This window comes from Salinibacter ruber DSM 13855 (genome assembly GCF_000013045.1).
Lineage (GTDB): Bacteria > Bacteroidota > Rhodothermia > Rhodothermales > Salinibacteraceae > Salinibacter > Salinibacter ruber.
In genome coordinates this window covers 55,310-170,652 of record NC_007677.1, presented here as the reverse complement: position 1 = coordinate 170,652, position 115,343 = coordinate 55,310, and the positions used below count along the sequence as shown (strand labels likewise).

Sequence of the window (115,343 nt, the reverse complement as noted above, 5' to 3'; positions counted from 1 at the left end):
CTGACGGCGATTCGATTTGGGGATGCCGTCCGGGCATCGTGGGAGCAGGCCGGGACGGCGGAGGCGACCCTCAGGGTTGAGAACACAGCCGAGACGGAGGCCGGCTCCTCGACCCAGTGCGCTTCAGCCTTCCTGGCCCACGAGGGCCGCCTGCAGCAGCTTCTGGAAAACCTCCTCCGCAATGCGATCGATCACGCCGGGTCGGCGGCGACCGTGACGGCCGGCAGAACCGAGGACGGATTTTTCGTCGCGGATGATGGGCCTGGCATTCCCCCGGACCGGCGCGAGACGATTTTCGAAGCGGGGCACAGCACCCGTGACGGCGGCACCGGACTGGGGCTCGTCATCGTCCAGGAGGTTGCGAAGGCCCACGGCTGGTCCCTGTCGGTATCTGAGAGCGAGAGCGGGGGCGCCCGCTTCGAGGTTACCGGTGTTGACACGGCCAGGTCTTGAGCCGCCTCCGTAGGCAGGCCCTCTGGCACCGATGCGGTGTTCGCTCTCCAGTCGCGGATCATCCAGGGCCCGCACTTCGCCTCCCGAAACGCTTTCTCGTGCCACGGGCGCCCGGCGGCAGATGTCAACGGTCCGGCGTGTAGTCCCCTTTCCGGTACCGCCACAGAAACCATGCAATCAGCCCTCCCGCCACTCCGGACAGACACATCCGCGTGAGATCCTGCGTCACCGTCCCACCAAGAAGGGGACGGGTCTGGACCCCGATCGCCACGGCCGTCACGATCGCGAAGAAGAGCGTCAGTGCAAACTCAATCGAACTCGGGGCCGGCGTTGCGTCCTCCATAAGCGGAGCGGGACGTTTGAGACAGCATGGTAGTGCCCTATGAAAACGGGTTTCGGCCTCACGCTCTGCCCCTTCGCGTCTCCCTCTGGGTCCGGCCGCTTCTTGCGCTTGCCTGCTGACGGGCGGAGGCGCTCGCCCACACGTTCTCAGACCTCCTCGACGTACCCCGGAAGGTCGGCGTCGGCGGGGCGCCACATGTCGAAGTAAAACTTGGACTCGGACCGCGCCTTCGCGGCGGGAATCACAAACCGCCGCGTTCCCGAAACGGGACGGTCCCGAAATGCGCCCGTGAGCCGCCGGCGCATCGGGGCCGCCGACCAGAGGCGCCAGTCGTGCCCGTCGTGGGCCGACGCCGGGAAAAGGGCCACCTGAGCCGCCTCCAGCAGGGCGGACAGGGCGGGACGGGCCCGATCCGGCTCCTGCACGGCCGCCTCGGCGATAACGTCGTCCGGCACTGGGGCGTCTGCCGTCACGAGCACCCGCGTGCCCCCCGGCTCCTGGAGCACGCGCCGGGCCGTGTCGGGGCTGAGGGCCTCCACCTGCTCGTCCGGGCCGCTCCGCCCCCACCAGGGGCCCCCGAGGGCTTCCAGAATCGGCCCGACAAACGCCTCGACGGGGCGGCGGAGCGCAGTGAGGCCGACTCGGCCCTGCGCGTGGTTTGTGCCCGCCAGATACCCGCGATAGACGGTCGCGCTTTCGTTTCGCTCTGTCTCGAAGGGATCGCCGTGCAGAATGGCCTCGTCGGGCGGGACGTCGGACCGCTCCTGCCGGCGCCGGGCGTCGGGGTCGCGGCCCGACACGACGGGCTCTAGGACCGCCGGTTCTTTGTGGAAGTACTTCAGGGTGTCGGGCGGGTCGGCCATGGGCGCCGGGGACAGATTGGTCGCAACGGAAACGAGGACTGGTGGAAACCTGCACGGGGCCGGAATGGGTTCTCCGAGGACCCGCCGTCCCCGTCGCCCCCAAGGCCTGTTCCACCGAGGGGTGCGCCGACGCATGCCCTGGAGGCCCCCGCCCCGAAGAGTTCAGTCGAAGAACTGCCCGTGGAACCCGAATGGGATTGGGTGGGGGACGGCGGCCCGCGCCCGCTCCGTGAACGAGGGCGCGTCGAGGACGAGCAGGAACGACTGCTGGGCGTCCGGGTCCAGCACCACGGACAGCACCACCCCGTCGTCTTCGCGTGCCCCATCCGGCGCGGCCACAAAGACCGGCTCGCCCGGGTACGTGCCCTCTTCGTGCCACGTCTGCGCCGTGCCCGCCGGCACGTCGGTCTTCACGAGCTGGTCCGTAAACTGCCCCGCCGCCCGCGTCCCCACGCCGTAGACGTACTGGTAGGGGCGGCCCGTCGCCGGGCCGTCGTGGATGCGCGGCAGCTCGATGCGCTCCTCCCCCCGGAGCGTAGAGGCGGCCGCCCCGCCGTCAAGGGGCAGTCGATACCGGCGCAGGTGCCCACTGCCGCGCGACGGGGCGTCGCTGCGCAGCCGGTCGAGGGAGAGCTCCTCAACGACCGACGCGTCCGGGTACGTGACGACGTCGCAGACCACCGCCCCGTCCCGCTCGAAGGCATTGACGTGGTGGAAGCCAAACGCCGCCTCCGCCTCACAGGTCGCCACCTCGGCGCCATCCGCCTTCCGGAGCACGCGGAACCGGGTCCCCCGCTCCGGCTGCCACTCAAAGTTCTCGATGAACGGCCGCCCACGGAGCAGCAGGTCCGTCGGGTTCACCACGAGCGGCCACTCCGACAGGATGACGTAGCGCTCCGACATGCCGAAGCTGTGCATGTAGCTCGGCCGGTCCACGTCCAGCGTCGCGACCGGGCGGCGCGTTTTGCCTTCTGCCTCCGTGCCGTAGACGCCGTACTGGCACTGACGCCCGAAGGACAACGTGTGGAAGAGCATGCGCCCCGTGCCCGGTTCGACCTGCGGATGCGGCGTCGACATGTCCACGTCCACGTCGTCGTCGTACTCCACCACCCCTGCGGTCTCCAGTGTCTCCGGGTCGAAGGCGACGGGAAGGGGCGTGGCCGTCAGCGCGACGTACTGGTCGTCCAGGCGGGCGACGTTGATGCTGGCGTTGTCCGTGGGGTTGGGGTTGAATACGCTCATCACCCGCCCGAAGAGCGACATGCAGGGGTCCGTCGCAAACTCGGACCGCGCGATTCGCCCCTGCTCCAGCGCCTCCGTGCGGCTCTGCGACCGCACGAACCGGTTGCGGTACGACACGGTCCCGTCCCGCATCCGAAATGCGTGCAGCATCGCGTGGCCGTCGAACCAGTGGTTGTAGTCCTCGTCCCCCACCTCGAATTGCGCCGGTCCGTTGCGGATGAGGGTGCCCTCCAGCCAGTCCGGCCACTCCCCCTCCACCGGCAGGGACGGCTCGTGGAGTTCTTGGCGGAGGCTCTCGAAGCCACGGCGGTAGTCAGACATCGGCGGGCGGCAGCATGGGCGCGGACACAGGCACGGGGTGTTTTGAAGCGGCAGCCCCCGTGAGGGGTTCGCGGGCGACCGGCCGGCGCCCGCCCCGCGGCGCGGGGCTGCGGAGGAGACAGCCTGGGGGGGGCAGCCCCCGCCGGAATCGCATGCGCCCATCGAGGACGCGCAGCAGACGGAGAATGCAACAAGAGAGCGTGGATCCCGCGGTAACTCCGGTCCCGAAAGCCCTTTTCTCACAAGGTGGTGACAACGGTGGAGGGGCGCCTGTCGTCACACAAACGGAATCAAGCGACGGTCCTTACCAAGGGACCCTCTCCTCACACTTTTACCCGCCTTTTCCTCCCGCGTGCTTATTTCCAAGCCCCGACAGTCTCCCCCTTCTGCGTCCCGGCCTTCGCGGCCCGAGGCTTCTCGCTCTCGGCCCGCCTACATGAGCGAGTTTCTGGGCGGACTCTCCCTGTCGCTGCGGGCCCTTTCGCCCCGACAGGCCCTCTCGCCAAGCGCCCCTGCCCCAGAAACGGTCCACAGCATCGAGCGCCGCTGGCGGTCAGGAACGCCGGGCGGACAAGGGTCCGGCGGGATCACCCCCCCGCAAAAGAGCAGAGGAGACACGACATCGCGGCGGAGGCGTGCTCGGGACGGTTCCGCGTAGCGGCAGCGGGGGCCCGTGGCGGTCGTGGTCTGACGCCGCCCCTCCGCCCCTCCCGTCGTGCCGCCCGCGTTCGGCGGGTCCGCCGTGCCCCCAAGCCCAGTGCCGTCGCAACCGGCGATGCGTTGCAACGGCCCCTCGCGGAATGGCTTTCTCAGGCACGTATCTGTTCACAAACTACAATCTTCCATGGACGGATTCCTAAGCAGATTCACCCCAAAGCTACGAAAGATGCGCAGCATCAAGAGCCAGTGGCACATGTGGAAGCCAGCACGGAGGCAGTCGGTCCGTACTGCGCACGAGGCCCCTGCAGACGGGCGTAAGGAGGACGAGAACGCGGCGGCGGAGAAGTAGCCCGGTCGCCTCTTCAGTCCCCGTTCTCCTGCCGGTCGGGCCTGGACGGCCCCTCACTGATCGGCCCCCAACGTCATTTCCTGACGCCGTTCTCTCCCATGTGGCCTGCCCCCTCCGTGCCGCGGCCCCCCTCGACTCTTGCCACAACGGTCCTGTTGTGTGCGGCGGTGCTCCTGGGCGGCTGCACGTCTCCCGCTTCGGATGCAGAGACCGTCTCGGAAGAGCTGGAGCAGCTTGCCAGCAGCTACGAAGTCCGCCTCGCCGACGGCCTCGAGACGGGATTGCCGGTCCGCGACGACGGCTTTGCGTACGCCGTGGACCTGGGAAACACGATGAGCGCGGCCGTGGCCCTCGGCAATCGCTCGTTGTTCGACCGCGCCTACGGCATGATCCGGGCGCACTTCCTTCGCGTCGACACGGGGGACCCGCGGGCACGCCACACGGTCCTGTGGCGCTACAAGCCCGGCACTGCCCCCGACGCGTCCGGGTCGAAAGAGACGGGCCTCCTCGCCGACGCGCTCTGGGAGGCGTACGAGCGGTGGGGCAACCCCGAGCACCGCAGGATGGCCACCAAAGTGCTCGACGCGTACCTCAGGCACGGGTACTGGGAAACCGACCGCCGATTTGTCGTCAAGAACTACTACAACTACGGCACCCAGACGCTCTCCGAAAACACGTGGGTCTTGAACCAGATGCCGCATACCGTCCGCAAGATTGCCTGCGGCACCCAGGACGCCTCGCTGTTCCGTCGGGCCAACGCCATGGCCCGGTTCGCAGAAGGGGCGTACCTGAAGAAGGGCTTCTCGCGCGAGATGTACGACAAAGGCATCGAGACGGTCTTTGACGGGGCCGACGGGTACTACTCCCCGAACGGCCTCCTCAAGCTGCAGTCTTCCCTAGAGATTGCCAAGGCTCTGCTGCCATTCACCCTAGCGCCCGCGCGAGAGGTCATCGGGTTTATTCGCGCGTCGTACCCGGACGTGTCCTCCGCCTACTACTACAACCCCCGCTCCAAGGCCATCGCCCCGCTGGCCGAGACGTCGGAGCAGACGTACGGGTTGAGCGAGAAGGCACTCGTTCTGCTACTGGCGACGAGGGTCCGCGACTCACCCGGGGAGGCGTTCCTGCAGGACTTCGTGGACCGGGAAATCGTGCCCGAACTGAAGCGTCGACGGGACGAGTCCTCCAGCCCCTTTTACTTCGACGTGCCCCTCATGCTGGAGGCGGCCCAGCGCTACCTTCGGCCGGATCAGGTTCCGGCCCCGCCCGGCGAGAGCGAGTGCACGCTGTGAGCAGGCCCTCGCGTGCAGGCGCTCCCGTTCCCGCAGGGGCAACGCTTCGTGCGTTGAGCGCGAATTTCGAGAGGGAGCAGGGCGGCGTCCACTGCGATGATCTACGGGAGCGGTGCGCTTCGGGGGGCCTCCAGCCCGCTTCAGGCGGCCTGCCGATCGGCCCACCCAAACACGGCCCATGCCCCATCGCTCCGGAAGGCGCCCACCCTCAGTGAAGAAAACATGAACGCGCCTAAAAGACGTTAGACTGTTGGCCCACAAGCGTCTATGCGGTAGCCTCTTGAGCCAGAAGAGTCGTTCGGCGAGGCCCGTACGGGGGAGGGGAGGCTTTCTCTGGCCCCCGCCGCCCCTGCTTCCCAGTGGCCGGGCTGCTCAGGGAGAGACCGCATTCCACTTCGTCCTACGTCAAGCCTTGAAGGCAGTCGCATCGAAGAACCAAGCCTCCACGAAGAGCCGAATCCTTACGACCGCCCGGACTTGCGCGAGGCCTTCGACAGCGGATGGCACGCGTTTCGGGAAGATCAGCCCCCACCGGACGAGTGCCAATTCGACGGCCCGGAGGAGATCGAAGCCTGGCTCGAAGGATACCTGATGGCAGAGGACTACGAGGGACGGTAACGGCTGCCCCCGACTCCGCGTGGCGAATTCGGCCTCAGCCGATTCGACATCTTCGGGGATCGTCTCTCCGAAGGGGCACTGGGCCTGTAGGAGCCCGTTCCGCCACGAGGGCAGTCAGCGGGGAAGAACGGAGGACACTGGGGTGGCAGGCCAGCCGATCAGACCGTCGGCGTCCTCTTCCCTGTCGGTGTCTTCTTCCCCACCCACGTCTGGCGGTCGCCCCGCCTATCCGTCGTCCGTCTGGTTCTCCCCTGCGGCGTCTCCGCCCCGCCGGTAGTGCTCGACTCGACCGGCCGGATCTTGGATCTCTGTGTGCTGGGGCAACCGCCGGAGCACCCGGCGGGCCAAGGACCCGAACCGCTCAAACGACTGCGCCTCGATGCTCAAGTCCGGGCTTCCGTTCGGCTCGGTGTAGAGCCAAAGCGCCTCGGTGGTTACGGGCAGGTGGAGCCGTTGGATGTCCTCGAAGCGAAGGACATTGTCCGTCCAGAGGGGCCGTGTTTTTCGAACCGCCGTCTCCGATACCCGGACGGTGGCCCGAAGCCCATAGCCGGCCGCCGCGAGAAGCGTAGCGCCCGTGAGCAGCACGTTCACCAGGGAAAGCTCCAGAAGCGGGCCCTCGTCGGTTGCCTCCAGCACCGCGAGAAGGAGGAGGGCCCCGACGGACAGGACGGAAAGACCTCGCTGAAGCCTTGAGGTGCGGTACGTTGCCGGCATTTCGTCTGCACTCATGGCTCTGCTGGCTGTCTTCGTTGGGCCTGTCGAATTATTTGATCGTCCCGCCACGCCCCGAGGCCTCGCCCGAGCGGACCGGTGCGTGCGACAGAGGGGTCGTCCGCCCCGACGCCGCCGCCCCTGCTCCCACGCGCCTGCGGAAGACGTTGCACCACGGCCCCGGCGTCGCTTCGATGGGTGCCGAGCCCACAGGGGTAAAAGCCGGCGGGATCGGCAGACGCAACGGTCGACGTAGGGGCGGCTTCCTCCTGGGCCCAACCCCTGATCCGGTCGTTCCCTTCAATCCGGACGCGGCTCCTAGTCGGTGTCCGCCAGCCGGAAGGTCACGCCGAACTGGGGCTGTAGGAAGGTCGTCCGTGAGCGGCGGACGTCCAGCTCGCTCCGGTCGAGCTGGCCATTCTCGTTCTCGTCGGTGAGATCGCCCTCTGCGAGGTACTCCGCCTCCTGGCCCAGCAGGTACTGCACGCCGAGGTGCACGTCTACGGCCCTCAGGGTTTTCCCCGGCTCCCGTTGCTGGTAAACGCGGACGTCGATTCCGGCCCCGGCCCCGCCGCTGAGGGCGAAGTCGTCGTAGTTGGTGGACTCGGCAATGTCATCCCCGAGCTCATCATTGCCGAAGTCATCGTCCCCGACGGTGGTGCGGGTAAACAGGTACTTGAAGCCCGCCAGCCCTTCCACGTAGGGGCGGAGGCGTCCCGTCCGGGGCTGAAGCCGCAGCGAAAGGTGCGTTTCCACCACGTTGTTGTTCGTGGAAACCTCCACCGGCACGCGCGGGCCGACCGTGCGGCTGAACGGCACCTGATCGGTGGTGCGCCCATAGTTGAGGATGCCGAGGTCCAGCCCGACAAGAAGAGGACGCCGGCCGATCCAGCCGCCGATGTAGCCGTGGAGTCCCCCGCCCACACCGCTAATGTTGTTGCGGAGGCCTCCCCGCGGAATGCCGACCGTGCCCCGTAGATTCACCTGGCCGGAGACGGCCGGTACCGAGTCGGCCGCGGGCGGGGGGGCCAGTTCCCCCTGCCCAGCCGCGGGCGTGGCGGTGAGCAATGCCCCTGCACCGAGCACGAGAAGAGAGGCAAGCAGGAGGCGGATTCGTGAGCCACGGGATTGAGAAGACCTATGTCGGTGCATGGGGCAGAAAGCGAGCGTCAATTCAATGTCGTTACCAACGTCATGTCGTCACGTGAAGACGCACGCAGGGCCCGCCGGAGCGTTTAGGAAGCGTCGACGAACCGGCCGGTTTGTGCGATGAATGGAGGAGCGACACGCGGGAAATAGGGGCGCAATCAGCCCCTGGCCGTTCGGGTCCCTAGTCCCCCTGCCAGCACAGAACCCCTGTTCCCGGTCAACGCCCCCGCCTCTCCCAGTAGATCGAACCGGACCGGCCGGTCCGTTTGCCTCAGTCTGTCTCCTCCATGCAGGCGGGGCAGAACGCCCCCTCGAACGACTGGAGCGACCACCGACGGCGTTCAGTCATCACGTACTCGACCGCCTCCGCCACGGTCGTGGCCGCAAGGAAGGACGGCACATCCTGCACGTCCTCGTGCGTAACCGTGGCGGTCGTGGAGCAGCCTTCGCACTCGTACTCTCGGGGAAAGTGCTCTTCGTCAAACATTGGCTGGTGAAAGTAAGAGGTTGGTGCGTTTAATCTGTTAAGATACCTAAGAGGCCGTTTCCAACCTCTCCTTCCCGAACCGGGCGTACACCTTTCAGCGTACCTCGGCTCTCTACGGAGTCTCTATTGAGGCACATCGGCCTCACGTTTCCGCGATGACCTACCACATTCCCATTCAGGAACGCTTACTTCAGTCCCTTCCCATCTAGGGCAGGCTTCCAATTTCAGGGTGCTGTAAGTCCCCTACCACTTCCCGGATTTTTATCCGGTCTCTCCTGCCGTGGATTCAAACCACTTTGTCCGGGACTTCGTCGGTCATCTTCTGTACTTTGTATTTGAGACTCCGCTATCCACCTTCGCCAGTATCAACCGCTTTCGGGTTGCTCCTGGGCTACTACGTGGACTCCGTCCACACCCAACCGGCATCGGTATATCTAGGTACCTTACCATCCTACTGGGTGTATCCTGGATTCGCAGGTTCATTCACACTCGCCAAATGTAGGTCCCGCCTTCCCCTTGTCCCTTGTACCCGGTAGTACAGCCGGGCTATCGCGACCGGAACCGTAAAGCGTGGTATAGGCCCCGTGTCTCCCTCACACATGGAGACTATCTGGAAGGTAGCAAGACGGTACCCTCCAGTAATCGCGCGGACCTCTTTTGGCGTCCCGGCAGGAGACATGTAGAGTTTCTGCATGATAACAGTATCAATTTGCCTCTCACGGGACATACTTTCGCCAAAAGATTCAATCTCTGAAGTAGCTTCAGTCCGGGGTCACATTTCCCGATGGAACTAAGGCGGTTCTCTGGGAATGACCTTGTTTGGAAATCGCCACGAGGAGCACTTTAGGGCTTGCTACTAGCCCCATCTCCCCATTCCTGGGCCGGATTCTCCACGGCACGTCCTATTAAATGCCGCTTAGGCCCGTAGGGCGGTCGTGCTGCACACGTCAGCACGCGTTCAATGTGAAAGAACAGCATCTGAACCTGCGATGGTCCAGCTCACCGTGAGGCTGTGAAGACACAGAGACGCATTGCCACGGGATTGGATACTCGATCCCGGCCCTAGATGTCCGCCCGCCTGCGCTGCGCGGACCGGCCCGGAGGAGGCTCTTCGCTTGCGGTCCACGACGCCGCTTCACTGGGGGCTCGGCACCGGATCGTGCGGGGGCCGGCTCGACGTCTTCCGTGCAGTCGCGGGACCGTTGAGGGGGAGGGCCCGCCCCACGACGGGCCCGCGGTCACGAGGGCGTTGGGGAGGTCTCGCTCTTCACGCTCAGGAAGACGCTCAGCGCGACGACGACGGCCCCGATGGCGATGCCGTAGCTCAGCAAGCCCTCCTCCCCCTCCCAGGTCACCGCGCGGCCCATGAACGAAATGCCCAACACCACGATGATCGTCTTCACGAGCACGCCCTTGAGGGCATCCAAGTCCTCCATGCGCAGCCAGTCTGGCATGTTGGGCAGCACCCCGACGAACAGCTCGTAGATGCCGACCGAGGCGATCAGTACGCTAAACCCCAGTAGAAAAAGGTCCACCACCTTCATTGCGTTGTAGATCACGCTGTACTCCGGATCAGAAAACTGCAGTATCTCGGCAACGACGGAGCCCCCTTCGATAAAGGCGTAGGCCGTCACGACCAGGGCCAGTAGGAACAGGCCCAGCGAGGCCATCAGGCCGATGCCGCGGACGAGGGACTGGAGCAGTGCATTCATGACCGGGAAGCGTCGGGCGGAGCAGAATAGAGACGAGATGGAAAACGTACGGAGCAGGCACGCGAGGCGGCGCCCCCTCGCCGTCGGCGTCCACGCCGGGACGGCGCACCACGACCGTCGTGGCCTCGGGGTCCGAGAGGCAACGACCGCCTCGAAGACGAGCGGGGCCGGTCAGCGCGTTTTCAGCAGGGCCCGTGCCTGCGCCGGAATCGAACTCCCCGAGAGGTCGAGCACGGCGCCCCCACCCTCCAGTCGAAGCGCCCTGGAGCCCGCAATTCGGCGGAGCCGCGCGTCCGAAAGGCCCATCCAGTGCAGCCGCACGGCCGCACCCCCTTCGTTTTCGGCGACAATCTGCTTCAGATCCTGCGTCTCGCGCTCCCCGTTGGCGAAGACGAGAGAGAGCCGCTCGGCGTCAAAAGCACTGTCCGGAGACGTCGACACCGTTAACAGAGAGAGCTTGGTGCCCCCGCCTTCCGTAGTCCCCGGGAGGACGACGAGGCTTGCCTTCGCTTTCGTCAGGGACGTCCCCCCTCGCGTCTCGATATCGAGTGCCACCGTCGGGGAATCAACCGGCTCCTGACTGGTGGATCCTGCGTCCGGGACGACACTGCTGCCGCCGCGATCCGGTGTCTGAACCGGTTCGGTCACAGGGGAAACGACCAGGACCGACGCCCCCAGTAGGGCCGCGAGAAGGAGCAGCGAAACGAGGATGATCTGGACCGGCCCTGTTTGCAGTTGCATGGGTCCCGTTTGCGTCGAGAAGAGGGAAAGGAGCAGCTGTGCGGGGGCTCCCCGGCTCGGTCGTGCCGGTGTTCGGCGCCATGCAACCACTGGGAGTAATTTCGCCTTGCACTGCAGGAGGGCTCGCCCACCTGCAGGAAAGACGGGACCCAGGAAAAAGGCAGGAAGCCTCTGGGCCGAGTCAGGACCTATTTCCAGCAGGCGAGTGAAGCTTGGTGCGGTGGAGACGAGGGAGTAGATGCCAAAAGCTGCGTGCAATCAAGCTTTCGTGGTATATGGAATTGCGCCTCCAGTAGATCAACCCCTCAGCGTGACGTGGGCGTTATCTCTTCTTCCTCCTGCACGTAGAGAGGAGTCAAATCGGTTTCCGACGGGCAAACCATGGCGAACGCTGCCGCTGCGGCGTCCACCAGTGCGGCCAAGACTGATCTTTCTCAACGGCACTCCTGGATTCGAATGGCAATCAATCAGCGATCTCTGTCACGCTCTAGGTCTCCGCCAGCCCCCTGCCTTGCTGTGTCCCACCGAGAAGGACGCCTCTCCGGTCTACGCTGTGCTTCCGCGAACAGATGGCCTCTCTTGGGGCCGGCCCAGTCTGAACGGGCCCCTTTTCGCGGATCATCTAGGGGCCGGATTGTGTCCCTGGAATGCTTCTTGGGCCCGCAAATCCTTAGGGTCCCCCGTTTAGAGCCATGAACGCGACCGGCATGCCCGTGGACATTGAACGCCGAGAGGCTGTGCTTTCGAGGCTTCCGCAGAAGGCGGTCAGGGCCCTGGAAGACGGGGACACGTGGGAGACGGAGCGGCCCGAGGAGGGCTCTCGGATCGCGAACATCTCAGTGCCGCTGCGCCACGAGGCATCGGACACCTGGGAGCGCCGGTCCATCGAAAGTCGTGTCACAGTGACGAACGGGGCGCTCGTCGAGCGCTTCTACTCGGTGGATGAGCACGGGGCGCAGGCCTTGAGGCGCGCCCCAAAGTGGGGAAGCGACCGCCACAGAAGCGTCCGCGAGCGGTTTTCCCCCGAGAAAAGACGGAAGCGATGGGCACAGTACTGGGAATGGGTTGCCGAAACCGGCCGCGATCCGATCGGGGAGTTTTCCGTTCCGGAGACGGCCCGCTGCGGCTGGCGGCTCTTGTGTCAGGAGAAGACGGAAGATGTCGTCGTTCACTACGCCCGCCGCTGCCCGACACGTGGACGTTCTTCGGAGAATGCGGGTCCGTCGGGAAGCACCGGTTCGCTGGGCAGGAGCACCGATTATGTTCCTCGAGACAAGGTGCCGCGCGGGCTTCGGGACCATTGTCGCCTGAAGGAGGGCCGCATCCATCCCGGGGGGGTACAGAGCCGGGCTGATCTGGCACGCCGCTTCCGGAGACGGGGCACCGGCCGCATTGCGGGCCGGCAGATCCTGGACTCCGAACTGAGACGGGTGCCGGACGATGCTCCCGGTCCGCTACACGCACTTCCGAGGGTGTTTTTCGTAGACGTGGCGATCGAGGAGCCAATCTCGCCGTCGCGTCAGCGGGACATTCTCCGGGCGAGAGCCAGAGAGAAGCTCGGGTAGGGGCGTTACGCCAACGGCCGTGCCGCGCCCCCCACCGGCCGAGGCGTTTCGATGTCGGCCGGAGACGCAGAAATGGCCCGACTCAGAGTGTGGGCGGGGGAGGAAACTCCGAGACGGGCCAAAACCTGTTGGGTTGCGAAGCAGAAACCGGAGTGATTTCTGAATGCACCCTGATGTTTTCCGAAATGTGTCTACCACCAGTATAACAAAATTCCCCCTGGGGGAATCAACAAAGGGAGCATGAAATCTGTTGACTTCTCCCCCGGCTAAAGCCGAGAGATTCTACCATTCAACGAGCGGTGCCCGTGATACAACCTCACAGGTCTTACCCGGCTCTCCAGGTGCGTTCTCCGACGTTCAGGTGCTACCTGCTACCCAGAACGGTTCGGGCCTGCCCGACCCTACCAGAAAAACAATGCAGCCGCTTGGTTATCGCTGACTGCACCTGCTCCAATGTACCAACTTCGATTATGTTTTGCGAGAGGGTCCATGCACCACCCGGCTGAAGACGGGAGTCCTATTGCCCTCTCGCGCTCTCCCGATACTATAGGATCGGTCCCCGGGTCCGACTCGTGCCTTGGATGAAACTGCCCCTCAGGGCCGGCCCCTACGCGTTGAGGATCGGGCCAATGGACGGCCATTTTCCTATCCGCGAGCGGACGTCCGGCACTCCACTTCGAAGTGAGACGCCAAGAGACGTTTCATCTCCTCGTCTGCATCCCACCATCCCTGTCGATAGGCGTTGCGCGCCGGTGGGTCGTCGAGATACGGGTTGGACCGGTTCCCCTCCAGCCGGGCATTCCAGCCCTCCTGATAGATCGCGCCCAACCGCCGTCCCGGCAGTTCACGTCTGGACGGCCGCTCACTGGACGGCCATTTCTCAAGCAGCCTGCCAAGCCCGCTGAAGAGCCTGCCGAGAAGGGCAACCCCGCCGCGGAATGCGGTCTTGATGAGCGCCACAGCCCCTGCGACCGTTCCAATGCCCGGCCATCCCGCCGTCGCTGACACGCCGCGTTCTTCTGTCGTGCCCTCCTCGGTCTCCGCGGACGTGCTCATCCGCTCCACCGTGCTCATGTCTTGTTCCACATCGGGCAGGTCCTCTCCACAGATTGCGTATCCACGGGATCGTTCGATGCGGAAAAAGAGAGGGTCTCCCTTGTCGCTATACACGAGATCGTCCTCGGTGACGTGCTCGGCGAACCGCCCCGCCCGGAGCCCTGCCATTAGCCGGCGGAGCGTAACGCCAAGCTGGTCGGCCATGTCGGCCAACTCAATATCCACTTCCTGCCTCAGCATCGGTCTGTTCTGTCAGTTGTGGCGTTGCCCGGCGCAATCCGTCGTGCACAGATTCAGAACGGTCCTCCCACGCTGCCGGTCCCGGTTCCGGACGCCCCAGCGGGCCGGTCACTGTTCACGGCCGTCGTGGCCCATCAGCGGGATTGAGCCCCCGGACCCGCCCCCGCTCGCGGCGCAACAGGTCGTTGCGTCGGGGTCGCAGTCCCTTCTTCGTCGGTTCCACTGCCCGAATGCCCTGCCGTCGATGCGTGCCGGACACTGTTCTCCCCAAGCACGGCGTATCGTCCCAATGCATGGTTGCCCGACGGTTTGAACTTACACGCGGCACTTGGAGCCTTCCGTCTTTTCTGCGTTCCCGTTGCCGACGGGGATTCGTGGTACACGTGGATGGCGTGCCTATCCCCTTCTGCCGTTGCCCCAAATCGGAACGGAAGTATGAACCCCGGCGGTGCCTGGCGTCCCTCCGGCGGACCGGTGCCCCACGGCCAGACGCGTCAGGACAACCCCTCCGGATTGTGTGCTTTCGACTGCACGCCCTGCCGCCCCTGGAGGGGCCCTGCACGTGGCTGTAGAGGGTGATGGAAAACCAATCTATGGACAGTACGCACGATACGCCACCGCCCCCCAGAGACGGGGCACAGGGCATCAATGGAATGTTACATTTCTTCCATCTTGGCCGTTGGCATTCTTCCACGACGGGGGCGGGGCGCACGGTCGTCAGCGAGCCTGGATGGCCGAGGGCTTCTGGGACTGGGCGGATGTCGCCCGTCCCTTGGCGACGCCGGGGCCGACGGCATGCCGCCCAACCATGCCGCCCAACCGATGGGCAGAGATGAGGCATCGCCCTCCACGTGCTCCTCGCCCCGGGCGCCTTCGGGACGTTCTAGCCCGCCACGCTGCTCAGTCGCCCGACCGTCGCCGGAGGCAGCCTCGGGGGCCGCCAGACAGGCCGTTCCTGGGCGGGGGGCTCTCGTGCGGGTGCTGTGCAGCGAGACACGTTCCCCCGGCCCGGACACGGCGCCCTCTCCCCGCCCGGCGCGACTCCCACAGCGGCATCAGTCCTGCCCCCTCCAGGCCGTCCATTCCCGCCGCACAACCGTCAGGATTGCGCTCCCGCGACGAACCGTCCCGCCAATGGGACGGGACGGAGCGTCTACCACCCGACCGTCACCCCAATCTGGAGCGTCCGTCCCTGCCCCGGAATGAACGAGGTTACGTCTGCGGACGTGAGCGGGGCGGGGGGCGGATTGGGCACCTGATCTCGGACGAGGTAGCTGCTCGCGTAGGTTGTGCCGGTGAGGTTCTCCGCCTCAACGAAGACCGCAAGCTGCCCCGCGTCCAACCAACCCGGCCCGACTGTGTAGTGCGCCCGCGCCCCGAGCAGGGCGTAGGGGCTCTGGTAGATCGTGTTGGCGTGGTCGGTGGGCGTCCGCTGAGGCATCCAGGTCAGGTCCGGCGTGACCGAAAGCCCGACGGGGTGATCGTACGTGAGCTGCGCGTGGAGGCGATGGCGCGGCACGCCGGCGAGCTGGTTCCGCGCGTCGGTGTCGAAGTAGAAGTCATTGAGGTTGTAGGTTGCCTCCAGGGCGAGCTGGTCGGGGGCCCCGCTTCCGTCGGCAAGCATCCCGTCCAGAAGACGAAGATCTACGTGCGTCTCCAGGCCCTGGTGGATGGTCCGCACCGGCGCGTTGGACGTCGACCCCGCCCCCCCGAAGAGGGCCGCAGTCGTGAGCAGTTCGTTCTTGAGCCAGGTCCGGTAGGCCACTACGTCCCACTGCAGCCGCCCGCGAGTGCGGCGCGTGCCGACCTCCACCGTGGTGCCGGACTGGGCGTCCAGGACGCGGGGCTGAAACTGCCCGGGGCCCTTCTTGGGATTGCCCCCACTCGGGGAGAGCAGAGTGTTGAAGGTCGGGGGCTCGTAGCTACGCGTCACGCCGGCAAAGAGGTCAAGGGCCGGGGCGGCTGCGTACTGCAGGCCGACCGCTGGACGAAGGCCCCGGTACGTCTCGTCGAGCGTAGCGGGCGACGAGGCGAACGAGACATACTTGTCCTTCGGGGCCACGTACCGGGCCCGCTGGCTCGTGGAGGAGAGGGCCTCGTCGATCTCGCGGCGGGCCAGGATGCCGCTGATGCTCGCCGTCGCGGCCAGCCGCGTGCCGAACTGGACCCGCTGCCGTGCAAATGCCCGGACGGTGGAGGCCTGCATTTCGTTGTCCGCGAAGCGGCGTCCCGTCCGCCCCCGTTCGTTGGCAAAGTAGCCGCGGTCCATGTCCCCCAGGGTCGCGCTCACACCGAGGACCGACGTGCCCTCCCCCCCGAGCACGGCCCCTGCACGCCGGGCGTCCAGATTTAGGGTGACGTCGTGGGAGCGGGTCGAACGGACGCCCGTACCAACTGGAAAGCGGAAGTCGTCCTCGACGTACTGGTAGGCAGCCCCGGCACGGACGGACACCTCGTGCCCACTGGCCGACGCCCCTGTCCGCCAGGTGGTCCGCGTGGCCGCCCGGTACAGCTCCGTCTCACGCCGTGGCCGGTCGAGGGGGACGTTCGGGCCAAGGCTGCGGGGGGGCGTCACCCCGCGAGAGACGGCCGTCGGATCGGCGTCCAGCTGCTGCTTGTTCAGCGGACCGGGAATGTTGAACCCAAGAGTGGCGACCGTGCCGTATACCCGGGTTTCGAGATTGTCGTCCCACCGGTACCCAACGTTGGCGTGGCCCGTGAGCCGCTCGCCCTCGTCGTTCGTCTGCCGAAAGCCGTCGTGGCGGTGCCCGGTGCCCATCACAAAGACATCCGTGTTCGCGCCGGCCCATCCGTACTGGGCGTGCCCCGAGGCCGTCCGGTAGCTCCCCCCCGTAAGCTTTAGCTGAGGCCCATCCGCGGAGCGCCCCGTCGGGGCGACGAAATCAATCGCTCCCCCGAGCGTGGCCCCGCCGGGCCCGAGCGCATTGCCCCCGCGGTATACCTCGGCGTGACGTGCCATCCGGGGCTCAACGAGCCCCGTCACGAACGACCCGTCCGCGAAGTTGAGCGGAAATCCGTTGTGCATCAGAAGGAGGCCCCGGCTCTGAGGATTGCTCTGGAGGCCGGCCCCCCGAATGCTGATGCGGGGCTGATCGTTGCCCCCGAAAAATTCCTGAACCACGACACCGGGCTCATCTTCGAGCGCGCTGGCCACCGTGGCGATCGGGCGCAGTTCCCGGTCTTGGAGAGACACCAGATTCGCCCCTCCCGGAACCTGACGCACCTGTTCCGCCGCCGCCTCCGTGCTCTGCTGGGTGAGCGAGCCGCCGCCCCGCACCGTCACTTCCCCGAGACGAGCCCGATCGCGGCGGAGCTCGACGTCGACGCTTGTCGTGTCGCCACGACGGACCTGGACGGGCTGCTCGGCCCTCTCGTACCCGACGAGGGTCACCCGAAGAACGTAGCGCCCGGGCGGGACCCCCGCAATGCGGAAGCGTCCGCCGTCCCCGACCGCATCCCCCAGTCGAGACTGTCCCGCAGCGGCGGGGGCATCGTCGGCATCTCGAAGCACGACGTTCGCCCCCGCCGCCGAGCCCGACGGGACACCGACGGTCCCCACCACGGCGCCCGTCCGAACGTCCTGGGAAAACGACGTCTGCGTCGGGACCCAGCAGAGGGCAAACCCCCCAAGCACGAGGGCAAGGGCCAGCGGGAGTTCCCCGAGCGTTCCGGGGGCGTTGAGACGAAAGCGACTGACGAACCGGGAGACGAGACGGCGCGGTGCCATTTCGGAGGCTCATTTTTCTTTCAGAACGGCGCGTCATCTTATTTAGACTAGTTACAAACAATTGTCAAGCACCGCCCTCAATCTTTTTTCTGCCTTTACGGTCCCGCATTTCCTCCCCTTCGGCCCGTCCGCATCGGAAGCGGTCGCCTTCTCGTGGACACGGCCCCTGAGGCGTCGTGTGCGGGGCCGCATCCGCTTTCGGGGGCGTGTCCCTTGAGGTCGTGCACTCCCGCAAAGCCCCGCGCCGAGGCAGGGAGATTGACACGCGCCCCCGGCATAGCTAAACGTTTCTGTATCGTATGGGGGACATCGGTGGCGAGTGTGCAGGCTGGATTGTTTTCTTTTGATCAAAGAGTTGCGCCTGCCGATGCACACGAGGCGCTTCGCACCACTGCTGCCTCTCACCCTTTCTCTCTCCCTATGCCCAACGACCTTGCCACCGCCGACATTGACCGCGACGTGCTCGCACGCCTGTCCGAAAAGGCGGACGTCGACCAGCTCCTCGGCGCGCTGAGCGACCTCGACGAAGACGAGTTGGATCGCCTGGCCGACGGGGCCCGCCCCCAGAAGCCGCAGCGTCCGTCCCCCACGCCCCCGGTGAACGCGGATGTGTACGAGGTCTTCGAGGGCCTGACCGACGCACAAGAGGCGACGCGGGAGACGGTCCGGTCGTTCATGCAGGCGGAGGTCGAGCCGGTCGCCAACGACATGTGGGAGGACGGGACGTTTCCGAAGGACCTCATTCCTAAGGCCGGCGCGCTCTTCGACGAGGTCGTTGGCCGAGACGCCTACACCTTCCCGTCCGACGATCCGATCCGGACCAACCTCATCAGCTTCGAGATGTCGCGGGTCGAGCCGTCGTTCTGCACGTTCTGGGGCGTGCACACGCTCCTGTCGATGGGCTCGGTGGCACTCTTCGGCTCCGAGGCGCAGAAGGAGCGATTCCTCGAGCCCATGGCGGCGTTCGACATGATCGGCTCCTGGGCGCTCACCGAGCCGGACCACGGCTCCGACGTGTCTCAGGGCCTGGCGACCACGGCCCGCCGCGAGGGGGACACGTGGGTGCTCGACGGCGCGAAGAAGTGGGCCGGCAACGCCACGTTTGCCGACGTGACGGTCGTGTGGGCACGCGACGAGGCGGACGGCTGCATCAAAGGGTTCCTCGTCGAGCAGGAGCGGCCCGGCTACCACGTCGAGCAGATCGGCGGCAAGATTGCCAAGCGGGGCGTGGAGAATGGGCTCATCGAGCTGGACGGCGTCGAGCTTCCGGAGGCCAACCGGCTGCCCGGGGTGTCGCACTTTGGGGACGTGAGCGCGCAGCTCGCGACCTGCCGCGCCAGCGTGGCTTGGGAGGCCGCGGGGCTCGCCACCGGCGCCTACGAGAAGGCCCTGGCCTACTGCAACGAGCGCACGCAGTTCGGCAAGCCGACCTCCTCATTCCAAATGGTGCAGGACAAGCTCGTGACGATGCTCGGCAAGGTGACGGCGCTGCAGACGTTCGTCATGCAGCTCGGCCGACTGGAGGCTGGCGCGGGCGCGATCGGCAACGAGCGGTCCAGCCTGGCCAAGGTCTGGGCCTGCGACACGATGCGCGAGGTCGTCTCCATCGCCCGGGGCATCATGGGGGGCAACGGCATCCTGCTGGATCACGACGTGGCCCGCCTCTTCGCCGACGCGGAGGGGGTCTACTCCTACGAGGGCTCCCGCGAGATGAACGCACTGATTGTGGGCCGCGCCATCACGGGCCAGAGCGCGTTTGTGTGAGGGCGCCCTCGGACACGCGGCTCTGGGCAGGAGCACGCCCGTCCGTGAAGGGCGGATGGGCCGAGGAGATCCCCGGTTTTGCGCCCCAGTCGGGCCCAAAGCGTCCCCAGTACCAATCCCCGTCCTGACCGTCGAGCAGCATGCCGGCGTCGAAGACGATCAGGTCGGGGGCATCGGCCGCGGCCCGGACGTATCGGGCGGCGGCCGCCCGACGTCCCAGGAGGCCGGCTCCCGTGACGGCCCCGCCCAGGGCCCGGTCACGTTCCGGGCGTGGACGCACCGACTGCACTGCCGGGAGCCGGCGCCTTCAGCGATCCCTGCGTCCACTGGTGCAGTAGGGCATCCTCGTAGACGGCCGACCGATCGTATTCCGTGATTCCCTGAACGGCCCATCCCGTCTGGACCGTGGTGGTATCGAGCCCCGGCGAGTTGGGATGTGCACAGGCACGGTCGGTCCCCACCGTGCCCACGAGGCAGAACAACACGAAGGGTCTGAGGCAGGAACGCAAGACTGGCACCATGTGCACGACAGGGCTCATCGAGGGCCTACAGGAAGCGCGGGCACACCCGCCCAACCGCTGTCTTCCCGCGAGACCCGGGGCTCCTCCCGGAGGGGGCCGGGGGCGAGGAGCCACGTCGATCGGGCTTCCCGTTCCCGCCCGAGGCCTCGCGCGGCACCGCCACCAGCCCAGGCTGGACAGGGCCCGAACGAGGGACCAATCCCCCCTACTGAAGAACCTGCTTCGCCTGCTCTAGCAGATGGCGCGGCGACGTGCCGGCATGACGAGACGCAGAGAGTTCGAGCGAGTAGAGCCGACGGGACTGTTCCCTATCAAGGTCTTCCGACGCGTCGCTGTGGAGCGTTCGGACCTTCCGCTCGCACCCCGTCCAGGACAGATGGCGACGGCTAGACTCAAACTGAGCAGGCGAAGAAGAACCACTGCCAGACATGATGACCACCGTTTCTTAATTGGTTGAGCTTTCCGCTTCGCCCTTGTTATCGGCGGCGGGGAGGATGCCCCTAAGTCGATGGGGCAACCTGTGAGATTCGGGGGGACGAGTTGGTGGCGCGTATCCCCGCCCAATCTGTTCGTCTACGCCTTGGTGATCGGGCCGGGACACAGATTGCACCTGTTGGCAGTGACGGCGCCCGAGCGCCGGAGTCACCTTGTCGGGGACGGGTCCCGACGGTCCAAATCATCGGTGGGCCCGGCGCGTGAACCAGACCGGAGCATACGCGCCCAGGGAATGGCCAACGCCCTACCCGATCTAAAGAAGACCTGTTCACCATATATTAGTCTTTTGGTGACGAGGATTGTCTTCCATACCGGAACGAAACGGTCCTCCTTGAAAGTTACTTGTCACGCTTGCAGTGGTAGCTGTGAGCCCCCCGTCGGCCGTCCCTTCCACCAGACCAGGCCGGCGGGGCTTTTCTTTGCCGACCCTCAGCTCCGGATGGCGTGGGATCTTTCCGGTACGCTCTCCCGCCCGGCAGCCCCCTTCTTCTACCGGATGACCTCCAGGCGCCGCGTCTTCGAAAAGCCGTCGGCGGACATGCGGTAGAAGTACGTGCCACTGGAAAGCGACCCAACATCCAGGCGAACGTCGTGTCGGCCCGGCTCCCTCTGCCCGTCCGCGAGCGTTGCGACCCTCCTCCCCAGCACATCGAACATGTCGATCGTTACGTGTGTCTGCTCGGGAACGCTGAACGCGATCGTGGCCGGCCCGCTGGCGGGATTCGGCGCGCTGTTCTGCAGAGAAAACTGGTCGGGGGCGGGTTGGAGGCCCACCTGGAGCTGCCCGTCTCCGTCCTGCAGGGTCACCGACGGGGCCTCCGCGGTCAAGGTCGTGACGTCTGCGTCGGGGCCACGGTCTTTCCGGACGCGGACGGCGCCGGCTCGCGAGCCGCCCTGCAGGCGAAGCGTCAGGGGGTACGCCACTCCCTGCAGCTTCACGTCGTGGACGGAGGGGGGCCCGGCGCCGGACGCCACGGGGGCCAGGGCCCCACCGTTGGCAAACCGGACGTCGAATGTGCCCCCGGGAGGAATTGGGGGCAGCATGTGTCTCTGTTGCTTCGACGTGGGCCGGTCGCGCCGGAGCCAAAGCGTCGCCTCGCGCCCCTCGTCGTCGGTTACGTGGAGGGAGGCTGTCTTCTCGTCCTCGCCCGCGTTCTGGAGACGCGTCCCGGCCGTGAGGCTGCTGCCATCCCCGCTCCCCCCCAGCGTCAGCGTTCCCGACGCGCTGGCGTTGATCCAGTACCCCTCGCCCGGCGCAAGCGTGGAGACCGGCATGTAGCCGTCCGACGGATCGAAGCCGTAGACGGACGACGCAACGATGCCCTGCGGATCGGACGAGATCGCTCCGGTGTCGGTGGAGTCGCCGAACGGCCCGACGAGGTTCCACCCCGCGGCGACGCTGACGGTCTGCGCGTCGGCCTTCACGCCGGTCACCTGCGCCGTTCCGGACGGGCAGTTTGCCCAATACCCCTGTCCGACAGTGAGCGTGTCCCCGCCCGAGAGGGACTGGTTGCCGGAGTCCGGGTCGTAACCGAACCCGCTCGTGCACGACGGCAGGACCGAGCCGAAGGTCGGGTCCTCCAGCTGGTAGGGCAGCGACACCAGGTTCCACCCGTCGTCCAGGGCCAGGGTGCGCGTTCCATTCACGGTGAGCGCCACAGTGGCCTGATCGGTGGCGCCGCCTTCGTCGGAGACTTCGTATGTGAAGCTATCGGTGTCGGCGAATCCCGATGCCGGGACGTACTCGAAAGAGCCATCGTTGCTCAGCGTGACCGTTCCATTACTCGGGTCCGATACCACCGAGGGAGTTAGCGGATCTGCGTCCGGATCGTTGTCATTTCCGAGAATTCCGGGCGCGTCGACGGTCAGCGTGCTGTCCTCGTACGTAGCAAAACTGTCATCCGCCGCGACGGGCGCGCCGTTGAGGCCCTCGATGGTGAGGGACACACTGGCCTGGTTGGTCCCTCCGTTCCCGTCACTGGCCGTGTAGGTGAAGCTGTCCGAGGCGGTCTCCCCGTCGCTCAGGTTGTCGAATGCGCCGTTTGGGGCGTAGCTGTAGGCCCCGTTCGTCTCGATCGTCAGGAGCGCGCCGGACGTCAAGGAGATCTGTTGGCCGACGTCCGACGGGCTTCCGTTGACCGCCGATACCGAAAGCGGGTTCCCGTTGGGGTCGCTGTCGTTTTCGAGCACCCCTGGCGCAGCAATGGAAATCGGCGTGCCCTGCTGCGTTGTGTCGGCGTCGGCGGCGGCCGTTGGGGGATCGTTCGTCCCGAGCACCGACACCGAAAAGACGTTGCCCGTCGGGCCTTCGCCCTTGCCGTCCTGCAGGTTAAACGCAAAGGCGTCGTCGGGCGGCGTGTCCCCGGGCGCGATGTCGGCGGTGTGGTCGTACGTGACGGCCCCATCAATCAGATCCTGCTGCGTAAACTCCATGGCCGCCGTCCCCGAGACCCGAAGGACGCCCTCCGTCGGCCCACTCGTCACGGTAAATGTGAGCTCCGATGGGTCGTGGTCCGGGTCCGAGGCACTGAGCGAATCGGTCGAAAGGGTCACCTGTCCGCCCTCGTCCAGCGTCGTGCCTGCATTCGTGTCGAGCGTCGGCGCGCTGTTGTAGTCGATCGTGAGGAGGGCATCCGGGTCGCCCGGGCTCACCGTGAGGGAGTCGTTCCCCGTCATCTCGACGGGCCCGTAGACCGAGCCGTCAAATTTGTCCACGATCGTCCCGGTCACCCCCGCCGGCAGGTCCCATTCGATGACGACTTCGGTGGCCGCGTCCTCGGCCCGGAACTGGATCTCGTGCTGCCGGGTCCCGGCGGCGCTCGCGCTCCCCTGCCGGACGTCGACGGGCAGGCCCTCCCCGAACGTCGATGGCGGGACATCGTCGTCAATCCACCGGGCATCAAACACGCCGGACGGGGGTGGGGGCGGCAGTTCGGCTTCTCCAAACGCCGGGTCCACCCCGGCGGTCGCATTGGGGTCTATTCCGAGGGGGAGCGTCTCCGATCCGCCGGCGTCGGTGCGCACGGTGATCGTGCCTTCAATTTCTGGGGTCTCTTGGCCGTACCCCAGCCACGGCGCACACAGAAACATGCCTACCAGAAGCACGGCGGCGGTTCGAAGGCGGCTTAGCACTGGGGAGCAACGCATCGGAATCGAATCGGTTGTCAGTGGGGTACTGAAGCGAGAGTGCCGTCTGCTTCGCATGTGGCCTCCATGGGCGTTGCCCTGGGGCCCTGCAGACGGGCGTGCACAATTCGCACGGGGCTCGGCCGGAGGCAAAGGGGGACGGGAGCCCTACTGCACGCCCCAGCCGCCTTTTGCCTCACGCCGCCGAGCGTACATGCCAGGTTTCCAACAACTGTGCCAGGGTTCGTATCTGCCCCCGAAATGTACGCTCCATTCCGCACGCTGAGCCGCTCAGGGCATGCTCTGATGCCCAACACTCCGCTCTTATCAATAGTTAAGCCCCACGTCTCCTCGCCCTGGGCCCAAGCGGCCCCTGTTCAGGGACTCCAGCGGGGGTGCCGGACGTGGATCCGCCCTGTACTGCCCGACAGCCCCGAAAGGGTGAGAGGGCGGATTCGCCGAGCAGAGACGCGGTGGCCCACCGAGGCTGAACACGTTCAACGGACGTTATTCCGTTCCGCGTCGCGTTGACGCTCACCGACTTACAGCAATTTGCGACTGGCTCTCCTCCCTGCCCCGCGGCTCGATGATCGACGAGACCTCCTCCCGACGCCGAAGCCAGGAAGAGTCGGAGCGTAGCCGGGTCGTGTGCGCAGTGGGCGCCCTCACGCGTCCGACCCCGCCTTGCCAACCCCTCTCGAACGCCAGCCGTGAGGCGGAACCCGAGGCGGAGACGCTAGCCCACGAGGAGTGGGGGGCATGGGGACTGAGATGCAGATCCGATGAGTTTTCAGCACCGAGCCGCCCGTTCGCCTGACGCCCGGGGCTGACGGTGCTGGAACGCCCCTCAGGAATATTTCTCCGGCCCTTCGGCAGCGGCGCGCTATGCACGTGACGAAGGGGGCTCTTCAAAAATCCGTGTCTGGGCGCCAAGACGCCCCTTCCGGAACGCGATGGAACGAGCAGAAGCAGACCACGTCCCTGCGCCCCAGCCCCGTCGCGGCGCTTTCCACGCTTACAGGTCCATTTGTATGCCCGACGCCGACCCCATCCTGCTGGAGCTCTACCGCCACCGCTTTGAGGGGGTGGCCGACGAGATGGGCGTGACGCTCCGGCGCACCAGCCACTCGCCCAACATCAAGGAGCGGCTCGACTTCTCCTGCGCGGTGTTCGACAGGGGCGGCGCCCTCGTGGCGCAGGCCGCCCACATCCCCGTCCACCTGGGCGCCATGCCCGCGAGCGTCGACGCGGCGCGGGCCGCCGTGGACGCCTGGGCCGAGGGCGACGTGGTGATCCTGAACGACCCGTACGCGGGCGGCACGCACCTGCCGGACGTGACCATGGTCTCGCCCGTGTTCGTCGGCACCGCAGACGCGCCCTCGTTCTTCGTGGCGAGCCGGGCCCACCACGCCGACGTCGGCGGCATGACGCCCGGCTCGCTCCCCCTCGCCACCGAGCTGGTACAGGAGGGCACCATCATTCCGCCCGTCAAGCTGGTCGACGGCGGCACGCGCAACGACGCGCTCCTCCAGACCCTCCTCCGCAACGTGCGCACCCCCGAGGAGCGGCGGGGCGACCTTGCGGCGCAGCGGGCCGCCCACACGGTCGGCACGGAGCGCCTGCAGGCCCTGGCCGAGGCGCACGGGGCAAACGAGGTCACGACCTACGCCCGCCACCTGCAGGCCTACAGCGAGCGCCGGACGCGGGCGGCCCTGTCCGACTGGCCCGCGGGCACGTACGCCTTTGCCGACGACGTGGAGGTGGGCGACGCAGACCCCGCCACAATCCGCGTGGCCGCGACGGTGCAGGGCGACACGATCACGTTCGACTTCGACGGCACCGGCGACGCGGTGGACGGCAACCTGAACGCCGTGCTCCCCATCACGAAATCGGCCTGCTACTACGTGGTGCAGGGCCTCACCCGGGGTGACATTCCGGGAAATGCAGGGAGCCTCGCGCCCGTCTCCGTGACCGCCCCGGAGGGATGTCTCGTGAATGCCGAGGCGCCGCACGCGGTGGCGGGCGGCAACGTGGAAACCTCCCAGCGCATCGTCGATACGGTGCTCGGGGCGCTCGCGCAGGCGCTCCCCGACCGCGTCCCGGCCGCCGGGCAGGGCACGATGAACAACCTCACCCTTGGCGGCACGCGCCCTGAGCGAACCGAGGACGTCGCCTCCGGGCTGCGGCCCGGCGGGTCGCCCTTTGCCTACTACGAAACCATCGGCGGCGGCATGGGCGCCCATGCCGACGGGGACGGCCTCAGCGGGGTGCACGTGCACATGACGAACACGCTCAACACGCCCGTCGAGGCGCTGGAGCAGACGTATCCGTTTCGAATCGTCGCCTACCGGCTGCGCCCCGGCAGCGGCGGCGCGGGCCGGTTTCGGGGCGGCGACGGGCTCGTGCGCGTCTACGAACTGCTCGTGCCGACGACCGCGACGATGCTCAGCACGCGGCGGAACCGGGGGCCGTGGGGCCGCAACGGGGGCAAGCCCGGGGCGCCGGGGCGCACGGTGCTCATTCATCCCGATGGGCGCGAGGAGGAACTGCCGGCCCACGTTTCGCGGACGCTCCCCGCGGGCAGTCGAGTGCGCGTCGAGACGCCGGGCGGCGGCGGGTTCGGGACGCCGGCCGACAAGAACGCCTCGTAACCCGCCACGGCGTGCCGTCTCGGCATTCGGTCACTGAAAACACCCGCTCACTGCGAGTCCGGTTCGGCCCCGTGCGACAGGGCATTTTCCAGCATCTCGCGGACGTGGTCGTCGGCGAGGCGGTAGTAGACGTGCCGTCCCTCGCGTCGGTGCGACACGAGCCGGGCGTCGCGCAGCACGCGCAGCTGGTGGCTGATGGCCGACTGGCTCATGTCGAGCGCCTCCACGATGTTGTGCACGCAGACCTCTCGGTCGCGGAGCAGGCACAGGATGCGCAGCCGCGTCTGGTCGGCAAAGCCTTTGAGGAGGCGGACGGTCGCGTCGGTAACCGCGGCCGTGGGCAGCGACGCCGAAAGCGCTGCCTCCGTTCCGCAGGTCCCGTCGTGCGCGTCAGCTGGGGCGTCGGAGGCGGGATTGCCGGACATGGGCGTGGGTCTATGGCAGGGAAAACGGCCGAGTAAAAACTGGATGTCCCTTCGCAGACGGTGCCTCATAGGACGAGGGGTCCAGTCCAGTTCCGTTGCGGCCGCTACGTGTCGTACCGGAGCAGCCGCAGCGCATTGCCCACGACGAGCAGCGTCGACCCTTCGTGCAGCACCACGGCCGGGCCGATGGAGAGCCCCGCAATCGTAGCGGGCACCAGCACCGCCACCATGCCGAGCGCAATCCACAGGTTCTGCGTGATGACGCGGCGGGTCTGTCGGCTGAGCCCCACCGCGAACGGCAGCTGGGACAGGTCGTCGGCCATCAGGGCCACGTCGGCGGTCTCCAGGGCCGCGTCCGATCCCGCCGCCCCCATCGCAACGCCCACGGTGGCGTTCGCCATGGCGGGCGCGTCGTTCACCCCATCGCCCACCATGGCCACGTCTTCGTCCTGACGGAGCGCCCGCACGGTGTCCACCTTGTCGCTGGGCAGCAGGTCGCCCCGGGCCTCGTCGAGCCCCAGCCGTTCGGCCGCCGCGTCCACGACGCGCTGGTTGTCGCCCGAAAGCATGACCATCCGCCGGATGCCCGCGCGGCGCAGCTGCTCCACCACGCCCGCGGCCTCTGGACGGGGCGCATCGGCGAGGCCCACCACGCCGAGGTAGGTGTCCCCGCGACGGACAATCATCGTCGTTCGCCCATCGGCCTCCAGCGCCTCCACCTCGTCGCGGAGCGGGTCCGGGGGCGGTGGGCCGCCGACCTCGTCGAAAAGGGCCGCGTTCCCGACGTGCACGGGACGCCCTCCCACAGAGGCCCGAATGCCCCGGCCCGTGATGCCCTTCATTTCCGCCGCGTCTTCGGGCGGGCGGCCCTCGAGGTGTTCGTCCCCGTACTGGACCACCGCCTCCGCCAGCGGGTGGTCGCTGAGCCGTTCGGCGGCGACGGCGGCCCGGAGAAGGTCTTCTTCGGACGTTCCGTTGTGGGGACGCACGTCCGTGACGCGGGGCGCCCCCTCCGTGAGGGTGCCCGTCTTGTCGAACGCGACGGCGCCGAGTCGGCCGAGGTGTTCGAGCGGGCCGCCCCCCTTCACGAGCACGCCCCCCTGCCCGGCCCGGGCCAGGGCACTCAGCACGGCACTCGGCGTGGCGATGGCGAGGGCGCACGGACTGGCGGCCACGAGCACAGCCATGGCGCGGTAGAAGCTGTCGGCAACGGGCTCGCCGAGGGGCACCCAGGCAAAGAGAAGAAGCCCCACCAGCCCGAGGACGGCCGGCACGAAGACCCGCTCAAACCGGTCGGTGAAGCGTTCGGTCGGGGACTTCTCGGCTTCCGCCTCCGTGACCATCTGTACGACTCGTGAAAGGGTCGACTCGCCCGCCCGCTTCGTGACGCGTACCTCCAGCACGCCGCTCCCGTTGATCGTGCCGGCGTAAACGCGGTGGGCCGCGTCTAGGGTCGTCGGGTCCCGCACGGCCGCCGGGGTTTCAACGGGTGTCTTGTCCACCGGCACGCTCTCGCCAGTCACCGGGGCCTGGTTGACGGCGCTCTCGCCCTGGGTAACGAATCCGTCCGCCGGAATGCGCTCGTTCGGCTTCACGATGACTGTGTCTCCCACCCGCAGCTGATCGACGGAAACCTCTCGTTCTTCTCCGTCGCGGCGGACGAGCGCGGTGTCTGGGGCCAGGTCGGCGAGCGACTCGATGGCCCGGCGGGCGCGGCGCATCGCGTAGTGCTCCAGCGCGTGGCCGAGGGAGAAGAGAAACAGCAGAAACGCCCCCTCCAGCCATTTCCCGAGCACCGCCGCTCCCCCCGCGGCCACCAGCATGAGGAAATCTACTTCAAACTCGCCGGCCCGGAGCGTCTCGACCGCCTCCCGCACGGTGTGGTACCCGCCAAGGGCGTAGGCTCCGACATACAGTCCCCAGGGGACCCATCCGGGCGTGCCGCCCACGACGGAGAGCCCAACGCCCAGGGCCACGCACACGCCGGCCGCGACGGCAACGATCAGTTCCGTCTTCTCGCCGAAGATCCCACCATGGTCGTGGTCGTGTTCTTCCTCGCGGTCTCCACGGCCGGCCTCTGCCGCCAGCCCCTGCGCCGCCAGCCGATCGCCCTGCGGCCGCACGTTCATCGACCGGAGCACGTCGCGGATCTCCTCCGCACTCGTCGACGACCGGTCGTACTCTACGCGGACCTGCTCGGCGGCACGCGCCTCCGCCTCCACCACGCCATTGATTTGGCGCAGCCGCTTGGCGATGGTCCGGGCGCGCCGGGGACGTGAGATTCCCTCAACGGCCCAGGAGAGGTGCCCGTACCGGTCGGTCAGGTCCGCGCCGACACTCCGCACGCGCCGCCGGATGCGAGAGCGCGCAATCGTATCGGGGTCGTAGTGCACGCAGAGGCGGTCCGGGGCGCCGTTCGTGGCGGGGACCACGTGGGCCCTGCTTACGCCCGGCTGCCCACGGAGGCGGTCCGTGAGGCGACCGACGCACGCGTCCGTCGCGTCGGGGACGCGTGGGAGTACGACGGGGAGATCGAGTTGAACCTGTTCGGCCACGGCGGATGAGGACGGACTGTGCACGAATTGATGAGCGAAGCGGCCTTATCAGGCTGTTTCCGAGGAGAGCAGTCGAACCGACGCTCCCCCGAGAAAACGAGGACACCGCTGCCGGTAACGTCGATAGGACTCCCCGTACTGCTCCTCCAGCCATGGCTCTTCGGCCAACGGCGCCAGGAGAAACCAGACGGCTCCAATCCCCCCCACGATGCCTGCCAGGCCCGAGTCGGTGAGGAGCACGTATCCAGCGATTAGAATGAGGTCCCCTACGTAGCCGGGATTTCGGCTCACGGCGAATGGCCCGTCCGTGACGAGCTCCGCGTTTAGCCCGAGGCACCCACGCAGCCCCAGTCGCCCCATCGCGTAGCTGGCCAACGCGGTGCCCCCCACGACGAGCATGCTGCCGAGGATGATCGTTCCGGCCTCGCCCACCCATCGGGCAAGCCCCAGACTCCCGGCGTCGATTCCGCCCACGACAAGAAAGCCGACGCAGGCCACAGCGAAGAGTGTCCACACGAGCCGATACTGCCACGCCTGGCGCCCCGGCGGCGGCCAGATGGAGATGGTTTTGACCCCGAGGGTAGCAATGAGCGTCACGCCCAGTCCGGCTGCGGCGACGAGCGCCACCCAGAAGACGATTCGGTAGCGGATAGATGTTAAGTGATGGCTTCGTTGTACCACTCCACGAACAGTTTCGTCGTCAGATGGAGCATCCGTTCTGACTCGGAGGCCGCTCGCGTCCGGCGGACATACCGGGCCAGCTTCTGGCGCAGTCGCCCGAAGAATCTTTCCACGTGGGCCATCTCACCACTGGACTTTCCGACCTGCCGGTGGCTGGGGTCGCCCGCAAACACTGGGCGATAGGACTTCCAGAAGTCGCTGAAGCTTCTGCCCTGACGGTATTCCTCCGGAATCCGGCTCCAGAGCCGAGCACAGGTTCTGGCCGAACGGTCTCCGATCACAAATGCCACGACCTGCCGGGTTCTCCGGCACAGAGCAACCCACAGCCACCGTTTATTCGCCCGCTCTCGGACATACGTCCAGCATTCATCGAGTTCAAGGACATCGCCTTCCTCAGCAGGCCGGAGCCCTTCGGCTACTGAATCGGATTCTCGTCCCTTTTTTTGAGCCACCGGGTCAATGTATTGCGGCTGATGCCGAATATCCGGCTGATTGCCCGCTTTGACCCGCGCTCGCGGTAAGCACGGAGGATTTTCTCTTTCTCCTCCTCGGAGTAGCCTCGCGGCTCTGGATCGAGAACCTTGTGCGCTCCACAGTCCTTGCAGTGATACTGCTGAGAGCCGCTAGCGCTGTGTCCGTTTTTGACGATGTTCGAGGAGCCACACTCTCTACACTCGTAAGTCTCTTTGATCATCGGATAGACCAGGCTGGTGGGCCAGACGCGACGCAGTTCAAACAGAAAGACTCACTACTTGTTGAGCCGCTACCGACGATTCTAGTTGCGGCCACCACTTCAATCCGTTTGTCTGTTTATGATCACATGAGCACTTGTTCATAAGTAGAACTGAAGAGGGAGTTTCGTGGGGACGCCTCAGTGCGTCTCGGTGCGTCTCGCCCGATGAGGACTGGATCGGCGCGTCCGGAGGCTGATCAGGACGCCTCGGCCACCTGCGCGACGGCCTGCCGCACGTCCTCTGGCGTCCAGTCGTTGCCGCGCCAGAGGCGCCGCACGTGCCCCTCCGACCCAATCAGGGCCGTCGTGAGGTTGTGGGTGATCTCCTCACTGCCCGTTTTCTGGGCATGCACGCCGAAGAGGCCGGTGGCCCGTTCGACCTGGCTCGAATCGCCGGTGGCAAAGGTCCAGGTGTCGAGCCGATCCGTGTACTTCGACGCGTACTCGCGGAGCACCTGCGGCGTGTCGTAGGCCGGGTCGAAGCTGATCGACAACAGCTGGGCCTCCTCCCCGTACCGCTCGCGGAGCTGCGGCTGCAGGGCGGCAAACTGCTTCGACATGAGGGGGCAGTAGGTCGGCAGCGGGCAGCGGGTATAGATGAAGGTCAGGACGAGCGTCTGCCCGCGGTAGTCGCCGATCCGGAAGGACTCGCCGGCCTGGTTCGTGAGCGTGAGGCCCGCCGGGACGCGGTCCCCTTGCTGAAGCATCTGCGTCCCCCCGTCGGCGGCCGACTTGATCGGCGTGGTCGTGCGGGCCGGATTCCGGGCCACCGCCGTGTCCGGGAGGGTCCGGAGGGCGATGATGCTCGCACTGTCGCCGACGGCGAGCCGAAACTGGACCGCATCCCCCTTTTCCAGCGGGGCGGTCATGCTGGAGTCCGCCACCGGCAGGGGCATGATCATCGGCGGCATGTACCCGGGAATCTTCTCGTGCTCCACCACGAGGGTGCGCCCCTCGTTCTGGATGCCGGCCACGCGGCCGTCGACGGTGTACGTGTCTGTGCCAAAGAGATACAGGAGCAGGGCGCCCGCGGCCAGGAAGAACGCGAAGAGCCCGCCCCCAAACACGGCGAGTCGGTTCTGGATCATGGGTTCACTGGGCGCGACCGGCCATTTCTTCGAGGCGGGCGATGCGCTCCTCCGTGGGCGGGTGGGTGGAGAAGAGCCGCTTGATGCCACTCAGGCCGCCGCTGAAGGGGTTCACGATGAACATGTGCGAGGTCGTCTGATTGGCCGGCATGGGCCGGTGCTCCGCGGCCCGCTCCATGCTGCGCAGGGCACTGGCGAGGCCGAGGGGATTTTTCGCGATCTCGGCCCCCTCTCGGTCGGCGGCGTACTCGCGGCTGCGAGAGATCGCCGACTGGATGAGCATCGCCGCCATCGGGGCGAGGATCATCATGAGGAGCGACACGAGGAAATTGTTGTCGCGGCCGCCGAAGAAGAGGGCGAACCGGGACAGCATCGTAATCGCCCCGGCCAGCGTCGCGGCGACGGTGGACGTCAGCATGTCGCGGTTCTTGATGTGGGCCAGCTCGTGGGCAATCACGCCCGCCAGTTCGTCGCGGTCGAGCACGTCCATGATGCCCTTCGTTACCGCCACCACGGCGTTGTCGGGGTTGCGGCCGGTAGCGAAGGCGTTGGGCTGGTCCTGCGGGATGATGCAGACCTTCGGCATCGGCAGGTCGGCCCGCCGTCGCAGGCGATCCACGAGGTCGTGCAGCTCCGGCGCCTCGGCGCGGCTCACCTCTTCGGCCCCGTACATGCGGAGCACGATGGAGCTGCTGTACCAGTAGCTCACGCCGTTCATGCCCACGGCAATCAGGAAGGCGAGCAGCATGCCGCCCGTGCCCCCGAGTGCCTGCCCGATGAGGGCAAAGAGCACAATCATGACCGCCATGAGCGCGGTGGTGCGGAAGGTGTTCATACTAGATCTGGATCGCTATGGGAGCATTTGTAGTGTGGTGAACGCCGTCGTTTTGTATGCACAAGGGCCGTGCCGCGGTCCTCACCCCTGCCGGGATGTCAGACGTTCTTGTAATGCGTATTGCGTGTTTCGTATCGCGGAGCGGTTTCGTCATTGATCACGCAATACGCACCACGAAATGCGCACTACCCAAGCATCCCCATCACCACCATCACGTCGTAGAGCGCGTGGGTCCAGGCGGCGACGCCGAAGCCACGGGCGAGGAAGAGGGCGTTGAGGGCTAGGCCGAAGAGGAACCGAAAGACAAACGACGGCAGCGCAAATGGGTCGCCCAGGGGACCTACGTAGTGCGCCCCGCTGAAGAGCGCCGCCCCGAGAAGGGCCGCCACCAGGTACACCCGGGTCGATGTCTCCATCAGGGCCCGAAAAAGGAGGAAGAGCCCCCCCACGAGCAGCACCCGGAAGACCAGCTCTTCGTAGAGGCCCGCGCCGATGGAGAGGGCCAACTGCGTCCAGAGCGCCCCGTCGGCGGGCGGGATCGCGGCGAAGAGGGCCCCGACGGCCGACGAGACGACGAGGGCCACGCCGACCGCGTACGCCGCGCTCTCGCCCACAAGCCCGACAAAGTAGCGCGACCGCAGCGGAATGTCGCGGTGCCGATCCAGCAGGTAGGCGGCCCCACCGCCCCCCGCCACGAGCAACGCGAGGCCCAGCCCGCCGGACGCCCCGGTCATCATGAGCAGCTCCTTGATCCACACGCCCGCCTCCACCCGCACCGGCCGCGTGGCGTCGAGGTTCACGAGCACAATCATCGTCTCGTAGAGCACAAAGAGCGGCAGGGCGCTGAGGAAGCCGTATGTGGCCGAGCGGGTGGCTCGGTGATATGCGTGCCAGGAGGGCATGGGGACCGAGTGTGGTGAGAGATATCCGTATTTCGTATTGCGTAGGGCGATACTGATTGCTGATTTCCGCACTCCACAATACGCCCTGCGCAATACGTCCTCCGACCCGGCATTTCCCCTCACTCCCTGTGCAGGACGGACGCGTCGGCCCTTCTCTCTGTTACTTCTGGTCCCCGATCCACACCGTCCGCAGCTCTACGGTCGGCGTCGCGTCGGCATCGAGGCCGAGCCGGTCCGCCACGGCCGCCGACACGTCGAGCAGCGTCCCCGCCTCAATCGGCCCCCGGTCGAGGACGCGGGCAAAGGTGTGGCGGCCTACGTCCGGGCGGGAGAGGAGCACGACGGAGTTGTACGGGAGCGACGGATGACTCACCACGAGGGCGTCGGGATCGTACGGCGTGCCGCTGGCCGTGAGGCGCCCGGCGAACGCGTCCGGGTAGACGGCGACGGCCCCCGTCGAGTCGGGCGCGGCCCAGTCGCCGGGGGGCGGCACTTCGGGGGCCTCCCGGCCCGGCAGGCGAAGGCGTCGCCCCGGCTCCAGCGCGGTCGTGTCGAGGCCGTTGGCCGTCCGGAGGGCCCGGGCGCTCACCCCATACTCTCCCGCAATGCTGTAGAGGGTCTCCCCGGACGCCACCACGTGGGCCGGCGGCGCGAACCGCTTGGGAAGGCGGAGCGTCTCTCCCGCCGCGAGGGGGGCCGCCGTGCGGTCGTTCAGGGCGGAAAGCGTGTCCGCCGTGGTGCCGAGGCGAAGCGCGAGGGTCACGAACGAGTCGCCGTCCGCCGCCACGTGCCGCCCGTACACCGGCGGGGCCGTCACGGAGTCCACCGCGGGGCTGTCTGGATCGGACGTGCCCACAGCCACCGTGTCCGAGACGGTGGTGTCCGAGACGACGGTGTCGGAAACGGCAGTATCGGAAACGGCAGTGTCTGGGAGAGGCGAGTCCGCGGCGGTGGAATCCGGCCGGGCCTCGGTCGTGTCGACGGATGCTTCTGTTCTGTCCTCGGGTCGGGGCGGCCGGAGGCGGAGCGTCTGCCCAATCTGTAGCGCCGTGCCCTCCAGGTCATTCCATCGCTGCAGGGCCGCCACCGACACGCCCGCTTGCTGGGCGATGCTGTACAGCGTGTCGCCGGACCGGACCGTGTAGGTCGAGTCGGACGGGGCCTGGGCGTGGCCGGCCGGCGCCGTGCCGGCCAGGGTCAGCAGAACGCCCAACATGAGAACAGCGCTGCGCATCGGCGGGCGGGACGGTCAGTCAAAGCCAACGCCTTCGGCCTTCAGCTTCGCGTCCTGGAGCTCCGACAGGTCTTTCTGGGTGCCCTCCTCGCGGGCCACCTCGATGCCCTGCGCGTACGTGTCGATCGCATCGTCGGTGCGGTCGAGGCGCTCGTAGAGCTTGCCGAGGTGGTAGTACGTGCCCACGTAGTCGGGGTCCGTCTCCACGAGCTCCTCAAACAGGGCGAGGGCCCGCGAGGCGTTGTCGTGTTTCAGGTGCTCCTGCGCGAGGGCGTACCGCGTAAACGGGTCCTCGGGGTCTTCCTCGTGGAAGGTTTTCAGTTGCTCCAGGCGGTCGGCACTCATGGTCAAAGCTGTGCGGTGGCGTGTGTCGAATGTAGCGTTTCCCAACCGGACGGGCAGGTGGAGGGACGGCGTGATGCGTGAAGAGTGGGGCGTGAAGAGTGATGCGTGAGGGAAAGGGGTCACGGATCACGGTTCACGCCTCACCACGATCCCCCAGCGCCGCCCCCGCCAAAGCTCCCGCCCCCAAAGCCGCCGAAGCCGCCCCCGCCGCCAACGCCGCCGCCCCCTCCGAAGCCGCCTCCGCCGTGCGAGCCCCCGCCGCCCCAGATGAAGATCGGCAGGTCGCCGCGGCGGCGGGTCGACGTCTTCGCTCCTTTCTTGTTGCCCCCGCCCCCGCGCCAGAGCGAGCTGCCAATGAAGTAGGCAAAGATCAGGAAGATGTAGATGAGCGTCGTCGAGACCCCGCCGTCGTCGGAGGACGACGCAACGGCCTCCTCCGTGGCGGTGTACTCCCCTGCGGTGGCCCGGATGATGGCGTCGGTGCCCCGATCGAGCCCGGCGTAGAAGTCCCCGTTCCGGAACGCGGGGGTGATGACGCGCTCCACAATCCGGTTGGCGATGGCATCCGGGAGGGCCCCCTCCACGCCGTAGCCCGTGGCGATGAACATCTTGCGGTCGTTCTTCGAGACGAGCACCACCACGCCGTTGTCCTTCCCCTCCTGCCCCACGCCCCAGTCGCGCCCCAGCGAGATGGCGTAGTCGTCCACGGGCGCGCCGTCGAGGGAGGAGAGGGTTACCACCACCACGGCGGTCGACGAGGTGTCCTCGTACGCCGCCAGCTTGCGGGCCAGCGCCCGCTCCTCCCCGCCGGAGAGCATACTGCCCTGGTCCAGCACCGGCCCGCTCGGCTTCGGCGGAAAGTCGTAGCGCTGGGCCGCGGCCGTCGGCGCAAGGGCCGCCGCGAAGAGGCTCAGCGCGGCGCCGAGCAGCAGGACGGAGCGGAAACGCGAAAGCACGGCGGAACGCTGCATTCGGTTTGGAATCGAGACGGGGTGCAAATGCCGATTGGGCGCCCTTCAGGCCTCACGCGCTACGAATCGCTGCCGAAGTCCACGTCCGGCGCCTCCTCGGCCCCCGCCTCCGCCTCGAACGGCGTTTTCGGCTTAAAGCCCATGAGGCTCGCAAACACCACGGTCGGGAAGGAGCGCACCTGCGTGTTGTACCGGCGCACGGTGCTGTTGTAGTCGCGCCGCGCCACCGTGATGCGGTTCTCCGTGCCCTCCAGCTGGGCCTGCAGGTCGCTAAAGCTCTGCGTGGCCTGCAGCTTCGGGTAGTTCTCGGAGACGGCCAGCAGCCGCCCGAGCGATTTGCCGAGGGCCGACTGGGCCTCCTGGAATTGCCGGAGCCGCTGGGGGTTGTCGAGGTCCTCGGCGCTGACCTGGACGGAGGTGGCCTTCGCCCGCGCCTCCGTCACCGACTGCAGCGTCTCCTGCTCAAAATCGGCGGCGCCCTGCACCGTCTCCACGAGGTTGGGGATGAGGTCGGCCCGCCGCTGGTAGGTCGCCTGCAGGTTGGACCACGCCTCCCGCACCTGCTCGTCGCTCTGGACGAGGCTGTTGTACGAGCTCGTGGCCCCGCAGCCGACGAAGCCGAGGACGACCACGAGGACGACGAGGGTGATGGCGCCTTTGCTTCGCATGGACGCGGGGTCTTCTGGTGATGGAAGCGGCGTGCGTGTCAGGTCGCCTCTACGGCTGACTCCAGATGGAGTTGCGCCCTGACCTGTCGGCCCTCTGGGCCGGGTCTGCCGCGAAGTGCGCACGTGGACGGTGAGGGGGGGGCCGTCCAGCCCCAGTGCCGCCGGGCTCCGGGAGCGCCGTTGGCCGCGTCGGGCACACTCGGCCCGGATCGAACCTCTCGTCGGCCCCGCGCCCCGCCTCCCTACTCTGCGGCGACCATCGCCAGCCGGTCGCCGGACGGCGACACGGCGAGACGCGAAACGTCCATCGTGTCCAGCGCAGCCACCGGGCGCCAGTCTGCCCTGCCGCGGCGCCATGCCACGAGCGAGTCTTCGGTCGTCATCAGGAGGTGTCCACCCGGCGTCCAGGCGTGGTCGCCGGTCGGGGCATTCGTGGGCGCCTCCGTCAGCCGACGCGTGGTGAGGGAGGCGCCGTCGAGCCGGTGAATCGCAACCGACGAGTCGGGCCCCACCTGGACGAAGCTCACGTCCGCCCGCCCGGGCACCGACTGGAGCGAGCGGCCGATGCGGCGGGCCACGACCGTATCGGTGCCGCTCTTCACGTTGGCTACGTGGAGCGTCGGCGGGGCGCCGAGGACGAACAGCGCCACGCGGCTGCTGTCGAGCCAGGCGTGGTAGCCCACCGAGTCGGCGTCGGGCAGAACGGGAGCGTCCGGGGTGCCGTCGGCCCGATACCGCCAGAGGCGCTGCCGCCCGTCGGCCTCGACGCGGACGAGCGTCAGGGCGCCGCCGGGCCGGGGCGTGGGTGAAAACTCGCTCTCGGGGGTGTCGGTCACCGGCGCGGGCCCTCCTTCGTCTTCAATCTTGCGGTACACGTCCGCCTGTCCGTCGTGGATGGCCGTCCACACGAGCCCACTTCCGTCAGGCAGAAAGGCCGGCTGGTTGTCGTAGCCGGGCCGCGTGGTGACGGGCGTCGGCCTGCCCATGCGGAGCGTGTCCCCGGATGCGTCGAGCGGCGCCCCCACCACGTCCGTCCCCGGGGCCGTGGCGGCAATGGAGTCGGCCGTCGCGGGGCCCCTCCCATCTTGGGGCTCTGCGCAGCCCCCTACGGCCCCCACGAGGACCCCGACAACCAGTATCCACGAGCGGACACGCGACATTGAGGGACGAGAATTGTGTGTGGCAGACACGAGACGCCGTGTTTTGTTTTCCGATTTGAAGGTAACCAGACCGGAGACAAACCAACAAGCGGTGGCCCTCACGTCCCCACTCCGAATCGGCCTGGTCGTGTCTGGGCCTTCGAGGGGCGCCGCCGACCGGTCCCGCTCTCAAAACGAGACGTTGCGCTCCCGGCCGGGAACCGGCCCTCATGGCCGTGGCCGCCAGCATCCGACTGAACGGATCAGCACCCGTTTTCCGCTCGACCCACCCGGTCCCGGCCCACGAGATGCCTCACGGGCACAGCCCAGGATGTCCGGGGCACTGACTGCCTACTGGGGGAGTTCAGGGCGCCGCACGCGACGGGGCCGCTCGGAGATGGAGTGGAGAAAGGCGACGAGGGCGTCCGTTTCCGCCCTCGTCAAGTCGAGTTCTTTTAGAAGGGGAGAGGTCACCGGATAGTGGGGATCGTCCTCCATACCGGGCCGGGGCTCAGGGCGCGCCATGCCGTGCTCGTACATGTTGATGGCGTGCTCCAAGTCGTTGACGAGCCCGTTGTGAAACCACGGCCCGGTGTAGGCGACGTCCCGCAACGACGGCGTGCGGAATTTCCCCATGTCATCCGGATCGCCGGTCACGTTATACCGCCCGAGGTCTTCTCGCTTCCGTCCGTAGTAGTGAAGACCGAGGTTGTGGAATTTCTGGTCCGTAAAACGGCGGCCGTGATGACAGTTCATACAACGGGCCTTCGTCCGGAACAGGTGCAGGCCTCGCAGGGCCTCGTCCGAAAGCGCCTGCTCCTCTCCTTGAACGAACCGGTCGAAGTCGCTCTCCCGACTCACGATGGTCCGCTGGAACTGCGCGAGGGCCCGCCCGATGCGCCCGAGCGTGACCGACGAGTCCGCAAACGCCCGGGCAAACAGTGCATTGTAGCCCGGAATTGCCGCCAGCTTGCCGGGGAGCGCGTCCGGGTCCTGGTTCATCTCGATCGAATCCGAAACGGCGTGGATGTATTGGGCAGCCAGGCTGTCCTCGCGCCCGTCCCAGAAAAGCGGATCCATCGCCCAGATGTTAAGCAGACTGGGGACGTTGCGCTTGCCAGTTTGGTGGTCGTGCCCCACCGCCGTGGGCCGCGCGTTGGACCACCCCCGGGCCGGATCGTGACACGACGAACAGCTGATCTGGTTGGACGAGGAGAGGCGCGGGTCGAAAAAGAGCTTCTTCCCGAGGGTCGTCAGGCTCTCCAAGCTGTCGACGTTCCGGTACGGGGAGTCGGGAAGAGCCCCCAACGCCTTCCACTGGATGGAGTCCTCGACCGTGGGCTCGGGCCAGTCGGACGGATCGGAGGTGTACACCTTCCGAAGCGACTCGGGATCACTGAGATCGGGAGACGAACGGAAATCCCAGATCACAACCGCGATCAGGACCAGTAGCGTACCCCCCAGAAGTAGACCGTCGCGCATCAGTTGTACTTGTTCATCATCGATTGCCCGTGACTAGAAGGGAATGTCGTTCCGCGCCGGGACATCTGTGCCCGATCGGGTACGGCCGAAGCCCTCCGGTAGATAGTGGCCCATCAAGGAGCATCTTCGACCGTGTGCACCTGTACGAAAAAGCCCTTCTTGTCCGGATCGACGTAATACTTGCGCCCGTCGAACACAGCACTGGGAGGCGGCTCTTTGTCCCCCTTCCACTGAACCTCAACGTACTGTTTGAGGCTATCTAGACTCGTGACGCGAACAAGATGAGAGAACGCCGCCTCCTCTTCCTTTTTCCATTTATTGAAGACCTCCTGCGAGAAGCCCCTCATCGAATCCGCCGTGATGAGAACGTCTTGTTCCTGGTCATCGGCCGCGTCCAACGTCTGACGGGCTGAGTCAGCAGCAGCCTGGCTGCGTTCCTGTGACTCTTCAAGAGTATCGCCGCAGGCGAGCAGTAGGAGCGAGAGTACAGCCAGACAACAACGGCGTATTTTCATACAGGGAAATGTGGCTGTGTTGAGGACACTGATTGTGCGTCGTCGCTAATGGAAGAACTGCAGGGTCATCGAAATAGTGTTTCGGGTCTCTCCCGGCAGAAATTCGGGGATCCCCAGAACCACTCCGTCCTCGACGGCCATCCGGCGCCGGTACTCGACCAGCAACCCGACCGACAGCTTCTCAAACTGTTGCAGGAGCTGAACGCCTCCGCGGAGCCGCACAACACGAGCGGTGTGCCTGTAGTAATCCGGAGCGAGAACATACTTGGTGTACAGATTTCGGTTCTTCCGTGGTACGCGGGCGGACTGCGAAAGCGGCATCCGGTAGGACGCCCCGGGGATGAGGGTGTATCGCCGCGGGCCCGTCGTCCACGAGTACTGTGCCGACAGGCCCGGCGCCAGCCAGGCGTATTCGTAGTGATGGGAGGCGTTGCGGTCAGTGACGGATTGGCGGTTGTAGTCCAGGGTGGCCTGGAGCGTCAGGGGCTCCGCCTGAGAGTGGACAAACAGATCAAGGTTCTGACGCCATCCGGTACGGAAGTAATTCGCCCCCGCAAAGACCTCATTCCGGTCGTGCCCGTCCTTGTACTGGGTTTCGCTTCGCACCTGCAGGCGGTATCCCGGCTGGGAGACGGTCAGGAAAGCAGTCCCCCGCACGGTCTCTTCCCGATAGGTTCCCGGTGTCTCGCGGGTATCACTGACCGTCCGAATGAACTCGGATTCACTGCGTCCCCCGACCAGTTCCCCAGTAAATTGGACGTGGTTCCCGTCGACTGCGTACGTCACCCCCACCTCGGTTCGCGTCGTCGGCCGCTCGTAGGAGCCGAACCGCGCGAAATTGTAGCTCCCAAGCCCCGTCGTCGTGATGACATTGTATTCCCGCTCGCCGAAGCTGTCGTGCGCGCGGTTGTAGTTGCTAACGTCGCCGTTTTCTTCGGCGTCGCCGGTTCCGTAGTACAACGCCACGGTGTGGCCGCCTATGCGCCCCCCCACCTGTCCTTCTACAAACAGATTGTAGTAGTTGAGACTTGGACGGGGGTCGTTGTAGCGGGCTAGGCGTTCGACCTGATAGTCTGCCCCACCGGCCACGAGCAAATGATCGCCAAAAAATGTGGTCCCTCCGGTCAGGTTCACCTCATAGCGATCGTTGTCCCAGTCCCCCGGCTTGATGTTGGCGAAGTAGTACGGCCGACGGGAGACGTTGCGACCGAGCTTCCACCCAATTCCGTTTTGACGCTCCTTCCGGTACTGAAAGCGTCCCTCCAATCGGAGCCCTTTGTACGACGTAAGCCCGTACGACGTCAACGAGCCCACACGGGCAGACTCCGGGTCCTGATACGTGCGGAGCGGGCCCTGGGTGTTGGTCGCCTGTAGGACGCTGGCGCTGTAGGTAGTGTCGGCGAGTAACGACCGAATCGGCAGTTCAGCTCCGTGCCTCAGGGAAAGCCACGTGGACGTGGACACGTCCCCACGAATCCCGGACAGGCCCTGTGCTGCAGCGGGGGGGGCCGCTGCAGCACAGAAGAGCCCGAGGACGAGTGCTACGAGGAGGCTTAGCCGTTGGACAGGATCCATCATCGGTTCACGCGTGGGGCCCACCGGGACTCAAACGTATCGAGGGAAATCGCGCGCTCCCGTTTCGTCCGCAGACGCTGTCGTTGCGTACCGGTTGGGGTATTGGCCGTCTGGGGCGGCATCGCCCGTGGGGTCGCCTTCTCTAGAAAGGTGAAGTTCTCCTCGGAGTTGTTCGTATCTTCCAGGATGGACCGGTCTTCCTGGTCTTTGGAGAGCAGACGAATCACGGATTGCGAGGAGTAGAAGTCTCCCGGCACGAACGTGTAGCCCGCATCCAATCTATTCTGCAGCTTCCGCGGAATCTGATCGTCGGTGGGGGCGGGCTGTGTCTCGACGGCGTCCACAATCCAGTCGGTCGGGATCTGTGGGTACAGGGTCGTATTTTCGGTAACGTCCCGCTCCGTCGGCTCGGCGTACGCCTCGAAGTCACTGGCGGGCGTATCGGTGCGGAAGAGGGCGTAGGCATCTCGCCCAAGCGGATCGAGAATGAAGTCGTCCCCAAAGATGAAGATGCTGCGCAGATTCGGCACGTTGGGGTTGTCGAGGTCCGAGGGCTGCGGGTCATCGATTTGGTCGGCCAGGTACACCTCGTAATCGGCCCCGCTGAGATCCACCGTCAGGCTCGGATCACCGGCCGAAACCGTGTCCCCCTCTGCGTTGACGTAGGGCTGCTTGTGATTGAGCGCGTTCTGTGCAATGACCACGCTCTCTCCCGGAGGCAAGATATCGGGCGTTCCATCTTCCGGAATTTGATAGATGTACTTGGCGTAGAGGAAGTCCTCGTTGGCGTTGACGCTGTCCGGCATGCCAACCGACTGATTCCAGTCGAACTGCCCGTCTTCGGTCAAGTACTGGCTGTTTTCACCGTCCGGGGTCCTATTGCCGTGCACGCCCATCACGTACAGCCCGTCCAGGTTGATGTCGCGGTTGGAGTTGTTGTAGATCGAAAGATACTGATCACGGAAGCCGGCCCCCTCGATGATGTCAGAACCGGCGTAGTATATCTGCTTGATGACCAAGTCGCCCAGGCGGCCTGCCGTGAGTTCCACCGTGAGGGGCTCGGTATTTTGGTTAATTCGCACGTCGCTGACGGTGCCATTGAACGACAGCTCGTCTTTGTCGGGATAGTTGCCGGTCAACTCGAAGACCGTTTGGCGATCGAGCGTGAGCACGGCGGAAACGTTATAGTCTCCCGCCGGCACGTCTTGGAAGGACGCTTGTCCCTCCTCGGTCACCTCCGCCTCGAAGGTTTCCTGCGAACTGATGTTGGTCAGGGTCACCCGGGTCCCGGCGGACGCTGCGCTGTCGTAGCCCTCGCTGAAGGCCAGATTGACGGTGATGTCGACCGGTTCTACCCCGGACGGATTGGAATCACAGCCCGCGAAGACGGCCCCGGTGATCAGGAGACACAGGTACAGAAGGGGGGTACGAAGCAGTGCGTTCATCGTGGTCTACGTGTTGTCTCGGTTACAGAGTAAGGCGGAGTTCCATCCCCACGTAGGGCGGTTGGTTGAGCCGCTCTTTTGGACGCCCATTCTTCCACACGCGGGGACGTAGATTGAGAACATTGTTTGCAAAGAAAGAGAGTCGTACAGCCTTGCCAATGTCTTTGCTAATATTGGCGTGGAGATTGAAGTAGGCAAAAGGGGGGTAGTGTCGGAAGGTGCCTTCCGAGGGGGCCCGGTCCAGCACGTCGAAGCGCGCATCGTCCACCTCCCCTTCCGGAATCGGGACGATTTCCGCTTCGTCATTGACGTAGGCGACGGCCCGATTTGAATTGTCGAGCGTCCGCTCGTAGTCGTACAGAAACGCCTCGGTGCGGAGCGTCAGCAGCAGTCCGAGATCCGAAATGTGATGCGTGGAGGTTAACGTGCCCTGGAGCCGCCCGCTTTTTTGCTTGGTATTCGGGTAGACGCCGTACCGAATCTCATTTTCCGGCTTCGTCACCGGATCGGTGGCGTTAAAGCTGTTGGACCGGTTGTAGTAGTAGCTCTGGTTGTAGGAGAGATTCAGGGAAAAGGAGGTCTGAATCACCTCAATCTTGGGCGTGGAGGCGGTCAGCTCCACGCCCCAATTGCGGGTGTAGAGGGCATTGGTGACGTAGCCCTGTGGATAGACGACCCGCTCGGTATCGCCGGTGTCGACGAACTCGGGCGCTCCATCCGCCCCCTGTCCCTGCATCTCATACACCGGCAGGTTTATGTGCTCCGGCCTCCGCTGCACGGTAATGCCGTTATCGGTGACGTTGCGGTACGCCGTTGTGCTGATCGTCGTCCCCTGAGCCGACCATTCCAGCCCAGCCTCCAGGCGTCGCGAGCGCATCGGCTGCACGTTATCGGTCACGTCCCGCTCGACGTGGGTGTACGCGAGGTACACACTTTCGCCCACGTCTCCGGTGTAGCTGTTGAGGAGGGCGTAGTCGCGATAGTCGGCGCCGGGGTAGAGATGGATCAGGCCCGGGGATTTCACCTGCAGGCCGTAGGCCCCGGTCAGGGAGAGATGATCGGTCAGGTAAAACCGCGTGTTGATTCGCGGAGAGAGGGTCTCGTACCCGTGCTGACTATCGCCGCGAAGACCGATGGTGCTCACAAGTTTGTGGCCCCCAATCGTCCCCGAGACGGTACTCTCGACGTACGCCCCGCCCTGTACGAGAGCCGGGCGTCTCGCCTCGAACGAGGTCGACCGGCTGGAGGATATGTTTCGGGGAACGGGACGACGGGGATTGATGAGGCGTCCTGCCCCGTAGTTTGCGTCGAAGCTGACGTCGCCCCCGTAGGCGAGGTTTAGATCCCAGTCCCCGACCCGGACGGCGCGATTCAGCTTCAGGCGCGCACTCAACGAAACCGGCTCCCCCAAAATCTTCCGTTTTCCACGGTAATTGGGCGGGATGAAGAAGCCTTCGTTGACCCCTTCCTGTTTCGTATCATTGCCGGGCTGCACCCCGGGATTCACGTACTCGTTCAGCAGGGATTTGCTGCGCGCCCAGCTGCCCGACGCCGACAGTGTCATCTCGTCGTAGAGTACATTCTCGGCCGCCAAACGGAGGCGGTTCGAAAAAGAGACCCGTTGGTCTCGGTAGAAGACGCGCTTCCGGGTGTCGAAGTCGGGGTCAATTTTAAAGCCGTCCACGTTCGTTCGGTACGACAGGGACAGGGTGTTGCGGATGTCCCGATCAGAACCGTAGTAGGAGGTCCACAGTAGCGACGAAGAGATCCGGTTGAAAGTCTTGATCTGATCTCGTGGGTCGTCGTTGCTGCGCAGATAGTCGAGGCTGGCGTTGAGGATGTGACGGGGACTGATCTGAAAGCCCTTGTTCACACCGAGGTTGAACTCGCCGCCCGACCGGCGCAGGTGTGCGTTCCACGGAGACTGGCCCGCCGTCGTCTCGATGAAAACGCCCCCCTCAAGAATATCCCCGTGCTCGGCCGAGGCAACCCCCCGGACAACTTCGACCTCTTCGATGTTGCCGACCGGAATTTCGCGAAGGTCGAAGCCGCCGCCGGGTGTATCGCCGGTCTCGTACTCCCGATCCCCAAATCGACCGCCTTCCAACGACCGGAAGGGCACTCTCGGGTTCTCGACCGGATTGAGCCCCTGCATATTCGCGTTGTTGTTGATCTCCCGACCGTTCATGAAGATGCCGACCCCGAACGCGTTGTTGCGGCTGTAGGGGCCGGAGGCATCGGTGCGGAAGTTGATCGTCTGAGCCCCTTGCAGGCTGGGGTTGGTGATCGATTGCCCCGGGATGAGCTGCAACAAACCCGCAAGGGTAAACGCTTGGGACTGCTCGACGGCGGCACGATCAATGATGTAGGTCGAGTTCGAGACGCTTTCCCGTGCCCGCTCGGCCGTCACCGTCACCTCGTCCATGTATAGGTCGAGGGCGGGAAGCCGGACGTCGTGCCGCAGGCGACTGGAATCCTCTGGAACTTGCAGCGTCGCCCGGTGAGTGCGCTTGCCCACGTAGCGCACCTCTACGTCAATCCGGGTCGGCAGGCCGTTCCGCGGTACGCGAAGCTCGTAGTAGCCAGTGGTATCGGTGAGGGCAACGTGATTCTCCTGGACACGCACGGTGGCGTTGAGTAGCGGAGCCCCGTCTGCATTCGAAACGACCCCGTGGAGGGTGAGCTCATCGGTGTCCTGACCAAGAACAGCCCCCGAGGACAGAACCACAGTGAGAAGCATCGCAAGGAGGGGCAAGCGCATCGGAAGGAGCTGAGCGCGGGGTTGCTTCTTATTTAGACTTATTACAAACAATCTGGGACTGTTGTACAGAGGACGACGGCGGCCTCGCAAACGAAGAGTCTCAGAAGAGCCGCAAAGATTCCAAGAAGGGCGCGGGGAGGGAACTGCCATCGCTGTTCGCCTCCCCACCACGCTGAAAGAATATGCTTCGCGGGGTGTCCGGGGGCTCTTTCCATCACGAGCCGGGCGTGCCTGCGGACGAGACCGTTCCCAACAAGACGTTCGAACGGAGAAGACCTGTTTCTCTCCGGAACTGGTTGAGAAGGGCGACTTCGTTTTCCGCACTCCCTGTTGTCAATCGGCCCTGTTGTCAATCGCGCCTGCTCCCCAACGACCGTTGCCTGTACGGCCAACCGCGTACCGCGCGCAGCAACGCGGAGCGACCCGCCGCTCCCCCGACCCGCACGACGACGGGGCGTCTCGTTCGGGCCGGCCGATTTTCGAATGCCCCTCCGGCAGGGGCCTCGACCGGGCCGGAGCGCGTTCGGGGAACAACTTTTGCTTTTCTGAAAGGAAAGAACTCGTCCTTCTTTTAGAACTCGCACTGCTTCCGGCGCCCCCAGCGGGTCGGCAGGCCAGCGTTCGCATCGTCCGACAGAGCTCTTTCTTACGCGCCCTCCCACACGCTCCAGTATGGAGTCAGACGAGCCCTTCTCCGCTCCGTTTTCTCGTTCCTCGTTCTCGGAGCCTGCCGGCTGGGGTCCAGACACGAACGCGCCCGCGGCGGTCTACGCCGATCCGGGGGCCGACGTGGATCCCGAGCGCTCCTTTGGCCGCGTCCTAGACCTCGCCACCCGTCTCTTTGAGGCCCCGATGGGAATCGGCACCCTCCACGCAAACGGGCAGCCGCGGGTCGTGGCCGCCGACGGGCTTCGCGATGCAGGCCTCCAGGACGAGGGCGACGGGATCAAGGCGCGCCTCTGCACGCGGGCCCTGCGGTCGCCGGGGGCGACGGTCGTTACGAACGCCACGGACGACGACCGGCTCGCCGATCACCCATGGGTCGCGGGGGATCCCGGGATTCGCTTTTACGCCGGCGCCCCGTTGGTGGGCCCGCAGGGCCACCGGATTGGATCGTTGTGCGTCCTGGACACCGAGGCCCAATCTCCGCCGCCCGCGGACGTCGACCGGCTTAAGGGCCTCGCCGAGATGATCGTCAACGAGTTGGAGCTGCACCGCCAGGCCGACGCGTGGGACCGGGCCCGGCAGCAGTACGAGGCCATCTTCAACCATACCTATCAGTTCACCGGCCTGCTAACGCCCGACGGCATTCTCGTTGAAGCCAACGACACGGCCCTCGAGTTTGGCGGGCTGGAGCGGGAGGAGGTCGTCGGAACGCCGTTCTGGGACACGCACTGGTGGCAGACGGGCCCAGAGACGCAGCAGAAACTCCGGGCCGCCGTCGAACAGGCGGCCGAGGGCGAGTTTGTGCGGTACGAGGCGGACGTCCAGGGGGCCGACGAGACGCGGACGATCGACTTCTCGATCCGGCCGGTTACCGACGGAGACGGGTCGGTTACGATGCTGATTCCCGAGGGCCGCGACATCACCGACCGCAAGAGGCAGGAGCGCCAACTCCGGAAGGAAAAGCGGAAGACCGAGGAGGCCCTCCAGGCCCGTGACGCCCTGCTCGGGTCCATCACCGAAAACATCTCGGAAGGCATCTACCGCTCGACGCCCGACGACGGCCTCGTCTACGCCAACGAGGCCCTCGCCGACATGCTCGGGTACCGGAGCGTGGATGCCCTCCTGGAGGCGGATCCGGTCCACTTTTACGCCGATCCCGACCAGCGGGCGCAGGTCATTCAGCAGTCGAACCGCAATGACGGCATCACCGGGGTCGAAGTGGAATTTCGGCGCACGGACGGGACGACCTTCACGGGCCTGCTGAGCGCCACGACCGTTCGGGGGCCCGACGGGGCGGTGCAGTACTACGACGGGGCCGTGACCGAGATCACCGAGCAGAAACGGCAAGAGCAGCAGCTCCGGCAAAGCCGAGAACGGTGGCGGCGTCTCGTCGAGAAACTCCAGGATGGGCTCCACATCGCCGTGGACGGAGACATTCGCTACATCAACCCGGCCGGGGCCGAGATTCTGGGCGCGGACGCTCCGGACGACGTGATTGGGCACTCCCTCTGGGATTTCGTTGCCTTGGAGCAGGCCCAGCAGGAGATCTTCGAGGACCGTCTCCGCAAGATCTATCGGGAGCGCACGTCGACCGCCCCACAGGAGATGGAAATCACCGGCCTGAACGGGGAGCGCCGCGTTATCGAAAGCTACACGGTCCCCATCAAGTTCGACGGAGAACAGGCCGGGCAGACGGTGTTTCGGGACATCACGGAGCAGAAAGAGATGGAGCAGGCGCTCCGTGAGCGGGAGGCGCGGCTCCGCTCGATCACCGAGAACGTCTCGGACGGCATCTACCGGTCCACCCCCAACAAGGGGCTTGTCTACGCCAACCGGGCCTTCGCCGACATCTTCGGGTACGAGAGCGTCGAGGCGATTCTACAGATCGACCCCATCGAATTGTACGCAAACCCCGACGCCCGAAGCGAGAACCGGCGCATCACGAAAGAACAGGACCACATCGACGCCGCGGAGGCGGAATTTAGGCGCAAGGACGGGTCAACGTTCACCGGCCTCGTCAGCGCCACCACAGTCCGCGACGAGAACGACGAGGTCATATACTACGACGGGGCCATCACCGACATCACCGAACAGAAAGAACAGGCCCGGACGCTGCGGGACCGGCAGCAGAAACTGGAGTCGCTGTACACGGCCACGCGCCACCTCTTGAGGGCCGAAACCCCCGATGCGGTCGCGACCCGCATCCAGCACGTACTCCAGGACGTGTTCGACTATCCCCTGGCGGGCGTCGACTTCGCGGAGGACGGCCGGCTCGTCCCGGTCGAAGGCGCAATCGCGTCCCCCGGTCAGATGCCAACGATCCAGTCGCTCTCGGCTGGGGGGGACAGCATCGGCGCCCGGGCATACCGGTCCGGAGAGACCGTGGTGGTGCAGAACGTAGAGGCCCTCGACAACGACGTGGCGTACGGCGGGCTGCGCTCGGTGGCCTGCGCCCCCATGGGCACGCACGGGGTCGTGCTCATGGGACAGACGTCACACGACGCGTTTGACGCGTTCAACCTGCGCCTGGTCGAGGTGCTGGTGACCTACGCCGCCGTGGTGCTCGACCGCCTGGGCCGGGAGCAAAAGCTGCGTGAGGCAAAGGAGACCGCCGAGCAGGTCAACGAAATGAAGTCGGCCTTCCTGGCCAACATGAGCCACGAGATCCGCACGCCCCTGACCTCGATCATCGGATTCGCGGAGGCGATCGGGGACGAGGTGAGCGGAGGGGACCCCACCGTGTCCCGATTTGCGGGCCTCATTGAGAAGGGGGGACGGCGCCTGCTCGAGACGCTCGACGCGGTGTTGAACCTGTCGAAGCTGGAGGCCGAGGAGATGGAGCTCGCCCTTGCCCCGCTCAACGTGGCCGAGCAGGCTGCGGACACGGGGGCCCTCTTCGAACAGCAGGCCGAAAAGGCCGGCATCGATCTGCGGGTGGACGTGCCCTCGGGTCCCCTCTGGGCGCGGGCCGACGAGGGGGCGCTGCGCATCGTGCTGCGCAATCTGGTGTCGAACGCGGTTAAGTACACCGGCGACGGGGGACGGGTCTGGATCCGGGCCCGGAGGGCCGAGGATCAGGCGGTCTTGGAGGTGGAGGACACCGGACAGGGGATGGATCCGGCGGCGGTTTCGACCCTCTTCGAAGCGTTCAAGCAGGCCTCGGAGGGCAAGGGGCGGGAGTACGAAGGAACGGGCCTGGGACTGGCCGTCACCAAACAGGCCGTCGACCAGATGGAGGGCACGATCGACGTCGACACCGAGAAAGGGGTGGGCAGCCGCTTTGTCGTACGCCTGCCCCGGCCGGCACCGGACGAAACGGACGCGTAGGGGAGGGTGCGCGCCGCCCCGGACTGCGCTCGTCCCTACTCGAAGCGGACGACGAGATGGACGTGCTCCTCCGCCCAGTCCACGTGACGCTGCGTCTGGAGGGCGATCACGACCGCATTCTCGTAGGCCAGCACGCGATCAAAGAAGTACTCGACGGTGGAGGGGACGGCCCGCTCCGCGTCGCCGTCGGGCGTGTCGACGTGCGAGTGCGTAAAGAGGGCGTCCGCGGCGTCGAAATAGAGCAGCGCCGACTCCTCGGCCGCGTGGTCGAAGGCCTTGCGCAGGGCGTTCTGGGTCTGCATGCGCTGCTCGTTCAGCAGGGACGGCACCCGGAACTGGTGCAGGTTGGCGGTGGTGTGGCGGGTGAGGGCCGCAAGGGCCTGCTGGCGCGTCTCCCGCGTGCCGCCGTGGAAGAGAATGCGGGCCGTAGACGGCTCGTCCTCGCCACTGTGGAGGGCCTGGAGGGCCCGGTCAAACGCGTCCGTCCCGTACCGGACGGGCGAAGCAGCACCGGTGTCGGGCGTCGAGTCGGGATCGGCCATGGCACGCCGGACGATGGGTGAAGAAAACGGGCCGCTTGTAGATCGGGAGCCGCACACTTGTTTCGTGCTCAAAGCGTACGCCGCTGGGGGAAAGAGGCACGGAATGCCCCTGCTGCACTCCCCCGTTCCCGCGCCCTCACACTCCCCCGCCCACACTACCCCGTGCTCTGCATGGCGGCGGCGACGCCGTTGATGCTCAGGAAGATGGCCTCGCGGAGGGCCTCCTGTTCGGCGTCGTCCGTGCTGGCCCGATACCGCTTCAGAAGTTCGATCTGAATCAGATTGAGCACGTCGGTGTACGGGTTCCGGAGCTCGATCGACTTCTTGAGGACCGGATTGCCGTCGAACAGGGCCGCCTGGTCGGTAATTTCGAGAATGGCGGACTCCGCCCGCTCGTAGTCGTCCACGATGGGGGCGTGAAACGACGTCTCCACCTCGGCGAGGGCGTCGTACCGCTCGGCGATGGGGAGGCGCGCGCGGGCCATCTCGCGCTGGGCGCTGTCGAGGACGGTCCGAAAGAAGGGCCAGTTCTCGTACAGATCCCGGAGCGTGTCGCGGGCGTCGGGCTCGTTCTCTAGGAGGGTAGCGAGGCCCTGGCCGGTGCCGTACCAGCCCGGCGCGATGTAGCGCGTCTGCGTCCACGCGAACACCCACGGGATGGCGCGCAGGTTCTCGAACTCGACCTGCTCCCCCTCCGAGGCCCGGGAGACGGGCCGCGAGGCGATGGGCAGGCGGCTGATGTGTTCGATGGGCGTGGCCGCGGTGTACCACTGCCACCCCTCCGGGTCGTCGATGAATTCGCGGTAGGCGGACATGCCCTCCTCGGCGAGGCGGTCCATAAGGGCGACCACGTCGGATTCCATCGACACCTTGTCGGCCAGCAGGGGGTTCTCGGGAGCCGGGGTGTTCTGGGCGCGGGCCGTGGCCGTGAGGGTCGCGTTCACGATTTGCTCCACGTGGCGCCGCGCAATGTCGGGCAGGGCGTACCGAAAGGAGATGATCTCGCCCTGCTCGGTCATCCGGATGCGGCCGTTGTGGACGACCGGCGGGAGCGCCCGAATGGCCTGTGAGGTGTGGCCGCCGCCGCGCCCCACGGTGCCGCCGCGCCCGTGGAAGAGACGCAGGTCCACGTCGTGCTCGTCGCACACCACCCCGAGCGCGTGAATGGCCTTGTGGAGCGCCCAGTTGGCCATCCAGTAGCCGCCGTCCTTGTTGCTGTCGGAGTAGCCCAGCATGATCTCCTGGAAGCCGTCGCGCCCCTCCAGCTGCGCGGCGTAGACCGGGTGCGTAAAGAGCGTCTCCATCCGGTCGTCGGCGGCGTCGAGGTCCTCGATCGTCTCGAAGAGCGGCACCACGTCGAGCGGGCACCGGTAGCTGCCGTCGACCACCGCGCCGAGCCCCGCCTCCTTCGCCAGCAGCATCGGCTCCAACAGATCGCTCACGGTGTGGGTCATGCTCACCACGTAGCTGCCCACGATGTCGGGGTCGACCGCGTGCATTGCCCGGAGGACCCCGAACACCTCCATCAGCTCCGCCGCGTCGGCGGGCAGGTCCGCGTGGCGGCTCACCAGCGGACGCGGGTTCTGGAGCTCTCGCGACAGCACCTCCAGCTTTTCCTCTTCGGACAGGGCGCCGTAATCGTCCACCACGTCGCCCGCGTCCAGCAACGCGGCCACCGTGTCCTCGTGGACCCTGCTGTGCTGGCGCACGTCGAGGGCGGCAAGGTGGAACCCGAACGTCTTGACCAGCGAGCGGAGGCGGTGGAGCTGCCCGCTCTGCGCCGCGTCCTCGAAGCCGTGCCCCTGGAGGCTTTCGGCGATGAGGTCGAGGTCGGCGAGCAGGTCGTCGGCGGCGTAGGCGCCCGCCATCGCCGCCACGTCGGTCGCGTCGATCCGGTCGAGCAGGCCGCGGAGGCGTTCCTCAATGTAGCAGAGCTTGAGACGGTACGGCTCGCGCTGGTACTGGCGCCGCACGTCGTCGGGCAGAGCGATCTCCTCGGCGTCCGCCTCCAGGGAGGCCTCCAGGGCGTCCGAGACGGTGAGCTGGCGCGTGGAGATGCTCAGGTCGTCGCGCAGCTCGTCGATCTCGTCGAGGTAGTGCTCCAGCGTGGTGCGGCGCTGGCGGGCGACGGTCCAGCGCGTGACGTCGGCCGTCACGTTGGGGTTGCCGTCCCGGTCGCTGCCGATCCAGGAGCGGTACTGCAGGAAGGCCGGCAGCTCGGCCGTGGCGTCGTAGTGGCGGCGCAGGGCCTGCTGCACGTCGCGGTGGATCGCAGGAATGGTGTCCCAGATGGATCCGTGCAGGAAGTAGTGGCCCTGCTCCACCTCCTCCCGCACCGTGGGGCGCTCGGCCCGCACCTCATCGGTCCCCAGGAGGAAGGCCACCTGGCTGTAGAGGCGGTCCAGCGTCTCGGCGCGCTCGTCGGGCGTGGCGTCCGGGCGGCGCAGGGTCGAGAGTAGGTCGGCGATGTGCTGCTCCTTGCGCAGCACCGAACGGCGGCGCGCCTCCGTGGGGTGGGCCGTGAGGGTGGGCTGAATGTCGAGCTGCCGGAAGAAGGCCACCACCTCGTCGGCCGTGTAGCCCTCCGCCTTCAGGTCCGCCACCGCCGCGTCGATCGACTGCGGGCGCGGCTCCGCCCCGTCGGCCCCGGGGCCGTCCCCCGGCCCCAGCGGCCACTCCGACGGGCCGGACTGGCGGGCCCGCTCGCGGTTGATGCGGATGATCTCCTGCTGCTCCGCCTGGTTGACGAGGTGGAAAAAGGTGGTGTACACGTGCAGCAGCCGCTCCAGCGTGTCCTGGTCGAGCGCTGCAATCCGCTCCGCGGCCTCCTCCCGCTTTTCCGGCGCGTCCTCCTGCTCCGCCGCCTTGCAGAGCGCGCGCAGCCCCTCGACGTGCTCGAAGAGGGCTTCCCCACTCTGCTCTTCCGCGATGTGCCCGAGCATGCTGCCCACCAGGTTGACCTGGCGGCTCAGGGGCTTGGAGATGCCGGTGCCCTCCGTCTCCAGGTCAAGGTCGTCCCAGCGGGGCATGATGGATCGGGGAATGTGAATAGACTGTGAGACCGCCTCTAAGGTACAGGGCGACCGCGACGGCTCCAAGTTTTCAGCCGCGTACAGGGGGCTCTTCAGTCAATCGTAACACCCGCCGGACGCCCGTCTAGGATGGAAGCGCTCCCGCAGTCGTCATTTCCAAAGCGGGTCGTCCCACGACAGAAAATACCCGAGGGTAACCGTCGGGCTTGCGGGGAGGCGGTCCGAGCGGGTCGACTGGCCGTGGACCGGGAGGCGGGCCCCAAGCTGCACGGCCCCCGGCCCCACGCTCCACCCCACTGTCGGGATCACCTGCACCAGTTCGCGGGCGGCAAACTCGAACCCCGTACGGGTGTCGATGGAGGGCCGTCCGAACAGCCCGTCGACGGCCACCTTCCACTCGAAGCGGCCGAGGGACCCGCCCACGGCCGTGTTGAACACCCATTCGTTTCCGGGGTCGCGCGCGATCTGCTCGTTCTCCTCGCGCCACCGGTGCCCCGCCCACCCCGATACGTATATCGGCACCGGATGGAGGCTCGTCCCCGCCTCCAGCAGAAGACTCCAGTCGCGCTGCCCCTGCGAGAGGGAGATCGTCTCGGCGTCGTTCTCGAAGGTGCCCGTCGTCAACTTTACGCCCCCGCGGAGCGCGACGGCGACCGGCAATTCGGGGATGCCCAGCAGAGAGGGCCCGGCCCGAAGAAAGACGCGCGGATCCCCCAGCCCCGTGGTCAGCAGGTCCGACCCCGAGCCGTTGAATGCCTGGCGGTGGAGGGGCAGGTCGACCCACGCATCGAGCCCGCGGAAGAGCCCGAGCGCCCCCGTAAGGCGGGCCGTTGTGGTGATGGACTCGGCGTCCGGGTCGAGTTCGTCTAGGGGCACGACCGTCCCGTCCTTGCTGAAGCCCTCCTGCGTGCGCTGGTGCGCAACCTGAAGCTGGACCCATCCCGTGCCCGGGGCCTCGACCCACTGGCCGTGACTGGGGGTTGCCGTCAGGAGCAAAAGCAGAACGGCGGTACCAACGACACTCTGACGGATCATGGTCATTCGCTTCCGTCCCAGATGCGCGTTTCGGGCTGGAAGGAATCGGCCGCCCAGGCGAACCAGAACGACACATATGCGGTCTGTACCGGCTCAAGTCGGGCAGACCCGTTCTGGGCGCGGCCGTCGAGCGTCCACGTGCGCCCGCTGCCGTCTACGAAGCGGCCATTCTCGACGGTAAGTGAGAGCGACTGGCCGCTTTGCGTTCGGGGATGGTAGGCCATTGCCCCCTCGGCGTCGGCCCGCCAGAGGACCACCATGTCCGTTCCGCCGACCGTTACCTCGACGGCCCGGGCCTCGGAGCCATCGTCGAGCTCGCCGAAGGGCACGGCCAGTCCCCCGTCGCCGTTCGGAATGCCGAGCACTCGTTCCTTGGGCGGGCGGCGGTCGTCAATCGGCATGTCGAAGAGCAGATTGTCGTTGTTCGGGCGCTCGTACGACGACTCCGGATCGGGATCGCCGTACGGATACCCCGAGGTCGTGTAGTTGCGGGAGAATCCCGTCTCCGAGGAAATGACTTTCGTGTCCGGGTGGAGCTCCTTCCATTTCCCCCAGGTCATCTCCATGACGGGGAGCATCTCCAGGTCGGTGCCCACGCTGGCCCCGCAGTTCGCTTCTCGATTCATCTGGGGCCAGAGCGACTCGTCGTCGCGACGGTCGAACATCGTGAGGTTGTTGTTGAACAGGAGCCCGGAGACGCCGAACTCGGCCCCATCGATCACGCTCCGGTCGAACGCAAGACTGGTTCCTGTGAGGGGGCAGTACGTCACCGCAAAGGTCTGGCCGGCCCAATTGTCAACGTTCACGATCTCGTGGTGCCAGAGAATGTTGTGGGGCACGGCCAGCGCCTGATCCCCGAAGAGCAGCCCGATAATGCGGTTGTCGTCTTCGAGGTAGCCGGCACTACTCGCGTCTTTTTCGACGAGTCGATCGTCTCCGGACGTAAATTCGTCGAGGGAGGGAATTCCGTCTCGAGGAACGCCCCCGTCCACGAGCCGGTCGGTCGGAATGGTACAGCTGTCGAGGTTGAAGCCCGAGTTCCCATTCCCACTGTCACTAACGCTTCCCACGTCGCAGCCCGCGAGCACGAGGAAGCCGGCGAGCACTCCAACGGACAGCCAAGCTGTGGATCGAGGAGGCATCATGGAAACGCGTCGATGATTGCAAAAGTCCGTGCGCGGGGATGGGGAGACACACGCCTACAAGCTTCCTCCGGCCCCATAAAGTGCAGCATCGGGACGGAAGGCAAACCAGGCGAAGGCGAAGTAGTCGCCGTGCTGGACGCGGTCGAGCTGGGTCCCCTCCAGCGGGCCGTCTACCGCCTTGCCGGTCACCGTCCACGTGCTTTCGGTGTCTTCGTCCTCGAAGCGCCCGTCGTCCACGTAGGAGAAGGTGAGCGTGCGCCCGTCTACGCGGCGGTCGAAGACGCCGGTGGAGCCGGTCTCTTTCGACTCCGCGATCTCGGCCGCGTCGAGCGCAGAGACGGCGCCAGGGGCGTGAAACACGGCCAGCGGCCGGCCGGCGACCGTGTCGTGAAGGACACGCTTCTTTTCGGTTTTCGAGTGCGGGTAGGCCTTGTAGCGGTCGCCGATGGTGACGGCCACGACCTTCGCCATCGGGGGCAGGCGGTCGTCCGTGGGGCCCCGGTAGGCGAAGGGCTTGTTGTCGATGTCGTCGTAGCCGGCGTACGGATTGCGGCCGTACGGTCGGTCGTGCCCCGTGTCGCGCGAGAGCACCGCTCCGTCCGGATGGGTCTCCCCAAACTGGCGGAAGGAGACGATCTGCGACGGAATCTGCGTCAGCGTCCGGCCCGCAAGGTCGCCGACGATCGCTTTGCCGGTGAGCTGCTGCCACAGCGTTTCGGTCTTGCGGTCGTACATCACCAGATCCGAGTTGCGGAGCAGGCCGGAGACGCCGAATTCGACGGGCTCGCCGTCGAGCGTACGCTCGAACACGAGGGCGCTGTAGCAGAGCGGACAGAAGGTAACGGCCACGGGTGTGCCCGCGACCCGATCGTTCACGATCTCGTGGTGCGTGAGGATCTGAAGCGGATAGGCCCGCGCCGTGCCCTTGTGTTCGAGCAGGATCACCGGCTCCTCCGGCGACACCCAGTTGCTCGCCTCCCCCACCGAAACGAACGAGGGATTGTCGACCGACGGGATGCCGTCCTTCGGCGGCCCGCCCGACATCAGCGTCGAAAGGTCGATGTTGTGCTTCGAGTACGCCGTGTCGAACTGCTGGAGGGCCGGTGGCGCGTCCGGGGGGAGGGACGACTGCGCTCGCGCCCCCGGCGCAACGGAAACGATCCAGAGCCCCACCAGACCCAGTACGAAAACCAATCGATGCTGCACGGACGGAGAATCGGTCATCGGACAAGACGCGAGGTCAGCAGCCATCTACGGCTGTGCTTAGGGCGCTTTTTCGGGGCAGCGTTACGCACCGGGCGAACTCCACACCGGAAGCCCCCGAATCGAGGAGGGGCGCACGCCGAGTGTTCTCGCCCCTTCGGTGCCTCCGTCAACGGAATTCGTTCCTCGGTCGCCCGCGTGTGCCCCCTCGAATGGCCCCGTCGGACCCAGGGCCGCGTTGAAGGCACGCGCCCCGACCGCCGATAACCGGGGGCGAGCGGAACGGAGAGATGCCTCGTCGGCACCGGTCGGAGGGCCTCCAGAACACCGGAACGAGGCTGCGGTCGCCCGGGCCGGGATCCGAGCTTGGGATCGCCCGGCCGCGAACACCGCCCCCCTCGTTCGGTGTGCGGCCTCTCTTGCCGACCAGCACGCAGCGGGGCGCAGCCGGACGTAACACGAATCGGTTGCGTCCCGGCCCCGCGTCGCCTAAACACGTTCCGCGTCGTTGCTTCTGTTGTCTTCTGCCACACGCACGAGAGCATGCGTCGGACATTCACCCCTAGCGGGCTGGTCATCGCACTTTTGGGGTTTGTGCTGACCCGCTACACCATCACGTTCGCCCACGCGGAGGCGTCGACGGCGTTTGTGGTCGGGGGCATCGTCCCCCTCGTCCTCGGGCTGTCGTTGTCGGTGTGCGGCGTGGCCCTCGCCATCGGCTCGTTCGAGACGTGGTACGTGCGCACTATTGCGCAGTGGACGGTGCTCGGGGCCGGCGTGATCGGCCTGCTCATCGTGGCGACCGTCTACGGAGGCCCGTCCTCCTTCGCCGAAGACGTCCGGACGATCGGCCTCTTCTCGAATGTGCTGATTGGGGGCAGCGTGGGCGGGGCCCTCACCGGCGTGTACGCCGCCCAAAACAAAGCCGCCCAGCGCAAACTCCTGAACCGTCAGAATCGGCTCGTCATCCTGAATCGCTTGCTACACGACCGGGTGATGAACGCCGTCACGGTAATCAAAGGAAGCGCCCCGCTCCTGCGGGACGGTGCGGACACGGGACTGGAGTCGGTGGACGCCATTCTGGAAAAGGCCGAGTCCATCGAGGCCGTCATGGGAAGCGTGCACGACCTCACCGAGCCGGGCGCCGGGGCCGAGCGGCAGCCGGTGGACGTCCCGGAAGCCGTCGAGACGGCCCTCCAGCAGGCACGAGAGAGACACCCCGACGCGACATTCGTGGCCCAATCGCTTCCCTCCGACCTATTGGCGTACGCGAATCACCGGCTGGCGGACGTGGTGGGGCAGTTGCTCAAAAACGGAGCCGAGCACGCCGGCGTGGAGGCCCCCCGCGTGGCCGTCGCCCTCGACACGACCCCCGACACCGCGACGATCTCTGTGTCCGACGAGGGGCCCGGGCTGCCGGACAAGAACCGGGAAGCACTGGAGAACGGCACGACCATCTCCGAACGCGGGGACCCCACAGCGGGGCTCGGGTTGTATCTCGTGCGGCTATTCGTCCACACGTTTCGGGGATCCGTCCACACTGAGGTGACCGACGCGGGGACCACCGTGTCGATCGCCCTCGAACGCGTCTCCGAGTCCGCCGAAGGCGAATCCGCCGCCCCGGCAGATTCGTCCCTCGTGGGCGTCGCGCCGGCCCGGCTCGGGGCCACCGCCCTGTCAGGGCTGATCGCGGGCGTGGTCATGGGGGCGTACATGCACGTCACCACCGGCGTCGTGCCGGTCATCGGCGCGCTCTACGGCACAAAGAGCCTTCTCGTCGGCGTCCTGACCCACGAGTTTCACAGTCTCGTCTTTGCCCTCATCTACGCCGGCCTCCTCACCCTTCTGCCGCGGTGGTGGCGGACAACCTGGATCGGGACGGCCGGTGTGGGGGCCGCGTGGGGGGCCGTGCTATGGCTCGTGGCGGGGGGACTCGTGATGCCGATCTGGCTTAACCTCGTCGGCATCGCGACCCCGGTCCCGAACCTCAATCCGAACAGCCTGCTGGCGCACCTTCTGTGGGGCACTGTGCTCGCGGTCGGCGTCCAGGTGAGCCGGCGGTGGTTTGTCTCCTAGCGCCGCCCGCGCCCCGCGGTTCATCCGGTTGGGCACAGGGACGCGGGCCGACGTCCTCGGTCTCCCCTGTTTTGCCCTCCGGCCCTCCATGGATGAGGATGAGCCCCCTGCGGCGCTCCCCCAACACACGGCATCGGGTGCGCACGGGGCTCAAGGGCACTTCGCACAAACTTGTCCGTGTGTTTGCACACCGGGTCGGTTCCGTAACGCCGGCCGGTAGCCTCCGACCACTTGTTTGGGGTCCACTCGTTTGGGGTCCACGGACGCTTCTCCCGCCCTGGCCTTCGCCCTACCGTTCTGTAGCTCCCATGCTCGACGCGCTCGCCCGCTACGCCAACTGGCTCCACCTGCAGTGGCCCGCCGGCAAGCCCGAAAAACTTCCCAAGGTCGACGACCACTTTCGCACCAACGTCGACGGGGTGTACGTCGTGGGCGACCTGGCCGGGGTGCCCCTCCTCAAATTCTCGGTCGAGGGCGGAGCACAAGCCGTGCGGGACCTCCTCACGCGGGGCATCGACCCCGTGGAGCCGACGGGCGCGGACGGGCCGTACGACGTGGTCATCATCGGCGCGGGGGCCAGCGGCATGGCCGCCGCCCGGGAGGCCCAAAAGAGCGGGCTCTCCTTCTGCGTCCTGGAGTCGCAGCGCCGGTTTGCGACGATCAAAGACTTCCAGGCCGGAAAGCCGATCTACACCTACCCGGAGGCAATGACGCCGGCAAGCGACCTTGAGGTGACCGCGCAGGTGAAAGAGGCGCTCGTTGACGAGTTGGAGGCCCAGACAAAGGACCTTCCGGTGCGGCACGCGACGGCCCACCGGATCGACCCGGCCCCCGAGGGCCACGAGGTGGTCACGACCGACGGGGATCGCATCCGAGGCCAGCGCGTGATCGTGGCCATCGGGCGGAGCGGCAACTTCCGAAGCCTGGACGTGCCCGGCGAGGACAAGGACCACGTGCAACACCGCCTGCACGACCCCACGCGGTGCCGCGGCGACCGGGCCCTGGTCATCGGCGGGGGCGACTCGGCGGCGGAAGCGGCCACTGCACTGACGGAGGCGGGGGCGGACGTCACCCTCTCGTACCGGCGCGACGAGTTCGTGCGGCCGAAGGAGGAGAACGTGGAGCGCCTCTACGAGCGGGCCACGTACCACGAGGGCGAGGGCAGCCTCACCCTCAAGATGCCGACCGACGTGGAGGAGATCCGCGAGGACGAGGTCGTCCTCTCCGACGAAAACGGCGATACGGAGACGGTCGACGCGGACCACGTCTTCGCGACGATCGGGCGGGAGGCGCCGCTTGACTTCTTCCGCCGCTCCGGCATCGAGCTCCGCAACGACTGGGGCGAGGTGCCCGACTCCCTCCAGGAGGCGGTGTCGGGCCTCTCCTGGCTGACGGACCTGCGCTGGGACCGCATCACGGCGTTCGCGGCCTTCTTTTTCTTCATGGTGGCCGTCTACAGCTGGAAGGACGGCGGCTGGGTGGGCCAGTGGGCGCAGGCCACCGGGTTCTTCCCGTTCGGTTGGTCCCCCGACACGAGCGGAACGGGCGCGCTCGACATTCTGCTGACCTCGATGCAGAAGCCGGGCTTCTACTACACGTTCGCCTACTCGGCGCTCGTGGTCGTCTTTGGGGTGAAACGCATCCGGCGGCGCAAAACGCCCTACATCAAGGTGCAGACGCTCACCCTGATGGGCATTCAGGTGCTGCCGCTCTTCATCCTTCCGGAATTCGTCCTTCCCTACCTCGGGGCGAACGGCCTTCTGCCCACCGGCGTCCTCGACGCCCTCTTCCCCACGAGCGAGTACGCGGTCCACGGGCGCCAGTACTGGCGGGCCTACGGGTTCATCCTGGCGTGGCCCCTCTTCATCTGGAACGTGTTCACCACCGACCCGCTCTGGTGGTGGCTCGCCATCTGCTTCGTGCAGACCTTCGTGCTCATCCCCGGGATGATCTACTTCTGGGGGAAGGGGGCCTACTGCGGCTGGATTTGCACCTGCGGCGCCCTGGCCGAGACCCTCGGCGACCAGCACCGCGAGAAGATGCCGCACGGCCCCGGCTGGAACAAGCTGAACCTGGCGGGGCAGGTGATTATGGGGGTGGCGTTTGCGCTGCTGGTCCTGCGGATCGGCGGGTGGATCTGGCCGGGCAGCTGGGCGGCGGAGGCCTACCGGGCCGTCCTCTACGGCGGGAGCCTCGGCCTGGGCTACAGCTGGGTGGTGGACATTCTGCTGGCCGGCATGGTGGGCTTCGGGGTGTACTTCTGGCTCAGCGGGCGCTTCTGGTGCCGCTTTTTCTGTCCCCTGGCGGCGATTATGCACATCTACCACCGGTTTAGCCGCTTCCGCATCCTGGCCGACAAGAAGAAGTGCATCTCGTGCAACCAGTGCACGAGCGTCTGCCACCAGGGCATCGACGTGATGGCGTACGCCCAGAAGGGCGAGCCGATGGACGATCCGGAGTGCGTCCGGTGCTCGGCGTGCGTGGAGACGTGCCCGACCGGTGTGCTCGAATTTGGACAGGTACAGCCCAACACCGGCGAGGTGATCCACCGCGACGCACTGGAGGCCTCGCTCACCCGCATTCAGGAGCACGAAAACGGCACCGCGGCGTAGTGTCGCCCCGGCCTGTTGTGGGCCGCCCGTCCGCCACGCCCCCGTTGCGCTCCAAACTTGGCACCAATCTTGCTGATCTCTATACTTCCCCCAGGGCCTTCGCGCTGGCCGAATCGTTGGCCTGGGAGAGTCGTAGTAGGACACCGATACAAAACGAACGTGAAGCCCGAAAGTGAAGCGCTCGCCGACCGCCTGCCGGGAGGCGTGCTTCACGTCCCCCTTTTGCTCCAGCCCGCACCGCAATGCCCGCAAGCGAGACGCAGGGCGGCCCCCCGCCCGACGACCATACAGACGCGGAGCCCCCCCCGCCGCTGCCCGAACAGTCCGACTTCGCGGACGCCGTGCTGGCGGCCATGCCCGACCCGGTGTTCGTGTTCGGCCCGCAGAACACACTCGCGTGGGGCAACCCTCCTCTTCGGCAGGCCGTCGGGCACTCGGCCGCTGCCCTCCGTGGAAAAAGCCTGCCGGAACTGTTCGGGAAGGGCGACGCCGCGGCCGTCGAACAGGCCCTCGATGCCGTGCGGGCGGGGCGCGACACCGCAACGGCGGAGGTTGCGCTTCTTCCTCGCGAAGGCCCGCCCCGCCCGTGCACGTTCACCGCGCGGCCGCTGTCCGGCGACGTGGGGCCGCCAAACTGCGTCGTGGGCATTGCGCGGATGGCGCCTCTGTCTACGGCCCAGGACGAAACGCTTCGGCTCGAACGCGACCGGCTGGCGGCGCTCTACACGGGCCTGCCGAGCCCGGTGGTACACTACGAGGTACAGGGCGGGGTCGCCATCGCCCGCGGCGCCAACGTGGCGTTTGAGGAGGCCTTCGGCGTATCCCGGAGCGAGGTGGTCGGCCACGACCTCGATGCGCTTCTCGCCCCCGACGAACGGCTCTCCCAGGCCGAGACGCTCACCCGACGGGCCGTGGAGGAGGGCAGTGTGCAGGCCGAAGTGATCCGCGAAACGAACGAAGGGCGCCGGCACTTCCGGCTCAACTCGGTGCTGTTTTCCGATAGCGAGACGCCGGAAGGGTACGCAATCTACACCGACATCACCGAGCAGAAGGAACGGGAGCAGACGCTGCGCGACGAGCAGGCCGCCCTGCGGTCGATGTACCGCATCACCGCCGACCAAAACGCCCCCTTCGACGACAAGGTGCGCCGCCTCATCGAGCTCGGGTGCACGTACCTGGACCTCCCGTACGGGTTTTTGACCCGCATCTCGGACGGCACGCAGCACATCCTCCAGGCGACGGGGGACCACCCGTTGCTCCAACCCGGCAAGTCGTGCCCCCTCTCCGAATCGTACTGCCGAACGACGGTGGAGCAGGAGACCCTGCTGGCCGTCCAGGACGCCGCGGCTGCGGGCTGGACGGGCGACCCGGCCCACGAGAAATTCGGGTTGAGAACCTACATCGGCTCGCAAATCCTGGTCGACGGGACGCTTTACGGCACGCTGTGCTTCGCGGCCTCCGACGCCCGCCCCACCGCGTTCACGGAGCGGGAGCGCACCTTCGTGGAACTGATGTCCCGGTGGGCGAGCTACGAGCTCGAGCACCGCCGCGCCACGGAGCAGCTCGAGCGCCAGAACGAACGACTCGACAACTTCGCCGGCCTCGTGGCCCACGACCTCCGAAACCCGCTCAACGTGGCGAAGGGCCGCCTTGAACTCGTCGAGGACACGGAGGACCTGAGCCACCTTTCGGCCATCGACCGGGCCCTAGCGCGGATGGACGAGATCATCGAGGACCTGCTGGCAATTACCTGGGGCGGGCAAAAACTCAGCAACGAGGACCTGGAATACTGTGACCTTGCCTCCCTAATTGCGTCGTGCTGGGAGCGCGTCGACGTGCCGGAGGCCGGCCTCGTGGCCGACGCCCCCCCCCGTGTGCGCGCCGACGCAAACCGCCTCCAGCGACTTCTGGAAAACCTGTTCCGCAACGCCATCGAGCACGGAGGCGAGGACGTAACCCTCCGGATCGGCGCACTCGACGACGGGTTCTTCGTAGAAGACGACGGCCCGGGCATCCCGTCCGATCAGCAGGAGGAGGTGCTCAAGGCCGGGTACTCGTCGGACGAGGAAGGCACGGGGCTCGGCCTGAGCATCGTGAAGACCATCGTGGACGCCCACGGATGGTCCCTCGCTCTGACGGAGGGGCGCGACGGCGGGGCGCGCTTCGAGGTTACCGGCGCCGAGGTGGACCGCGAGTAGGCATGGGCTGCGCACGGCGCAGAACCGATGGGCGGGATCTTGCTCAACGTGAGGGTCTCTACGCCTCCCCGATCGGTTCGGTCTTCCCGCCCTCGGCCACCTCGGCCTCCGGCGACGTGGCCTCGGGAAGCCGCACAGTGAAGCAGCTGCCGGCCCCTGCCTCCGTCTCGACGTCGACCTGCCCCCCCATCTCCTCCGTCGCCTTCTGGGTTACCGCCAGCCCCACGCCGCTGCCCTCGTAGGCCCGACCGAGGCCCTCCGACGCCTGCCGGAACGGCTTGAACAGATCGTCGGCCAGCGCCGGATCCATCCCAATCCCGGTGTCCTCAACCTCCAAGACCGCCCAGCCGTTCTCCCGAAACACTCGGACGTGGACGCCCCCCTCCTCGGTGTACTTGATGGCGTTGGAGACCAGGTTCTGCAGCACAATTTGCACGCTGCCCGCGTCGGCCCGCGCCCAGACCTCCGGGCGGCCTGTCTCGACCGTCAGCCCCAGCCCCTTCTCTGTCGCCTGCGGCCGCAGCTCCTCGGCGGCCCGGCGCGCCTTCGTGACCAGGTCGACCGGCTCCGTTTCGAGCCCCATCTGCCCCGCCTCCAGCTTCGAGAGGTTCAACACCCCGTCGAGCGTGTCGAGCAGGCGGCGCCCGCTCCGCTCGATGAGCCCGGCAAACCGACCGGTATTGCCGTTCCCGTCGCCGACCTCGTCGCCGAGGGCCTCGGCAAACCCGATGATCGAGGTGAGGGGCGTGCGGATTTCGTGGCTCATGTTCGCCAGGAAGGCCGACTTCAGCCGGGCGGCCTCCTCGGCCTGATCCCGCGCCACCTCCGCCTCCGTTCGGGCCCGCTCCGCCTCTTCCTTTGCCGCACGCAGGGCCTTCTCCCGGTCGAGTCGGTCGAGCGTCGTCGTGGCGTAGCTTCCGAGCACCTCAATCAGGTGCGTGTCGAACCCACTGATCGCGCCGGGCTCCGGCGACGCCACCGCGAAGGTGCCGTGCTCGCCGATCGGGACCACCACGACCGATCGCAGGTCGCCGTGCGCAGCCGGGTCGTCCATCTCCATCTCCTCCACGTCCTCAACCGCGAGCGTAGTGCCGCTCCGGTATACCTCCGCGACGGCACTGTCCCCCTCAATGTTAAAATCCGGCCGCTCGGGCATGAACGTAAAGGTCGTCTCCGCCACGTCGAAGGCCTTCAGGGCCCCGTCCTCGGCGAAGCGCACCGACACGCCCCGATAGCCCAGCACCTCACGGACGAGGTCAATGAGGGCCCCCGCGACCTCCGTGCGACTGGCGGCCCGGAGCAGGTGATCGGTCGCCGAGTAAAGGGCCTCGACTTTCATCTGCCGGTCCTTCAGCTCCGCCTCCCGCCGGGTCAACTCTTGGGTTCGGCGCCGCACGGCGGACCGCAGGAACAGGATCACCGCAATGGAGACCAGCCCGAGCCCCCCGACGCCCAGCAGGGCCCATCGCAGGTAGGTCCACGCCTGCCCGATGTGGACCAGATCGTCTTCGCCGCGGGGAAGAACCTGGTAGGAGAGGTCGTACTGGCTGATGATGCCCGTCACCTCCACCCGGTCGCCCTCGTCGAACCGCCCCAGACGGATGCGCTCCGTGTGCTGGTTCGACACGAACACGGTGAGCTGAGCGTCGGACGACTCGTCCTCGCGGAGGACGAAGTATTCGCCCCCCCGGTTCGCGCTGCGTGCCGTAATCGTGCCGTCTACGCGTGCGAGTTGTCCCTCGTGGCGGTCCGACGCGGCCGACGGCACCGAGAGCGGCACCGGATCGGGCGTCCGCCGGGCGGCCTCCACGCGCTCGTAGCCGATTCCCGCAATCTGGGCCAGTCCCGCCTCGTGTCTCAGCACGCCCCACACCCGAGCACTGTCGCCACGGCTGAGGGCGCGGGCCTCCGGGAGGCGCACGTGAATCCCTCCTGTCCCGTCCTGCAGACTGCCAACCCCCTCCTCTGGGAGCGGCAGGGCGCCGGGCGCGGCGGCCACGCGCCCCGCCACCACCACCGTATCGCCCACGCGGTCCGGGATGCTGTCCCCATCGACGTCCCGCCGGACCTGCGCGATGGGGGCGGGCGCCCCGTATTGAAGGCTGTCCGTCGGGGCGGCGTCCGCGGAACAAACACCGCTCCAGTGCGGCAGCAGGCCGACGGCGAGCAGTCCCCAGAGGACCGGGCGGGGTATCATGGGATCGACGCGACGGACGGAGATGGAGGTGGACGCCTACTGCACACAGATCGAGCAAAAAACACTCCATTCCCGGGGCAGGTCCAGGAGGACTCGACAGTCCGTGAAATTTCACGAAGGAAACACGTACGTCCCCCTCCTTTCGGGTTGCGACGTGGCCTCGACTCCACACACCACAGTTCGCTGCCGGGGGTGCCATCCCCATGCCGCCCTCGGCTCGGCAGTGCGGGCCGTCAAAAGAACCGATGCAGGCTGGGGCGCCGTGCAATTCTCACGGCCCGAGAACACCCCAAACGGCCCAGGGACTCGCGTCGGGCGGGGCGGGTCGCCCCCGTTCGGACTCAGGGCCTCCGAACGAGGCCGAGACCTCGCCGTCCGTCGGCATCGGGACCGGCAGGCGGGCGCCCCTCGGCGCCGCACGCCCGGTTTCCGAGCGATCGCGGACGGGCGCCCCGCGGACGACCGGCTAGCGTTCCGAATACGGGAGGCGCTCGACGCCAAAGAGGATGGCGTAGAGGACCGGTACCACGATCATTGTGAGCACCGTGGCGAAGAGCAGCCCGGACGTGATGGTCACCGCCATGGCCACGAAGAACGCGTCGGTAAAGAGCGGAATCATGCCCAGGGCCGTCGTAATCGACGCCATCATGACCGGGCGCAGCCGGACGACGCTCGCGCCCACGATGGCCTGGTAGAGCGATTCGTCCTGCTTCCAGATCTCGATCTCGTCGATCACGACGACGGCATTCTTGATGAGCAGGCCCGACAGGCTCAGGAAGCCCAGCAGGGCCGTAAACCCGAAGGCCGCCCCCGTGGCGAGCAGGCCCGCCACCACGCCGATCAGGGCCAGGGGCACGGTCAGCCAGATGATGAGCGGCTGGCGGAGCGCGTTGAAGAGTGCCACCGTGATCAGCACCATCAGCACGAAGAAAATCGGGACCGCCGAGAAGAGCGAGGCATTGGCCTCGTTCGAGTTCTCGTACTGGCCGCCCCATTCGATGTCGTACCCTCGCGGAAGCGAGAGCTTCTCCACCGTCGGGCGCACCTGCTGGAAGACCGAGGTCGCCGTCCCCGAGATGGGGTCGGCGTACACGCTCACCGTCGGGGCGCGCTTGTACCGCCACACAATGCCGTCCTCGAAGCCGGTCTCGAACCCGGAGACGACCTGCCGGATCGGGACGTACGCGCCCGCCACGGGACTCCACACCTGCGCGTTTTTCATGTTGCTGGCGCGGGCCCGCTCCTCGGACGGGGCCCGCATCATGATGGGCAGCAGGTCCTCCCCTCTTCGGTACACCCCCATGCGGGTGCCCTCAAAGGTCCGCTGAACGGCGCGGGCCACGTCGGGGCGCGTCACCCCAAGGGCACTCGCCGCGTCCTCGGCGACCTGGGGGCGGGTGACCTCCACCCGGTTGCGCCAGTCGTTGCGGACGGCCTTGGTGTTGTCGTGCGCCCGAAAGATGCCCTCCACGCGCTGGGCGATGGCCCGCAGCGAGTCGGGGTTGGGGCCGCTGATGCGCGCCTGAATGCGCCCGGTGCCGCCCCCGGGCCCGAAGACAAACGGAAACGCGTACACGTTGGCCCGCGGCAGCATCGCGGAGAGGCGGGCGTCCACCGAGTCTTTGAGACTGGAAATCGTCCGCCAGTCGTCGACGTCCACGATCAGCTGGGCGTAGGACGAGTTGGGCCGCTCCGGGCTGTACGGCAGCACGAACCGGAGCGCCCCCTGCCCCACCACCGAACTGACGTGGGTGACGGCGTCGAGGCCCTGCACGTACTGCTCCGCCTCCTTGACGGCATCCTCAGTGTCCCGAATGTGCGTGCCCTGGGGCATCCACACGTCCACGAGAAACTGCGGCCGCGTGGAGTCGGGAAAGAAGCTTTGCTTGACGAACCCGCTCCCCCAGATCGACAGCCCCATGAGCACCGTGATGACCGCCACCGTCACCCACCGGTAGTTGATCGCGCCCTGAAGCAGGCGCCGGTACACAGTGTAGACCGGCCCGTCGTGGGCGCTCTCCACCGCCTCGTCCGGGTCGGGCTTCTTCAGAAAGTCAACCCCCAGGAGCGGCGCGAGCGTAACGGAGAGCACCCAGCTCAGAGACAGCGAGTAGAGGATCACGAGGAACAACGACCCCAAAAACTCCCCGCTGCTGTCGGAGGAGGTCCCGATGGCGGCGAAGCCCAGGATGGCCACGGCCGTGGCCCCGAAGAGCGGCCACTTCGTCTGCTCCACAATCTCCGACGCGGCCTCCACCCGCTCCCGCCCCTCCTTGAGGCGCGTCAGGATGCCGTCCACGATCACCACGGCGTTGTCGACGAGCATCCCGAGCGCGATGATGAGCGCGCCCAGCGAGATCCGCTGCAGCACCACGTCCGTCGCGTACATCAGGATAAACGTGCCGAGCACGGTCACCGCCAGCACAAACCCCATGAGGAGCCCGCTGCGCCACCCCATCGCCAGCAGCAGCACGACGATCACGATCGCGATGGCGGTGACCAGGTTCCAGACAAAGCCACTCACCGCCTCGCTCACGTCCTCGGCCTGGAAGTTGATGTAGTTGTACTCGATGCCCACGGGGCGATCGGCCTTCAATTCATCGAGGCGGGCCTTCACGGCCCGTCCCATCGTAACGACGTTGCCCCCGTCGACGGTCGATACGCCGAGGCCGATTGCCGGCTCGCCGTCGTACCGCATGAGGGCCCGGGGCGGGGCGGCGTAGCCGCGCCGCACCGTGGCGATGTCCTCCAGGAAGATTTGGCGTCCCCCCTGACTCGCGATCAGAATCGACCGCAGGTCGTCCAGCGACGCCGTTGCCCCCGACGGCCGGACCGAAATGTGGCTGTCTCCTACCCGCACGCGCCCGGCATCAACGACAATGTTCTGTGTGCGCAGCCTTCCCGCGATCCGGTCGACACTGATCCCCAGGTTCGACAACCGGTCGCGGTTCGGCTCGACGTAGATGGTCTCCTGTCGGTCCGCAAAAAGGCGAACTTTCGCGACGCCCTGCACCTGCACCAGCTCCCGCTTCAAGGCCTCCGCGTGGTCCTTCAGCTCCTGCTTGCTGTAGCCCTCCCCGGTAATGGCCATAAAGATGCCGTACACGTCCCCAAAGTCGTCCTCCACGACGGACGGGCCCGCCCCGGGCGGCAGGCGTCCCTGAGCGTCGTTGACCTTGTCGCGCAGGTCGTCGAAGGCCTGCGTCACCGCATCCCCGATGACGTCACTCTTCATCTCGACCTCCAGGGTCGAGCGCCCCCGGCTGGAGCGGGACTTGATCTCCTTCACCTTTCCCATTGCCTGAACGGCCTCCTCGATGGGGTCGGACACCTCCGCCTCCACCTCGTGGGCGGTCGCCCCGGGGTACTGGGTCACCACCAGGGCGCGCTTGATGGTAAACTCCGGATCCTCCAGGCGCCCCAGGTTCAGGAACGCAATGACGCCCCCCACCACCACGAGCAACGTGGTGACGTACGTCAGCGTTCGGTTCTCAATGGCGGCCTTGGCGATGTCCATAGTTGCTCACGGCGGAACACGTGAAAAGAGAGCGGTCGGCTGCAGGAGCCTTCTTCAGGTCACTCCAGTGGACGGACGGGTTGGCCGTCGTTGAGCTGGTGGACCCCGGTGGCGGCGATGCGGTCGCCGGCCCGGAGGCCCGAGGTGACGACCACCGTGCTGTCGCGCATCGTTCCGAGCGACACGGACCGGCGGGCCACGGTCGTCGACGAGTCGCGCACTGCCCAGACGGAGGCGGTCCCGCCCGATCTCGAAAAGACGGCACTGGTTGGAATTGCAATCGTCCCCGCCCCGTCGGCCGCCGGGGCCGGCCCGCCCCCCACAATGGCACGGGCCGTCATGCCGGGCAGGATGCCGGCGTCGTCGGGCGGCCGAATCGTGAGCGTCGCCTCGTAGGTGCGGGTGCGCGGGTCCGCCGTCGTCGTGATTTCCTTGAGCGTGGCCGGGAGGCGACGGCCCGGACGCATCGAGAAGGTGACGGCGAGCGATTCCGACTGCAGCGCGCGGCGCATCCGGCTCTGCTCCGGCACGTCGATCACCACCTCCATCCGGGACAGGTCCTGCACCGTCACGACGGGCTGCTGCGGCCCCACGTTCTCGTTGAGCTCCACCATTTTCTCGGCCACGCGCCCGTCGAACGGGGCGGTGATGCGCGTATCCCCCACCTGGGTTTGGGCCTGCTCGAGCTGCGACTGGGCCACCTCGTACTCGCGCTGCCGCGCCTCCAGTTGCTGCTGCGACACGATGCCCTGTGCGTACAGGGACTTGGCCCGCTCGTACGCCGACCGGGCCGCGTTTCGGGTCGCACGGGCGGACTGCAGGCGCGACTGTGCGTCGGTGCCGTCGAGGCGGGCGATGAGCTGCCCCGCCTCGACGCGCTCGCCTTCCTGCACGGGCAGGTCGACGACCGTCCCGGGGAGCTCGAACGAAAGGGTGGCCGTCTCGGCCGCCGAGACGGTGCCCGGGTACTCCCGGGCCGGCGTCGCCCCCGCCTCCTGGACGGTATGCATTTTGACCGGACGCACCGGCGGCTCCAGCGGCGGCGCGGACGCGCTCTCGGCGCCACAGGCGCTCAGAAGCACGGCCGCGCCAATCATGAGCACAAGCCCGATCCCCGATGGCACGGAGACGCGCGAAAACGAAAAACAAGACGTAGGCATCGATGGAGAGTGCCGTCGGTGAAGAAAACAGTGGAAACGGGCAGGTCCCCTACCGCCCCCCGTCCATGAAGGCACGGAGGCGCTCGCGGACGGCCGTCCGCTCGTCGGCGGTCTGGAGGGGCCCGATGCGCGCGATGGCCCGCTCGGTCTGCAGGAGACGGAGCAGGAACGAATAGCGGGCGTCGACCTCCGCCAGACGGGCATTGAGGACCGCCTCCTGCGCGTCGAGGAGATCGAGCACGTCGGCCGCGCCGGCGGTGTAGGAGTCCTGGACGAGGTCGATCGTCTCCTGGGCCGTGCGCCGGCCGGCCTCCGCCTCCCGCAGACTGAGGTAGCCGGACGTGGCCTGCTCGGTTCGCGACCGGATGCGTTCCTCGAGGCTGGAGCGGACCTCCCGGCGCTGGGCCTTCAGTTGGCTGAGCCGGGCGCGCCCCCGCTCAATCTGCCCGTCGCGCTTGAGGCCCGTAAAGAGCGGCAGGCTGAGGGAAAGGCCCACGTTCCAGGTGGTGTTGGGGGCCTGCGGGAGGGCAGCCCCGCCCGGGGGGCCTCCGGGCAGGGACAACGACTCGGTGCCCGCCCCGCCCTCCAGCGCGCGGCTGCTAAGCTGCCCCTCCAGGGCCACGGTGGGCGCCCAGTACGACTGCTGTCCCGCCTCGACGCCCCGCCGGGCCGCCGCGATCTGTTCGTCGAGCGCCTGCAGTTCAGGGGCGTTCGACAGCCCCTCCTCCAGCAGAAAGTCGGTGAGCCGCTGGCGGGCGGCCGACGTGTGGCCGTACGCCGCAAAGACCGACTCCGGAAGCGTCAGGATGGAATCGGAGGGGGACAGCCCGGCCACCCCCACCAGCTCGTCGGGGGACCGGGCCAGCACCTGCGCGAGGCGGGTCCGGGCCACCTCAACCCGCGACTCGGCATCGAGGACCGTGCGCCGTGACTGAGCCACCTGGGTCTTGAAGCGCAGCACCTGCTGGCGGCCCACCTGCCCGGACTCTTGGCGGGCCCGGGCAAGCGACAGGTTCTCGCGGCTGAGGGCAAGGTCGCTCCGCCGGACCTGGGCCAGGGCGCGGGCCTGCAGGACCGACACGTAGGCCCTCGACACCTGAAGCGCAAGGTCCTGCTCGGAGCGTTCCACCTCGGCCGCGTCGGCCGCCTGCTGGCGCTTCGCGATCGCCAGGTCGCCCCACTCTTGGGGGGAAAACAGGGTCTGCGAGAACGACACCGACCCGCTCAGCGTCCGCTCGGGCTGGGCCCCGAAGCTGGCGGCGGCCTGGTCGGCGTCCACCTGCTGCGCCCGCGCCCCGACTCGCACCTGCGGGAGCAGGTCGCCCCGCTCGACCCGCACGTCCTCGCGCGCGGCCTCCAGCCCCGACCGCCGGGCGTTCAGCCCGTAGTTCGCGCCGATGCCCCGGCGCACCGCCTGCGCGTAGGTGATCGAGTCCGTGGGCGCCGGGGCGGGCGTGCCGGTCAGGGTCACCCGCAGGCGCAGGGCGTCCGGCACGGAGAGGCCGAGCCGCCGGGCCGTCGCCTTGTTGACGTAGGGGGTGCGCGGGGACGGAAGCGCCACGGCGAGCGACCCGGCGGCCGCGCCCCGGAGCACGTCGGCGGCGTGGAGGGCCGTGCGTCGGGGAACGGGGGCAACGGACGGCGCGGACGCCGTCGCCAGCGCCCCCCGGTCCACGAGTTCACGTCCCCGATGGACGGCCGCCGGAATTTGTCGCGCACGCAGGCCCGAAATCAAACGGTCCCGCTCTACGGAGGAGAGCGGCAGGGGCGTCGCCAGGTAGGCCGCGTCCGTGCCGGCGGGCAGGGCCTCCAGCGTGGCCTCGGCCGTGGAGCGCACCGGCACCACCCGCCAGTTCGCGTCCGACGAGTCCTGCCGGCCGAGCCGGCGGCGCATCCGGTCGGCGAGCGCGGGCGCCGCCTCCAGCATGCGGGCCGGCACCAGCAGCGCCGGGGCCGAGGCCGGCGTCAGGGACCGCAACAGGGCCATGTTTTCGCGCACCAGATCCGGCTCGGTTACGTACGTCAAATTCGCCGCGCCGCTGGCGTCCCCCGCCCTCGGCACTCCCTGAAGGCTCGGGTCCAGGACGTGGGCGGCCACCACCGGTACGTCCGGCCTGGACGTCGTGGCCAGTCGATGAGAGGCCGATAGCCCCACGGCGATGACGACCGAGGGGCCCGTCTCGCCGCTCAACAGGCGCTTCAGATCCGCATTGCCTCCCGTGTCCAGGACTCGACGGTACGCCTCCGGAAACTGCACCCGGCGCTCCGGGCGCATGAGCGATCGCAGTTCTCGCCGAATGGCATTTGCGGCCCGCCGGTGCGCCTGCGAGGAGTCGCCGAGCACGATCCCCACGGTTGCGTCCTCGCCGGGCGCAGACTGGGCCGCCGCGGGCTGGGGCGGACGGGCCATCATTCCGAGAAGCCCCCCCAGAAGGGCCACCGCGAGGCCCTGGGCCCAGGACCGACGGGCCACGTCGGCAAACCAGCGGTTGACACACAGGCGAGCCGCGAACGTCGAGGAATCCATGTGGAAACAGTAGACATTAGCGATGACGGACACCGGCACCCGACTGGGAATGCCGTGCCGGAGCAGGAAAATGCGACACCAAACACCACGCCACTTCAGGGCGGCATACTCACGCGCAGCGGCGGATCGTTTAGCCGGTTCCGGGGTCCACCGACGCCTTCGTGTAGGCGGCCCAGAGCATCTCGAAAGACTGGTCAATCAGTTCCTCGTCCAGTTCCGGGCCATCGTTGAGATGCTCCTGCACCAGGTGGGTCACCGTTCCGATGAAGAACGACCCGTACACCGACTGCGGAAGAGCGGGAAAGAGCCCCTGCTCCACCCCGTCCCGGTAAATTTCCTGGAATGGGGACCGCAGGTCTTCGGGCTGGGCACGCTGGGCACGCCGGAGGTAGGCCGACGACTCGTACTGCAGGATGAACCGGTAGAGCCGGGGGCACTCCATGTAGTTCCGGATGACGGCCCGCCAGGTCGTCCGGAGGCGGTCCCGCACCGAGGCGTCTTCGTCGAAGCCCATCTCCATGATCGACTCGTGGGCCGCGGCGCGCGCCTCCGCGTACAACTGGTCGACGAGGTCCTCTTTGCCGTCGAAGTACCGGTAGATGGTCCCCGCCCCCACTCCTGCGGCCTCCGCAATCTCCGACATGGAGGTGCCGTGGAATCCCTGCTCGTCGAACAGGCGAAGGCCGGCCCCGAGAATGTCGCCGCGTTTGCCCTGTGTGTCTTCGATTGGCCTGGTCGGTGGCTTGGAATGAACGTTCATTCCGGTAACCCGGACCATCATCGGGCGTTTCGCCGCACATCTCTATTCACACAGGGCTCGCTCCTCCTTTATCCCATCTCCACGCCCCCGTCGACCTACAGGGGCCCCAATCGGAAAATTTTCCCCAAGCCCCCCGCCAAAACAAAAAGGACCGCCCCCCATGAAGGGGACGGCCCTTTGGCGTCCACTCGGGACGCGGCGTCAGCCAGAGACTGAGGTTAGATGTCGAAGCGAAGGCTCAGCGTGCCGGTGAAGGCACTCGTCCGAACGTCTTCGAAGTTGTTGGCGTCCCCCAGGTTGGCAAGCCCGAGGTTGTACCGCCCGTCAACCGCAATCTCGCTGAGCGGGCCCTTGTTCAGGGCGTAGGCGATCTCTCCGCCCACGACGCCGCTGAAGTCCACGTCGGTGAAGCTGTCGTCGGCGTCATTGCCGTTGCCCAACTCGCTGTTCGTGATGAAGCCGAGGGCCGGCCCGACGTACAGGCGCGGGGTGACCGGCGCCGTCGGGGCGCTGAGCTTCAGGAGCACCGGAATTTCGATGACGTCCTGGCGGACGCGGATGTCATTGCCCGCGGCACTGTTGTGGTTCTTCGTGCCGCGCCGGGAGTAGAGGACCTCCGGCTGCACGGCGAAGGCATCGTTGACCTGGTAGTTCAGGAAGACGCCGCCCGTGAAGCCCGGCCGGAAGTCGTTCGAGTTTACGTCATCGCCGTAGAAGGTCGCCTGCGTGAGGCCGCCCCGGACGCCGAGGTCAACCGGCGACTGGGCCTGGCTGGACATCGGCAGGGCAAGGCCCAGCAGGAGGGCGAAGGTTGCGATTGAGGCTGTGAGTTTCGATGTTGCGGTTTGCATGGTCTACACAAACGTTGATTGTGCGGTAGATCGTGTGACACAGGGGTGCTGCGGCGGATAGGGTGGTGCCGTCGGTCGCAGCGCTGCCTGTGTTTTCTTTTTGCTCATCCTGCGCCGGAGCGTTGGCGTCGGCGCACATGGCAGACGGCCCCGGTCAAAACGCGGGGCGAACACCGAACCCGAGACGGGCGGTGTCTTTGCTTTGCGTGCTTCCGGTCTGCTTTGCGTTTCTGAATGAATGTTCATTCCGGTAATCTGTATGGCGGTACGTCGTTCCCCCGCCCCCCGGACTTCACGGGGTTTCCCATCGCCTCTCACAATCCCTTCGGCAAGTTCCCCCCAGGCGGCCCCCTCCGCCTTAATCCCCCATCGTCGGCAGTGGGCCCTCAAGAAGAAATGCCTCCGGTGCAGCACATTACCGCGTCCGCCGGCGGGCTCGCGCTCATCCTCCAGGCCCGTCAGCATCCTCTACGTTGCCCGCTCCAGATTGGGAAGCGCAAGGAACAGAGCGGACAGAGGAGAAGAAACGCCGGCAGCACCGGCGCGAAGGCGGCGACGTGGGCGAGGGCCTCGTTTCGAGCGAACCGAAACGCCTGCCACCGCACCGGACGGCCCGGGCCCTCCGCTCCCAGAGTCCCGGGACGAGACCCGTGCCCCCGAACCCGACGACGATGGAGACAAGGGGGCATCAGGTCCTCAAGCTGGCTCACCGCATCCGCGGGTTGTTGCACGATCACAACGATCCCGCCCACGCCGGAGCCGTTGCTTTTGATCGCAAACGCGGGTTCCGACTGGACCGTCATGGCGGCTGAGACGGCCCTCCGGGATCAGGAACGCGGCGTAACGCTGCTCCTCGGTCCGGGACGAAAGGGCCGTTCCTGGGACGATGTCAGACAAAACGGTCATCGGCCGGGCATTGACACGAGGATATGGGGAAGGACCCCACCCGCCCCTCGGACGTAATGCGTTTTGGGCGTCGATTGAAGAAATTTTTGCCCCGACACGGGGGCGCATGCCCCCCGGCACGTCCACACAGTTCGCCCTGTCGTTTCCGCACGAACAAGCCGACCCCGTCCCATGCCGACCGCCCAAACTGCCGACACCCCGACCCGCGCCGTCCGCGCCGAGGGCCAGTCCCTCTGGCTCGACTACATCCGCCGCAGCCTCATGGAGAGCGGCCAGCTTGAGCGGCTCGTGGAGGAGGACGCCCTCCGCGGCCTCACCTCCAACCCCGCCATCTTCGAGAAGGCCATCGGCGGGAGCAGCGAGTACGACGACGCCATCACCGCGTTCTTGACGGAAGATCCCTCAATGGACGCGGCCACCATCTACGAGCGGCTGGCGGTGGAGGACATCCGCCGCGCCGCCGATACACTGCGCCCGGTCTACGAGGAGACCGGCGTCGACGGCGTCGTGAGCCTGGAGGTCTCGCCCCACCTCGCCCACGACACCGAGGGCACGATCGAGGAGGCGCGCCGCCTCTGGGACGCCGTGGGGCGGCCCAACCTCATGATTAAGGTGCCCGCCACGGAGGAAGGCATCCCGGCCATCGAGCAGCTGTTGAGTGAGGGGATCAATGTCAACGTCACCCTCATGTTCTCGCTGGGTCACTACGAGAAGGTCGCCCAGGCCTACCTGCGCGGGCTCCGCCGGGCCGACGACCCGAGCGGCATCGTCTCGGTGGCGTCCTTCTTCGTGAGCCGCGTGGCCCGGGAGGTCGACACCCGGCTCGACGAGCGCGGCCTGACCGACGCGGTCGACTTCGACGGCAGCGACGTGGCCATCGCCAACGCCAGGATGGCCTACCGCCGCTTCGAAGAAATCTTCCACGGCGACGACTTTGCGGACCTGCGCGAGCAGGGCGCCTTCGTGCAGCGGCCGCTCTGGGCGTCGACCAGCACCAAGGACCCGACGCGCTCGGACGTGCTCTACGTCGAGTCGCTCATCGGGGAGCAGACGGTCAACACGATTCCCCCCGACACGCTCGATGCCTTCCGCGACCACGGCACCGTGGCCGGCCAGACGGTGACCGACGACCTCGACCGGGCCGAGGCGGTGCTGCGGCGGCTCGACGAGGTGGGCATCGACCTCGACGACGTCACCGAGACGCTCCAGGCCCGCGGCGTGGAGAAGTTCGCCACCCCGTTCGACGACCTGATGGATGTCCTCGAGGAGAAGCGCGAGGAGATTACCGCCCATCTGCCCGACCCGATCTCCCTGCACCTGCACGAGCACGAGACGGCCGTGGCGGAGCGCCTGGACGCCTGGCGTGAGGACGACTTTGCGTGCCGGATGTGGCGCCGCGACCCGACGCTCTGGGCCGACGAGGACACGCCCGAGCTGACCAACCGCCTCGGCTGGCTTGACCTGCCGGAGTCGATGCAGGAGCAGGCCGCGGAGATCACGGCCTTCGCGGACTCGGTGACGGGCGACTTTGACGACGTCGTGGTGCTCGGGATGGGCGGCTCCAGCCTCGCGCCGGACGTCTTCGGCAGGGTGTTCGACCCGGCGGACGGCTATCCGGACGTGACCGTGCTCGACAGCACGCACCCCGACGCCGTGACGGCCCTCGCCGACGACCTGGCCCTGGAGCGCACCCTCTTCGTCGTCGCCAGCAAGTCGGGCACCACCACCGAAACGCTTTCCTTCTTCCGCTACTTCTGGGACCGGGTGTCGGGCCTCACCGACACGCCCGGGGATCACTTCGTGGCGAACACGGATCCGGGCTCGAACCTGGAGGAGATCGCCGAGGACCGCGACTTTCGCGCCGTCTTCCGCGCCCCCACCGACGTCGGCGGCCGCTACTCGGCCCTCACCCCCTTCGGCCTCGTGCCGGCGGCCCTGATGGGCGTCGACATTGAGCAGCTGCTGGATCGGGCCTGGGCCGCGGAGGCCGGCTCGGACTTCTGCGTGGCGGCGCCCAACAACTCGGGCCTGGAGCTCGGCGCCGCCCTCGGCGAGCTGGCCACGGCCGGCCGCGACAAGGTCACGTTCGTCACCTCGCCGACGCTCGAGGCGTTCCCCGCGTGGCAGGAGCAGCTCATCGCCGAGAGCACCGGCAAGGACGACACCGGCATCGTCCCCGTCGCCGACGAGCCGCTGGCCGGCCCGGGCGCCTACGGCGAGGACCGCGTCTTCGTCTACTTCTACCTCCACGGGGAGCAGGACCGGGACACGATCGAGACCCTCAGCGCGCTCGACGAGGCCGGCCATCCCGTCATCAGCGTCCGGCTTGACGACCGGTACGACCTGGCCCGCGAGATGTACCGCTGGGAGATGGGCGTCGCCGCGGCCGGGGCGGTGCTCGGCATCCACCCCTTCAACCAGCCGAACGTGGAGGCCGCCAAGCGCCTCGCCCGCGAGGCCATGCAGGCCGAGAACGGCACCGGCAGCGACACACACACCGTCGCGGCCGACGATCACGACGTCCTGGAGCAGGAGCTGGCCGACTGGCTCGGCACGGCCGACGAGACGGGCTACCTCGGCGTACAGGCCTACCTCCCCCCGTCCGACGAGACGACCGCGGCGCTCACCGACCTCGTCACGGCCCTGCGCGACACGACCGGCTGTGCCACCACGCTCGGCTACGGCCCGCGCTTCCTCCACTCCACCGGCCAGCTGCACAAGGGCGGCCCGCCGAACGGGCTCTTCCTGCAGCTCGTGGACACGCCGGACGCGACGGGTCCGGTGCCCGAGACCGACTACACCTTCGAGGAGCTCATCGCGGCCCAGGCCACGGGCGACCACCAGGCCCTCCGGGAGGCGGACCGGACCGTGCTCCGGGTGCGGGTGGACGACGACTCCCTCGGCGATCTCGCTGAGGCGATCCGGGCGCGGTAGGCGTCTCTCTTGAGCGTATTGCGCAGTGCGCAACAGGGCGCGGTACGCTCCGAGATACGACGAGATACGAAATGCGCAATACGTTTCCCGCTCAACGGGCGCGGCGCTCGAACCTCACTCGATCTCCCAAACGACCCTCCCCTCCCCCCATGCAACTCGGAATGATCGGACTCGGCAAGATGGGCGCGAACATGGGCCGGCGCCTGATGCGCGACGGCCACGAGGTCGTCGGCTTCGACCTCGACGAGAGCGCCGTGCAGGCCCTTGAGGACGACGGCGCGACGGGGGCCCCCGCCCTTGAGGCCCTCGTCGACGAGCTTGAGCCCCCACGCGTCTGCTGGATGATGGTGCCGGCGGGCGACGCCGTGGACGCCACCCTGGGCGACCTGCTGCCCCACCTCGACGAGGGCGACATCGTCGTGGACGGCGGCAACTCGAACTACAAGGACACGCTCCGCCGCGCCGGGCGCGCGGAGGAGCATGGCCTTCACTACGTCGACGTGGGCACCTCCGGCGGCGTGTGGGGCCTAGAGGAGGGCTACAGCATGATGGTGGGCGGTCCGGACGCGGCCGTCGACCAGCTGCGGCCCGCCCTCACCACCCTCGCGCCCGGCCCCGACAAGGGCTGGGGCCACATGGGCGACGTCGGCTCGGGCCACTTCGTCAAGATGGTGCACAACGGCATCGAGTACGGCGTGATGCAGGCCTACGCCGAGGGCTTCGACATCATGAAGTCGAAGGAGAAATTCGACCTCGACCTCCAGAAGGTGGCCGAGACGTGGCGGTTCGGGAGCGTGGTGCGCTCCTGGCTGCTCGACCTCACGGCCCGCGCGCTGGAGGAGGGCCAGGACCTGTCGGGCATCGAACCCTGGGTCGACGACAGCGGGGAGGGCCGCTGGACGGTGAAGGAGGCGATCGACCTCGACGTGCCGGCGCCCGTCATCACCGACGCCCTCATCTCGCGCCTCGACTCGCGGGTGGAGGACTCCTACACCCACAAGCTCCTGGCCGCTATGCGCAACCAGTTTGGCGGGCACGACGTCAAATCCAGCGACGAGTGATGTCGTCCAGACGCCGAATGGGGACGGCTCTCGTTCCCGCGATCCCGTTCGTACCTCGACACGCGCACTCCGGATATGTCTCAGATTGACCCCCACCTCTTCGTCATCTTCGGGGCCACCGGCGACCTCACGAAGCGGAAGCTGATCCCGGCCCTCTACCACTTGATGCAGGACGAGGACGTGGCCCGGCGGTGCGTCGTGCTGGGCGCGGCCCGGTCGGACTGGACCGACGAGCGGTTTCGGGAGGCCGCCCGGACGGCCCTCCGCGAGCAGGGCTACGCGGAGGAGACGGTGGACGCCTGGTGCACCCGAAACTTGCACTACCAGTGCCTCGGGCCCGAGGGAAACGACTACGAGGGGCTGCGTGAGCGTGTAGAACAGCTGGAGCGGCACCGCAACCTGACCGGCAACCGGGTCTTCTACTTCTCCCTCCCGCCCAGCATCTACACCCAGGCCATTGAGGGGCTCGGGGCGGTCGGCCTGAACACGAGTTCGGGCTGGAGCCGCGTCGTCGTGGAGAAGCCGTTCGGCCACGACCTCGACTCGGCACAGCGCCTCAACGAGCGGGTCCACCAGCACTTCGACGAGGACCAGGTGTACCGCATCGACCACTACCTGGGCAAGGAGACCGTCCAGAACCTCATGGCCTTCCGGTTCGGGAATGCCCTCTTCGAGTCGATGTGGAACCGGGAGCACATCGATCGGGTGGAGATCACGGTCGCCGAGCCGCTCGGGGTGGGCGGGCGGGCCGGCTACTACGACCAGTCCGGCCACGTGCGCGATATGGTCCAGAACCACCTCACCCAGCTCCTGTCGTTGGTGGCGATGGAGCCGCCCGCCAGCATGGACGCCGACGCCATCCGCGACGAGAAGGTGAAGGTTCTGAATGCGGTGCAGCAGCCCGACCCCAGGGCCGACGTTGCCCTCGGGCAGTACCGGGCGGGCACGATGGGGGGCGAGCCGGTGCCCGGCTACCGGGACGAGCCGGACGTGCCAGCGGATTCTGACACCGAGACGTTCGCCGCGATGCGCCTGAATGTGGCCAACTGGCGGTGGCAGGGCGTGCCCTTTTTCCTGCGGACGGGCAAGCGGCTGCCCCGCAAGCTCACCCAGATCGCCGTGCGCTTCCAAAGCGCGCCGGTGTCGCTCTTCCAGGCGGACGGGGGGCCGTGTGTGCCACGGGACGCCGACTGTGAAGCCGCCCCGAACGAGCTGCTGATCACGCTGCAGCCGGACGAGGGGTTCGACCTGCGCTTCGAGGTGAAGGCCCCCGGCAACAGCGACGACGGCTCGATGCCCCTGGAGACGCAGCAGCTCAGCTTTTCCTACCAGGACGCGTTCGGTCCCGTCCCCGACGCTTACGAGACGCTCCTGCGCGACATCATCGTTGGGGACCCCACGCTCTTCGTCCGGGCCGACGAGGTGGAGGCCTCGTGGCAACTCTATACGCCCCTCCTGGAGACGGACCTCCCGGTGCATTCCTACGAGGCGGGCACGTGGGGCCCCGACGCGGTAGACCGCCTCCTCCCCACCTGGACCTCGACCGGCCGCACCCGATCTCATCGGGCCGAGGCGACCTCCTCCTCGTAGCCCGCGCCCGGCTGCTCCTCGCTTCCCTCAGCCCTCGACCGCTTCCCAAAATGACAGATCCAGTCTCCTACGACCTCATCGTCATCGGCGCCGGTCAGGGCGGCGGGCCCCTCGCCGGCGCCGTCGCCGAAGCCGGCCACGACGTCGCCCTCCTCGAACGGAGGCACGTGGGGGGCACGTGTGTCAACCGGGGCTGCACGCCCACCAAGACCATGATCGCCAGCGCCCGCGTGGCCCACCTCGCCCGCCGCGCCGGGGACTACGGCGTGGAGACCGGCGACGTGAGTGTCGACCTGGAGACGGTCCGCCAGCGCAAGCGCGACATCGTCGGCATGTTTCGGTCGGGAAGCCGAAGCAGCATCGAAGAAAAAGACACCCTGGACCTCATTGAGGGCGACGGCCGGTTCGTCGATCCGAACACCGTGGAGGTTACGCTCAACGGCGACGCCAATGACGGCGGGCCCCGCGCCCTCACGGCGGACCGCATTGTGATCAACACCGGCACCCGTCCCGCCATTCCGCCCATCGACGGGCTCGATGCGGTAGACTTCCTGACCTCGACCTCCATCATGGAGCTGGGCGCGGTGCCGGGCCACCTGCTCATCCTCGGCGGCGGGTACATCGGGCTCGAGTTCGGGCAGATGTTCCGGCGGTTCGGGGCGGAGGTGACGATTATCGATCGGGGCGAGCACGTCCTCGGCCGTGAGGACGCCGACGTGGCCGGGGCGCTTGAAGATATTCTGCGGGAGGACGGGATCCGTCTCCTCAACGAGACGAGCATGACGGCCGTCGAGGAGGCGGGCGGCACGATCACGGCGCACCTGGAGGGGGACGACGCCCCGGCCCGCATCACGGGCGATGAGCTCCTGGTGGCCGCGGGCCGGCGCCCGAACACCGACGCGCTGAACCCAGGCGCGGCGGGCGTGGCGACCACCGAGCAGGGCTATGTGCAGGTTGACGCCCGGCTCGCCACCACCGCCGACGGCATCTACGCAATCGGGGACGTGACCGGCGGCCCCGCCTTCACGCACGTCTCCTACGACGACTACCGCGTGCTCCAGGACCACTGGCTCCACGGTGGGGACCGCACCACCGAGGACCGCCTCATCGCTTACACCCTCTTCACCGACCCACAGCTCGGCCGCGTGGGCCTCACCGAAGAGCAGGCACGCAGCCGGGGCCTCGACGTGACGGTGGCGCAGATGCCGATGACCCGCGTGGCCCGCGCCCTGGAGGTCGACGAGACGCGCGGCCTCATGAAGGCGGTCATCGACTCGACGACAAACCGGCTCCTCGGCGCCGCCGTTCTTGGCATTGAGGGCGGAGAGGTGATGTCGGTCCTGCAGACGGCGATGATGGGGGACCTGCCGGTCGGCCGCCTCCGGGCTGCCCCCTTCGCCCACCCCACGCTGGCCGAATCGCTCAACAACCTCTTTGCGGGCCTCGACCTCGGCCCCGCCGCGGAGCGGCGGGCAGACGGGTGACCCATCTCTCTTCTTCTCTCGTCCTCCTGGTACCCTCATGCCACTTCGTCCCCTTCCCCTCGCCCCGCCCCACCGCCTCGTCATGGGGGGCGTGCTCCTGCTCGCCGTCGCGCTCGGAATGACGGGCTGCGGCGCCGGAGACTCGTCGTCGTCCCCGGCGGCAAACGTCGTGCCCGAGGACGAGGTGGAGCGGCGGGTTGCGGACGCCCGGAACCGGCTTTCCCAGAACGAGGGCGGGCAGCGCCTCCTCCGGGCCATCGAGGCCCACGGCGGGCTCCCGGCGTGGCACCGGGCCCCGACCAGCTCCTACACCTGGACCTACGCCAACAAAGGGGCCGACCTCCGCTTCAAATCCTTTCTCGTCGTCGACAACCGCACGCGCCGCGCCTACCACGACCTCTTGGCGGTGGGGGCGTACGACGACGCCCGGCCGGTGGACGCCCGCTTTGCGTGGACCGGGGAGCGGGCGTGGATCGCGCCGGCCTCCCTCAAGCGCCCCAACCCCCGCTTCTGGGCACTGACCGGCTTCTACTTCCAGCAGATCCCGTTCGTCCTGGCCGACCCCGGCGCCCGGTACGAGGCCCTCCCGGACGACTCGATCGACGGCACGCCCCACGACATGGTGCGGGTCACGTTTGGAAAGAACGTGGGCGACTCGCCCGACGATACGTACGTCCTCTACCTCGACAAGGAGACCGGACGGGTCGACGCCATCCGGTACACGGTAAGCTACGGGCGCGAGGTGGGGGCCGACGCGGACCTCCCCCAGACGTTTTTCGACTATCAGGACTACGTGACCGTCGACGGCCTGACGGTGCCCACTCGGTTCGAGGGCTACGCGTACGACGAGGACGACGGGCCCGGCGATACGCTCCGCAATGAGGCCGTCGCCGACAGCATTTCGTACCGCCGCTCGTTCGACGCGACAAAGCTGGAGCCGCCGGAAAACGCGCGGGTTGTATCGCTTCCGGGCGAGACGTAAGGAGCGACGCTACGCGGCCGCGCCCTCGCCCCGGTACTGCGACGGCGGCACGCCGAACGCCTCCCGGAACGAGCGGGAGAAGTAGGACTGGCTGTTGAAGCCGACCGCGTAGGCCACCTCTCCGATCGTCACGTCCGCCCGCTCCTGGAGCAGCCGCGCCCCCGCCTCCAGCCGACGATGGCGAATGAGCTGCACCGGCGTGCGGTCGTACATCGCCTTCATCCGACGCCGCAGTTGGGAGGCGCTCAGGGCCGTCGCCGTCGCCAGCTCCGACACGCCGAAGTCCGGATCGGTGAGGCGCTCCGCGATTGCCTCCTCGATTCGATCGCGCAACGGCGCCGCCTCGGCGGTCGGGGGAAGTGCCTCCTTCGCCTTTTCGGCCCCGTTGCCCGCCTCGTCTGAGGAATGCCGGGACTCCCCTCCCGCCGTCCCCGCGTCCTGGAACGACTCCCGCAGCGTCCGTCGCGTGGCGATCAGGTTCTCGATGCGTGCAATCAGCGCCTCCGGCTCGAAGGGCTTGGTGAGATACGCATCGGCGCCCACGTCCAGGCCCTCCACCTTGTCCTCGAGGTCGGCCCGCGCGGTGAGAAACACCACCGGTACGTGGTCGATGTCCGGGTCCTGCTTGATCTTCCGGCACAGCTCGAACCCGTCTACCTCCGGCATCATCACGTCGCTGATCACCAGGTCCGGCAGCAGCGTCCGGGCCAGGGTGTAGCCCTCCGCCCCGTCGTGGGCCTCCTCCACCCGGTACTCCGGCTCCAGGTGGGTCCGCACGAGGGTACAGACCACCGAGTTGTCGTCGATGACCAGCACGGTCGTCCGGTCCTCGTCCGGCGACGCGGCGGGCGCCTCCGGGGCCGGAGCGGAGGCGTCTGCCCGGCCGGCCAGGGCCTCGCGGGAGAGCGCCAGGGGATCTTGCCCGAGGTCGTCGTCCGGCGCCGCGATCCCTGTGTCGCTCGAGGATGCCCCCGCATTCGCGTCCGACGTGGGCCCCTCGCGGCCCGGGGGGCACCGGGGCAGCCGGACGGCGTACCGCACCGTGCCGTCGGCCGCCGGGTCGATCTGCAGGGCGCCCTCGTGCAGGGTCGCCAACTCGTCCACGAGGCGCAGCCCGAGCCGCGTGCTGATGCGGTCCGGCGCCCGGAAGGACGGCTCGTCGCGGGTCCCCCACAGATCGTCCTCCGCGGGCGGATGCCCCTGCGTCCCTGTATGCTCGACGACGAGTTCGAGGCCGTCCGTCTCGGGTTCGGCGGACGGCGGGGCGGCACACGGGCGGACGATCACCTGAATCGTCCCGTCCTCCCCTGCGGCCTGGAAGGCGCTGGAAAGCAGGTTCGCGAGCATCGTCTCCATCTTTGTCTCGTCAAACCGGGCGACGGGATCGTCGAGCGTCGACTCGAAGTGGAGGTGCACGTTGCGACGCTCGGCAAGGCCCTCGAAGGACCGAACGCCCTGGACCACGACCGACGGCAGGTGGCCGTCGGTGGGCGTGAGGGACATGCGGCCGGTCTCCAGTTCCGCCAGGTCCAGCAGCTGGTTCACGAGCCACAGGAGGCGCGTCCCGTTCCGCTCCGCGAGGCGGAGTTGCGTCCGCACCTCGTCGCCGAGGGCCCCGTGGCGGCCCTCCAGGAGGGTGTCGATGGGACCGAGGGTAAGGGTCAGCGGGCGCCGAAACGCGTGGCTGATCTCTTCGAGGAACTGGGACTTGGCCGTACGCATCTCTTCGAGCGTCTCGATCCGGTCGGTGGCCGTGTCAAGCGCCTCCCGAGCCGCGTCCCGGTCGTCACGCGCCGCGTCGATGCGGGCCGCCGCCCGTCGGCGCGCCCGGCGCAGGCGACGCCCGTGCAGGAGCACCATCGCCCCGATTCCGCCCCCGGCGAGCAGCACACCGCCCCACCCAACTGCGGCCGCCCCCACCAGGCGTCCGGCCACCAGCCCCCCGAGCCCGAAGAGAGCGGCGCCCACAGCCATCCCCCATGGGCCCGCCCACGCTCGAACGGCGGGGCCGTCGGAATCGGCCGGGGCGGAAGCAGTCATGACGGCAGTCGGGCTTGGGCGCGAGTAAGCGGTTCGCCGGCGCGCAGATGTGTGTCCGAGCGCCGGCAGATGGATGAAGCGGGACGATGGGTGCCAACATAGAGAAAAACGTGTGCCAATGCGCCCCCGTCTGAATCGGGCGGCGCCGTCAACGGCGGTTCTCTCCCACGCGTGCCCCCAGGCGTTCCGGCCGGGAACGGTATGCGGAGCCGAGGCTGTGTAGAAACGAAACTTTTTTCCTCCTTCATTTCCTCTTGCCCCAGCGTACGTCGTTTTCACCAGGGCCCCGCGGACACTTTCCCGTGTCTCCCGGTTCACAGCAATCGGGGCGCCCGTCCGGGCGACTGGCTTTTTGTGCCGAAGCCGCGCCCTCTGCATTGAAGCCGCTCCCTCTGCATTGGGGGGTCATTAGATTTTCACGCCAGGCACTTGGCAAATCCGTCCCGCACTGCGACCCTTATACATGGGGTGTCTTCGGGGCTCCCAGTGTATCCGCAACACGCCACGTCTGCTCATCGTCCTTCCTTCTATGTCTTTCGGCCACATGACGTCGCGCGACAAGCTCGAGTCCATCGCCACCAACCTCTGGTGGACCTGGACCCCCGACGCCCGTTCTCTCTTCCGACGCCTCAATCCTGAGGTATACCGGGCGTCGGACGACAACCCTCGGGCCGCCCTCGCGACGGCCAAGGACGAGGTGCTCAACGATTCGTCCTTCCAGGACGATGTCGACGCGGTCTACCAGCGCTACCGGGATTACATGGAGCGGACGCCGCAGGTGGAGGACGCCCCCGAGACGGCGTACTTCTGCATGGAGTACGGCCTCCACGAGAGCATGCCGCTCTACTCGGGCGGCCTCGGCGTGCTGGCCGGCGACCACTCGAAGGCCGCCTCCGATCTGGGCCTTCCCTTCACGGGCATCGGCCTCTTCCTGCGGGAGGGCTACTTCCGACAGTCGTTCGACGCCGACGGCTGGCAGGAGGCCACGTATCCGGTGCTCGACCCGGCCAAGCACCCCGTCTCGCTCGTTTCGGAGGGCGGCGGCGATCCGTTGACCGTCACGGTGCCCATCGGCACCCACGAGATTTCGGTGCGCGCCTGGAAGGTGGCGCTGGGGCACACCGACCTGTACCTGCTCGACACGGACTTCGACGCCAACCCGGACGAGTACCGGCCCCTCACGCGCCGGCTCTACCAGGGGGGCGACCACGAGCGCATCCGCCAGGAGATCGTCCTCGGCATCGGGGGGCTCCGGATGCTGCGGGCCCTGGACGTGACGCCCGACGTGTACCACGCCAACGAAGGCCACTGCGCGTTCCTCATGCTGGAGCTGCTGCGCGAGCGGCTGGCGGCGGGCGACGACGTGGCCGAGGCCGAGACGTGGGTGCGCGACCGAAGCGTCTTTACCACCCACACGCCGGTGATGGCCGGGCACGACCACTTCGACCCCGACCTCTTCTCGGAGGCCATGGCCGGATTCCGGGACGAAATTCATCTCAGCAACCACGACCTGCTCGGCTACGGCCGCGTCCACACGGACGACCACGAGGAGACCTTCACGATGACCGTTCTCGGCCTCAAGCTGTCCCGGGCGGCGAACGGGGTGTCGGAGCTGAACGGCCACGTGGCGCGCCAGCAGTGGGAGGACCTCTACCCGGATCGCGCCTTGGACGAGGTGCCCATCGACGCGATCACGAATGGCGTCCACCTCCCCACGTGGACGGCCGGGCCGGCCCGCGACTTCTTCGCCGACCACATCCACGTCGACCTCACGGAGGCGCAGGACCCGGACGACTGGGCCGCCCTCGCGGACCTGAGTGACGAGACGCTCTGGGACTTCCGGTGTTCGCTCCGCGAGCGCCTGCTCAACTACGTCGCGGAGAAGGTGCAGGCACAGAGCCTTCCGATGCACCTCGACCTCGACCCCGAGGCCCTCACCATTGGCTTCGCCCGCCGCTTCGCCACCTACAAGCGCGCCCCGCTCCTCTTTCGGGATCGGGAGCGCGCCCGGGCCCTCTTCTCCGACGCGGACCGCCCGCTGCAGATTCTCTACGCGGGCAAGGCCCACCCCGACGACGACGCCGGCAAGGAGTTCATTCGGCGCATCTACGCCCTCAGTCAGGAAGCAGGCTTTGAGGGAAAGGTCGTCTTCCTGGAGAACTACGACATGGAGATGGGCCGCATGCTCACGTCCGGCTGCGACGTGTGGCTCAACAACCCGCGCCGCCCGCTGGAGGCCTCCGGCACGAGCGGCCAGAAGGTGGCCGCGCACGGCGGGCTCAACCTGAGCGTGCTCGACGGCTGGTGGCCGGAGGGCTACAACGGCAACAACGGCTGGGCGATCGGGCCGGAACCGACCGGCGACTACGGCACGGCCGACCCCGAGGTGCAGGACGAGCAGGACGCCGCCTCGCTTTATCGGCAGCTCGAAGAGGGCGTCCTTCCCACCTTCTACACCCGCAACGACGACGGCCTGCCCACCGACTGGATCGACATGATGCGCGAGGCGATGACGGGCGTCCCGGCCCCCTTCAGCGCCAAGCGGATGGTGCTCGACTACGTGGAGGAGATGTACCGGCACGACGGGTGAGACGGGGACCAGTCTCGACCGGCCTCGCTCGATGGCGGCAAAAGCCTTCCGTCAGCTCTAGCCCAGGGTTATAGAGCAGCCTGAGGCGTCCCTCTGCTACGGAAGATTCTCCAGGTCGTCGAGGTCTTTGTGTCGGCCGCTTGCCCGCTTGTTCTGCTTCAACTTCTCAAGCCCGATGAAGTGGATTGGCGTTCCGTCTCCCGGAGCGGAGCAACCGAACGACCTGTTGGACGATTTTCTGTTCTCGGTTCCTCCGTGAGCGCTCCCGCCTCTCCCTCAAACAGCTGAAGATTGGCCGTGACGAGCTTCCGGGAACGAGCGTAGCTTACTCGTTTCGAGCTCCCTTCTTCGAACTCCTTATCCGTGAGCCCAACAGCATTCGGATCCGCGTACGGATTGCTCATCACCTGACAAAGCACGAAGTCGTCCCGACTAATTTCCGCCAGCACGACCGCTGGACGTAGCTTCGACTCCGACAAATCCGAAACGGGAATAGAACCAGGACTACTGATCCGGCTGAAGGTGCTTCCATGCCTCATCCTCCTCTTCACGAGTCCAATCTTCAGCGAGGGCCTTCTCACCTAGCAGCGCGGGCTCTCCCACGCTGGAGTCAGACTTGAGATCTTGGTTCGCTTCGTCGGTCTCCTCAAGGATCGTTACGAGCACCCGCTGGTCTCTCTTCAGAGAAATCGAATCCGGGAGCTGGATGGATCCATCTTCGCCGACGATAGCCTCAACAGTTTTCGGCATGGTTCTGAGCTAGTAGGGCATGAGCGACGCATCCCCTATTATGGGGGAGGAAGATCACCGTTCGGCTATGCATAGCGGATGAGATTAGCTCACGAAAAGTCGCGGTACATCACCTGATTCGAGCACAGGAATCATCCCTCTAATCAATGAGGCAAAACAGCCCGAGCTTTTTGTCAGCTACATCGATGGTTATGCCGACTCAGACGCATTTTCCCAAGTCCGCACTAAAAACATCGCCATGGAGCCAGCGAGATTAACAGCTAGCTCAGCGTGTCGGGAAGCTGGTTTGTAAGAAGCTTTTCCATCTCCGTGAGCATCGCTATGAGCATTTCGGATAGCACCAAGTGTACCAACCACTGATTGACAGTTGCCGAGAATTTTTCTGAACAGCTCTTCGGAATATTGCCCAGGAGCTAAATTCAATTCGTCTGCGGTCTGATGGTATAGTTTCGGCAGATCTGCTTTGTCGTCATAATCGATCTCCATCTCGTCAAGGATGGTTTTGCACACCGATTCGAGAAGCGTGCGAGCAGCAGTTACAGCTCCTTCAGGATCTTTCTCTTTCCGCTCCAGAGCTTTGTGCCAGATACGATCTACATGTCCTGCATCAAGTGATGCGAGAGCCTCAGTTATAGGATCATCAGCCGGGCTTTCCAGTCCACCCTCAAGCTTGTTTAGGACGGGAGCAAATTCCGACCAGATAAATCGTCTTCTCCCCTCATAATTTCCCGATTCCGATTTGATAAAACTCCAGAATTGCCTCAGTGAGCGACAGTTCTGAATGAACTCGGGAAGCTCATCCTTCACTTTTGGATTCGAAAGAAGATCTCGTCTTAGACGCTTATACTCCTTCCCTTCTACGTCTCCCCCCGTGGAGTAATCAATCAGTAGTTTCTGAAACGCCTCTACTTCTTCCAAAAGCTCTTCATCTTTCATTCCACAATGTGTAGGTTTCTAAGACCTCGGGATAACGCCATAGCTCAGCTACAAGTGGCAGGAAACTGTCCGGAAGAACCTCTCCCGCTCCAGACGACCTCGCCGGTCGCAGTTCCTACGCACCCGTCTCGCCCCTCCGGGTCTGCGAAGCCGATCCCGATTGGCCGAGTCCGCCCGAAAACAGCTCGCGCCCCTTGTCAGCTGTCGCAACCGGGTTATGGCGCACAATGCACCGACCGGGCTGAACCTACTGGGGGGTTCGCTCGCGTCCCTCCCGAACGGCGGCCACGATTTCCTCAGTACTGACCTCAGTATTCACAGGCGGGACATCAAGGGGCGATCCGTCACGCCGGCGTGGCCGAATGACATACTCACTCCCATCGCGCCTGCGAATCCGCACCTCTCCCTCATCTCCGGCTTGGTCCAGCAGATCAGCAAGATTTTGACGAGCCTCCGAATACGTGTATACTCTCATATCTACACCTCCAAAAGATCGATGTCGGATTCGCGAGCTGCCTCCTTCAGCCCTTCATCCAGCGTCAAGAGCGGCGCCTGATGGCGCCTCGCGGCGACGAGCATGTAGGCGTCATATGCATAGAGATCGTGCCGATCGGAAACACGAAGGGCATCGTCCAACGCCACCTCCACCCACTGGATCGGAATCTCGTCGTATCGCCGGAGGGCCTCTACGGCCGCATCCAGACCGAGACGATCCCGCGTAAACATCGCCGAGAAAGCATTTCCCACCTCCCAATGAAGCGTCTCCGGCGCAATCAGGTCGGCTCCCTCCGTCTGTCGGATGATCCGGTCCCGGTGCTCTTCACCCAACACAACGGCGATGAGGGCGGAAGTATCGATGACAACTTTCATGATTCGGCGTACTGATCGTACAATTGCACAACCAGTGTAGATCCATCGCTTCTAAATACCAATCCTTCCGCGCCATAACGTGGACGCTCACCTGAGCCGGGTGGGGAAAAGGTTTGGATCGACTCACAACGTCTGAACTAATGCGTTCGATCACATTTCCACCCGCTCGCATCATCACTTTCGCTCGACAAAAGCAACCTGCACTACCGACAGCGCACGGAAACGGCAGCAGCCCGGGTTCAGGTGTAACAATTGTTATAAGGCTCTAAAATATATCCTCGATGAAATCCATTCTCTTGTCAAGACGCCCGTACTCAAGTGGGTGTGACGTATAGACTCCATGAAGCCAATTATATCCCATAATTGAAGCCACATAAACCTCATGCACAAAGTTTAGGCAAGAGGTAATTTTGCGAAGGCTCTTGTGTATACCCATAGCATCAATATCATCGCTATGAAATGTGTCTATTTCGTCGTAGTTTGGCTTTATCCTCTTCCTGTATATTAGATCTATTAATGATGTTGGCCCTACGCTACTTGAAACATCTTTTCTCTCCTCTTCTGACAGCCTCTCTTTCTTATTTCCACTTTTCGTAGTAAAATTTCTCTTTTCTCTCATTTCGTCGAGAAAGTATTTTCTAGTTGCTCGCAAGAAGCTGCAGATCATTGATTCCACAGACTCTTCATCGTCTATATCTAAAGATATGCTCGATCCTTTACCATAGTCTTTTATGTTTTCAAAAACTATACTATACCTTTCGCCTTTTGCCAGAAAAGATATCAAGTCAGGATACTTACCTTGCTCGGCAAATTTGGCAAACTCTTTTCTTACCGAAGCGTGGGTTTCGTGTGGTGCCCCCTTTGCCTTGAGGTAGGCCTGCAGACAAGCATAGATGGAATAGTACGCCTGAGGGAATACCCAGTGAACTGCCTGGAGAAGTGCATCTCCATCCAGATTCTCCTTATTCACCTTTATCATTTTTTCGGTACTCCAACCATTTACCATCCATTTTCTCACCTCTTGCTTATGACTACTCCTCTTGCTTCTGAGTCTATTTAGATGACTGAGATTTTTCAGCTCATCCAATAATGACTTCTGATCCAGTTTGACACGCAGTGCAAGAAACTGGCGGTTTGTGGTCAGAGCAGCAAAATCCGGTTCCTCAAGTGACGAGGCTTTCAGATCGATCATTGGGAGAAGAAGCTTATGGACGAGCCTTATAGCCTGTAATTATATCAGAGCACTCAACATATCCACGCACTCGTTTCGTAACCCCGTGGACCCAACGCAGTTGGGCGAACAGGACTGTTCATATGTCAAGCAGGTTCGATTGACGGAATATCGCCTACCGCTTGGCATACTCGATATTGGCAATCTTATTTTCAAGCCATACGTCGTGTCGGAGCCAACTGCCGGTCGCCATGCCCGATGCCCCAGACCAGTCGCCCAAACTCCTCGATCAGGTGCGGCAGACCTGCCGGCGCCGCCAGTACGGCTACCACACGGAAAAAGCGTACGTCCGCTGGGCCGAACGCTTCGCCTGCTTCCACGACACCACCCATCCCCGCCACCTCAACGAGGACGACATTCGCGCCTTCTTAGGTCACCTCGCGTCGGAGCGCAACGTGGCCGCCTCCACGCAGAACCAGGCCCTCAACGCCCTGACCGAACGAACGTGAGGGCGGAAGTGGTTTTAGACCGCGCCCTGATCTTCCTCTACGAACAGGTGCTTGAAATTGAGCTGGACGACATTGGACCGCTCGACCGCGCCGACCGCCCCAAACGCCTCCCCACGGTGCTCTCGCGCGAGGAGGTGCGGCAGCTCTTCGCGGCCCTCTCTCCCGGCCCGAATCGCCTGACCGCGCATCTTCTCTACGGAAGCGGCCTCCGGCTGTCCGAAGCCCTCCGTCTTCGGGTCAAAGAACTCGACGTTGGAACCAGCCGCCTCCACGTCTGGGACGGAAAGGGCGGCACGGACCGGACGACGGTGCTGCCCGAGCGCCTCCACGGCCCGCTCCGGCGCCACCTGAAAACAGTGAAGGCCCAGCACGAGGCGGACTGTGCCGACGGCGTAGGCGGCGTCTATCTGCCGGATGCCATTGCAGAGAAGTATCCGACTGCAAAAACCGAGTGGCGCTGGCAGTACGTGTTTCCCTCCACGACCCTCTCGGAGGACCCGCGCAGTGGGGCCGTCCGCCGCCACCACCGCTCCGACTCGGCCGTGCAGCGGGCCGTCAAGAAGGCCGCCGACGCGACCGACATCGAGAAGCGGGCCACCTGCCATACCCTTCGTCACTCGTTCGCCACGCACCGGCTGCAGGACGGCACCGACGTGCGCACCATCCAGAAGCTGCTCGCGCACGAGCAGCTGCGCACCACCATGCAGTACGTCCACGTCCTGGAGCAGAGCGACGACGGCGTCACCAGCCCCCTCGACACGTTGCCCGAAGACCCGACGTAGCTCCCCGCCCCCTCTCAACCTCAACGCTCACCCCTCAACGCTCAACACTCCCCCAAAACCCCCGATCCTCCAGCCACTGCCAGAGGGCGGGCAGGAAGCCCACCGCCGCCAGCAGGGTCGTGCCCAGCCCCAGCACCGCGAGGGTGCCCATCGAGTTGAGGCCGGGGTGGAAGCTCAGAAGCAGCCCCCCAAACCCGACCATCGTCGTGAGCGTGCCCATCGTCACGTGCTCGCCCGTCGACCGCAGTACCGTCCAGAGCGAGCCGGGGCCCTCCTCCCGGTACCGGTGCACCATGTGCACACCCGCGTCGTTGCCGATCCCCAGGATGGCCGGAAAGACGATCATGTTGTAGAAATTGACCTTCAGCCCGAAGACCTCCATCACCAGGAGCATCCACAGCAGGCCCACCACGAGCGGCACGAGCGCCAGGCCCGCCCACCGGAGCGACCGGAAGTTGAGCAGCATCAGCAGGGCGACAATGACGAACGTCCCGGCGATCATCCAGGGCGCCTCCCGTTGCAGCAGCATCAGCATGTCCGCCGCCACGAGCGAGGTCGAGCCCGCGTGGTAGGTGGTGCCGTCCTCGGTCGTGATGGTGCCCACGTCTTTGGCGAAGGCAATCGACTTCCGCCCGTCGGAGAGGCCGACCGAGGGGTAGATCATGACGAACCGCCCGAGCTCGCCGTCCTTCGTCGTAAACTGCTTCCGGAGCGACCGGGGCACCTGATCGAGCGGGATGGGCGCGCGGGGCTGCGCGGCGCGGCGCAGCCGTTCGAGCGCGTCGGTCGACTCGTCCCGGAGGTACCGGTTCTCCGTGGCGGTCTCCCGGATCTGGGCGATGCGGGCCAGCTTGGAGGCCTGCGCCGTATCGCGAAGCGGGAACCGCTCCTGCAGGCTCTCCACCGCCAGGATGGTCGGGGAGGTCGTGTCCGCCCGCATTTTCTTGCGGACGGCCGCTACAATCTTGGGCACGGCGTCTCGGCTGTCCGCCACGATGTAGGCCGGGTTGCGGCGGTTGTTGCTGCCCCCGGTGCTGACGCGGTCAACGTACCGGTCCCGCTGCTCGTACTCGGTGTACTCGGGCTCCAGCGCCCCAAAGTCGTACTGAAAGTCCACCCGCGGGGCGAGCGCCAGGGCCAAGAGGACGGCCACGAGGCCCCCCACCACGACGGGCCGTGCCGCCGAATACCGCCGCGGGGCGTCGTCGGGCGCCGCCTCCATGCCGGCGCCCCTCCGCAGGTCGAGCAGGCCAGTCCGTTCCAGCAGGGCCAACAGGGCCGGCATCACCACCGTCATGGCGACGAGTGCAAAGAGCACGCCCGTCCCCGCGATGGCCCCAAACTCGCTGAAGCCCTTGAAGTCGGCCACCACGAGCACGTAGAGGGCCCCGGCCGTCGTGAAGGCCCCGACGGCGATGGCCTGGCCGGTGCTGACGAAGGTCCGCTCCACCGCGTCGACGACCGAGTGCCCGTCGGCCCGCTCCTCGGCGTACCGGGCGTAGAAGTGGATGCCGAAGTCGATCCCCAGCCCGAAGAGCACGAGCCCGAGGGTGGAGGTCATAAGGTTGAGGCGCCCGAACAGCAGGGCCGCCACGCCGCCCGTCCACGCCAGGCTCATGAACAAGGGCACCCCGATCACGAGGCCCATCACCGGCGCCCGCACCAGCTCGCGCAGCAGCACCCGCCCGTCAAAGCCCGGGCCCGACCGCACCCGGTAGGCCTTGTACAGGAAGTACAGAATGACCACGAGCAGTACGGTCCCCACGCCCACCCCGAACGAGCCGGTCACGTCGCTCCAGATGGTCTCCACCTCCACGAGCTGCCGGTACAGGCGCCCGGCGAGCACAACCTCCATCTCCGGGTGGTACGACGCGGGCTCCATCCGGTCGACCAGGGCCCGCGTGTCGGCGTACAGGTTCTCGATGTAGCCGATGTTCGTGTTCGCCCCCGACGGGTAGAAGCGCAGCACCATCGTGGTGCTGTCGTCGGAGATCGGGTATCGTTTTCCGATGAGGCGGTCGTAGACCCCCTCCAGCGCCTCGCCGGACTCTTCCGTCGTTTCGGCAGTGTCGGCCGTCCCCCCCTCTTCTTCCTCGAGCTCGAAGTAGAACGGGTTGGCCTCCTGGCGGGCCCGCTTCGCCTCCGCGATCTGATCGTCCAAAAAGTCTTCGACCTGGCGCAGCTCCTGGTCGGACGCAAAGTAGAGCGCGTTGTCCTTCAGAAACTTGACCTCGCGCTTGTACTCGACCCGCGTCAGGTACGTCGCACTCGTGTCCGCCTCTCGCCTCAAAGACAGGGCCCTCGGAATGAAATCTTCCGCAAACGCCTTGTTGGCCTCGAACGACGGGCTGGAGATGGCAACCGCCATGTCGCGCTCCCCCCCGACGGTGCGCTGGAGGGTATCGAGCGCCTGGACGCTCTCGTAGTCTTCGGGGACGAGATTGGAAATGTCGGTGTCGATGGAGAGCTGAGACGCCCCGTAGCCGCCCAGGATCGTCGCCAGGACGGCGAGCACGAGCACCCCTCCGGCACGCTGCGTTACGCGCCGGATGAACGGCCGAAGGGCCCGAAAAAGACGATCCATCACGTTTGTGCGTTGAATGACCGAAAACGGAGATGCATTCTCCCGTCCCGTGTCAACGGGCCGCCCGCCTCCACGCAGGAGTAACGCCCCGGTCCGCTCGGGCGTTGATGCCCGGCTCCTAAACACGCCGACGGGGTTCTGATCCGTCTCGCCGCCCCCATCGGTAGGTTTTTCCGTCGTTTCTTTCTACCTTGGGTGCGGAACGCTCTTTTCTTCTTTTGCCCTTTCCCTCTCCAACCACTCGCTGCCCATGGTCAACACCTACGAATCGATTGAGATTGGCGACTCCCACGAGTGGACACGGGTCGTCACGGCGGAGGACGTGAAGAAGTTCGCCGACATCACGGGCGACGACAACCCTGTGCACGTCGATCCGGACTACGCGGAAGAACACTCCCGATTCGGCAAGCCCATCGTCCACGGCGTGCTCCTGCTCGGCCTCATCTCAAAGGTGCTGGGCCGCGACTTTCCCGGGCACGGCAGCATCGCCGTCGGCATTTCGTGCCGCTTTCTCCGCCCCGTCCCGGTCGGCTCCGAGGTCCGCGTCCAGGTGAAGGTCTCAGAGAAGATCGAGGACAAGAAGCACGTCAAGTTGCGCACGTACATCTACCGGGACGACCAGATGGTCGTCGGCGGCGAGGGGCGCGTCATTCCCCCGACGGAGGAAGAGGAGGATCCCCACCGGGCCCGCCGTTAGTGGAAAGCAGACCCGCGTCGCTCGCCCCCCGCACGGCCGGATCGGCTTCGCGGGAGCCGGGGGACACCTGCCCCGAGGCCTCCTGGAGCTGTTCCCCCGTTAGTTCGGCAGCTTCAGGGGGCGGTCCGGAGCGACGACCTGGTCCACGTCCAGTTGATTGATAATCGCGAGGTCCTCCTCCGTCATGTCGGACGGCAGCGCGTCCGTATCGACGAAGGACCGAAAGGCCCCCTCCCGGTCCGCCGCCTGGATCGCGATGCGCGCGGGCTGTCGGTTCAGCTTCTCCGAGTCGGTGAGCCGCGCGAAGCTTGTCATCGTCCGCTCGAAGTCGGGCCGGTAGGCGTCGTACCGATCGGCACTGGTGGTTCCCTGAAATTGGTACACGTTGTCTCCGTAGGCGATGAAGTAGGTCAGCAGGCGAACGACCTGCCCCTGCTGCGTCTTCCCCTCGGCCAGGACGCGCCGGGCGTCGTTTCCGTTCACGGAAGTGCTCTGGCGATCGAGGACCGAGAGGCCGTCCTGTCCGGCAAATTTGCGGGCCGCGGCGTCGGGGGTCTCGGCGTCGGAGAACGTGAAGATCATGTAGGCCGACTGGTCGGGCTGCACCAGGGCCACCTGTTGGGGCTGATTCTGTACGTCCCAGCGGCTCGGGATCGAAAACCGGAACGCCAGCTCGGGCTGATAGAACACCCCCTCCTCCACGAAGCCCTGACGCGGATTTTTGCCGAGCACGGTGCCCTCGAGGGCGTTGTAGTACGCATCCTGGTCGATCGTCGTGGCCGGCCTGTCCACCTTCTTCCGCCACGTCTGGGCCAGCTCCGGAATCGTCTGCTGCCGCGCCCCTGGGTCTGGGTGGGTCGACTGCCACGTCGGGATGGACTGCCCCCCCTGCTCCCGCACCCGTTCGAGGGACTCGAAGAAGGCCGCCCCCTCGGCCCCATCGTAGCCCGCCCGGACGGCATACTCCACCCCGAGCCGGTCGGACTCGCGCTCGTTGTCGCGGCTGTAGCTGAGGGACAGCAACTGCGCGGCCTGCCCCCCAAGCCCCATGACGTTCTCCGCCACATTGCCCCCGAACGCCACCTGCCCGGCGACGGCCCCGCTGAGCAGAAGCCCCTGCGTGAACTTCTGGCGGGCCGCCTGCTGCGAGGCGTGCCGGGCGGCGACGTGTCCAATCTCGTGCCCAAGCACCATGGCCAGCTGGGCCTCGTTGTTGAGGTGGGCCACGAGGCCCCGGGTTACGTACACGTAGCCGCCGGGGAGCGCAAACGCGTTGATAATGGGACTGTCGAGCACGCGGAACTCAAACTCCGTATTTCGAAACCGCTCGGGCGTGTCGGGCCGCCGCATGTGGCTCTCCGCCAGCACCTCCTGCGCCACCCCGTCGACGTACTCCTGGAGCTCCTCGTCGTCGTAGACGCCGTACTGGCTCTGAATCTGCTTGTCCGCCTTCTGGCCCATCGTTACCTCCTCCTGCCACGAGTACCCGTAGGCGCGCGTGTTTCCGGAAACCGGGTTCGTGCCCGTCGAGACACACCCGGTGCCGACCGCCAGGAGCAGTACGAGGACGGGCACAAGGGCCCAAAGCCTCGTGCGTCGAGCGGGGGCGCGGCGTGCGGTCAAAGACCTGCTCATCGGAGACGTGCTGTCGCTTGTTGGCAAAGATAGGTGCGTCGTTCTCCGCTCAGTCGCGGGACGTGGACGCCGCGTCAGCCCCTGTGGGCGCCGACGCCGCGCCGTTGGCGGCCGTCGCCTCTCCACGGGCGTACTCCGGATCCGGCGTCACCGCCGCCGTCCCGCCGCCCGGGCGGACCTGCAGGGCACGGTGCGACGCGGGCTCTGCGTTGAGCGCCGGCTCGAAGGGCCCCCGGCGGGTGGCGGTGACGAGGCTCTGCCCCACGGCGTCCGACCGGAGGAGGTCGAGAAAGACCCCGGTGCGCTCCGCGTCGAGCTTGCCGAAGGCGTCGTCGAGGAGCAGCAGCGGCTCGGTGTCGTTCCGCTGTTGCAGGTAGAAGTACTGCGCCAGCTTGAGGGCCATGGCAAAGGTGCGGTGCTGGCCCTGCGAGCCGTACCGGCGCACCTCCAGGTCGTCGAGGCGGAAGACGAGCTCGTCCCGCTGCGGCCCCACGAGGGTGGTGCCGCGGTCTCGTTCCTGCCCCTGCTTGCGGGCGAGGGCCGCCCGGAATTCGTCTTCGATGGCGTCGGGCGTCGCGTCGGGGGCCAGGTCCGCAATCGTGTCGTACTCGATCGTGGGCCGCTCGGCCACCGCGTCGATGCGGCGGTACGCCTCTTCGAGGTCGTCCGCGAACGCCTGCAGGAACTGCTGGCGCCGGTGCACGATGCGGCTGCCGAGCCCGACGAGCTTTTCCGTCCAGGGGGCCAGGAGCTCGTCGGGCGGCGGGGCGGACCGCTTCTTGTAGCTGCGGAGCACCTCGTTGCGCTGGCGCCGCGCGCGACGGTACTTCATCAGCGTCTCCATGTAGACGGACCGCGCCTGGCTGAGGATGTTGTTGACGAAGCGGCGCCGCTCGCTGGGCCCGCCGGCCGTCAGGTCGTAGTCCTCCGGCGAGAAGACAACCACCGGCAGCGTGCCGACGATGTCCGCCAGCCGGTCGAGCTCCGCGCCGTTTACGAAGATGCTCTTGCCCTCGCCCGGCACGTACGCCAGCCGCACGGTCATCGGCTCCTCGCGGACCTGCCCGATGCGGCCTTCAATCTCGAAGTAGGGCGCGTCTTTGCGGACGGCATACCGGTCTCGCGAGGCCGTAAAGCTCTTGGTGAGGCACAGGTAGTGAACCGCCTCCAGGACGTTTGTCTTGCCCGCCCCGTTGGCCCCGTAGAGGAGGTTGATCGACGGGGCGAGGTCGAACTCGCTCTCCGCGTGGGCCCGGAACGACCGGAGGCGAAGGGTGTGCAGAATCATGGACGGGGCACCAGCTCTGGAAAACCTGAACGGGAGCTCGCGCGAGCTCCAAGGCTACCATTACGGCAGGGGCGGGGCCTTCGTTCGTTGGCCCCCAATGACGCCGCCGGCCCTCCTTTGTTGCGTCCGACGCTGTTTATGCACAACACTTCGTCGTTTCGCCTCCGTCCGCTCGCCCCCACCGATGTCTCCGCGGCCGACCGGCTCTGGGCCAGTCGGTTCGGGGGCGCGCCCGATACGCGTCGCAAGTGGATTGAGGCGGCCCTGGACCCGACCCACTCGGCCGCTGGACTCGTGGCCGTCGGCCCGGACGATGCCCTCGTGGGCGTCTCGTTCCTTGAGGTGGGCACCCGGCGCTACACCCGCCACTACCTTGGGCTCGACACGCTTGACCTGGACGTGCCGCTCGCGTCCCAGAACGGCCTGTTCCATCTCACCTGTGTGCGGGCGGACTGGGAAAACCGTGGGGTCGGGACCGCCTTCTACAAGCGCCGGCTTGAGCGGCTTACCGATCGGGGCGTCTCCCGCGTGTTCGGCATCGCGTGGCACCGGCCCGCCCCCGTCGGCAGCCGCGTGCTGTTCGAAAAGCACGATTTCACGCGGATTGCCACCATCGAGCGCTACTACGCCCGGACGAACAGTCGTCCTCACTGTCCCGCCTGTGGCGGCACCTGCACGTGCACGGCCTCCCTCTACGGGCGCCCGGAATCGTTCTGAGCGACCGGCGCTCCGCGACGTGTTGTCTACGCCCCCGTCTCGTTTTCGTCGCGACCTCGTGGGCCTTTGCGATGGTCGGGGCCTGTCTTTAGGTTTCAAGTTCTTCGTCCTCCTCACTCCCCCCACCGCCTGACCCACCGCCGCCTGACCCACCGCCCCCACCGCTTCCCGACGAGGGGTCGGCCCCGCCGCCTGCATAACGAACAGAACGTCGAAAGGCGTCGCGCAGGTGCTCAGTTGCTGTGGTCATGGCGTGATACCGGACACTATGGAAAGAAGCGTGAACGTTGGTGTCCCTCTTGAGGAGAAGCGTTTGTTAACCTAACAAACAGACCGCTTTCCGTCTAGCCCCCGGTGATGCTCGTCGTTCTCTTGGCCACATCGCTGTTGGTCGTCCCGCCGTTCTCGGTCGACGCGGCCGACGACCTGGATGCGTGCCTGCGTCAGGCGCCGGTCCAGTCGCCCCCACCGATCAACTGGGGAGAGGGGGTGCCCCAAATGTGGTCCAGCACCCCGCCCGTGCCCCGGGACACGGTGCGAGCGTACCTTTCTCAAGTGCGTGCGGCGCGGGCTTGCTTCCGGACCCTCGACCCCTCGCGGGTCGAACGGCCCTACCTCGGCAACATCATGCGCACGTTTCAGGTAGAAACAGCCCTGCTCGCCGCCCTGCGCCGGTTCGCCGATGCGTTTGAGACCTTCGAAGACGCCCGCTCTTACCTCAACGCCGCCCCCAACATTCCGTCCGCCGAGGGCACCCGCACGGGGTGGATCCGCGCCCTCCATCAGGATCAGGGATTCCTTCACTTCCGGATCGGGAACCTCTCCGCGTCCATCACCCACTACTCGACGGCCCTTCGGAAGACCTCGGAGCACGAGGTTGGGCTCCGGGTCACCCACCTTCTCGATGTGGGCCTTCTGCATCAGTACACCCAGGACTACCAGTCAGCCCGTCGCTACTACACCCGCGCACGGCGGCTGGCGCGCGAGCACGACCGTACGTCCGAGGAACACCCTTCCGAATGGGCCCGCCTGCTCTACCTCCAGGCCAACCTGCTCCTGGAAGAAACCCTCAACACCGAGTTCGATCGGGCGTCCCTGCGTCGAGCCCGCGATCTCGCCCGCAAGGGCCGTTCGCTCGCCACGTCTTCCGACCGACGCATCGACCTTGCGCTTGCGCTGTCCGAAAGCCTCGGGTACCTAGGGTCGTTCGACCGTGCCTACGCGCTGAACGCAGAGGTGCGCCGGTACGCCCAGGCCCGGGACGACGCGCAGCTCCGCGCCTTCGCCCTGCTCAAGCTCGGCGTGCTACACATGCAAACCGAGCGCTGGACGGAGGCCGAGTCGGTGCTGAACACGTCACTCGCCATCGCCGAACGGATGGGCAACCTCGACCAGCAGCGACGCATCCGCCGGGGATTGGGGCGCCTGCACGAGCTACAGCAAAATTGGGCCACGGCAGAGGCTCAATACCGGGCGGGCGTGGCCGTGATCAAGCGGTATCGGGAGTCGCTTACCGCCACGCAGTGGGCCTCAACGGCCTTTACCCAGTGGCGCGACGTGCACCGCGGGCTCGTGCGCACCCTTCTGGCTCAAAACCAGCCCCGTGCGGCCCTGGCCGCTCTGGACCGCACCCGGGCCCGCTATCTCCGGGACCTGCGTACGCGGAACCGGGTGGCGACCCAGCTCTCCCCCGCGACTCGGGCCCGGTTCGACAGCCTCGGCCGTGCCCTCACGGACGTGCGCAACCGGCTCGGCACCGACTCGTTGTCCGACGCCACGGAGGCCGCCCTCCGCGCCCGCAAGGCGAGCCTCATGGCCAACCGGCAGCGCGTCCTGCGTCTCGACTCGGCAAGGACGCCGCGACCGTCGGTGGACGAAATCGCTGCGTCGATCGCCCAGCAGGATCGGACCCTCGTCTCGTACTTCCTCGACGACCCGTGGCCCGTGTACGACCGCCCCCCTCGCTCTGCGGCCTTCGTCCTGACGGGGGACACGCTCCAGGCAGTCGCCCTTCCGGGCCTCTCTCAGGATTCGATCCGGGCTCACGTCAACACCATCTCTTCCCTGTTCGCGGACCGGCAGGCGTCTCGGAGCATCAGCGCGATGCACTTCGACCTCCGCCCGCTTCGGGCGCTGCACGACCACCTTTACGCCCCCGTGGCGGCGCACCTCCCCGACGGACAGCCCCTAACGGTCATCCCCGACGGGCCGATGTTTCACGTGCCATTTTCGATGCTGGCCACGGCGGCGCCGGGGGGGCGCTACGACCACGAACAGGCCCGCTTTGTGCTCCACGAACGCCCGACGGCACTTGATCTCTCGGCCTCGCTGGCGACCGACACCTCGGCAACACGAGGCGACGCCGCATCGTCTTCGTCCGACCTGGCGGCCTTCGGGGTGTCCTCGTTTGATTCCCTCCGCCCCCCGCCTCCGTCCCTGCCGTCCTCCCGCGCCGACACGACCGCAGCCTCGTCCCTGTCCTTGCCCCCTCTGCCCGGCGTGCAGTCCGAGATTAACGCCCTCGACCGGCTGTTCGACGACGCGAAGACGTTCCTCGACGAGCAGGCGACGGAGCCGGCCTTCGCCGCCGCCAGCCAAGAGGCCGACGTTCTGCATCTGGCCTCGCACGCCCTCGTCTCCCCATCCTCCTCCCTCCGGAACGCCTTTCTTCTCCACCCCGACTCCAGCTCGGACGGGCTTTTGTTTCTCCACGAGCTCCAGACCCGCGACCGGGCCCTCCCGTTGGCCGTCCTCAGTGGGTGCAACACCGCCCGCGGGGCCCTCCGAGGGGGGGAGGGCATGGCGGGGCTCCAGTATGCCTTCCGGATCATGGGGGCCCAGTCCACGGTGTCCAACCTGTGGCCCACGGCCGATCGGTCCAGCGTCGCGCTCATGGAGAGCTTCTACGAGAACCTTCGAGCGGGACAGCCCAAAGACCAGGCCCTTCGGCGGGCCAAACTCACGTACCTGGAGAATCACCCCGACAACCTGAGCCCCTTCTTCTGGGCGTCCGCAGTGCTCTACGGGTCCCCTCGTCCTCTCCAGATGAACGCCTCCGACGGCTCGTCGCTCCGGACCTGGGGCCCTGTCGCCCTCGCGCTCCTCGTGGTTCTTCTCGGCTGGTCCATCGTTCGATTTCGCTCCCAGCTGGGGCTCACAGCCTCGCAGCAATAAAGGGACGCCTCCGGTGTAGGAGCGTCTCCCTTCGCAGTACGCCCGCATTGCCCCCCCCCTTGCCCCGCATGCCCGACTCGTCCTCTCTCTTCGACGAGCTTCAGGACCTCGCCACCGAGCAGCAGAACCCCCACTCGACCCACATCGACACGGCGTCGGTGGAGGAAATTCTGCGCGTCATCAACACGGAGGACCACAAGGTGCCCATCGCCGTGCGCCGGGAGCTCCCGCACATTGCGGAGGCCGTCGAGATTGTCGTCGAGGCCTTCGAGGCGGACGGGCGCCTCTTCTACGTGGGCGCCGGCACGAGCGGGCGGCTCGGCGTGGTGGACGCCTCGGAGTGCCCGCCCACGTTCGGCACCGACCCGGAGCGGGTGCAGGGCATCATCGCCGGCGGGCGCGAGGCGGTCTTTCGCTCACAGGAGGGGGCGGAGGACGTGCCCGAACGGGGCGCCCAAGCCCTTAAAGGTCAGGGGGTTACAGAAAACGACGTCGTGTGCGGGATTGCGTCTAGCGGGCGCACGCCGTTCGTGGTGGGGGCCGTGGAGCACGCCCGCGACGCGATCGGGTGCCCCACGCTGTTCGTGACGACAATCCCGCGGGAGGAGCTGGACGTGGACCCGGACGTGGCGATCTGCCCGGTGGTGGGGCCGGAGGTGATCATGGGCTCCACGCGCATGAAGAGCGGCACGGCGCAGAAGCTGGTGCTCAACATGATCACCACCGCGGCGATGGTGCGCCTCGGCAAGGTCTACGAGAACATGATGGTGGACCTGCGGCGCACCAGCGAGAAGCTCGTGGAGCGCGGCATCCGCACGGTGATGATGGTGACGGGCGTGGACTACGACGCGGCGGATGCGGTGCTCACCCGCTGCGACGGGCACGTGAAGACCGCCCTCGTGATGATTCTCGCGGACGTGGAGGTGGACGAGGCGCGGCGGCGATTGGACGCGACGGACGGCTTCGTGCGGCCGGCGATTGAGGGGGACGAGTAACTCTCCCCTCCTCACTCCCTGCCGACGATATGCGCCGATGCGTCCACAAATTCGTCGGCCCTTCCGAGCCACATCTCCACCTCATCCGAGGACGGATTCCACAGATCGTAGTCCGCCTCTTCTCGATTTTGGCGCAACTTTGTCAGTAGACCAACCTCCACGTCGTTTCGGAAGTGCTGTCCCAGTTTCATTCCGGTACCCTTATGGGTCTTCGGCGTGAGATCGCGGAGCAGGAGTAGTGCCCGTGCACTTTCCAGAACGCCGAAGTACAGTCGGTTTATCGCATCTGACTCGAACTCGTTACGATGAAGACACTGCGCCGCGTCGAGCCGCCGCCGTGCAGTCTGGAGTCGCTCCTGGACTTCGCTCATAGCTCCACTCCTTTCTCTCGGGCCCAGTCCGCGAGATCGTCGTCGTGTGCTGCATAACGAGCAAAGATGCCCATCCACCAATCGTATTCCTCCGTCACGTCCATCGCAATGTCCACCACCGGGTCCGTTTCCTCGAAGTGATCGTACGGCCCCTGTAGAATAACGAGGATCTCGATTGCCCGCACGTCATCGTCCTCCGTTTCTTCAGGGCCTTCGTCGGAGAAGGGAAATTCGGGCACCGCGTAGATCCCCACCAGACGGTCGCCGTAGTGCTCCCGGTAGCGGCGCGAGAGCGTCGCCAATACGTCGGCCGGCGTGCGGGTGACTTGCATGGCTCTCACAGCTCGGTGTCGAGGTAGGCGTTCTTTCCTACAGAACGGAGCCCCAATGTGTCCCGACACTGTTGATCTCTCGCCCCTCCCGGCTGCACCGGGAATCCTATTGCTGCAAATCCGCCACATCGAGCCCCGCCCCGAAGCGAATGGACAACAGCCGCGGCTGCTCGTCGCCATCCGCCCGCCACTCGCCCATCCCCCGCACGGCAAACCCGGCCTCCACGCCCGCACTGACGAATTCGGAGACCGGATGCGCACAGGCGTCGATCACAACCGTCTCGCCGGTGGCCTCGTCCTCGAAATGTGCCTGCGTGCCGCCGAACTGCCGGGTCGGGTGTAGCTCCGCGAGGTAAAAGGTGCCCCCGTCCCGCAGCACGCGCCGTGCCTCTTGGAAGACCGGGCCGAGGGCCTCGACGTGCCCTGGCCAGCGGTCGTAGGCCTTCCTCGGGTCCGTGACCATCGCTCCTGCGGATTGGGGAAGACGATTCGCGATTACAGACCAAACGGGGAGAGCACTCGTGGACGTGCCCACCCCGTTTCACGTGAAACGTGCCCTCCCTTCGGTTCTCCACCCTCGACGCTCGACCGCGCGTTCCACGTGAAACATCTGCGACTCTTCGCCACCCGTTGCGTCAACGCGCAACGACGGAGGAACCTCCTCGCTCGTTTGCGCCGTTGATTCTTCCGAAGTGAATCCTCTTGCCATCCGCACTCGGGTCTGCCTCCCCCTCCCCGACCGCCGCTGATGTTGCGGCGTCGGGCTTTCGGTGTTTGGGGGCTGCGAATGCGTGAAGGGCGAGAGGGCGCGAACCACGCGACCAGAGTGTGGGAATCGCCCTTTCGCCCACTCGCCCTCTCCCCTGGGGTTCCTCCCTCCCAGGCACGTCCGAGCGAAGCTGCACGCTCGAGGACGACCGTTCTCTCGAATCAGAAAACCCGCCGCCCGTGTCCCTCACCGCCATCGCCAACCGCATCGAAACCACTGCGGCCGTCAGTCGCCTCCGCGCCTGGACCGCCGAGGCGCAACGGGGCGACCGCTCTCCTGCCCTTCACGTGAACGGGGCCGCCGGGTCCCTTCCGGCCTTTCTTCTATATCACCTCCACCGGGAGCCTGGGGCCCCACTCTGCGTGCTGACGCCCGACGAGGACGCGGCGGCGTACCTGCAGAGCGACCTGGAGCAGCTCGTCGGGGAGCCGGACGAGGCGATCCTCCGCGTCCCCGCCACGCAGAAGACGCCCTACGACCCCGACCAGATCGCGGACTCAACGCCGCTCATCGAGCGGGCCGACGCCCTGCAGCGGCTGGCGGAGGGCTTCGAGGGCATCCTCGTGACGAGCGTCCCGGCGGTCGGCGAGCTGGTGCCCCCGCCCCAGGCCGTGCAGCGGGAAACGCTGACCGTGGAGAACGGCGAAGAAATCGCGCTGGAGGCGCTGGCCGATCGGCTGCTGGAGCAGGACTTCTCGCCGGTCGAATTCGTGGAGGAGCCCGGCGAGTTCGCGCGGCGCGGCGGCATCCTCGACGTGTTTCCCTACGCCGGCACCTATCCCATCCGCATCGACTTCTTCGGCGACGAGGTGGACGGCCTGCGCGAGTTTGACCCGCAGACGCAGCGCTCGGTGAGCCGCCTCACCACCGCCCGCCTCGTCCCCAACCTGGAGCGCGAGGAGGCGGCCCGCGGGTCCATCGCCCTCTTCCAGTACCTGCCCGACGAGGCGGTGCTCGCGACGCTCGACGAGGCGCAGGTGCGGGAGGGCGCACAGGCGCAGTTCGAGGAGGCCGCGGCCGCCTACGAGGAGCGCCGGGCGGAGCTCGCGGAGAACGACGAAGTCGAACAGACGCCCGAGGACCTCACGCCGCCGGACGATCGCTTTCTCACCGGGGACCAAATGGCGGCGGCCCTCACGCGGCACCCGCGCCTTCAGTTCGGGACGTTCAGCCAGTCTTCCACCAACGGCACGCCCACCGACACGCTCGACCTGGAGGCCGACCCGCAGCCGTCCTTCAACAGCGACATGGACCTGGTGCGGAAGCGGCTCCAGAAAAACGGCGACCGCGACCTCGATACGTTCATTCTCTGCGACAGCCACGGCCAGAGCTCTCGCCTCCGCGACCTGCTGGAGTCGGAGATCGACCACGGCTGGGCGCGGCTCGTCGTGGAGTCGCTGCACGAGGGCTTCGAGTGGCCCGGGGCGGGTCTGGCCGTCTTCACCGACCACCAGATCTTTAACCGCTACCACCGCCCCTCCACCAAGCAGTGGGAGGGCCACGCGGACGGGATGAACCTCCGCGACATCAAGAACCTGACGCGGGGCGACTTCGTGGTGCACGTGGACCACGGCATCGGGCGGTTCGACGGCATGAAGAAGATTACCGTCCGCGACAACCAGCAGGAGGCCGTCCGCCTCAATTTTGCCGACAACGACGTGCTGTACGTCAACGTCCACGCCCTCCACAAGCTCAACAAGTACACCGGCAAGGAGGGGCACCAGCCCACCCTCACGAAGCTCGGCTCCGAGCAGTGGGAGAAGAAAAAGCAGCGGACGAAGGATCAGGTCAAGGAGGTCGCGCGCGACCTCATCAAGCTGTACGCGAAGCGGAAGGCGTCGGACGGCTACGCCTTCTCCAGCGACACGACCTGGCAGCGCGAGATGGAGGCGAGCTTCGAATTCGAGGACACGCCGGACCAGGCCGAGGCCACCAAGGCGGTGAAGCGCGACATGGAGGAGCCGGTGCCGATGGATCGACTCGTCTGTGGCGACGTCGGCTTCGGCAAGACCGAGGTGGCCGTGCGCGCCGCCTTCAAGGCCGTACAGGACGGCAAGCAGGTGGCCATGCTCGTGCCCACCACCATCCTCGCCCAGCAGCACCACGACACGTTTAGCGAGCGGATGGAGCGCTTTCCCGTGAACGTGGAGGTGCTCTCCCGCTTCCGCTCCCGGACCGAACAGTCCAAGGTTCTCGAGAAGCTGGAAAAGGGCCAGGTCGACATCCTCATCGGCACGCACCGCATCACGTCCGACGACATTACGTTCGACGATCTCGGGCTCCTCGTCGTCGACGAGGAGCAGCGCTTCGGCGTGAAGACGAAGGAGAAGCTCCGCAAGATGCGGGAAGCCATCGATACGCTCACGCTGACCGCCACACCCATCCCTCGAACGCTCCAGTTTTCGCTTCTCGGGGCGCGGGACCTGTCGCTCATCGAGACGCCGCCCCCGAACCGCCAGCCGATCAACACCGAGATCCACACTTTCGACGAGGACGTCATCCGCGACGCGATCGTCTACGAGACGAGCCGCGGGGGGCAGGTCTTCTTCATCCACAACCGCGTGAAGACGATCCACGAGGTGGCCGAGATGGTGCGCGCCATGGTCCCGAACGTGCGGGTCGGCGTGGGCCACGGCCAGATGAGCGCGAGCGAGCTGGAAGACGTGATGCTCGACTTCGTCAACGAGAAGCTCGACGTCCTCGTCTCCACCTCCATCATCGAGAACGGGCTCGACATCTCGAACGCGAACACGATGATCATCAACCACGCGGGCGAGCACTTTGGGCTCTCCGAGCTCCACCAGCTGCGGGGCCGCGTGGGGCGATCGCAGCGGAAGGCGTTCTGCCACCTCCTGGTGCCCTCCGTGCACGGCCTCACCGACGACGCCCGCGAGCGGCTGAAGGCGGTGGAGCAGTTCTCCGACCTCGGCAGCGGGTTCGACATCGCCATGCGCGACCTCGACATCCGCGGCGCCGGCTCGCTGCTGGGCGCCGAGCAGAGCGGCTTCATCGAGGACGTCGGCTACGAGACCTACCACAAGATCCTCGACCAGGCCGTCAAGGAGCTCCGCGAGGAAGAGTTCGACGACGTGTTCGACGGGGAGGCCGTGCCGCCCGGGCCCGAAACCTCCGTCGACGTGGAGGAGGACGCCTACATCCCGGAGTCGTACCTGCGGGACAACACCGAGCGCCTCAACCTCTACCGCCGCATCAGCGACGCGCCGGACGAGACGACGCTGGTCGACCTCCTCGACGAGATGGAGGACCGCTTCGGCGACGCGCCGGAGCCGGTGCAGAACCTCCTCACGGGCGCCCGGCTCCGCCTGCTCGGCGAGCGGCTCCGCATGCCGAAGGTGGTCTACAAGAACGAGCGGCTCTTCCTCTACCTCCCCAGCGAGGACGCCGACCCGTACTTCTACGACGAGGTCTTCCACCCGCTCCTCGAAAAGCTCACCCTCCTCGACCGCGAGTACGTGATGAAGGACGACGTGGAGGGCGGCCTCATGCGCGCCATCGTGCAGGACGTAAACACCCTCGACGAGGCCCTTCAGGTGACCGAGTCGCTGCTGCTGGAGGAGACCAAGACGATGGCCACGGTGGAGGCGTAAGCGGTTGGACGAGCGGGAGTTGAGGGCACGGGGGTGAAGAGCATGAGAGTGAAGAGCATGGGAGTGGCGGCCGCACGGGCGTCGAGAGCGTAGCGGTTCGGGCTGTAGAAACGGAGACCCGCGCGCCCCAGCACCTTGGCGGACGCCCATCAGCAGCCCCGCCCCTTTTTCCTAAGCCCCCTTCTCCCATGGCTCTTCTCCCCTACGCCCCCACGCTTCCGTGCCCCCACGCCCTCTACTCGTCCCCCGAACCCAGGTGCTCCTCCAGAAAATCGTCAATCGCCCGAAGGTAGTCCTCGGCGGACACGAGAAACCCGTCGTTGTGCCCGCCCTCGATCTCCAGGAACTGCTTCGGCGCGGCGGCCGCCTCGTAGACCTTCCGACCCAGCTCAAACGGCACGATCCGGTCGTCCCGGCTGTGGATGGAGAGGAGCGGCGCGCTGATCGCCCCCACCCGGGACGCATTGTCGAACTGATTCGTGGCCAGGGTTTGCACCGGAAGAAACGGGTAGTGGTGGGCGCCGACGTCGGGCACGCTCGTAAACACCGACTCCAGAATCACGGCCCCGGGCCGTTTCCGCGACGCGATCCAGGTCGCGGGCCCACCGCCCATCGAGCGCCCGAAGACGACAATGTTCTGGGGCGCGAGGCCCCGCGTCTCCGTCAGGTGCCGCCAGCAGGCCGCCGCGTCGCGGTAGAGGCCCGCCTCGGACGGGGTGCCCGTGCTCTGCCCGTACCCGCGGTAGTCGACGATCAGGACGTTGAGCCCGAGCCGACGAAACTGCTCCACGCTCTCCAGGCGCCCCGAAATGTTGCCGGCGTTGCCGTGGAAGAAGAGGAGCGTTTGCTTCGCGGACGCCCCGGGGTTCGTTTCACGTGAAACATCGGGGGCGGGAGCCCACCAGCCGTGAAGCGTCTCGCCATCGTCGGTGTCGAGGCGGACCGTCTCGTGGTCCATGCCCGCGTCCTCGGGCGTGGCGCGGAGGCGGTCGCTCGGCTGGAAGAGGAGCTGGTCCTGAAAGGCAAACGCGAGGCCGGCGATCGCCGCGTAGCCGACGGCGAGCCCGAGGGCGGTGTTGATCATTGCGCGACGCATGGAGGTGAGCGGGTCGTGCAGAGGGTCGCGGGCGGCAGCACACGCGACGTTTCACGTGAAACATCACGCTACGAGCGCACCGCCACAATCTCCTTTTCCCCGAAGAACCCGTTCCGCCCGAGCAGGTCGTTCAGCGAGTGGCGCTCAACCCGTGCGTCCGGATCCGCGGCGTGAAGGGCCGCCACCTCGTCGCTCAGGTCGCCGCCCTTGAGCGCGAGAAGCCCCGGCGGCCACGCGTCGCCGTTCGGGTCGTCGGGCGAAACGGCCACGCGACGATGCCATGCCCAGAGGTCGGCCAGCGGCGCCGTGGCGCGGGACACCGAGTAGTGCGCCTCGCCGGTCCACTCGTCGGCCCGCCCGTTCCACGTGAAACAATTGTCGAGCCCCAGCCGCCGGGCGATCGTGCGCACGGCCCGGCTCTTCTTGCCCACCGAGTCGACCCCGACGACTGTTGCCTCGGGATGGCAGATTGCCAGCGGGATCGCGGGCAGCCCGCCCCCGGTGCCCCAGTCGACGACGGTGCACCCCGCCGGGAAGTCGCGGGCCGTCAGCGTCAGGCAGTGCAGCAGGTGCCGCGTCCGAAACGTGTCTTCCGTCTCCGGCGAGATGAGGTTGACCCGCTGGTTGAAGCGGAGGAGCTGCTCCCGAAAGCGGTCGATCTGCTCTCGTTGCTCCGCCGTCAGGCTCTTGAAGGGACTCCAGGCAAGATTCTCCATGAACAGAAGACCACCGACCAGTAGGAGGGTTCATGCATCACGCCCCACGCAATACGAAATACGCACCACGCCCTCTACCCCACCTCGACCGCCGTTTCACGTGAAACACCGAACGACTGCCCGTCGCCCCCCATCGCGTCGAGGTTCAGGTCGCGGTCCTTCGGCATCGGCTCCACGCCCTCGTTCTTGAGGAGCACCATGAGGACGGAGATGTCGGAGGCGCGGACGCCCGGCACGCGCGAGGCCTGGCCCAGGTTGTCCGGCTCCACCTTGCTTAGCTTCTGGCGGGCCTCGATGGAGATGTTGTCGAGCGCGTGGTAGTCGAAGTCGTCGGGGATGGGCCAGCGCTCCTTCTCCTCCATCTCCTCCACCATGTCCTTCTGCCGGTCGATGTACCCCTCGTACTTGAGGTCGATCTCGATGAGGCGCGGCGCGCTGAGCATGCCCGGCGCCTCCGTCACCACCTCGTCGTAGAGGCCGGCGTGGCGGAGAAGATCTTCGGAGTCGACCTCCGGACGCTTGCAGAGCTCGATCACGGGCCGCGGCTGATTGAGCGTCGAGGTGCCCACGGACTGCAGGTAGTCGTCCACCTGCTGGGGGCTGACGGTCGTGTCGGACAATGTTTCACGTGTAACATCGATCGCCCGCTCCTTCTCCCGCGTGCGGTCGAGGCGCTCCTTCGAGGCGAGGCCCAGCTTGTGGCCCAGCTCCGTGAGGCGCTGGTCGGCGTTGTCCTGGCGCAGCAGGATGCGGTGCTCCGCGCGGCTCGTGAACATGCGGTACGGCTCGTCGGTGCCCTTCGCCACGAGGTCGTCGATGAGCACGCCGATGTAGGCCTCCGACCGCTTCAGCACGATGGGGTCGGCCTGCCGAAGCTTCTGCACAGCGTTGATGCCCGCCATGATGCCCTGTGCGGCCGCCTCCTCGTAGCCGGTGGTGCCGTTGATCTGTCCGGCGAAGAAGAGGCCGTCCACGTACTTCGTCTCCAGGCTGTACTCGATCTGGTAGGGCGGAAAGAAATCGTACTCGATCGCGTAGCCGGGCCGGTGCATGTGGGCCTCCTCCATGCCCGGAACGGTGCGCAGCGCCTCAAACTGCACCTCCTCCGGCAGGCTCGACGAAAAGCCGTTGACGTACACCTCGTGGGTGTCCCGCCCCTCCGGCTCGATGAACAGCTGGTGGTGATCCTTCTCGGAGAACCGGTCGATCTTGTCCTCGATGGACGGGCAGTAGCGGGGGCCGTCCGCGTCGAGCGCCCCCGTAAACATCGGGCTCCGGTCGAAGCCGGTGCGCAGCACCTCGTGGGTCTCGGGCGTCGTGTCGGTGAGCCAGCAGGAAAGCTGCGCCTCCACCGACGGCAGGTCGTCAGTCAGGAAGGAAAAGGCCGTCGCGTCCGGATCGCCCGGCTGCTTCTCCATCACGCTGTAGTCGATGGAGCGCCCGTCCACGCGGGGCGGCGTGCCGGTCTTGAGCCGCCCGCTCTCGAAGCCGAGGTCGTGGAGGCAGCCCGTGATGCCGTGCGAGGCGCTCTCCCCGATGCGCCCCCCGCCGAAGTTTTGCTCGCCGACGTGGATGACGCCGTTCGAGAAGGTGCCCGTGGTGAGGACCACGCAGGGGGCGCGGAATTCCTTGCCGAGATTCGTGCGCACGCCCGTCACCGTCTCCCCCGCGTCGTCGGTCAGAATCTCCTTCACCATGTCCGACCGCATCTTCAGGTTGTCGATGGCCTCCAGCTCTTGCCGGATGGCCCGGGCGTAGGCGCGGCGCCCGCACTGGGCCCGCGGCCCCCACACGGCCGGCCCCTTGCTCTTGTTGAGCATCCGAAACTGGATGCCGGCCCGGTCGGTGGCCTTCCCCATGATGCCGCCGAGCGCATCGATTTCACGTGCAATGTGGCCCTTGCCGATCCCCCCGATGGCGGGGTTGCACGACATCTGTCCAATGTCCGCCAGCTTCATCGTGATGAGGAGCGTGTCGGCCCCCATGTTGGCCGCCGCGGCCGCGGCCTCGCTGCCGCTGTGCCCCCCGCCCACCACAATGACATCGTGCTCGAAGTAATCCTGATGCATGACCCGAACCAGACTCGTGCGCGAAAATCTACGGAAACGACCGGATGAAACCGGCGCATGCTCCTAACGGAACACGCCCCACCGTGTGCCCAACATCGGCGAAGGGCCGCCTCTCGTCCCCGCAAATCTACAGTTTTAGGCCCTGAGAGGGGTGCGACACGTGTTTTGTCCAAAATGCCGCCCTCTGCACCTCCAGAGCACTCGTTCTCTCCGGCCACAGGGCAGCCCGGTGATCACTCGTGCCGCAGGCAGCAGGACCTCGCTCCACTCGGCCCTCGCTGTATTCCTCAGCGCTTCGCTCGTGTGGAAGTGGAACCGATCCAGACAGAGAGGACCTTTACTGTCGGGCGGGGGCTGCGCCAATCCCACAGTGGCAACAGCGTCTCTCCATTGCAGACGCTGAGCCCCGCACACAAATGCGCCCACGCCCCCACGCTCTTACCTCCACGCTCCTCTCCACTCTCTACTCACCCGCCCATTTTCCGCAGGAAGCGCTGTACGGTGCGGCGGGTGGGCAGCGCGTCGTCGTCGACGTGTTGGGCAAGCTCGTCCAGAAGCTCCGTGCTCGTGCAGTCCGGGTGGTCGGCGAGGTAGTGGAGCGCAACTTTGCGCAGCTCCGAACCCGCGCCGAAGTACGACTCGTAGGAGCGTTCGCTCCGGCGCCCGTGCTTGTCAATCAGGCCCTGCAGCCCCTCCTCCCGAAACTGCTGGGCCCAGCGCCGCAGCGTGCGGGCCGTGACCGACTCGTACACGTCGTAGACCCACGCGTCCACCGCGGCGGTGCGCTGGTCGAAGGCCTCGGCAATCGCCGCCTGGGCCTGGGCGTCGGAGAGGCCCTCTGTGTCCCGGCGGCGCGCGTAGGCTCGAAGGAGCGCGAGGCGGGCGGCGAGGCGGCGAAAGCCGCCTTCTTCGAGACGCCCGAGGCGACGAAGCGGATCGGTTGGCATGACTCGATCGGCGATAAACCAGATGGACGTGTCTGCTCTTTCCCTTCGATTGCCCCCCTCAAGCGGGCCCCGTCACGTCGCCGGGGAGCCGGGCGCTATGCCGTCGGGAGCCGTCTGGGGGCCTAGACGAGGGCCTTCCCGGCCCGGAAGATCGGCCCTTCGCGAGACCGTATAGGATCAACGCTATGTCGGGTCAACGTTTCTTCGGGCGATCTCTCCCATGCAGTGGATTCGAACCAGAGAGCGTGCGGGTCGGTCTACGACGAGCCGTTTGCCCGGTGCCCCAGCCCCGTCACCGCTGCGTCGGAGGGGGCGTGCTGAATCACCCGCTCCTCAAGCTCGTCGGGGGCTTCGAGTCCCCCGCCGATCGTCAGCGCCGGATTTCCATCCGGGTCGGTGTAGAGCCAAAGGCCACTCTCGATCGTCGGGACGTGGACCCGCCGGATCTCACTGGTTTGCAGGGACTGGTCGTTCCACAGCGGCTGGACCTTTCGAATCTCGTTCTCTCCCACCAGGACGCTCTTCCGGAAGGCGTTGAAAACAACGAGAACGAGTCCGCCCACGATGCCGGCATCTAGGGCCAGCTCCGACCACTCCCTGGCCGCCACCCCACTGGCGTAGTCCGTCCCGACGACCAGGAGAAAGAACAGAAGACCGGACGCGGCCCCCCAACGCTGGGATTGGGAAAGACCAAAGCGGCGCGGCGCGTTTCCTTCAGGAGCGTTTCCGGGCTCGGGTTGGCGGGTCATCGGCCGAAGGAAGGGATCAACGTTTGGCTGGCAGGACTGAGGCAGAGAAAGAATAGATCGATCGGGGCGGCGCTCTTCTGTGGGGCTCCGAACAGCCGGAAAACCGTCTCGGCGGAGCGGCGGCCCGATCGCGGCGCTCCTTCGAAAACAGCGCTGCGCCCGGAGGGTTCGTCGGCCCGGCCGGGGGCGGTCCGGGCTACGGCGCCCCCTCCGCTCGCTCCCGTCCACAGTCCGCGCAGTACCGGTCGGAGCGGCCCAGGTAGCCCCCGCACTCGGGACAGTCCTCCCCCATCCGACGCCCGCACTGGGAGCAGTGGTGGGCCTCCGGACGGAGATCGCTCCCGCACTGGGGACAGTTGTCGTTGCGGAGGCGCCGGCGGCGGATGCGCTCCCGCGTGAAGTACCGCTGCTGCAGGACGTATACGGCCGCGATGAGCACCCCTGCCCCGAACAGGCCGGCCGCCACCTCCGGCAGGTATTCGATGGCCCCCATCCCGGAGGCACTGATGAGCAGCAGGGCGCCGTACCAGAGCAGCGAGCGCCCCACAGTACGCCGGAATCGGCCCGCGTGGGCCAACGACCGCGTCGTCCCCCCGAGGGCGGCGAGGGCCGCCGTGAAGGCCACGCCGTAGTAGACGAGGTCCTCGCGGAGCTCGCTCTCCCCCACCCACCCTGCAAG

General features: G+C 66.7%; 82 protein-coding genes (2 of these 82 running past the window's edge). 23 read left to right on the top strand and 59 right to left on the bottom strand.

Annotated features, from left to right (window positions below):
• Positions 1-453: the 3' end of a sensor histidine kinase gene (locus SRU_RS00700; RefSeq protein WP_011402915.1), read on the top strand. Its footprint begins 831 nt before the window's first position; only the last 453 of its 1,284 coding nucleotides appear in the window; its start codon lies beyond the left edge, outside the window; the stop codon is at positions 451-453.
• Between the two features lie 124 nt (positions 454-577).
• Here the strand turns inward: SRU_RS00700 and SRU_RS00695 are convergent, their stop codons facing one another.
• From SRU_RS00695 to SRU_RS00685, 3 genes are all read right to left on the bottom strand, one after another.
• Complete coding sequence (locus SRU_RS00695; RefSeq protein ID WP_013060638.1) at positions 578-796, bottom strand: hypothetical protein; 219 nt, start codon at positions 794-796, stop codon at positions 578-580.
• 146 nt (positions 797-942) lie between these two features.
• Positions 943-1,659, bottom strand: coding sequence for a hypothetical protein (locus SRU_RS00690; RefSeq protein WP_231847247.1), 717 nt, complete (start codon positions 1,657-1,659; stop codon positions 943-945).
• Between the two features lie 162 nt (positions 1,660-1,821).
• Positions 1,822-3,222, bottom strand: a complete 1,401-nt coding sequence (locus SRU_RS00685; protein WP_043551712.1) for a carotenoid oxygenase family protein — start codon at positions 3,220-3,222, stop codon at positions 1,822-1,824.
• 1,107 nt (positions 3,223-4,329) lie between these two features.
• On the opposite strand from SRU_RS00685, the gene SRU_RS00680 reads away from it, so the two are divergent.
• Together SRU_RS00680 and SRU_RS15175 are read left to right on the top strand one after the other, a co-directional pair.
• Entirely contained in the window at positions 4,330-5,523 is a 1,194-nt protein-coding gene (locus SRU_RS00680) for a hypothetical protein (protein ID WP_011402912.1), read from the top strand.
• A 477-nt stretch (positions 5,524-6,000) separates the two neighbouring features.
• Positions 6,001-6,141, top strand: coding sequence for a hypothetical protein (locus SRU_RS15175; RefSeq protein ID WP_011402911.1), 141 nt, complete (start codon positions 6,001-6,003; stop codon positions 6,139-6,141).
• Positions 6,142-6,366: 225 nt separating this feature from the next.
• Here SRU_RS15175 and SRU_RS00675 read toward each other — a convergent pair whose 3' ends face one another.
• From SRU_RS00675 to SRU_RS00655, 5 genes are all read right to left on the bottom strand, one after another.
• Entirely contained in the window at positions 6,367-6,873 is a 507-nt protein-coding gene (locus SRU_RS00675) for a hypothetical protein (protein WP_231847246.1), read from the bottom strand.
• Between the two features lie 300 nt (positions 6,874-7,173).
• Positions 7,174-7,923, bottom strand: a complete 750-nt coding sequence (locus SRU_RS00670; RefSeq protein ID WP_011402909.1) for a hypothetical protein — start codon at positions 7,921-7,923, stop codon at positions 7,174-7,176.
• Positions 7,924-8,275: 352 nt separating this feature from the next.
• Positions 8,276-8,491 (bottom strand): hypothetical protein, encoded by a 216-nt coding sequence (locus SRU_RS00665; RefSeq protein ID WP_011402908.1) that lies wholly within the window; start codon positions 8,489-8,491, stop codon positions 8,276-8,278.
• A gap of 1,238 nt (positions 8,492-9,729) precedes the next feature.
• Entirely contained in the window at positions 9,730-10,203 is a 474-nt protein-coding gene (locus tag SRU_RS00660) for a YqhA family protein (protein ID WP_011402907.1), read from the bottom strand.
• Positions 10,204-10,374: 171 nt separating this feature from the next.
• On the bottom strand, positions 10,375-10,944 hold the full coding sequence (locus SRU_RS00655) for a hypothetical protein (protein ID WP_231847245.1): 570 nt from the start codon (positions 10,942-10,944) through the stop codon (positions 10,375-10,377).
• A gap of 707 nt (positions 10,945-11,651) precedes the next feature.
• Here SRU_RS00655 and SRU_RS00650 point away from each other — a divergent pair.
• A complete protein-coding gene (locus SRU_RS00650) occupies positions 11,652-12,509 on the top strand; it encodes a hypothetical protein (protein WP_148278335.1) in 858 nt (285 codons plus the stop codon).
• A gap of 645 nt (positions 12,510-13,154) precedes the next feature.
• Here the strand turns inward: SRU_RS00650 and SRU_RS00645 are convergent.
• Both SRU_RS00645 and SRU_RS00640 read right to left on the bottom strand, forming a co-directional pair.
• On the bottom strand, positions 13,155-13,805 hold the full coding sequence (locus SRU_RS00645; RefSeq protein ID WP_011402904.1) for a hypothetical protein: 651 nt from the start codon (positions 13,803-13,805) through the stop codon (positions 13,155-13,157).
• A gap of 1,153 nt (positions 13,806-14,958) precedes the next feature.
• Positions 14,959-17,553 (bottom strand): TonB-dependent receptor, encoded by a 2,595-nt coding sequence (locus tag SRU_RS00640; protein ID WP_013060627.1) that lies wholly within the window; start codon positions 17,551-17,553, stop codon positions 14,959-14,961.
• Between the two features lie 420 nt (positions 17,554-17,973).
• Here SRU_RS00640 and SRU_RS00635 point away from each other — a divergent pair, with 420 nt between their 5' ends.
• Positions 17,974-19,317 carry an acyl-CoA dehydrogenase family protein gene (locus SRU_RS00635; protein WP_013060626.1) on the top strand — a complete coding sequence of 448 codons (1,344 nt, stop codon included), beginning with the start codon at positions 17,974-17,976 and terminating at the stop codon, positions 19,315-19,317.
• On the opposite strand, the gene SRU_RS00630 is transcribed toward SRU_RS00635, so the two are convergent.
• From SRU_RS00630 to SRU_RS00620, 3 genes are all read right to left on the bottom strand, one after another.
• Entirely contained in the window at positions 19,292-19,597 is a 306-nt protein-coding gene (locus tag SRU_RS00630) for a hypothetical protein (RefSeq protein WP_231847243.1), read from the bottom strand. The genes SRU_RS00635 and SRU_RS00630 overlap by 26 nt on opposite strands.
• Positions 19,575-19,802, bottom strand: a complete 228-nt coding sequence (locus tag SRU_RS00625; RefSeq protein ID WP_148278334.1) for a hypothetical protein — start codon at positions 19,800-19,802, stop codon at positions 19,575-19,577. Before SRU_RS00625 ends, SRU_RS00630 begins: the two co-directional genes overlap by 23 nt.
• A gap of 1,020 nt (positions 19,803-20,822) precedes the next feature.
• A complete protein-coding gene (locus SRU_RS00620; RefSeq protein ID WP_237701806.1) occupies positions 20,823-23,480 on the bottom strand; it encodes an Ig-like domain-containing protein in 2,658 nt (885 codons plus the stop codon).
• Positions 23,481-24,490: 1,010 nt separating this feature from the next.
• Between SRU_RS00620 and SRU_RS00615 the strand changes: the two genes are divergently transcribed.
• A complete protein-coding gene (locus SRU_RS00615) occupies positions 24,491-26,110 on the top strand; it encodes a hydantoinase B/oxoprolinase family protein (protein WP_011402899.1) in 1,620 nt (539 codons plus the stop codon).
• A 47-nt stretch (positions 26,111-26,157) separates the two neighbouring features.
• Here SRU_RS00615 and SRU_RS00610 read toward each other — a convergent pair whose 3' ends face one another.
• The 17 genes from SRU_RS00610 to SRU_RS00530 all read right to left on the bottom strand — a co-directional run bounded on the left by SRU_RS00610 (position 26,158) and on the right by SRU_RS00530 (position 45,431).
• The gene (locus tag SRU_RS00610; protein ID WP_112902725.1) at positions 26,158-26,535 is read right to left on the bottom strand and encodes an ArsR/SmtB family transcription factor; all 378 of its coding nucleotides are present in this window, start codon (positions 26,533-26,535) and stop codon (positions 26,158-26,160) included.
• A gap of 104 nt (positions 26,536-26,639) precedes the next feature.
• On the bottom strand, positions 26,640-29,114 hold the full coding sequence (locus tag SRU_RS00605) for a heavy metal translocating P-type ATPase (RefSeq protein WP_011402897.1): 2,475 nt from the start codon (positions 29,112-29,114) through the stop codon (positions 26,640-26,642).
• Between the two features lie 24 nt (positions 29,115-29,138).
• Entirely contained in the window at positions 29,139-29,717 is a 579-nt protein-coding gene (locus tag SRU_RS00600; protein WP_237701805.1) for a methyltransferase family protein, read from the bottom strand.
• A 29-nt stretch (positions 29,718-29,746) separates the two neighbouring features.
• A protein-coding gene (locus tag SRU_RS00595; RefSeq protein WP_076611408.1) for an IS1-like element ISSru3 family transposase occupies positions 29,747-30,465 on the bottom strand; the annotation gives its coding sequence in 2 pieces (ribosomal slippage) (positions 29,747-30,214 and positions 30,217-30,465; 717 coding nt in all).
• Between the two features lie 236 nt (positions 30,466-30,701).
• Complete coding sequence (locus SRU_RS00590; protein ID WP_112902723.1) at positions 30,702-31,592, bottom strand: SCO family protein; 891 nt, start codon at positions 31,590-31,592, stop codon at positions 30,702-30,704.
• A gap of 4 nt (positions 31,593-31,596) precedes the next feature.
• Positions 31,597-32,427 carry a zinc metalloprotease HtpX gene (gene htpX, locus SRU_RS00585; RefSeq protein ID WP_011402892.1) on the bottom strand — a complete coding sequence of 277 codons (831 nt, stop codon included), beginning with the start codon at positions 32,425-32,427 and terminating at the stop codon, positions 31,597-31,599.
• A 185-nt stretch (positions 32,428-32,612) separates the two neighbouring features.
• Positions 32,613-33,329, bottom strand: coding sequence for a CPBP family glutamic-type intramembrane protease (locus SRU_RS00580; RefSeq protein WP_237701804.1), 717 nt, complete (start codon positions 33,327-33,329; stop codon positions 32,613-32,615).
• A gap of 160 nt (positions 33,330-33,489) precedes the next feature.
• On the bottom strand, positions 33,490-34,563 hold the full coding sequence (locus SRU_RS00575; RefSeq protein ID WP_112902721.1) for a LysM peptidoglycan-binding domain-containing protein: 1,074 nt from the start codon (positions 34,561-34,563) through the stop codon (positions 33,490-33,492).
• A 15-nt stretch (positions 34,564-34,578) separates the two neighbouring features.
• Complete coding sequence (locus tag SRU_RS00570) at positions 34,579-34,908, bottom strand: tetratricopeptide repeat protein (protein ID WP_043551686.1); 330 nt, start codon at positions 34,906-34,908, stop codon at positions 34,579-34,581.
• Between the two features lie 140 nt (positions 34,909-35,048).
• Positions 35,049-35,864: a TPM domain-containing protein gene (locus SRU_RS00565; protein ID WP_237701803.1), complete on the bottom strand. Its 816-nt coding sequence runs from the start codon at positions 35,862-35,864 to the stop codon at positions 35,049-35,051.
• 74 nt (positions 35,865-35,938) lie between these two features.
• The gene (locus SRU_RS00560; RefSeq protein WP_011402887.1) at positions 35,939-36,547 is read right to left on the bottom strand and encodes a LemA family protein; all 609 of its coding nucleotides are present in this window, start codon (positions 36,545-36,547) and stop codon (positions 35,939-35,941) included.
• A gap of 242 nt (positions 36,548-36,789) precedes the next feature.
• Complete coding sequence (locus SRU_RS00555) at positions 36,790-37,707, bottom strand: TolB family protein (protein ID WP_237701802.1); 918 nt, start codon at positions 37,705-37,707, stop codon at positions 36,790-36,792.
• 330 nt (positions 37,708-38,037) lie between these two features.
• Entirely contained in the window at positions 38,038-39,168 is a 1,131-nt protein-coding gene (locus SRU_RS00550) for a cytochrome-c peroxidase (protein WP_011402885.1), read from the bottom strand.
• Positions 39,169-39,281: 113 nt separating this feature from the next.
• Positions 39,282-39,683: a hypothetical protein gene (locus SRU_RS00545; RefSeq protein WP_112902719.1), complete on the bottom strand. Its 402-nt coding sequence runs from the start codon at positions 39,681-39,683 to the stop codon at positions 39,282-39,284.
• 45 nt (positions 39,684-39,728) lie between these two features.
• On the bottom strand, positions 39,729-41,147 hold the full coding sequence (locus tag SRU_RS00540; RefSeq protein WP_162713325.1) for a DUF6850 family outer membrane beta-barrel protein: 1,419 nt from the start codon (positions 41,145-41,147) through the stop codon (positions 39,729-39,731).
• A 110-nt stretch (positions 41,148-41,257) separates the two neighbouring features.
• Positions 41,258-42,703 (bottom strand): DUF4876 domain-containing protein, encoded by a 1,446-nt coding sequence (locus tag SRU_RS00535; RefSeq protein ID WP_011402883.1) that lies wholly within the window; start codon positions 42,701-42,703, stop codon positions 41,258-41,260.
• A gap of 22 nt (positions 42,704-42,725) precedes the next feature.
• A complete protein-coding gene (locus tag SRU_RS00530; protein ID WP_164923424.1) occupies positions 42,726-45,431 on the bottom strand; it encodes a TonB-dependent receptor in 2,706 nt (901 codons plus the stop codon).
• Positions 45,432-46,136: 705 nt separating this feature from the next.
• On the opposite strand from SRU_RS00530, the gene SRU_RS00525 reads away from it, so the two are divergent.
• The gene (locus SRU_RS00525; protein WP_112902715.1) at positions 46,137-49,457 is read left to right on the top strand and encodes a PAS domain S-box protein; all 3,321 of its coding nucleotides are present in this window, start codon (positions 46,137-46,139) and stop codon (positions 49,455-49,457) included.
• Positions 49,458-49,492: 35 nt separating this feature from the next.
• Here the strand turns inward: SRU_RS00525 and SRU_RS00520 are convergent, their stop codons facing one another.
• The 5 genes from SRU_RS00520 to SRU_RS00500 all read right to left on the bottom strand — a co-directional run bounded on the left by SRU_RS00520 (position 49,493) and on the right by SRU_RS00500 (position 56,435).
• Entirely contained in the window at positions 49,493-49,999 is a 507-nt protein-coding gene (locus SRU_RS00520) for an AAA family ATPase (protein WP_112902713.1), read from the bottom strand.
• Between the two features lie 155 nt (positions 50,000-50,154).
• On the bottom strand, positions 50,155-53,028 hold the full coding sequence (gene ppc / locus SRU_RS00515; protein ID WP_011402879.1) for a phosphoenolpyruvate carboxylase: 2,874 nt from the start codon (positions 53,026-53,028) through the stop codon (positions 50,155-50,157).
• Positions 53,029-53,181: 153 nt separating this feature from the next.
• Positions 53,182-54,066 (bottom strand): transporter, encoded by an 885-nt coding sequence (locus SRU_RS00510; protein ID WP_231847238.1) that lies wholly within the window; start codon positions 54,064-54,066, stop codon positions 53,182-53,184.
• Between the two features lie 2 nt (positions 54,067-54,068).
• Positions 54,069-55,211: a DUF3179 domain-containing protein gene (locus tag SRU_RS00505; RefSeq protein ID WP_112902711.1), complete on the bottom strand. Its 1,143-nt coding sequence runs from the start codon at positions 55,209-55,211 to the stop codon at positions 54,069-54,071.
• Between the two features lie 54 nt (positions 55,212-55,265).
• Positions 55,266-56,435 carry a DUF3179 domain-containing protein gene (locus SRU_RS00500; protein ID WP_162713323.1) on the bottom strand — a complete coding sequence of 390 codons (1,170 nt, stop codon included), beginning with the start codon at positions 56,433-56,435 and terminating at the stop codon, positions 55,266-55,268.
• Positions 56,436-56,957: 522 nt separating this feature from the next.
• On the opposite strand from SRU_RS00500, the gene SRU_RS00495 reads away from it, so the two are divergent.
• The 3 genes from SRU_RS00495 (at position 56,958) to SRU_RS00485 (ending at position 63,300) form a co-directional block, all read left to right on the top strand.
• A complete protein-coding gene (locus SRU_RS00495; protein WP_237701801.1) occupies positions 56,958-58,490 on the top strand; it encodes an ATP-binding protein in 1,533 nt (510 codons plus the stop codon).
• Between the two features lie 308 nt (positions 58,491-58,798).
• Complete coding sequence (locus SRU_RS00490) at positions 58,799-61,102, top strand: FAD-dependent oxidoreductase (RefSeq protein ID WP_043551681.1); 2,304 nt, start codon at positions 58,799-58,801, stop codon at positions 61,100-61,102.
• 242 nt (positions 61,103-61,344) lie between these two features.
• Positions 61,345-63,300, top strand: a complete 1,956-nt coding sequence (locus tag SRU_RS00485) for a PAS domain-containing protein (RefSeq protein ID WP_011402873.1) — start codon at positions 61,345-61,347, stop codon at positions 63,298-63,300.
• A gap of 58 nt (positions 63,301-63,358) precedes the next feature.
• Here the strand turns inward: SRU_RS00485 and SRU_RS00480 are convergent, their stop codons facing one another.
• The 6 genes from SRU_RS00480 to SRU_RS00455 form a co-directional block, all read right to left on the bottom strand.
• On the bottom strand, positions 63,359-65,497 hold the full coding sequence (locus SRU_RS00480; protein WP_011402872.1) for an ATP-binding protein: 2,139 nt from the start codon (positions 65,495-65,497) through the stop codon (positions 63,359-63,361).
• 466 nt (positions 65,498-65,963) lie between these two features.
• Complete coding sequence (locus SRU_RS00475; protein ID WP_011402871.1) at positions 65,964-69,014, bottom strand: efflux RND transporter permease subunit; 3,051 nt, start codon at positions 69,012-69,014, stop codon at positions 65,964-65,966.
• A 59-nt stretch (positions 69,015-69,073) separates the two neighbouring features.
• Complete coding sequence (locus SRU_RS00470; RefSeq protein ID WP_193345386.1) at positions 69,074-70,174, bottom strand: efflux RND transporter periplasmic adaptor subunit; 1,101 nt, start codon at positions 70,172-70,174, stop codon at positions 69,074-69,076.
• Between the two features lie 49 nt (positions 70,175-70,223).
• Positions 70,224-72,701 carry a TolC family protein gene (locus tag SRU_RS00465; RefSeq protein ID WP_112902705.1) on the bottom strand — a complete coding sequence of 826 codons (2,478 nt, stop codon included), beginning with the start codon at positions 72,699-72,701 and terminating at the stop codon, positions 70,224-70,226.
• Between the two features lie 130 nt (positions 72,702-72,831).
• On the bottom strand, positions 72,832-73,461 hold the full coding sequence (locus SRU_RS00460; protein WP_112902703.1) for a TetR/AcrR family transcriptional regulator: 630 nt from the start codon (positions 73,459-73,461) through the stop codon (positions 72,832-72,834).
• A gap of 218 nt (positions 73,462-73,679) precedes the next feature.
• The gene (locus SRU_RS00455) at positions 73,680-74,312 is read right to left on the bottom strand and encodes a porin family protein (RefSeq protein ID WP_011402867.1); all 633 of its coding nucleotides are present in this window, start codon (positions 74,310-74,312) and stop codon (positions 73,680-73,682) included.
• A 1,077-nt stretch (positions 74,313-75,389) separates the two neighbouring features.
• On the opposite strand from SRU_RS00455, the gene SRU_RS00450 reads away from it, so the two are divergent.
• The 5 genes from SRU_RS00450 (at position 75,390) to SRU_RS00430 (ending at position 83,269) form a co-directional block, all read left to right on the top strand.
• A complete protein-coding gene (locus SRU_RS00450; protein WP_011402866.1) occupies positions 75,390-78,152 on the top strand; it encodes a bifunctional transaldolase/phosoglucose isomerase in 2,763 nt (920 codons plus the stop codon).
• Positions 78,153-78,301: 149 nt separating this feature from the next.
• Positions 78,302-79,213 (top strand): phosphogluconate dehydrogenase (NAD(+)-dependent, decarboxylating), encoded by a 912-nt coding sequence (gene gnd / locus SRU_RS00445; RefSeq protein WP_011402865.1) that lies wholly within the window; start codon positions 78,302-78,304, stop codon positions 79,211-79,213.
• Between the two features lie 75 nt (positions 79,214-79,288).
• Complete coding sequence (zwf, locus tag SRU_RS00440; protein WP_011402864.1) at positions 79,289-80,803, top strand: glucose-6-phosphate dehydrogenase; 1,515 nt, start codon at positions 79,289-79,291, stop codon at positions 80,801-80,803.
• Between the two features lie 50 nt (positions 80,804-80,853).
• A complete protein-coding gene (locus SRU_RS00435; protein WP_011402863.1) occupies positions 80,854-82,287 on the top strand; it encodes a mercuric reductase in 1,434 nt (477 codons plus the stop codon).
• A gap of 37 nt (positions 82,288-82,324) precedes the next feature.
• Positions 82,325-83,269, top strand: coding sequence for a hypothetical protein (locus SRU_RS00430; RefSeq protein WP_112902701.1), 945 nt, complete (start codon positions 82,325-82,327; stop codon positions 83,267-83,269).
• A gap of 9 nt (positions 83,270-83,278) precedes the next feature.
• On the opposite strand, the gene SRU_RS00425 is transcribed toward SRU_RS00430, so the two are convergent.
• The gene (locus SRU_RS00425; protein WP_237701800.1) at positions 83,279-85,309 is read right to left on the bottom strand and encodes a hybrid sensor histidine kinase/response regulator transcription factor; all 2,031 of its coding nucleotides are present in this window, start codon (positions 85,307-85,309) and stop codon (positions 83,279-83,281) included.
• A 544-nt stretch (positions 85,310-85,853) separates the two neighbouring features.
• On the opposite strand from SRU_RS00425, the gene glgP reads away from it, so the two are divergent.
• Positions 85,854-87,899 carry an alpha-glucan family phosphorylase gene (gene glgP / locus SRU_RS00420; protein WP_237701799.1) on the top strand — a complete coding sequence of 682 codons (2,046 nt, stop codon included), beginning with the start codon at positions 85,854-85,856 and terminating at the stop codon, positions 87,897-87,899.
• A 504-nt stretch (positions 87,900-88,403) separates the two neighbouring features.
• Here glgP and SRU_RS00415 read toward each other — a convergent pair.
• The 5 genes from SRU_RS00415 to SRU_RS00395 all read right to left on the bottom strand — a co-directional run bounded on the left by SRU_RS00415 (position 88,404) and on the right by SRU_RS00395 (position 91,647).
• Positions 88,404-88,649: a hypothetical protein gene (locus tag SRU_RS00415; RefSeq protein ID WP_011402859.1), complete on the bottom strand. Its 246-nt coding sequence runs from the start codon at positions 88,647-88,649 to the stop codon at positions 88,404-88,406.
• Positions 88,650-88,838: 189 nt separating this feature from the next.
• Positions 88,839-89,585, bottom strand: coding sequence for an abortive infection family protein (locus SRU_RS00410; RefSeq protein ID WP_013060574.1), 747 nt, complete (start codon positions 89,583-89,585; stop codon positions 88,839-88,841).
• 247 nt (positions 89,586-89,832) lie between these two features.
• Positions 89,833-90,060 carry a type II toxin-antitoxin system Phd/YefM family antitoxin gene (locus SRU_RS15870; protein ID WP_081580625.1) on the bottom strand — a complete coding sequence of 76 codons (228 nt, stop codon included), beginning with the start codon at positions 90,058-90,060 and terminating at the stop codon, positions 89,833-89,835.
• A 2-nt stretch (positions 90,061-90,062) separates the two neighbouring features.
• Positions 90,063-90,455, bottom strand: a complete 393-nt coding sequence (locus tag SRU_RS00400) for a type II toxin-antitoxin system VapC family toxin (protein ID WP_011402858.1) — start codon at positions 90,453-90,455, stop codon at positions 90,063-90,065.
• 265 nt (positions 90,456-90,720) lie between these two features.
• A complete protein-coding gene (locus SRU_RS00395; protein ID WP_164923423.1) occupies positions 90,721-91,647 on the bottom strand; it encodes a hypothetical protein in 927 nt (308 codons plus the stop codon).
• Positions 91,648-91,877: 230 nt separating this feature from the next.
• Here SRU_RS00395 and SRU_RS15725 point away from each other — a divergent pair, with 230 nt between their 5' ends.
• Together SRU_RS15725 and SRU_RS00385 are read left to right on the top strand one after the other, a co-directional pair.
• Complete coding sequence (locus SRU_RS15725; protein WP_164923422.1) at positions 91,878-92,135, top strand: site-specific integrase; 258 nt, start codon at positions 91,878-91,880, stop codon at positions 92,133-92,135.
• Between the two features lie 8 nt (positions 92,136-92,143).
• Positions 92,144-92,917, top strand: a complete 774-nt coding sequence (locus SRU_RS00385; RefSeq protein ID WP_237701798.1) for an integron integrase — start codon at positions 92,144-92,146, stop codon at positions 92,915-92,917.
• Positions 92,918-92,951: 34 nt separating this feature from the next.
• Here SRU_RS00385 and SRU_RS00380 read toward each other — a convergent pair whose 3' ends face one another.
• The gene (locus SRU_RS00380; RefSeq protein ID WP_011402856.1) at positions 92,952-95,501 is read right to left on the bottom strand and encodes an efflux RND transporter permease subunit; all 2,550 of its coding nucleotides are present in this window, start codon (positions 95,499-95,501) and stop codon (positions 92,952-92,954) included.
• A 250-nt stretch (positions 95,502-95,751) separates the two neighbouring features.
• On the opposite strand from SRU_RS00380, the gene SRU_RS00375 reads away from it, so the two are divergent.
• The gene (locus tag SRU_RS00375) at positions 95,752-96,198 is read left to right on the top strand and encodes a MaoC family dehydratase (protein ID WP_011402855.1); all 447 of its coding nucleotides are present in this window, start codon (positions 95,752-95,754) and stop codon (positions 96,196-96,198) included.
• A 99-nt stretch (positions 96,199-96,297) separates the two neighbouring features.
• Here SRU_RS00375 and SRU_RS00370 read toward each other — a convergent pair whose 3' ends face one another.
• Together SRU_RS00370 and recF are read right to left on the bottom strand one after the other, a co-directional pair.
• Complete coding sequence (locus tag SRU_RS00370; protein WP_011402854.1) at positions 96,298-97,773, bottom strand: M48 family metalloprotease; 1,476 nt, start codon at positions 97,771-97,773, stop codon at positions 96,298-96,300.
• A 109-nt stretch (positions 97,774-97,882) separates the two neighbouring features.
• Positions 97,883-99,121, bottom strand: a complete 1,239-nt coding sequence (recF, locus tag SRU_RS00365; RefSeq protein WP_011402853.1) for a DNA replication/repair protein RecF — start codon at positions 99,119-99,121, stop codon at positions 97,883-97,885.
• Between the two features lie 138 nt (positions 99,122-99,259).
• Here recF and SRU_RS00360 point away from each other — a divergent pair, with 138 nt between their 5' ends.
• The 3 genes from SRU_RS00360 to murQ all read left to right on the top strand — a co-directional run bounded on the left by SRU_RS00360 (position 99,260) and on the right by murQ (position 104,007).
• Complete coding sequence (locus tag SRU_RS00360; protein ID WP_112902693.1) at positions 99,260-99,838, top strand: hypothetical protein; 579 nt, start codon at positions 99,260-99,262, stop codon at positions 99,836-99,838.
• A gap of 357 nt (positions 99,839-100,195) precedes the next feature.
• Positions 100,196-103,012 carry a CHAT domain-containing protein gene (locus tag SRU_RS00355; RefSeq protein ID WP_164923421.1) on the top strand — a complete coding sequence of 939 codons (2,817 nt, stop codon included), beginning with the start codon at positions 100,196-100,198 and terminating at the stop codon, positions 103,010-103,012.
• A 68-nt stretch (positions 103,013-103,080) separates the two neighbouring features.
• The gene (gene murQ, locus SRU_RS00350) at positions 103,081-104,007 is read left to right on the top strand and encodes an N-acetylmuramic acid 6-phosphate etherase (RefSeq protein WP_112902691.1); all 927 of its coding nucleotides are present in this window, start codon (positions 103,081-103,083) and stop codon (positions 104,005-104,007) included.
• Between the two features lie 11 nt (positions 104,008-104,018).
• Here murQ and SRU_RS00345 read toward each other — a convergent pair whose 3' ends face one another.
• From SRU_RS00345 to SRU_RS00335, 3 genes are all read right to left on the bottom strand, one after another.
• Positions 104,019-104,378: a HEPN domain-containing protein gene (locus SRU_RS00345; protein ID WP_112902689.1), complete on the bottom strand. Its 360-nt coding sequence runs from the start codon at positions 104,376-104,378 to the stop codon at positions 104,019-104,021.
• Complete coding sequence (locus SRU_RS00340) at positions 104,375-104,710, bottom strand: hypothetical protein (RefSeq protein WP_112902687.1); 336 nt, start codon at positions 104,708-104,710, stop codon at positions 104,375-104,377. The genes SRU_RS00345 and SRU_RS00340 overlap by 4 nt, the downstream gene beginning before the upstream one ends.
• Before the next feature lie 106 nt (positions 104,711-104,816).
• Positions 104,817-105,173 carry a biotin synthesis protein gene (locus tag SRU_RS00335; protein ID WP_011402850.1) on the bottom strand — a complete coding sequence of 119 codons (357 nt, stop codon included), beginning with the start codon at positions 105,171-105,173 and terminating at the stop codon, positions 104,817-104,819.
• Positions 105,174-105,658: 485 nt separating this feature from the next.
• Between SRU_RS00335 and mfd the strand changes: the two genes are divergently transcribed.
• On the top strand, positions 105,659-109,087 hold the full coding sequence (gene mfd / locus SRU_RS00330; protein ID WP_011402849.1) for a transcription-repair coupling factor: 3,429 nt from the start codon (positions 105,659-105,661) through the stop codon (positions 109,085-109,087).
• A gap of 235 nt (positions 109,088-109,322) precedes the next feature.
• Here mfd and SRU_RS00325 read toward each other — a convergent pair whose 3' ends face one another.
• The 6 genes from SRU_RS00325 to SRU_RS00300 form a co-directional block, all read right to left on the bottom strand.
• On the bottom strand, positions 109,323-110,183 hold the full coding sequence (locus tag SRU_RS00325; protein ID WP_011402848.1) for an alpha/beta hydrolase: 861 nt from the start codon (positions 110,181-110,183) through the stop codon (positions 109,323-109,325).
• Between the two features lie 68 nt (positions 110,184-110,251).
• Complete coding sequence (locus tag SRU_RS00320) at positions 110,252-110,899, bottom strand: 16S rRNA (guanine(527)-N(7))-methyltransferase RsmG (protein WP_011402847.1); 648 nt, start codon at positions 110,897-110,899, stop codon at positions 110,252-110,254.
• A gap of 74 nt (positions 110,900-110,973) precedes the next feature.
• Positions 110,974-112,968, bottom strand: a complete 1,995-nt coding sequence (gene mnmG, locus SRU_RS00315) for a tRNA uridine-5-carboxymethylaminomethyl(34) synthesis enzyme MnmG (protein ID WP_011402846.1) — start codon at positions 112,966-112,968, stop codon at positions 110,974-110,976.
• A 467-nt stretch (positions 112,969-113,435) separates the two neighbouring features.
• The gene (locus SRU_RS00310) at positions 113,436-113,915 is read right to left on the bottom strand and encodes a helix-turn-helix domain-containing protein (protein ID WP_011402845.1); all 480 of its coding nucleotides are present in this window, start codon (positions 113,913-113,915) and stop codon (positions 113,436-113,438) included.
• A 257-nt stretch (positions 113,916-114,172) separates the two neighbouring features.
• Positions 114,173-114,664 (bottom strand): hypothetical protein, encoded by a 492-nt coding sequence (locus SRU_RS00305; protein ID WP_112902685.1) that lies wholly within the window; start codon positions 114,662-114,664, stop codon positions 114,173-114,175.
• Positions 114,665-114,860: 196 nt separating this feature from the next.
• Positions 114,861-115,343 carry the 3' portion of a zinc ribbon domain-containing protein gene (locus SRU_RS00300; protein WP_162713321.1) on the bottom strand. The gene runs 150 nt beyond the window's last position, so the window shows 483 of its 633 coding nt (coding positions 151-633); its start codon lies off the right edge, out of view; the stop codon is at positions 114,861-114,863.

Excerpts from the sequence above, each read along its gene's own strand:
- SRU_RS00695 (WP_013060638.1), bottom strand. The coding sequence starts at position 796 with ATGGAGGACGCAACGCCGGCCCCGAGTTCGATTGAGTTTGCACTGACG.
- SRU_RS00690 (WP_231847247.1), bottom strand. The coding sequence starts at position 1,659 with ATGGCCGACCCGCCCGACACCCTGAAGTACTTCCACAAAGAACCGGCG.
- SRU_RS00685 (WP_043551712.1), bottom strand. The coding sequence starts at position 3,222 with ATGTCTGACTACCGCCGTGGCTTCGAGAGCCTCCGCCAAGAACTCCAC.
- SRU_RS00680 (WP_011402912.1), top strand. The coding sequence starts at position 4,330 with ATGTGGCCTGCCCCCTCCGTGCCGCGGCCCCCCTCGACTCTTGCCACA.
- SRU_RS00675 (WP_231847246.1), bottom strand. The coding sequence starts at position 6,873 with ATGAGTGCAGACGAAATGCCGGCAACGTACCGCACCTCAAGGCTTCAG.
- SRU_RS00665 (WP_011402908.1), bottom strand. The coding sequence starts at position 8,491 with ATGTTTGACGAAGAGCACTTTCCCCGAGAGTACGAGTGCGAAGGCTGC.
- SRU_RS00660 (WP_011402907.1), bottom strand. The coding sequence starts at position 10,203 with ATGAATGCACTGCTCCAGTCCCTCGTCCGCGGCATCGGCCTGATGGCC.
- SRU_RS00655 (WP_231847245.1), bottom strand. The coding sequence starts at position 10,944 with ATGCAACTGCAAACAGGGCCGGTCCAGATCATCCTCGTTTCGCTGCTC.
- SRU_RS00650 (WP_148278335.1), top strand. The coding sequence starts at position 11,652 with ATGCCCGTGGACATTGAACGCCGAGAGGCTGTGCTTTCGAGGCTTCCG.
- SRU_RS00645 (WP_011402904.1), bottom strand. The coding sequence starts at position 13,805 with ATGCTGAGGCAGGAAGTGGATATTGAGTTGGCCGACATGGCCGACCAG.
- SRU_RS00640 (WP_013060627.1), bottom strand. The coding sequence starts at position 17,553 with ATGGCACCGCGCCGTCTCGTCTCCCGGTTCGTCAGTCGCTTTCGTCTC.
- SRU_RS00635 (WP_013060626.1), top strand. The coding sequence starts at position 17,974 with ATGCCCAACGACCTTGCCACCGCCGACATTGACCGCGACGTGCTCGCA.
- SRU_RS00620 (WP_237701806.1), bottom strand. The coding sequence starts at position 23,480 with ATGCGTTGCTCCCCAGTGCTAAGCCGCCTTCGAACCGCCGCCGTGCTT.
- SRU_RS00615 (WP_011402899.1), top strand. The coding sequence starts at position 24,491 with ATGCCCGACGCCGACCCCATCCTGCTGGAGCTCTACCGCCACCGCTTT.
- SRU_RS00610 (WP_112902725.1), bottom strand. The coding sequence starts at position 26,535 with ATGTCCGGCAATCCCGCCTCCGACGCCCCAGCTGACGCGCACGACGGG.
- SRU_RS00590 (WP_112902723.1), bottom strand. The coding sequence starts at position 31,592 with ATGATCCAGAACCGACTCGCCGTGTTTGGGGGCGGGCTCTTCGCGTTC.
- htpX (WP_011402892.1), bottom strand. The coding sequence starts at position 32,427 with ATGAACACCTTCCGCACCACCGCGCTCATGGCGGTCATGATTGTGCTC.
- SRU_RS00580 (WP_237701804.1), bottom strand. The coding sequence starts at position 33,329 with ATGCCCTCCTGGCACGCATATCACCGAGCCACCCGCTCGGCCACATAC.
- SRU_RS00575 (WP_112902721.1), bottom strand. The coding sequence starts at position 34,563 with ATGCGCAGCGCTGTTCTCATGTTGGGCGTTCTGCTGACCCTGGCCGGC.
- SRU_RS00570 (WP_043551686.1), bottom strand. The coding sequence starts at position 34,908 with ATGAGTGCCGACCGCCTGGAGCAACTGAAAACCTTCCACGAGGAAGAC.
- SRU_RS00560 (WP_011402887.1), bottom strand. The coding sequence starts at position 36,547 with ATGCGAAGCAAAGGCGCCATCACCCTCGTCGTCCTCGTGGTCGTCCTC.
- SRU_RS00555 (WP_237701802.1), bottom strand. The coding sequence starts at position 37,707 with ATGTCGCGTGTCCGCTCGTGGATACTGGTTGTCGGGGTCCTCGTGGGG.
- SRU_RS00550 (WP_011402885.1), bottom strand. The coding sequence starts at position 39,168 with ATGCGCGACGGTCTACTTCTGGGGGGTACGCTACTGGTCCTGATCGCG.
- SRU_RS00545 (WP_112902719.1), bottom strand. The coding sequence starts at position 39,683 with ATGAAAATACGCCGTTGTTGTCTGGCTGTACTCTCGCTCCTACTGCTC.
- SRU_RS00535 (WP_011402883.1), bottom strand. The coding sequence starts at position 42,703 with ATGAACGCACTGCTTCGTACCCCCCTTCTGTACCTGTGTCTCCTGATC.
- SRU_RS00525 (WP_112902715.1), top strand. The coding sequence starts at position 46,137 with ATGGAGTCAGACGAGCCCTTCTCCGCTCCGTTTTCTCGTTCCTCGTTC.
- SRU_RS00520 (WP_112902713.1), bottom strand. The coding sequence starts at position 49,999 with ATGGCCGATCCCGACTCGACGCCCGACACCGGTGCTGCTTCGCCCGTC.
- ppc (WP_011402879.1), bottom strand. The coding sequence starts at position 53,028 with ATGCCCCGCTGGGACGACCTTGACCTGGAGACGGAGGGCACCGGCATC.
- SRU_RS00510 (WP_231847238.1), bottom strand. The coding sequence starts at position 54,066 with ATGATCCGTCAGAGTGTCGTTGGTACCGCCGTTCTGCTTTTGCTCCTG.
- SRU_RS00505 (WP_112902711.1), bottom strand. The coding sequence starts at position 55,211 with ATGATGCCTCCTCGATCCACAGCTTGGCTGTCCGTTGGAGTGCTCGCC.
- SRU_RS00500 (WP_162713323.1), bottom strand. The coding sequence starts at position 56,435 with ATGACCGATTCTCCGTCCGTGCAGCATCGATTGGTTTTCGTACTGGGT.
- SRU_RS00495 (WP_237701801.1), top strand. The coding sequence starts at position 56,958 with ATGCGTCGGACATTCACCCCTAGCGGGCTGGTCATCGCACTTTTGGGG.
- SRU_RS00490 (WP_043551681.1), top strand. The coding sequence starts at position 58,799 with ATGCTCGACGCGCTCGCCCGCTACGCCAACTGGCTCCACCTGCAGTGG.
- SRU_RS00485 (WP_011402873.1), top strand. The coding sequence starts at position 61,345 with ATGCCCGCAAGCGAGACGCAGGGCGGCCCCCCGCCCGACGACCATACA.
- SRU_RS00480 (WP_011402872.1), bottom strand. The coding sequence starts at position 65,497 with ATGATACCCCGCCCGGTCCTCTGGGGACTGCTCGCCGTCGGCCTGCTG.
- SRU_RS00475 (WP_011402871.1), bottom strand. The coding sequence starts at position 69,014 with ATGGACATCGCCAAGGCCGCCATTGAGAACCGAACGCTGACGTACGTC.
- SRU_RS00470 (WP_193345386.1), bottom strand. The coding sequence starts at position 70,174 with ATGCCTACGTCTTGTTTTTCGTTTTCGCGCGTCTCCGTGCCATCGGGG.
- SRU_RS00465 (WP_112902705.1), bottom strand. The coding sequence starts at position 72,701 with ATGGATTCCTCGACGTTCGCGGCTCGCCTGTGTGTCAACCGCTGGTTT.
- SRU_RS00460 (WP_112902703.1), bottom strand. The coding sequence starts at position 73,461 with ATGAACGTTCATTCCAAGCCACCGACCAGGCCAATCGAAGACACACAG.
- SRU_RS00455 (WP_011402867.1), bottom strand. The coding sequence starts at position 74,312 with ATGCAAACCGCAACATCGAAACTCACAGCCTCAATCGCAACCTTCGCC.
- SRU_RS00450 (WP_011402866.1), top strand. The coding sequence starts at position 75,390 with ATGCCGACCGCCCAAACTGCCGACACCCCGACCCGCGCCGTCCGCGCC.
- gnd (WP_011402865.1), top strand. The coding sequence starts at position 78,302 with ATGCAACTCGGAATGATCGGACTCGGCAAGATGGGCGCGAACATGGGC.
- zwf (WP_011402864.1), top strand. The coding sequence starts at position 79,289 with ATGTCTCAGATTGACCCCCACCTCTTCGTCATCTTCGGGGCCACCGGC.
- SRU_RS00435 (WP_011402863.1), top strand. The coding sequence starts at position 80,854 with ATGACAGATCCAGTCTCCTACGACCTCATCGTCATCGGCGCCGGTCAG.
- SRU_RS00430 (WP_112902701.1), top strand. The coding sequence starts at position 82,325 with ATGCCACTTCGTCCCCTTCCCCTCGCCCCGCCCCACCGCCTCGTCATG.
- SRU_RS00425 (WP_237701800.1), bottom strand. The coding sequence starts at position 85,309 with ATGACTGCTTCCGCCCCGGCCGATTCCGACGGCCCCGCCGTTCGAGCG.
- glgP (WP_237701799.1), top strand. The coding sequence starts at position 85,854 with ATGACGTCGCGCGACAAGCTCGAGTCCATCGCCACCAACCTCTGGTGG.
- SRU_RS00415 (WP_011402859.1), bottom strand. The coding sequence starts at position 88,649 with ATGCCGAAAACTGTTGAGGCTATCGTCGGCGAAGATGGATCCATCCAG.
- SRU_RS00410 (WP_013060574.1), bottom strand. The coding sequence starts at position 89,585 with ATGAAAGATGAAGAGCTTTTGGAAGAAGTAGAGGCGTTTCAGAAACTA.
- SRU_RS15870 (WP_081580625.1), bottom strand. The coding sequence starts at position 90,060 with ATGAGAGTATACACGTATTCGGAGGCTCGTCAAAATCTTGCTGATCTG.
- SRU_RS00400 (WP_011402858.1), bottom strand. The coding sequence starts at position 90,455 with ATGAAAGTTGTCATCGATACTTCCGCCCTCATCGCCGTTGTGTTGGGT.
- SRU_RS00395 (WP_164923423.1), bottom strand. The coding sequence starts at position 91,647 with ATGATCGATCTGAAAGCCTCGTCACTTGAGGAACCGGATTTTGCTGCT.
- SRU_RS15725 (WP_164923422.1), top strand. The coding sequence starts at position 91,878 with ATGCCCGATGCCCCAGACCAGTCGCCCAAACTCCTCGATCAGGTGCGG.
- SRU_RS00380 (WP_011402856.1), bottom strand. The coding sequence starts at position 95,501 with ATGGATCGTCTTTTTCGGGCCCTTCGGCCGTTCATCCGGCGCGTAACG.
- SRU_RS00375 (WP_011402855.1), top strand. The coding sequence starts at position 95,752 with ATGGTCAACACCTACGAATCGATTGAGATTGGCGACTCCCACGAGTGG.
- recF (WP_011402853.1), bottom strand. The coding sequence starts at position 99,121 with ATGATTCTGCACACCCTTCGCCTCCGGTCGTTCCGGGCCCACGCGGAG.
- SRU_RS00360 (WP_112902693.1), top strand. The coding sequence starts at position 99,260 with ATGCACAACACTTCGTCGTTTCGCCTCCGTCCGCTCGCCCCCACCGAT.
- SRU_RS00355 (WP_164923421.1), top strand. The coding sequence starts at position 100,196 with ATGCTCGTCGTTCTCTTGGCCACATCGCTGTTGGTCGTCCCGCCGTTC.
- murQ (WP_112902691.1), top strand. The coding sequence starts at position 103,081 with ATGCCCGACTCGTCCTCTCTCTTCGACGAGCTTCAGGACCTCGCCACC.
- SRU_RS00345 (WP_112902689.1), bottom strand. The coding sequence starts at position 104,378 with ATGAGCGAAGTCCAGGAGCGACTCCAGACTGCACGGCGGCGGCTCGAC.
- SRU_RS00340 (WP_112902687.1), bottom strand. The coding sequence starts at position 104,710 with ATGCAAGTCACCCGCACGCCGGCCGACGTATTGGCGACGCTCTCGCGC.
- SRU_RS00335 (WP_011402850.1), bottom strand. The coding sequence starts at position 105,173 with ATGGTCACGGACCCGAGGAAGGCCTACGACCGCTGGCCAGGGCACGTC.
- SRU_RS00325 (WP_011402848.1), bottom strand. The coding sequence starts at position 110,183 with ATGCGTCGCGCAATGATCAACACCGCCCTCGGGCTCGCCGTCGGCTAC.
- SRU_RS00320 (WP_011402847.1), bottom strand. The coding sequence starts at position 110,899 with ATGGAGAATCTTGCCTGGAGTCCCTTCAAGAGCCTGACGGCGGAGCAA.
- mnmG (WP_011402846.1), bottom strand. The coding sequence starts at position 112,968 with ATGCATCAGGATTACTTCGAGCACGATGTCATTGTGGTGGGCGGGGGG.
- SRU_RS00310 (WP_011402845.1), bottom strand. The coding sequence starts at position 113,915 with ATGCCAACCGATCCGCTTCGTCGCCTCGGGCGTCTCGAAGAAGGCGGC.
- SRU_RS00305 (WP_112902685.1), bottom strand. The coding sequence starts at position 114,664 with ATGACCCGCCAACCCGAGCCCGGAAACGCTCCTGAAGGAAACGCGCCG.